This window comes from Streptococcus sanguinis, from assembly GCF_050222175.1.
GTDB classification, from domain to species: domain Bacteria; phylum Bacillota; class Bacilli; order Lactobacillales; family Streptococcaceae; genus Streptococcus; species Streptococcus sanguinis_M.
This window is the reverse complement of record NZ_CP071420.1, coordinates 1-115,343: the sequence shown is the minus strand read 5'-3', so window position 1 is coordinate 115,343 and position 115,343 is coordinate 1. Positions and strand designations below refer to the sequence as shown.

The 115,343-nt window shown below is 44.0% G+C and carries 102 protein-coding genes, 20 tRNA genes and 3 rRNA genes; 13 read left to right on the top strand and 112 right to left on the bottom strand.

What is annotated here, in order from left to right:
* Positions 1–533: 533 nt before the first annotated feature.
* The gene (locus tag J1C91_RS00625) at positions 534–1,382 is read left to right on the top strand and encodes a helix-turn-helix domain-containing protein (protein WP_049552830.1); all 849 of its coding nucleotides are present in this window, start codon (positions 534–536) and stop codon (positions 1,380–1,382) included.
* A 9-nt stretch (positions 1,383–1,391) separates the two neighbouring features.
* Here J1C91_RS00625 and J1C91_RS00620 read toward each other — a convergent pair whose 3' ends face one another.
* Complete coding sequence (locus J1C91_RS00620) at positions 1,392–1,964, bottom strand: DNA-3-methyladenine glycosylase I (RefSeq protein WP_023916881.1); 573 nt, start codon at positions 1,962–1,964, stop codon at positions 1,392–1,394.
* A 9-nt stretch (positions 1,965–1,973) separates the two neighbouring features.
* On the bottom strand, positions 1,974–2,564 hold the full coding sequence (gene ruvA, locus J1C91_RS00615; RefSeq protein WP_125438906.1) for a Holliday junction branch migration protein RuvA: 591 nt from the start codon (positions 2,562–2,564) through the stop codon (positions 1,974–1,976).
* Positions 2,565–2,733: 169 nt separating this feature from the next.
* Between ruvA and J1C91_RS00610 the strand changes: the two genes are divergently transcribed.
* Both J1C91_RS00610 and J1C91_RS00605 read left to right on the top strand, forming a co-directional pair.
* The gene (locus J1C91_RS00610) at positions 2,734–3,237 is read left to right on the top strand and encodes a helix-turn-helix domain-containing protein (RefSeq protein ID WP_125438908.1); all 504 of its coding nucleotides are present in this window, start codon (positions 2,734–2,736) and stop codon (positions 3,235–3,237) included.
* Positions 3,221–3,742, top strand: a complete 522-nt coding sequence (locus tag J1C91_RS00605; protein ID WP_185761325.1) for an RDD family protein — start codon at positions 3,221–3,223, stop codon at positions 3,740–3,742. Before J1C91_RS00610 ends, J1C91_RS00605 begins: the two co-directional genes overlap by 17 nt.
* Positions 3,743–3,777: 35 nt before the next feature.
* On the opposite strand, the gene mutL is transcribed toward J1C91_RS00605, so the two are convergent.
* A complete protein-coding gene (gene mutL / locus J1C91_RS00600; RefSeq protein WP_032912360.1) occupies positions 3,778–5,724 on the bottom strand; it encodes a DNA mismatch repair endonuclease MutL in 1,947 nt (648 codons plus the stop codon).
* Between the two features lie 183 nt (positions 5,725–5,907).
* Here mutL and J1C91_RS00595 point away from each other — a divergent pair, with 183 nt between their 5' ends.
* Together J1C91_RS00595 and J1C91_RS00590 are read left to right on the top strand one after the other, a co-directional pair.
* Complete coding sequence (locus J1C91_RS00595; RefSeq protein ID WP_002908487.1) at positions 5,908–6,348, top strand: LytTR family DNA-binding domain-containing protein; 441 nt, start codon at positions 5,908–5,910, stop codon at positions 6,346–6,348.
* Positions 6,345–6,815, top strand: coding sequence for a DUF3021 family protein (locus tag J1C91_RS00590; RefSeq protein ID WP_002908482.1), 471 nt, complete (start codon positions 6,345–6,347; stop codon positions 6,813–6,815). Before J1C91_RS00595 ends, J1C91_RS00590 begins: the two co-directional genes overlap by 4 nt.
* 48 nt (positions 6,816–6,863) lie before the next feature.
* On the opposite strand, the gene mutS is transcribed toward J1C91_RS00590, so the two are convergent.
* Together mutS and argR are read right to left on the bottom strand one after the other, a co-directional pair.
* The gene (gene mutS / locus J1C91_RS00585) at positions 6,864–9,413 is read right to left on the bottom strand and encodes a DNA mismatch repair protein MutS (RefSeq protein WP_125438913.1); all 2,550 of its coding nucleotides are present in this window, start codon (positions 9,411–9,413) and stop codon (positions 6,864–6,866) included.
* Between the two features lie 78 nt (positions 9,414–9,491).
* Positions 9,492–9,929, bottom strand: coding sequence for an arginine repressor (gene argR / locus J1C91_RS00580; protein ID WP_002894105.1), 438 nt, complete (start codon positions 9,927–9,929; stop codon positions 9,492–9,494).
* A gap of 300 nt (positions 9,930–10,229) precedes the next feature.
* On the opposite strand from argR, the gene argS reads away from it, so the two are divergent.
* On the top strand, positions 10,230–11,918 hold the full coding sequence (gene argS, locus J1C91_RS00575; RefSeq protein ID WP_125438915.1) for an arginine--tRNA ligase: 1,689 nt from the start codon (positions 10,230–10,232) through the stop codon (positions 11,916–11,918).
* 31 nt (positions 11,919–11,949) lie between these two features.
* Here argS and nrdI read toward each other — a convergent pair whose 3' ends face one another.
* The 4 genes from nrdI to malQ form a co-directional block, all read right to left on the bottom strand.
* Entirely contained in the window at positions 11,950–12,438 is a 489-nt protein-coding gene (gene nrdI / locus J1C91_RS00570; RefSeq protein WP_002908478.1) for a class Ib ribonucleoside-diphosphate reductase assembly flavoprotein NrdI, read from the bottom strand.
* A gap of 62 nt (positions 12,439–12,500) precedes the next feature.
* Positions 12,501–13,019, bottom strand: coding sequence for an ABC transporter permease (locus J1C91_RS00565; protein ID WP_002908476.1), 519 nt, complete (start codon positions 13,017–13,019; stop codon positions 12,501–12,503).
* A 178-nt stretch (positions 13,020–13,197) separates the two neighbouring features.
* Entirely contained in the window at positions 13,198–15,459 is a 2,262-nt protein-coding gene (gene glgP / locus J1C91_RS00560) for a glycogen/starch/alpha-glucan family phosphorylase (protein ID WP_125438917.1), read from the bottom strand.
* Between the two features lie 32 nt (positions 15,460–15,491).
* Positions 15,492–17,003: a 4-alpha-glucanotransferase gene (gene malQ / locus J1C91_RS00555; protein ID WP_125438919.1), complete on the bottom strand. Its 1,512-nt coding sequence runs from the start codon at positions 17,001–17,003 to the stop codon at positions 15,492–15,494.
* Positions 17,004–17,438: 435 nt separating this feature from the next.
* Between malQ and J1C91_RS00550 the strand changes: the two genes are divergently transcribed.
* Complete coding sequence (locus J1C91_RS00550) at positions 17,439–18,422, top strand: LacI family DNA-binding transcriptional regulator (RefSeq protein ID WP_125438921.1); 984 nt, start codon at positions 17,439–17,441, stop codon at positions 18,420–18,422.
* Between the two features lie 117 nt (positions 18,423–18,539).
* Entirely contained in the window at positions 18,540–20,615 is a 2,076-nt protein-coding gene (pulA, locus tag J1C91_RS00545; protein ID WP_125438923.1) for a type I pullulanase, read from the top strand.
* Between the two features lie 43 nt (positions 20,616–20,658).
* On the opposite strand, the gene thrC is transcribed toward pulA, so the two are convergent.
* The 40 genes from thrC to J1C91_RS00345 all read right to left on the bottom strand — a co-directional run bounded on the left by thrC (position 20,659) and on the right by J1C91_RS00345 (position 59,987).
* Positions 20,659–22,143, bottom strand: coding sequence for a threonine synthase (thrC, locus tag J1C91_RS00540; protein ID WP_002917862.1), 1,485 nt, complete (start codon positions 22,141–22,143; stop codon positions 20,659–20,661).
* 112 nt (positions 22,144–22,255) lie between these two features.
* Positions 22,256–23,353: a LysM peptidoglycan-binding domain-containing protein gene (locus J1C91_RS00535; RefSeq protein WP_002917863.1), complete on the bottom strand. Its 1,098-nt coding sequence runs from the start codon at positions 23,351–23,353 to the stop codon at positions 22,256–22,258.
* 433 nt (positions 23,354–23,786) lie between these two features.
* Positions 23,787–24,410 carry a V-type ATP synthase subunit D gene (locus tag J1C91_RS00530; protein ID WP_002894455.1) on the bottom strand — a complete coding sequence of 208 codons (624 nt, stop codon included), beginning with the start codon at positions 24,408–24,410 and terminating at the stop codon, positions 23,787–23,789.
* Complete coding sequence (locus J1C91_RS00525) at positions 24,407–25,801, bottom strand: V-type ATP synthase subunit B (protein WP_002902006.1); 1,395 nt, start codon at positions 25,799–25,801, stop codon at positions 24,407–24,409. The genes J1C91_RS00530 and J1C91_RS00525 overlap by 4 nt, the downstream gene beginning before the upstream one ends.
* Positions 25,788–27,578, bottom strand: a complete 1,791-nt coding sequence (locus J1C91_RS00520; protein WP_032909468.1) for a V-type ATP synthase subunit A — start codon at positions 27,576–27,578, stop codon at positions 25,788–25,790. Before J1C91_RS00520 ends, J1C91_RS00525 begins: the two co-directional genes overlap by 14 nt.
* Before the next feature lie 165 nt (positions 27,579–27,743).
* Positions 27,744–28,439 carry a GNAT family N-acetyltransferase gene (locus J1C91_RS00515; protein ID WP_002911403.1) on the bottom strand — a complete coding sequence of 232 codons (696 nt, stop codon included), beginning with the start codon at positions 28,437–28,439 and terminating at the stop codon, positions 27,744–27,746.
* A gap of 7 nt (positions 28,440–28,446) precedes the next feature.
* A complete protein-coding gene (locus J1C91_RS00510; RefSeq protein WP_002894448.1) occupies positions 28,447–28,767 on the bottom strand; it encodes a V-type ATP synthase subunit F in 321 nt (106 codons plus the stop codon).
* The gene (locus J1C91_RS00505; RefSeq protein WP_125438925.1) at positions 28,754–29,767 is read right to left on the bottom strand and encodes a V-type ATPase subunit; all 1,014 of its coding nucleotides are present in this window, start codon (positions 29,765–29,767) and stop codon (positions 28,754–28,756) included. Before J1C91_RS00505 ends, J1C91_RS00510 begins: the two co-directional genes overlap by 14 nt.
* 10 nt (positions 29,768–29,777) lie before the next feature.
* Positions 29,778–30,368 carry a hypothetical protein gene (locus J1C91_RS00500; RefSeq protein ID WP_002894445.1) on the bottom strand — a complete coding sequence of 197 codons (591 nt, stop codon included), beginning with the start codon at positions 30,366–30,368 and terminating at the stop codon, positions 29,778–29,780.
* A 10-nt stretch (positions 30,369–30,378) separates the two neighbouring features.
* Positions 30,379–30,858, bottom strand: coding sequence for a V-type ATP synthase subunit K (locus J1C91_RS00495; protein WP_002898768.1), 480 nt, complete (start codon positions 30,856–30,858; stop codon positions 30,379–30,381).
* A gap of 133 nt (positions 30,859–30,991) precedes the next feature.
* A complete protein-coding gene (locus J1C91_RS00490) occupies positions 30,992–32,947 on the bottom strand; it encodes a V-type ATP synthase subunit I (RefSeq protein WP_125438927.1) in 1,956 nt (651 codons plus the stop codon).
* Positions 32,937–33,260 carry a hypothetical protein gene (locus J1C91_RS00485; RefSeq protein WP_125438929.1) on the bottom strand — a complete coding sequence of 108 codons (324 nt, stop codon included), beginning with the start codon at positions 33,258–33,260 and terminating at the stop codon, positions 32,937–32,939. Before J1C91_RS00485 ends, J1C91_RS00490 begins: the two co-directional genes overlap by 11 nt.
* A gap of 150 nt (positions 33,261–33,410) precedes the next feature.
* The gene (locus J1C91_RS00480) at positions 33,411–34,307 is read right to left on the bottom strand and encodes an ROK family protein (RefSeq protein WP_009660138.1); all 897 of its coding nucleotides are present in this window, start codon (positions 34,305–34,307) and stop codon (positions 33,411–33,413) included.
* Positions 34,304–35,146 (bottom strand): MurR/RpiR family transcriptional regulator, encoded by an 843-nt coding sequence (locus tag J1C91_RS00475; protein ID WP_009660179.1) that lies wholly within the window; start codon positions 35,144–35,146, stop codon positions 34,304–34,306. Before J1C91_RS00475 ends, J1C91_RS00480 begins: the two co-directional genes overlap by 4 nt.
* Before the next feature lie 169 nt (positions 35,147–35,315).
* Positions 35,316–35,768, bottom strand: coding sequence for a YhcH/YjgK/YiaL family protein (locus J1C91_RS00470; protein ID WP_009660223.1), 453 nt, complete (start codon positions 35,766–35,768; stop codon positions 35,316–35,318).
* Positions 35,768–37,306, bottom strand: a complete 1,539-nt coding sequence (locus J1C91_RS00465) for a sodium:solute symporter (RefSeq protein WP_009660195.1) — start codon at positions 37,304–37,306, stop codon at positions 35,768–35,770. Before J1C91_RS00465 ends, J1C91_RS00470 begins: the two co-directional genes overlap by 1 nt.
* Positions 37,307–37,390: 84 nt before the next feature.
* Complete coding sequence (locus J1C91_RS00460) at positions 37,391–38,308, bottom strand: dihydrodipicolinate synthase family protein (protein ID WP_002908446.1); 918 nt, start codon at positions 38,306–38,308, stop codon at positions 37,391–37,393.
* Positions 38,309–38,322: 14 nt separating this feature from the next.
* Positions 38,323–39,024 (bottom strand): N-acetylmannosamine-6-phosphate 2-epimerase, encoded by a 702-nt coding sequence (locus J1C91_RS00455; RefSeq protein WP_002901987.1) that lies wholly within the window; start codon positions 39,022–39,024, stop codon positions 38,323–38,325.
* Positions 39,025–39,348: 324 nt separating this feature from the next.
* Positions 39,349–39,456 (bottom strand): acetylxylan esterase, encoded by a 108-nt coding sequence (locus J1C91_RS00450; protein WP_235787842.1) that lies wholly within the window; start codon positions 39,454–39,456, stop codon positions 39,349–39,351.
* Positions 39,457–39,572: 116 nt separating this feature from the next.
* Positions 39,573–40,253, bottom strand: coding sequence for a DUF6796 family protein (locus J1C91_RS00445; RefSeq protein ID WP_125438931.1), 681 nt, complete (start codon positions 40,251–40,253; stop codon positions 39,573–39,575).
* Positions 40,254–40,522: 269 nt separating this feature from the next.
* The gene (gene adhE / locus J1C91_RS00440; RefSeq protein ID WP_125438933.1) at positions 40,523–43,177 is read right to left on the bottom strand and encodes a bifunctional acetaldehyde-CoA/alcohol dehydrogenase; all 2,655 of its coding nucleotides are present in this window, start codon (positions 43,175–43,177) and stop codon (positions 40,523–40,525) included.
* A gap of 357 nt (positions 43,178–43,534) precedes the next feature.
* Entirely contained in the window at positions 43,535–44,152 is a 618-nt protein-coding gene (locus J1C91_RS00435; RefSeq protein ID WP_125383054.1) for a hypothetical protein, read from the bottom strand.
* Positions 44,149–44,757, bottom strand: coding sequence for a hypothetical protein (locus J1C91_RS00430; RefSeq protein WP_125383055.1), 609 nt, complete (start codon positions 44,755–44,757; stop codon positions 44,149–44,151). The genes J1C91_RS00435 and J1C91_RS00430 overlap by 4 nt, the downstream gene beginning before the upstream one ends.
* A complete protein-coding gene (locus tag J1C91_RS00425; protein WP_125383057.1) occupies positions 44,754–45,380 on the bottom strand; it encodes a hypothetical protein in 627 nt (208 codons plus the stop codon). Before J1C91_RS00425 ends, J1C91_RS00430 begins: the two co-directional genes overlap by 4 nt.
* Positions 45,377–46,003 carry a hypothetical protein gene (locus J1C91_RS00420; RefSeq protein WP_125383058.1) on the bottom strand — a complete coding sequence of 209 codons (627 nt, stop codon included), beginning with the start codon at positions 46,001–46,003 and terminating at the stop codon, positions 45,377–45,379. The genes J1C91_RS00425 and J1C91_RS00420 overlap by 4 nt, the downstream gene beginning before the upstream one ends.
* A 142-nt stretch (positions 46,004–46,145) precedes the next feature.
* The gene (locus J1C91_RS00415; protein WP_125438935.1) at positions 46,146–46,673 is read right to left on the bottom strand and encodes a hypothetical protein; all 528 of its coding nucleotides are present in this window, start codon (positions 46,671–46,673) and stop codon (positions 46,146–46,148) included.
* The gene (locus J1C91_RS00410; RefSeq protein ID WP_185761330.1) at positions 46,670–46,846 is read right to left on the bottom strand and encodes a hypothetical protein; all 177 of its coding nucleotides are present in this window, start codon (positions 46,844–46,846) and stop codon (positions 46,670–46,672) included. The genes J1C91_RS00415 and J1C91_RS00410 overlap by 4 nt, the downstream gene beginning before the upstream one ends.
* Before the next feature lie 81 nt (positions 46,847–46,927).
* On the bottom strand, positions 46,928–48,733 hold the full coding sequence (locus tag J1C91_RS00405) for an acyltransferase family protein (protein ID WP_125438962.1): 1,806 nt from the start codon (positions 48,731–48,733) through the stop codon (positions 46,928–46,930).
* The gene (locus J1C91_RS00400; RefSeq protein WP_002908432.1) at positions 48,723–49,148 is read right to left on the bottom strand and encodes an MORN repeat-containing protein; all 426 of its coding nucleotides are present in this window, start codon (positions 49,146–49,148) and stop codon (positions 48,723–48,725) included. Before J1C91_RS00400 ends, J1C91_RS00405 begins: the two co-directional genes overlap by 11 nt.
* Positions 49,141–49,563 carry a low molecular weight protein-tyrosine-phosphatase gene (locus J1C91_RS00395; RefSeq protein ID WP_002908431.1) on the bottom strand — a complete coding sequence of 141 codons (423 nt, stop codon included), beginning with the start codon at positions 49,561–49,563 and terminating at the stop codon, positions 49,141–49,143. Before J1C91_RS00395 ends, J1C91_RS00400 begins: the two co-directional genes overlap by 8 nt.
* A gap of 274 nt (positions 49,564–49,837) precedes the next feature.
* Entirely contained in the window at positions 49,838–50,407 is a 570-nt protein-coding gene (locus tag J1C91_RS00390) for a nucleotidyltransferase family protein (RefSeq protein WP_002908429.1), read from the bottom strand.
* A complete protein-coding gene (gene ruvB / locus J1C91_RS00385) occupies positions 50,404–51,402 on the bottom strand; it encodes a Holliday junction branch migration DNA helicase RuvB (protein ID WP_002908428.1) in 999 nt (332 codons plus the stop codon). Before ruvB ends, J1C91_RS00390 begins: the two co-directional genes overlap by 4 nt.
* A 555-nt stretch (positions 51,403–51,957) precedes the next feature.
* A complete protein-coding gene (locus tag J1C91_RS00380; protein ID WP_002908426.1) occupies positions 51,958–53,004 on the bottom strand; it encodes an aldose epimerase family protein in 1,047 nt (348 codons plus the stop codon).
* Positions 53,005–53,028: 24 nt separating this feature from the next.
* A complete protein-coding gene (gene lacD, locus J1C91_RS00375; RefSeq protein WP_002908424.1) occupies positions 53,029–54,066 on the bottom strand; it encodes a tagatose-bisphosphate aldolase in 1,038 nt (345 codons plus the stop codon).
* A gap of 14 nt (positions 54,067–54,080) precedes the next feature.
* Positions 54,081–55,259, bottom strand: coding sequence for an SIS domain-containing protein (locus J1C91_RS00370; RefSeq protein ID WP_002908423.1), 1,179 nt, complete (start codon positions 55,257–55,259; stop codon positions 54,081–54,083).
* Between the two features lie 309 nt (positions 55,260–55,568).
* The gene (locus J1C91_RS00365; RefSeq protein ID WP_002894390.1) at positions 55,569–55,973 is read right to left on the bottom strand and encodes a PTS sugar transporter subunit IIA; all 405 of its coding nucleotides are present in this window, start codon (positions 55,971–55,973) and stop codon (positions 55,569–55,571) included.
* Between the two features lie 11 nt (positions 55,974–55,984).
* Positions 55,985–56,809 carry a PTS system mannose/fructose/sorbose family transporter subunit IID gene (locus J1C91_RS00360; protein ID WP_002908422.1) on the bottom strand — a complete coding sequence of 275 codons (825 nt, stop codon included), beginning with the start codon at positions 56,807–56,809 and terminating at the stop codon, positions 55,985–55,987.
* Positions 56,796–57,701: a PTS mannose/fructose/sorbose/N-acetylgalactosamine transporter subunit IIC gene (locus J1C91_RS00355; protein WP_002908421.1), complete on the bottom strand. Its 906-nt coding sequence runs from the start codon at positions 57,699–57,701 to the stop codon at positions 56,796–56,798. Before J1C91_RS00355 ends, J1C91_RS00360 begins: the two co-directional genes overlap by 14 nt.
* A 25-nt stretch (positions 57,702–57,726) precedes the next feature.
* Positions 57,727–58,203, bottom strand: coding sequence for a PTS system mannose/fructose/N-acetylgalactosamine-transporter subunit IIB (locus J1C91_RS00350; RefSeq protein WP_002898809.1), 477 nt, complete (start codon positions 58,201–58,203; stop codon positions 57,727–57,729).
* Complete coding sequence (locus tag J1C91_RS00345) at positions 58,200–59,987, bottom strand: glycoside hydrolase family 35 protein (RefSeq protein WP_125438937.1); 1,788 nt, start codon at positions 59,985–59,987, stop codon at positions 58,200–58,202. The genes J1C91_RS00350 and J1C91_RS00345 overlap by 4 nt, the downstream gene beginning before the upstream one ends.
* A gap of 139 nt (positions 59,988–60,126) precedes the next feature.
* Between J1C91_RS00345 and J1C91_RS00340 the strand changes: the two genes are divergently transcribed.
* Positions 60,127–60,843 carry a GntR family transcriptional regulator gene (locus J1C91_RS00340; protein WP_048773645.1) on the top strand — a complete coding sequence of 239 codons (717 nt, stop codon included), beginning with the start codon at positions 60,127–60,129 and terminating at the stop codon, positions 60,841–60,843.
* A 328-nt stretch (positions 60,844–61,171) separates the two neighbouring features.
* Here J1C91_RS00340 and dhaM read toward each other — a convergent pair whose 3' ends face one another.
* From dhaM to dhaK, 3 genes are read right to left on the bottom strand one after another with little or no spacing between them, the layout of a single operon-like run.
* Positions 61,172–61,546 (bottom strand): dihydroxyacetone kinase phosphoryl donor subunit DhaM, encoded by a 375-nt coding sequence (gene dhaM, locus J1C91_RS00335; RefSeq protein WP_002898815.1) that lies wholly within the window; start codon positions 61,544–61,546, stop codon positions 61,172–61,174.
* Complete coding sequence (dhaL, locus tag J1C91_RS00330; protein WP_002908417.1) at positions 61,546–62,124, bottom strand: dihydroxyacetone kinase subunit DhaL; 579 nt, start codon at positions 62,122–62,124, stop codon at positions 61,546–61,548. Before dhaL ends, dhaM begins: the two co-directional genes overlap by 1 nt.
* A gap of 10 nt (positions 62,125–62,134) precedes the next feature.
* Positions 62,135–63,124 carry a dihydroxyacetone kinase subunit DhaK gene (gene dhaK, locus J1C91_RS00325; RefSeq protein WP_002908414.1) on the bottom strand — a complete coding sequence of 330 codons (990 nt, stop codon included), beginning with the start codon at positions 63,122–63,124 and terminating at the stop codon, positions 62,135–62,137.
* A gap of 217 nt (positions 63,125–63,341) precedes the next feature.
* Between dhaK and J1C91_RS00320 the strand changes: the two genes are divergently transcribed.
* Both J1C91_RS00320 and J1C91_RS00315 read left to right on the top strand, forming a co-directional pair.
* Positions 63,342–63,938: a TetR/AcrR family transcriptional regulator gene (locus J1C91_RS00320; RefSeq protein WP_002908413.1), complete on the top strand. Its 597-nt coding sequence runs from the start codon at positions 63,342–63,344 to the stop codon at positions 63,936–63,938.
* Positions 63,935–64,501 (top strand): NAD(P)H-dependent oxidoreductase, encoded by a 567-nt coding sequence (locus tag J1C91_RS00315; RefSeq protein WP_049500296.1) that lies wholly within the window; start codon positions 63,935–63,937, stop codon positions 64,499–64,501. Before J1C91_RS00320 ends, J1C91_RS00315 begins: the two co-directional genes overlap by 4 nt.
* A gap of 44 nt (positions 64,502–64,545) precedes the next feature.
* On the opposite strand, the gene purB is transcribed toward J1C91_RS00315, so the two are convergent.
* The 6 genes from purB to purD form a co-directional block, all read right to left on the bottom strand.
* Complete coding sequence (gene purB, locus J1C91_RS00310; protein ID WP_049547558.1) at positions 64,546–65,841, bottom strand: adenylosuccinate lyase; 1,296 nt, start codon at positions 65,839–65,841, stop codon at positions 64,546–64,548.
* A 344-nt stretch (positions 65,842–66,185) separates the two neighbouring features.
* Entirely contained in the window at positions 66,186–67,454 is a 1,269-nt protein-coding gene (locus J1C91_RS00305) for a DGQHR domain-containing protein (RefSeq protein WP_185761327.1), read from the bottom strand.
* On the bottom strand, positions 67,447–68,193 hold the full coding sequence (locus tag J1C91_RS00300) for a hypothetical protein (protein ID WP_125438941.1): 747 nt from the start codon (positions 68,191–68,193) through the stop codon (positions 67,447–67,449). The genes J1C91_RS00305 and J1C91_RS00300 overlap by 8 nt, the downstream gene beginning before the upstream one ends.
* A 129-nt stretch (positions 68,194–68,322) precedes the next feature.
* Entirely contained in the window at positions 68,323–69,402 is a 1,080-nt protein-coding gene (gene purK, locus J1C91_RS00295) for a 5-(carboxyamino)imidazole ribonucleotide synthase (RefSeq protein WP_125438943.1), read from the bottom strand.
* A complete protein-coding gene (gene purE, locus J1C91_RS00290) occupies positions 69,389–69,877 on the bottom strand; it encodes a 5-(carboxyamino)imidazole ribonucleotide mutase (protein ID WP_125438945.1) in 489 nt (162 codons plus the stop codon). Before purE ends, purK begins: the two co-directional genes overlap by 14 nt.
* Before the next feature lie 297 nt (positions 69,878–70,174).
* Positions 70,175–71,437, bottom strand: coding sequence for a phosphoribosylamine--glycine ligase (gene purD, locus J1C91_RS00285; protein WP_125438947.1), 1,263 nt, complete (start codon positions 71,435–71,437; stop codon positions 70,175–70,177).
* Between the two features lie 321 nt (positions 71,438–71,758).
* On the opposite strand from purD, the gene J1C91_RS00280 reads away from it, so the two are divergent.
* Positions 71,759–73,714, top strand: coding sequence for a GBS Bsp-like repeat-containing protein (locus tag J1C91_RS00280; protein WP_002908402.1), 1,956 nt, complete (start codon positions 71,759–71,761; stop codon positions 73,712–73,714).
* A gap of 135 nt (positions 73,715–73,849) precedes the next feature.
* Here J1C91_RS00280 and purH read toward each other — a convergent pair whose 3' ends face one another.
* From purH to ychF, 51 genes are all read right to left on the bottom strand, one after another.
* Complete coding sequence (gene purH, locus J1C91_RS00275) at positions 73,850–75,397, bottom strand: bifunctional phosphoribosylaminoimidazolecarboxamide formyltransferase/IMP cyclohydrolase (protein ID WP_125438949.1); 1,548 nt, start codon at positions 75,395–75,397, stop codon at positions 73,850–73,852.
* A 1-nt stretch (position 75,398) separates the two neighbouring features.
* Positions 75,399–75,863, bottom strand: a complete 465-nt coding sequence (locus tag J1C91_RS00270) for a GNAT family N-acetyltransferase (protein ID WP_002894335.1) — start codon at positions 75,861–75,863, stop codon at positions 75,399–75,401.
* A gap of 44 nt (positions 75,864–75,907) precedes the next feature.
* Positions 75,908–76,459, bottom strand: a complete 552-nt coding sequence (purN, locus tag J1C91_RS00265; RefSeq protein ID WP_002908398.1) for a phosphoribosylglycinamide formyltransferase — start codon at positions 76,457–76,459, stop codon at positions 75,908–75,910.
* Positions 76,456–77,478, bottom strand: coding sequence for a phosphoribosylformylglycinamidine cyclo-ligase (gene purM, locus J1C91_RS00260; RefSeq protein WP_002908395.1), 1,023 nt, complete (start codon positions 77,476–77,478; stop codon positions 76,456–76,458). Before purM ends, purN begins: the two co-directional genes overlap by 4 nt.
* A gap of 59 nt (positions 77,479–77,537) precedes the next feature.
* Entirely contained in the window at positions 77,538–78,977 is a 1,440-nt protein-coding gene (purF, locus tag J1C91_RS00255; protein WP_125438951.1) for an amidophosphoribosyltransferase, read from the bottom strand.
* A 98-nt stretch (positions 78,978–79,075) separates the two neighbouring features.
* Positions 79,076–82,810 (bottom strand): phosphoribosylformylglycinamidine synthase, encoded by a 3,735-nt coding sequence (locus tag J1C91_RS00250; protein ID WP_125438953.1) that lies wholly within the window; start codon positions 82,808–82,810, stop codon positions 79,076–79,078.
* Between the two features lie 19 nt (positions 82,811–82,829).
* Positions 82,830–83,537: a phosphoribosylaminoimidazolesuccinocarboxamide synthase gene (purC, locus tag J1C91_RS00245; protein WP_002905710.1), complete on the bottom strand. Its 708-nt coding sequence runs from the start codon at positions 83,535–83,537 to the stop codon at positions 82,830–82,832.
* A gap of 153 nt (positions 83,538–83,690) precedes the next feature.
* A complete protein-coding gene (locus J1C91_RS00240) occupies positions 83,691–83,939 on the bottom strand; it encodes an acyl carrier protein (protein WP_002898839.1) in 249 nt (82 codons plus the stop codon).
* A 2-nt stretch (positions 83,940–83,941) separates the two neighbouring features.
* Positions 83,942–84,940 (bottom strand): phosphate acyltransferase PlsX, encoded by a 999-nt coding sequence (gene plsX, locus J1C91_RS00235; RefSeq protein WP_002922797.1) that lies wholly within the window; start codon positions 84,938–84,940, stop codon positions 83,942–83,944.
* Between the two features lie 5 nt (positions 84,941–84,945).
* On the bottom strand, positions 84,946–85,719 hold the full coding sequence (recO, locus tag J1C91_RS00230; RefSeq protein WP_002926487.1) for a DNA repair protein RecO: 774 nt from the start codon (positions 85,717–85,719) through the stop codon (positions 84,946–84,948).
* Positions 85,712–86,884 carry a pyridoxal phosphate-dependent aminotransferase gene (locus J1C91_RS00225; RefSeq protein WP_125438955.1) on the bottom strand — a complete coding sequence of 391 codons (1,173 nt, stop codon included), beginning with the start codon at positions 86,882–86,884 and terminating at the stop codon, positions 85,712–85,714. Before J1C91_RS00225 ends, recO begins: the two co-directional genes overlap by 8 nt.
* A 179-nt stretch (positions 86,885–87,063) precedes the next feature.
* On the bottom strand, positions 87,064–87,906 hold the full coding sequence (gene srtB, locus J1C91_RS00220; RefSeq protein ID WP_004184505.1) for a class B sortase, LPKTxAVK-specific: 843 nt from the start codon (positions 87,904–87,906) through the stop codon (positions 87,064–87,066).
* Between the two features lie 94 nt (positions 87,907–88,000).
* On the bottom strand, positions 88,001–88,570 hold the full coding sequence (locus J1C91_RS00215; protein ID WP_004184508.1) for a hypothetical protein: 570 nt from the start codon (positions 88,568–88,570) through the stop codon (positions 88,001–88,003).
* Between the two features lie 313 nt (positions 88,571–88,883).
* Entirely contained in the window at positions 88,884–89,849 is a 966-nt protein-coding gene (locus J1C91_RS00210) for a ribose-phosphate diphosphokinase (protein WP_002908384.1), read from the bottom strand.
* Between the two features lie 124 nt (positions 89,850–89,973).
* The gene (gene pcsB / locus J1C91_RS00205; protein ID WP_009660204.1) at positions 89,974–91,188 is read right to left on the bottom strand and encodes a peptidoglycan hydrolase PcsB; all 1,215 of its coding nucleotides are present in this window, start codon (positions 91,186–91,188) and stop codon (positions 89,974–89,976) included.
* Between the two features lie 96 nt (positions 91,189–91,284).
* On the bottom strand, positions 91,285–91,785 hold the full coding sequence (mreD, locus tag J1C91_RS00200; RefSeq protein ID WP_002908383.1) for a rod shape-determining protein MreD: 501 nt from the start codon (positions 91,783–91,785) through the stop codon (positions 91,285–91,287).
* A 1-nt stretch (position 91,786) separates the two neighbouring features.
* Positions 91,787–92,602, bottom strand: a complete 816-nt coding sequence (gene mreC, locus J1C91_RS00195; RefSeq protein ID WP_002908382.1) for a rod shape-determining protein MreC — start codon at positions 92,600–92,602, stop codon at positions 91,787–91,789.
* 72 nt (positions 92,603–92,674) lie between these two features.
* Positions 92,675–92,762 (bottom strand) — tRNA-Ser (locus J1C91_RS00190).
* Positions 92,763–92,771: 9 nt separating this feature from the next.
* Positions 92,772–92,845: transfer RNA gene (locus J1C91_RS00185), tRNA-Ile, on the bottom strand.
* A 33-nt stretch (positions 92,846–92,878) separates the two neighbouring features.
* Positions 92,879–92,949 (bottom strand) — tRNA-Gly (locus J1C91_RS00180).
* A 20-nt stretch (positions 92,950–92,969) separates the two neighbouring features.
* Positions 92,970–93,042, bottom strand: a tRNA-Phe gene (locus tag J1C91_RS00175).
* A gap of 5 nt (positions 93,043–93,047) precedes the next feature.
* Positions 93,048–93,121: transfer RNA gene (locus J1C91_RS00170), tRNA-Met, on the bottom strand.
* Positions 93,122–93,140: 19 nt separating this feature from the next.
* Positions 93,141–93,230 (bottom strand) — tRNA-Ser (locus J1C91_RS00165).
* Positions 93,231–93,242: 12 nt separating this feature from the next.
* Positions 93,243–93,316, bottom strand: a tRNA-Ile gene (locus J1C91_RS00160).
* Between the two features lie 13 nt (positions 93,317–93,329).
* Positions 93,330–93,403, bottom strand: a tRNA-Met gene (locus J1C91_RS00155).
* 5 nt (positions 93,404–93,408) lie between these two features.
* Positions 93,409–93,482, bottom strand: a tRNA-Pro gene (locus tag J1C91_RS00150).
* Positions 93,483–93,502: 20 nt separating this feature from the next.
* A tRNA-Arg gene (locus tag J1C91_RS00145) sits at positions 93,503–93,576 on the bottom strand.
* A gap of 31 nt (positions 93,577–93,607) precedes the next feature.
* Positions 93,608–93,693: transfer RNA gene (locus tag J1C91_RS00140), tRNA-Leu, on the bottom strand.
* A 7-nt stretch (positions 93,694–93,700) separates the two neighbouring features.
* Positions 93,701–93,772: transfer RNA gene (locus J1C91_RS00135), tRNA-Gly, on the bottom strand.
* A 14-nt stretch (positions 93,773–93,786) separates the two neighbouring features.
* A tRNA-Thr gene (locus J1C91_RS00130) sits at positions 93,787–93,859 on the bottom strand.
* Positions 93,860–93,875: 16 nt separating this feature from the next.
* Positions 93,876–93,957, bottom strand: a tRNA-Leu gene (locus tag J1C91_RS00125).
* A gap of 5 nt (positions 93,958–93,962) precedes the next feature.
* Positions 93,963–94,035: transfer RNA gene (locus J1C91_RS00120), tRNA-Lys, on the bottom strand.
* A 32-nt stretch (positions 94,036–94,067) separates the two neighbouring features.
* Positions 94,068–94,140 (bottom strand) — tRNA-Asp (locus J1C91_RS00115).
* Positions 94,141–94,156: 16 nt separating this feature from the next.
* A tRNA-Val gene (locus J1C91_RS00110) sits at positions 94,157–94,229 on the bottom strand.
* Between the two features lie 3 nt (positions 94,230–94,232).
* Positions 94,233–94,348, bottom strand: a 5S ribosomal RNA gene (gene rrf, locus J1C91_RS00105).
* A 116-nt stretch (positions 94,349–94,464) separates the two neighbouring features.
* A 23S ribosomal RNA gene (locus tag J1C91_RS00100) occupies positions 94,465–97,364 on the bottom strand.
* A gap of 127 nt (positions 97,365–97,491) precedes the next feature.
* Positions 97,492–97,564: transfer RNA gene (locus tag J1C91_RS00095), tRNA-Ala, on the bottom strand.
* A gap of 64 nt (positions 97,565–97,628) precedes the next feature.
* Positions 97,629–99,176: ribosomal RNA gene (locus J1C91_RS00090) — 16S ribosomal RNA — on the bottom strand.
* The 16S, 23S and 5S rRNA genes sit together here with 18 tRNA genes alongside, the layout of an rRNA operon.
* 266 nt (positions 99,177–99,442) lie before the next feature.
* Positions 99,443–99,928, bottom strand: coding sequence for a sigma-70 family RNA polymerase sigma factor (locus tag J1C91_RS00085; RefSeq protein WP_002894314.1), 486 nt, complete (start codon positions 99,926–99,928; stop codon positions 99,443–99,445).
* Between the two features lie 214 nt (positions 99,929–100,142).
* A tRNA-Asn gene (locus J1C91_RS00080) sits at positions 100,143–100,216 on the bottom strand.
* 5 nt (positions 100,217–100,221) lie between these two features.
* Positions 100,222–100,293: transfer RNA gene (locus J1C91_RS00075), tRNA-Glu, on the bottom strand.
* Between the two features lie 105 nt (positions 100,294–100,398).
* Positions 100,399–102,378, bottom strand: coding sequence for an ATP-dependent zinc metalloprotease FtsH (ftsH, locus tag J1C91_RS00070; protein WP_002908379.1), 1,980 nt, complete (start codon positions 102,376–102,378; stop codon positions 100,399–100,401).
* A gap of 17 nt (positions 102,379–102,395) precedes the next feature.
* Positions 102,396–102,938, bottom strand: a complete 543-nt coding sequence (gene hpt / locus J1C91_RS00065) for a hypoxanthine phosphoribosyltransferase (protein ID WP_032912557.1) — start codon at positions 102,936–102,938, stop codon at positions 102,396–102,398.
* Between the two features lie 4 nt (positions 102,939–102,942).
* The gene (tilS, locus tag J1C91_RS00060; protein ID WP_002908375.1) at positions 102,943–104,220 is read right to left on the bottom strand and encodes a tRNA lysidine(34) synthetase TilS; all 1,278 of its coding nucleotides are present in this window, start codon (positions 104,218–104,220) and stop codon (positions 102,943–102,945) included.
* On the bottom strand, positions 104,217–105,500 hold the full coding sequence (locus J1C91_RS00055) for a serine hydrolase (protein WP_002908373.1): 1,284 nt from the start codon (positions 105,498–105,500) through the stop codon (positions 104,217–104,219). The genes tilS and J1C91_RS00055 overlap by 4 nt, the downstream gene beginning before the upstream one ends.
* Positions 105,493–105,621: an SP_0009 family protein gene (locus J1C91_RS00050; protein WP_002908371.1), complete on the bottom strand. Its 129-nt coding sequence runs from the start codon at positions 105,619–105,621 to the stop codon at positions 105,493–105,495. Before J1C91_RS00050 ends, J1C91_RS00055 begins: the two co-directional genes overlap by 8 nt.
* 2 nt (positions 105,622–105,623) lie before the next feature.
* Entirely contained in the window at positions 105,624–105,992 is a 369-nt protein-coding gene (locus tag J1C91_RS00045; RefSeq protein ID WP_002899511.1) for a septum formation initiator family protein, read from the bottom strand.
* Positions 105,985–106,251, bottom strand: coding sequence for an RNA-binding S4 domain-containing protein (locus tag J1C91_RS00040; RefSeq protein WP_002908369.1), 267 nt, complete (start codon positions 106,249–106,251; stop codon positions 105,985–105,987). The genes J1C91_RS00045 and J1C91_RS00040 overlap by 8 nt, the downstream gene beginning before the upstream one ends.
* A gap of 90 nt (positions 106,252–106,341) precedes the next feature.
* Positions 106,342–109,845 (bottom strand): transcription-repair coupling factor, encoded by a 3,504-nt coding sequence (gene mfd, locus J1C91_RS00035; RefSeq protein WP_002908367.1) that lies wholly within the window; start codon positions 109,843–109,845, stop codon positions 106,342–106,344.
* Positions 109,838–110,407 (bottom strand): aminoacyl-tRNA hydrolase, encoded by a 570-nt coding sequence (pth, locus tag J1C91_RS00030; protein WP_002908365.1) that lies wholly within the window; start codon positions 110,405–110,407, stop codon positions 109,838–109,840. Before pth ends, mfd begins: the two co-directional genes overlap by 8 nt.
* A gap of 73 nt (positions 110,408–110,480) precedes the next feature.
* Positions 110,481–111,596: a redox-regulated ATPase YchF gene (gene ychF, locus J1C91_RS00025; protein ID WP_009659529.1), complete on the bottom strand. Its 1,116-nt coding sequence runs from the start codon at positions 111,594–111,596 to the stop codon at positions 110,481–110,483.
* 166 nt (positions 111,597–111,762) lie between these two features.
* Here ychF and J1C91_RS00020 point away from each other — a divergent pair, with 166 nt between their 5' ends.
* Entirely contained in the window at positions 111,763–112,254 is a 492-nt protein-coding gene (locus J1C91_RS00020) for a DUF1307 domain-containing protein (RefSeq protein WP_009659537.1), read from the top strand.
* Between the two features lie 119 nt (positions 112,255–112,373).
* On the opposite strand, the gene J1C91_RS00015 is transcribed toward J1C91_RS00020, so the two are convergent.
* The 3 genes from J1C91_RS00015 to dnaA form a co-directional block, all read right to left on the bottom strand.
* Complete coding sequence (locus J1C91_RS00015) at positions 112,374–112,568, bottom strand: DUF951 domain-containing protein (RefSeq protein ID WP_002894296.1); 195 nt, start codon at positions 112,566–112,568, stop codon at positions 112,374–112,376.
* Positions 112,569–112,695: 127 nt separating this feature from the next.
* Complete coding sequence (dnaN, locus tag J1C91_RS00010) at positions 112,696–113,832, bottom strand: DNA polymerase III subunit beta (RefSeq protein WP_009659533.1); 1,137 nt, start codon at positions 113,830–113,832, stop codon at positions 112,696–112,698.
* A 158-nt stretch (positions 113,833–113,990) separates the two neighbouring features.
* Positions 113,991–115,343: a chromosomal replication initiator protein DnaA gene (dnaA, locus tag J1C91_RS00005; RefSeq protein ID WP_002908361.1), complete on the bottom strand. Its 1,353-nt coding sequence runs from the start codon at positions 115,341–115,343 to the stop codon at positions 113,991–113,993.

Genomic DNA, 115,343 nt, shown 5'->3' with positions numbered 1-115,343 from the left:
ATAACATTTACCATGTGCTGTAAAGTGGGTATTACTTGAACCATTTTCCACTCACCTGTATAAGGATTATAATAAAAATCATAAGGTTTCGCTGTATATCTATAGTAAAACTGATTGGCCGGGTCAGTATATCGTGGAACCTCTCCTTGTATTTTTACCTCTCCGCTGTTCACTATATCAGCTCTGATACTTGCTACAGGTGCAAATAAAACAAATACCAACAAAACAACGGAATAAAACCATTTTATTCTGCTTTTCCTCATTTTTAGTACCTCACTGACTACTTGTTTTCAAAGGTAATATAATTTAATGTAAAGTCTTATTTAGCCTTTTGGGCTCACCCTCCTCTCTTTCATATTTAGACCTATTCCCAAGGCCACCACCATGGAAATACATTAACAATAATCATTACTAGCAAAATAAATTTGCGCTTTGTTTTTCCCACCTTTGCCCTCCTTTCTATTTCATGATATACTATTTTAAAACATTTTTTCAAAACGTAGCTTTTAGTAACATTTTCAAAGAGGGTTCTTATGCGCTGGGATTATGGAAAAATCTATAAAGAAATTAGAAAATCAAAAGGGCTGACTCAAGAAGAAATTTGTGGGGATTTTTTAGCTCGCTCAACTTTGGCACGAATTGAAAGTGGACAAGTCGTGCCAAAGTTCGATACCATGATTTTTTTACTTCGCCAGATAGATATGACACTAGAAGAATTTAAATATATTTGTGATTATTATCAACCTAGTCAGAGACAGAAAATTTTAAATTCTCTTTATAACCAAGGTGAGACTATTGTAGGGACGAAAGGTTTGTTACAATTAAAGAGAGAATGCGAGGCATATCTATGTAAACATTCCGATATTCCGATTAAACATGCTTTAGATAGCATCAATATTACTATTCATCTGAGACAAAATGGAATTTCTGAGACAAAAGAAATTAATGCTACTACCAATAAAATTTGGGCGTATTTAGAAAAACAGGACACTTGGTATGAAAGTGATTTTCGACTTCTTTCTACTATCCTTTATTTCTTCCCTTTAGAAAATATCAAACAATTTACCCAAAAGATTTTAAATAGTATAAAGAAATACCAATCATTTCGCTATGGGAATAATGTACAAATCGGTCTTTTAGTCAACCTTTCTACCATCTATCTTTATAATGGATTAAAGAGAGAATGCGCTGAAATTACTAAGTACATTTACGATTTGTCAAAAAAAGAAAAACGTTATGATTCCCTCGGGCTTTCACAGATTCGACTTGGAATTTGCAAAAATGATAACGAATTAATAAAAAAAGGGATTGCTCTACTACAACTTGCCGATGAAAAAGAGCTAGTAAAATCTCTAAAAGAAGAAATTGAAAAATACCGTTGAGAGTTTTTCTCAAACGGTATTTTTATGTGGATTGAAGTCACAATCCTTTTCATGATCATTGATAAGGCCAGCTGCTTCTAGGAATGAATAGACACAAACAGGACCGACAAACTTGAAGCCATGCTTTTTCAGAGCCTTGGACATAGTTTCTGACAGCTCTGTCTTAGTTGGGGCTTCCTTGTAGTTCGTAATTTGATTGTCAATCGTTTTGAAATCGACAAAGGACCAGATATAGTCGTTAAAAGAGCCAAACTGCTTTTGAACAGTCAAAAAAGCTTGAGCATTAGCCCTGGTCGCATAGATTTTCATCTTATTACGGATGATATTAGGATTATTTAAAAGACTATCCAAGTCAGCATCTGTCATCTGAGCAATTTTCTGGGCATTATAGAAATGAAAAGCTTCTCGAAAAGCTTGGCGTTTATTGAGAATGGTCTCCCAAGAAAGTCCAGCCTGATAGGTTTCCATGCAAAGCAATTCAAATAATTTCTGATTATCATGAAGGGGCTTGCCCCACTCCTCATCATGATAGGCCACATACAAGGGGTTGTTCATTTTTACCCAGCCGCAGCGTTTGGTCATAGCTTTCTCCTATTTTACCAACATCTTAAGAGCGGACTTGATATAGTTTTCAGCTGTATCCGTCGTGCCCTCAAAGAATTTTTTGATTTTCTTAAGCTCAGCAGCTTTGTAGCCCAGAGCCAGCATGGCTTCCATGGCTTCTTCCAGCTCCTGATTATCCACAGTCTGGACAGGTGCCTTGCTTTCTGCCAGATCATCCGCCGCCACTACCTTGCCTTCCAAGTCCAGCACCATCTGCTGGGCTGTTTTCTTACCAATCTTAGGAAACTTGGTCAGGTAGGTGATGTTTTTTTGCTCAATAGCTTGCACCAAGCCAGCATTATCATCTGCAGCAATGATAGCCAGGGCAGACACTGGCCCAATACCTGAGACTGAAATCAAGCTGAGAAAGAGTTGCTTCTCCTCCTCAGTCGCAAAGCCGTAAAGGAGCTCCGCATCTTCTCTCACCACCTGGTGCACATAGACCTTAGCTTCCTGATGAAGCTGCCCTGAGTAAGCATAGGGGTTGGCCACATGAAGAATATAGCCGATAGAGTTGACTTCCAATACAATGTACTTGGCTGTGATTTTACTGATGATTCCTTTAAAATATTCGTACATAATCTTCCTTCTTGTTGTATCATTTTGCCTATCTAGTATATCATATTTTCTGTCTGGAAACTGCAAATAGAAGTGCAACCGGTGGTTGACAAAATGTACAGGAAGCTGTATTCTCAAGATAACTAAAAGCTGTTAGGATAGAGTTAGCAAAGAAAAGGAGGCTGCAATCATGAAACTCAATGATAAATTATTTGAACTAAGAAAAGAAAAAGGCTGGTCACAAGAAAAACTGGCTGAACAAATTAATGTCTCTCGTCAGAGCATTTCCAAGTGGGAGTCTGGCCAAGCGCTGCCAGAGCTGGAAAAAATTGTAGAGCTGAGCAAGATTTTCCAGGTGACGACAGATTATCTGCTTTTAGAAGACAGCAACAAGCCGGAAATAAAACCCGTCCTCTCAGAAGACGAAAAAGATCGCTACTACAAGGAAGTGAAATCTTATGGCTTCTGGCAGGTTTTGTATATTTTTGTATCTGCCCTAGCTATCTTTCTCTTCTTTGCAGGTTCTAGCTTGCCAACAACATTCACTGCGCTGGTCTGGTTGACCTTTTTCCTCTTAATCGCATCCGCAATGGCTATTAACAAGGCGCTAAAGATTAAGAAAAAGTATCTGGACAAGGTTATCGACCTTGATGATTCTGAGAAAGAAGATGCTCAAGATGAAACTAAAAACTGACAATCCCATACCTGTCAAAACTCGTCTGAAAGAGCTGATTGGAGACTGGCTCTTCATCTTGGGCTATCTCATTGCTCTTTTTTTACTGGCTATGGGCTTTTACAATCTGGTTCTAGGGGGCATTCCTGCATTCACTGAAGCTCAGAGCCAACTTCTGGCTTTTTCTAGCTCCGTCCTGCCTCTAACTATCATCTTTGCTTGGCTAGACTATAGAAAAGGAAGTTTTGGCAAGCGTTGGGCAGGTTTACAGTTGGTTTACAAACATAGGAGACTTTCCCACAGCCTTTTGCGCTCTGCTATCAAGTTTTTCCCTTGGCAACTGGGACATATGGGAGCTATCCGTAATGCTTATCAAGCAGATACCCTGTCAATTATCTTGTCAACTTCAGCAGGTATTCTCTTCTTGATCTTTCTGCTGATGGGACTACTTCGCAAGGACAAACGCCATCCAGCTGATTTGCTTGCTGGAACGCAAGTTCAGCTCAAAAATTCAAAACAGCTCTAGTTCTATGACTAGGGCTGTTTGATCTTCTATAGAGTTTAGTATTTCCCCAACTCCCGCAGGCTAGTATGATTTTCCTGAATGCGGCGAAACATTTTTTCCATATCCGACTTGGTAAAATTGACTAAGACCGGTCGGCCGTGTGGGCAGTTGTAAGGATTGTCACACTGGGACAGCTGAAAGAGCAAGTCACGCGCAGAGTAGTCATCCAGACTGTGATTGGCCTTGATGGAGCGTTTGCAGCTCATCATAATGGCCAGCTCTGCTCGATATTTCTTGATAGAAACTTCCTTGGTCAGGAGAAGCATATCACACATCTCATAGATACCTGCTTCAATCTCCTCTTCCTTGAACCAAATGGGATGCTCACGGAGGATAAACTGATTGGCTCCGTACTCCTCTAAAAAGATGCCAGCATCTTCTAACAGCTCCATCCGCTGCTTGATTCGCAGCATATCGTCTGCTGGAAATTCAAAGATATAGGGCACCAAGAGCTGTTGCTGGCTATTGTCCACATCCCCTATCTTCTCTCGATAATACTCATACTTGACCCGCTCTTGGGCAGCATGCTGGTCAATAATGTAAAGACCGCCCTTGCCCTGAGCAAAGAGATAGGTACCATGCATCTGGCCGAAATATTCTAACTCTGGGAAGCTTGATTTCTCTTCCTGCTCCAACTTATCCACAGCTCGCTCCAGACTGGCCTGGTCTAGCTCTGGATGGTCTAGCTGGTCATAACTAACTGGCCTTCTCTCTGCAAATTTGACCGAAGTTGATTGTGGCGGTTCTGCTTTTTCGTCAGTATTTGCCTGAACAGGATCTGCTGTTTCTTCAAAGGATAACTGCTGCTCGGCCACCTGCGGCTTGAGGAAAAAGTCATTCTGCTCCTTATCGTAGTAGAGGCGATTTTCTTTCAGCGGGAGACTGGTCTGTTCAGGCTTAGTCGCACGCTTAACAGTTGATTTGGCTAGATTTTCCAAAGCATCCGGGATAAGGTCTTGCTCCTTGAGACTGGTCGAAATTGCTTGCGAAATCAAGGCCATGAGTTCCCGCTCTTTAGAAATTCGCACCTCTTGCTTGGTCGGATGGACATTGACATCGGCCAGATAGGGGTCAATCTGAATATTGATGACCGCGAGTGGAAAGCGACCTACCATCAGCTTGCTGCCGTAGCCATCCAAAATAGCACGATTGAGCAGGAAATTCTTGATATAGCGGCCATTGATGAGAATCGTAATATAATTCCGATTCGCACGAGTCAACTCAGGCAGACTGACATAACCACTCACTTCAAAGTCCAGATCTGAAGCAGAGATTTCCACCATTTTCTTGGCTGTTGCCAGGCCATAGATTCCTGCAATAGCCTGACGCAGATTGCCGCTGCCGGCAGTCCGTGTCATTTCTCGGCCGTCGCTGATAAGGGTGAAAGCCACTTCCGGATGGGCCAGACTGAGCCGATTAATCACATCAACGATATGGGACAGCTCAGCCTGCTGGCTCTTCATATACTTGAGCCGGGCTGGAGTATTAAAGAAGAGATCTTCTATCTTGATTTTCGTTCCCACCGGACTGCTGGTAGGCTCATGCTCTTCAATCTCGCCACCCTGGGCAACCAGCAGAGTCCCGTGCTGGCCGGCTTCCGTCGCTGTCTCAATAGTAAAACGCGAGACAGAAGCAATGGAAGGAATGGCCTCACCACGGAAACCCAATGTCCGAATCCGAAAGAGATCCGCCTGCTTCTTGATTTTACTGGTAGCATGGCGTCGAAGGGCCAGAGGAACATCTTCGTGGTCTATGCCTTCGCCATTATCCGTTACCTGAATGCTCTTGAGTCCGGCCTCCTCGATTTCGATGGTAATCTGGCTTGCACCCGCATCAATTGAATTTTCCACTAGCTCCTTGACCACGCTGCTAGGCCGCTCAATGACTTCACCGGCCGCAATCTGATTGGCTAGAATTTCTGGAAGTTCGATAATTTTTGACATCTTTTTCTCCGTATTTGTTCTGCTATCTATTATAACACATTGGGCTCTTTCTATCAGAAGGCAGCCTTTCTCGACCATTCTGCTCACAAGCCAAACCAGATAGACACAAATAGCTGCCACATAGGCAAAAGGGCTTGTTTTCTCTGCCATGTTGCGGTTTAATAAAGGTGAAAGGAGGAAGTTATGAAAGTTAAGCTAAGAATTGATTCTCAAGTTACCGAAGACTCCGTCAGCATTGAGGCTCGCCTCATGACAGAAAGTATTCAGGAATTGGTCCACTTTGCTCAACATCTAGGCAAAAAAGACAAGATTCATGTCAAGAAAGAGGACGAAATCTATCTGCTGGATGCTAAGGAAATCCACCGAATCTATACAGAAAACCGCCAGATTCAGGTTCGAACAGCAAAAGACAGCTATCGAGCTCAACAAGCTCTTTATCAATTGCTGCAGGTCCTACCGGAATATTTCCTGCAGATTTCTCAGTCGGAGATTATCAACAGCCGACAAATCAGCCACCTCAAGCTGACTCCAAATGGTCTGATTCAGATATTTCTGAAAAACGGCGATCAGACATACTCGTCCCGCCGTTATCTAAAATCCATTAAAGAAAGGTTGCAATTATGAAAACTCGTCTTAAAGAACTCTTTTTCGGAGGAATTGGAGGGATTTTCATCGGTCTCTTCTTCTCCATGATTGTTTCTTATTTTTACAATCCAGCTTATCTACCGCTTCATCCTCGCTCGCCTATTGGCCACTTCTTTTTGAGCCAGCATGTCCATGTTTCCCTCATCATGCTCTACTGCATGCTTATCTGGTTTATCATGGGAGCTATTTTCAGATGGAGCGGAAGCTTCTTCCAAAGAGACTGGAGCATCCTGCGCTCCGTCGTCAGCCACTTTGGCGTGATGATTCTAACCTTTGCACTTTTGGCTAATCTAGCTGGATTTTTCCCAAGAGAAAAAATACTTAGCCTGACACTAACTGCCGTCGGGGAATTCACCCTCATCTATCTAATCATTTCAGGTGCCATCTACTACCGCACTTACCGCAACATTCAAAAAATCAATAGCGGTTTGTCTAGAAAATCGTGAGAAATAAAAAGAGCAGACTTGTTAATTTCACAAGTCTGTTCTTGGTTTTTACAACTTCTTCTTGAGCTCGGCTACCACCGCCATGACTTCCAGGGGAGTCATATTGTAGATGTCCAGGTCTCGTAGTTCAGTCAGGACCGGATTTTCCGGCCCTTCTGCAAAAAGAGATATCTGCTCCGCCACTTGTGACCGGGTTTGTCTGGATTCGGTAGGAAGCTCTGAGCCTAGTCCTGTATCCTGACTCTCCAAATGACTCAAAATGTTATCCGCCCGCTCCAGTAATTTCTCAGGAAGACCGGCAATTTTCGCCACGTGAATCCCGTAGGACTTGTCAGCCGGACCCGGCTCAATCTTATGCAGGAAAGTCACCTGCCCGTCCTTTTCCAAGGTTGCCACATGGACATTTTCCAAATGCTCCAAGCTATCCTCTAAGGCTGTCAGCTCATGATAGTGGGTGGCAAAGAGGGTCTTGGCTCCAGTATAATGATGAATATGCTCAATAATAGCCTGAGCCAGCGCCATCCCATCGTAAGTAGCCGTCCCACGGCCCAGCTCATCAAAGAGGATGAGCGAACGCTCGCTGGCCTGTCGAATGGCCCGATTGGCCTCCATCATCTCCACCATAAAGGTGGACTGGCCAGACACCAGATCATCTGCTGCACCAATGCGAGTGAAAATCGCATCGAATAGCGGCAGACTGGCAGACTGAGCGGGTACATAAGAGCCCATCTGCGCCATAATGACGATAATAGCCAGCTGGCGCATATAAGTCGATTTCCCGCTCATATTAGGCCCGGTAATCAGCTGGATATCCGTTTCCTGGTCCAGCAGAATACTATTTGGAATGTAGCTTTGGGCTCCCATGACCTTTTCCACAACAGCATGCCGTCCTTTTTCAATCTGCAGACGGCGCTCTGCAGTAAAGACGGGGCGCACCAAATGTAGTTGCTCCGCTACCGCAGCAAAGCTCTGCAGGACATCTACAGCTGCCAGAGTTTGCGCCAAGGCCTGCAAGCGCTGGATGTATTTGCCAGCTTCCTCGCGAATCCGCATGAAAATCTCGTATTCCAGATTAGCAGATTTTTCACGCGCCTCCAACATCTCTCCCTCAATCTGGGCCAGCTCCTCCGTTCCGAAACGCTCAGAATTTTTCAGGGTCGCCTTGCGGAAGAAATGACTAGGCACATGAGCCAGCTGAGAATTGGTCACGTGGAAATAGTAACCATCTTTTTTATTGTAATCAATCTTCAGATTGCTGATGCCGCTATTAGCACGTTCTTTGACTTCCAGCTCCGCAATCCATCCGGTTCCCTCCCTCAGCACAAGCCGATACTGATCCAAGGTCTCATCAAAACCAGTCCGAATAATATTGCCCTCGGTGATGATATGAGGTGCATCCGGCGAAATAGCTGAGCTAATCAAGCCCGCCAACTCTGGAATAGGATCCAAGCCCTCAATCAAACGAGCTAGATGCGGGCTGCCGATTCCTTGCAGGATAGCCTTAATCTGAGGCACATTGCCCAATGTAGCTGCCAGCTGCAGCAGATCCTTGGGATTGGTCTTGCCAAAAGACACCCGACTAGCCAACCGCTCGATATCATAGACTCCCTTGAGGCTCTCTGTCAAATCACTCCGCTCAAAGAAATGATTCAGAAAAACCTCAACGACATTCTGTCGCTGGCTAATTCGCGCTTCATCAATCAGCGGACGCTGGATCCAAGAGCGCAGCATGCGGCCTCCCATGGCTGTCTTGGTCTCGTCCATCAGCCAATAAAGACTGCCGTGCTTCTTGCCCGAGCGAGCATTTTCTGTCAAATCCAGACTCGCCTTAGTGGCATAATCCATTTGCAGAAAGTCCTTGATTTCATAATGCTGGGCCTTCTTCAAATGACTGAGCTCCCTCATCTGAGTCCGATGCACATACTCCAGCAATTTCCCTGCTGCCTGACGTTCCATCGGAGACAGCTCCTCGCCCAGCAGCTGGACATCGTCCAAGGCCGTCTGTACATAGGACAGTAAAAGGTTCATCTGCCCAGCCAAGACCTGCTCCTCAGCTTCTGGCAAGGCATAGCCCAGCACCACTTCCCTAGCTTTCAAATTGCGGATTTCCCCGCAGACCAAGGCAAAGTCCTCTAGACTGGTCACCTGAAACTCACCGGTCACCAAGTCCATATAAGCCAGACCATAGAGGCCGTCTGAGTAATCCAGAGCCACCAGAAAGTTATTAGCAGAGTCCGGCTTACTGGAGTCCACTACCGTTCCCGGCGTGATAACCTGAACGACCTCCCGCTTAACAACGCCCTTGGCTTCCTTTGGATCTTCCATCTGCTCTGCAATCGCTACCTTATAGCCTGACTCGACCAAAACATCAATATACTGCTGAGCCGAATGATAGGGAACTCCAGCCATGGGAATTGGATTTTCTGCATTTTTATTTCGGCTGGTGAGGGAAATCTCTAAAATCTGGGCGGCATTGACTGCATCATCATAAAACAGCTCATAGAAATCCCCCATCCGAAAGAGCAAGAAAGCATCTGGATAGTCCTTTTTGATATCCAAATACTGCTGCATGCCTGGCGATAACTTTTCTACTGCCATCTCTATCCTTTCTAAAAACAAACGAGGTCAGGACTTCCGTCTCAAACCTCTCCATTTTTCCTGAAAAAACTGTGATTCTTACATCACTTCCTGTATTTGCTCTTCAATCTCCTGAGCCGCTGCCTGATCCCGGCAAACCACTAAAAGAGTATTGGCACCCGCAACAGTCCCCAGAATACGGCTATCGAACGAATTGTCCACGACATTGGCTAGCACTGTTGCCTCTCCCAGGCCAGTGCGAAGAACCAGACTAAACTCTGCCCTGGCCACACTCTCCACATGCTTGGCTAAAAACTCTATAAAATCAATTTCTTCAGTCTCATGCGCCAAAACATAATAAGTCAGCCCCTTCTTCTTAACTTTAGTCAGGCCGATTTCACGAAGGTCACGCGACAGGGTAGTCTGCGTTACATAAATCCCTTGCGCTTCCAGACGATCCTGAATCTCCTTTTGCGTTCCTAGCTTTTCCTCCTTAATCATCGTTTTGACTAACTGATGACGGTCATTCTTTCTCATTTTTACCTCATTATTGAATATTTAGAAGCTGCATTCATGAAGAATACTCCATCCGATGAAAAACTGCTTCTCCATCAATCTAGGCAAAGATTTGCAGGAATACTGAGAATAAACAAAAAACTTTAACCAAGAGTGTCAGAGAAGGAAGCATTTAGATGGAAAACTCATCTATAAATACAGGTTCTTATCCCTCTTATTATATCAGAAAAATTCCTATTAGCCCAAAAATTATTCCCAAAAAAATTGAAGATTCCTTGAAAAATGTGATAAAATAATAACAAAAGACACAAAGGAGCAAATATGGATAACAAACAGTTGATTGCCGGCGAATTGGCCAAGGTTATTGACAGCCTTGATCAAGACGCTATTTTAAATTTATTGGAGCAGCCAAAGAGCTCTGAACTTGGCGATATCGCCTTCCCAGCCTTTTCTCTGGCAAAGACTGAGCGCAAAGCTCCTCAAATCATCGCTGCTGATATCGCTGAAAAGATTGACACAGCGCATTTTGACAAAGTCGTTGCGACTGGTCCTTATGTTAACTTTTTCCTCAGCAAGGCTGAAATTTCCGGCCAAGTTATCAAAGAAGTCATCAAAGACGGAGCTGACTACGGCCAGCAAAACGAAGGAAATAATCAGAATATCACCATCGACCTGTCCAGTCCAAACATTGCCAAGCCTTTCTCAGTCGGCCACTTGCGCTCTACTGTTATCGGTGACGCTCTTTCCAACATCTTCCGCAAGATTGGCTACAACACCATCAAAATCAACCACTTGGGAGACTGGGGCAAACAGTTTGGTCTCTTGATGGTAGCTTATAAGAAGTGGGGAAGTCAGGAAGCTGTTGAAGCTAACCCTATTGACGAGCTCCTCAAACTCTACGTGCGTATCAATGCCGAGATTGAAAATGACCCATCTCTGGATGAAGAAGGCCGCCTTTGGTTCAAGAAGCTAGAAGATGGCGACCCAGAAGCAACTGAGCTTTGGCAATGGTTCCGCGACGAAAGTCTGACAGAATTCAACCGTATCTACGAACTCCTAGGTGTCGAGTTTGACAGCCTAAACGGTGAAGCCTTCTACAATGACAAGATGGACGAAGGGATTCAAATCCTTGAAGACAAGGGTCTCCTGCAGGAATCAAAAGGAGCTAGCATTGTAGACTTGGAAGACTTTAACCTTCCGCCTGCTATGATTAAAAAATCAGACGGTGCTACCCTCTACATCACACGTGATATCGCAACAGCCATCTACCGGGCTCGCACTTACAACTTTGTCAAAAATGTCTATGTTGTAGGTCAAGAGCAGGCTAACCACTTCAGACAGCTCAAGGCCGTTCTGAAAAAGATGGGCTTTGACTGGAGCGATGACATGATTCACGTTGACTTCGGACTGGTGACTAAGAACCGTCAAAAATTGTCTACACGTAAAGGAAATATCATCCTCCTCGAACCAACTCTGCTGGAAGCTATCAGCCGAGCAAAAAGTCAGATTGAAGCTAAAAACCCAGAATTGGAAAACAAGGACGCTGTTGCTCGTGCAGTTGGGGTAGGAGCAGTTAAGTTCTACGACCTCAAAACCGACCGCCGCAATGGTTACGACTTTGACCTGGAAGCTATGGTTTCTTTCGAGGGAGAAACAGGCCCTTACATCCAGTATGCCTATGCTCGTATCCAGTCTATCCTGCGCAAGGCGAACTTCCAGCCAGATGCAGCGGCTACATACAGCCTGAACGATCCAGAAAGCTGGGAAATTATCAAGCTGCTCCAAGACTTCGGTCGCGTTGTCAAGCGTGCTGCTGATAACTATGAACCATCTCTGATTGCCAAATACGCTATCAGTCTGGCTCAAGCCTTTAACAAATATTATGCGCACACGCGGATTCTGGATGAAAGCCCTGAACGCGACAGCCGTCTGGCTCTCAGCTACTCAACAGCTGTTGTCCTCAAAGAAGCTCTACGTCTGCTAGGAGTAGAAGCGCCAGAAAAGATGTAAGCTTAATTTAGAACATCAAAAAACGAAAACCTCACTGGTTTTCGTTTTTTTCAATATGATAGAGCTCCTCAATAATCCCCGCAACCTTCTTAATGTCTCCCAACATGCCGCGCATTTCAAAATCAGCCAAAACCGGAAATCCGAACCGCTCTGAGTATTGCTTGGCTGTCAGACAGTATTGGTTGTTAAAGTTACGATTGCCGCTGCCAATGACCCCCAGACACTTGCTGGCATTCTGACCATAGGCGATAAAATCCCCTACATCGGTTGTCAGAATTTCTACATCGCCATTGTCCACACCATTGCCACCCTCCAGATAAGTCGGCAGAAAAGCGATAAAAGGATTGTCCATTTCAAAAAAGGGAATTCCTTCCTTTACCAGGTCTTTGATATGAATCTTCTCTACTTCTAGGCTTGGATGCTGCTCCAGCAAATAGTCTGTCAGCCGACGGACGAAACTCTCTGTATTGCCGCTCAGGCTGATGTAAACCAAGGAAACCTTTGTCATTTTACTCTCCATTCTAAAAAATAACAGATATTGCTTCTTAAAATTGTAAGCACTTATCTGTTATTTGTCAAATTTTATTCGTTTGCAGCTAGTTCCGCTTTTTCAGCCTCTTTTTGCTGCTGGATTAGCTTAAAGACGACGATTGAAAGATAAATTAAACTGATAATAAAGCCCAGCACTGTTCCTAAAAGAAGGCTGTTTGAATGCGTTGCAATGTTTTCAGGGCTTGTAAATACCTTGCCAACAATTCCTTTCGATGAAATATAGACGTAAACTTGAGATAACAAACTGACTAGTATATAAACGATATAGCTAATATTAGCCATCTGCAGATTTTTTCTAACCAAAAAGACGATAGATGCTATTAACAGAGCCGTCATAACGAAAAAAATAATCATATTCATTCCATTACGAAGAAATTCAAAATAAAGTTGATTAAACTGATTTGTCTGATCACTCAACTCTTTTGAGAAATTTATTTGTGTATAATCTACCTCAGAAAACTTGGAGAAAAAACGGCTCCATACTCCCAGTAAAGTTCCGATTGCTGACAATCCCAGCAAAACATAAAGATAAATTGGTTTCTTTTTCATGAACGCCTCCTGTAAAGAAATATTTTCACTTATTATACACCGAAAAGAAAAAGCTGACAAGGCCAAGAGGCTTTCACCTTTTCAGAAGCCCAAACAATAGCTAAATCCTTATTTATTTCTTCGACTAAAAAATCAAAGCCGAAACACTGCTGTCTCGGCTTTTTTTATTTAAAGAATATTAGCTGTTCAAGTGCCATACTTCTTCTTCGTATTGAGCGATAGTACGGTCAGATGAGAAGAAGCCAGCTTTGGCGATATTGACGATGACTTTGTCCATCCATGCATCGCGGTCTTCGTAGTCCGCCAGCATGCGCTCTTTCACTTGGATATAGTCTTCCAGATCCAGCAGGGTCATGAACCAGTCCTTGCTGATCAGTTCATTGTAAAGACGTTCCAAGCGTTCAGCTTTACCAACTGCCAATACTTCATCGCTGACGATAAAGTCAACCAATGGCTTGATAGCTTCACGTGCATAGTACTCACTAGACTTGTAAGCAGATTTTGCGTAGAGGTCAATAACAGTCTCAGAATCTTCACCGAAGATGTAGATGTTGTCTTCGCCGACTAGCTCTGCAATCTCAACGTTTGCTCCGTCCATTGTACCAAGAGTCAAAGCACCGTTAAGCATGAACTTCATGTTACCAGTACCAGATGCTTCCTTAGAAGCCAGGGAAATCTGCTCAGAAATGTCACCAGCTGCAATCAAGAAGCTAGATGCTGTAACATTGTAGTTTTCTACCATAACTACTTGCAGGTGTGGAGCTACTTGAGGGTCATTAGCAATCACTTCTGACAAGCAAAGGATGAGGTGGATGATGTCCTGAGCAATCGTGTAAGCAGGAGCAGCCTTACCACCGAAGAAGACAGTGATTGGACGAGCAGGGATGTTACCAGCCTTGATGTCCAGATACTTGTGGATAACGTACAAAGCGTTCATTTGTTGGCGTTTGTACTCATGCAGACGCTTGATTTGGATATCAAAGATAGAGTCTGGATTGATTTCCACACCTTGGGCTTCCTTCAAGTGACGAGCCAATTTACGCTTGTTGTGAGCCTTGATGCCTTCCAATTTTTCTTTAACATTTGCAGTGCCAGTGAATTCCAACAAGCCTTCGAGCTTAGTTGCATCATGGTGCCAGTCGCGGCCCAGCAACTCATCCAGATAATGAGACAGACGTGGGTTGGCATGCATGAGCCAACGACGGAAAGTAATACCGTTGGTCTTGTTATTGAATTTTTCAGGGTAGATATCGTAGAAGGCCTTGAGCTCAGAGTTTTTCAGGATTTCTGTATGCAGAGCGGCAACCCCATTGACACTGTATCCGTAGTGGATATCCATGTGAGCCATGTGCACACGATCGTCTTCATCAATGATTTGCACTGCTGGATCTGCGTATTTAGCTTTAACGCGCTTGTCAAGCTCTTTGATGATTGGTACCAGATGCGGTACTACTTCTTTCAAGAATTCCAGAGGCCATTTTTCAAGAGCTTCTGCCAGAATCGTGTGATTTGTATAAGCAGTCATCTTCTGTACGATAGCAATTGCTTCATCCAGATCCAAACCACGCTCAGTCAAGAGACGAATCATTTCTGGGATAACCAGAGATGGGTGAGTATCATTGATTTGGATGACAGCATAGTCTGCCAAGTCGTGCAGGTTGCTGCCTTTTTCAATCGCTTCGTCAATAATCAGCTGAGCACCATTTGAAACCATGAAGTATTGCTGGAAGATACGGAGCAGCTCACCTTGCTTGTCACTATCATCTGGATAGAGGAAGAGGGTCAAGTTGCGAGCGATATCTGTCTTATCGAAGTCAATACCGTCTGTGATGATATCCGCATCCACTGAGTCCAAATCAAAGAGACGAAGACGGTTCTTAGTTTCTGTCTTGTAACCTGGCACATCAATATCATAAAGAGTAGATGTCAGAGTGAAGTGAGCAAATGGCACTTGGTAGCTACGGCTAGAGCGAACCAACCAGTTTTGCTCAGTCAGCCAGAAGTTAGGAATAGTTGTCTGTTCGTTGTTTTTCAAAACCTGTTGGAAAAGACCAAAGTGGTAGTTCAGTCCTACACCATCACCATTGAGACCCAATGTCGCAATAGAGTCCAAGAAGCAGGCAGCCAAACGGCCCAAGCCTCCGTTACCCAGAGACGGCTCCAACTCAACTTCTTCTACCTCAATCAAGTCTTTACCAGCATCTGCCAGTTCTTGCTTCACATCATCGTAAAGTCCAAGGTTGATCAAGTTGTTAGACAAAAGTTTACCAATCAGGAACTCTGCTGAGATATAGTAGAGTTTTTTCTTACCAGTATTGACTGGCTTTTGAGCACTGGCTAATTTAGTGTAGTTTAAAAGAGCCAGATAGAGTTCTTCGTTGCTGCAATCAGCAAGATTTTTTGAATAAGTATTTTTGATATAAGTTTGTAAGTTTGACATGATTAATCCCTTCAAGCCTAGTTAGCTATTATTTATTTGTTAATTAAATCGGTATTCATACGACGGTAAGTCTTGGTCAAGCTGTAAAGCTCACCTTCGATGATTGGATTCAGCTCTTCAGCTGTCATCCGCCAAGTCCAGTTGCCACCAATTGTGGATGGATAGTTCATCCGTGCTGCACTGTCTAATTCCAGTAGGTCTTGCATGGTCGCAATGGCCATAAAGCTGACTGAAGCAAAGATTGTGCGCAGCATTGCATGAGGTACTGTTTCGTACTCCTTACGATTGGTGTACTGTGCCATGTACTGGCGAGTAGCGTCGTCAATCTCATCCTTGTACCAGCCCAAAACAGTATTGTTATCATGGGTTCCTGTATACATGACTGAGTTGTTTGGCGCCAGATGCGGACTGTCGATGCTTTCATCATCAGGATTGAAAGCGAATTGCAAGATCTTCATTCCTGGGAAACCAGTGCGCTCGCGCAGCTCGATCACTTCATCCGTCATAAAACCTAGGTCTTCTGCGATGATATTCAAATCACCCAAGGCTTCCTTGACTGCAGCAAAGAGCTTGTAGTCTGGGCCTTTAACCCATTTACCAGTAGCAGATGTATCTGAGTCAGCAGGCACTTCCCAGTAAGACTCAAAGCCGCGGAAGTGGTCGATACGGACAATGTCGTAAATCTTGAAGCTTTCGCGCAGGCGCTCAATCCACCAAGCATAGCCATCTTTATCCATCGCTTCCCAGTCATAGATAGGATTGCCCCAAAGCTGGCCAGTTTCTGAAAATTCATCTGGCGGGCAGCCTGCCACACAGGTCGGCTTGCCAACAGCGTCCGTCTTAAAGAAGTGCGGCTGTGCCCAGACATCAGCACTGTCAGCTGCCACATAGATTGGCATATCTCCGACAATCTCAATGTGATGTTCATTAGCATAGGATTTTAATCTTAACCACTGCTTAAAGAAGAGATACTGGGTCACACGATGGTAGGTCAGCTTGTCAGCCAGCTTCTCACGATAAGAAGCGAGACTAGCAGCCTCACGGCGGCGGATTGCTTCATCCGGCCACTCAGTCCAAGCTAGATTATCAAAATGCTCTTTGATAGCCATGTACTCAGCGAAAACTTCCAGCCAAGCTGCATTTTGCTCCACAAAGCTCTCATAGTCAGACAGATCGTCTGCTTTCAAGAAGTGAGCAACTGCTTTTTCCATGATTGGACGGCGGGCATCGAAAATCTTTGCATAATCCACTTTTCTAGGATCATCTCCAAAATCAGCTCTCTTGACATCTGCCTCGTTCAGCAAACCTTCTTCTATCAGAATATCAAAATCGATAAAGTAGGTATTCCCCGCAAAAGCAGAGAAAGACTGATAAGGAGAATCACCATAACTGGTCGTTCCCAGTGGCAAAATCTGCCAATAGCGCTGCTTGGTGCGAACCAAGAAGTCTACAAAATCATAAGCACTTTGGCCAAAAGATCCGATACCGTACTTGCCCGGAAGGGATGAAATGTGCATGAGCACGCCGCTTTGACGTTTTTTCATTTTGTCACCTCGTTATTTTTCCTCTACGCCTTTTCATTTTTACTTAATGCAAACGTTTGCGTCGACTTGATTATAACCTATTTTTTTTTTTAGTGCAAGGGGTTTTTGAGATTTTTTTCAATTTATTGGTTAATGGATATAATGCTCTTTTAGGACTCTCTTACAGCCCCAATTGTTTACCGTTTTTCTCTTCTTGCAAGCGTTCTCTTTTTGTGTTAAAATGTTCTTACAAACAGAAAACGTTTGCGTTTGTGGAGAATCCGCCTCATACTTGCTTTTTTGACCACAATAGTCAGGCAAAACCACTGTCGCTGCTAGCTATTTTTGGCACAGGTTTGCATGACTCTTAGAAAGCAAGTGCTTCTACTAGTAGATTTAAAATAGTTCATGTTATCGTAAGGATTTCCAGCAAATGCAGGCCTTTAGGAGGTTTTTATGCGAGTTACTATCAAAGAAGTCGCAAAACTAGCAGGCGTATCACCCTCTACCGTGACCCGCGTCGTACAAAACAAATCAACCATCAGTGAAGAAACCAAAAAACGGGTCCGTGCTGCTATGAAGGAACTGGACTATCATCCCAACCTCAATGCTAGAAGTCTGGTCAGCCAATCCAGCCAGGTCATCGGTTTGGTTCTGCCGGACGACTCAGATGTCTTCTATCAAAACCCTTTTTTCCCAACTGTGTTGCGGGGGATTTCTCAGATTGCTTCTGACTATGACTATGCCATCCAGATCAGCACCGGGCAAGATGAACAGCACCGCTTGGAAAATATGAAGCAGATGATTTTAGGAAAGCGAGTAGACGGACTGATCTTCCTTTATTCTAAGCAGGACGATCCTTTGGTCGACTTTGCAGTCAGAAACAACTTCCCCTTCCTTATCCTTGGGAAAGCTGTCTCACCTTTCATCTCTCTGGTGGACAATGACAATATTAAGGCCGGCTATGACGCGACCAGATACTTCCTTGACAAGGGCTATCGAAAAATCGCCTTTCTGGCCGGGAATAAGGAGTTGGTCGTTTCTCAAGATCGTTACACAGGCTACAAGCAAGCTCTGAATGAAGCAGACCGACCTTTGGATGAACGCATTATCAAATTTGCCTTCGGTTTCCTTCTGGAAGACAACAGTTACAAGATTATGGAGGAGCTGCCGCTGAATGAGATTGAAGCTATCGTAACCTCTGATACCTTGGTAGCAGAAGGAGCCCTGCACTATCTCAAAGATCAGAACTACCAGATTCCCATTATCACCTTTGATTCTCTCAAACCGCGCATTGATGTGGATGCCTATATCGATATCAATGCCCTCGAGCTTGGGAAAGAGTCCTTCCGGACCCTCTTCCAAATCATCAAGGACAATAAAGAAGACAAGCAAATCTGCTATCGCCAGCTGATTCCGCATAGCATCAGCACTCGCTAATCCGAATGCTTTTGCTCATTCATCAACGATTCACATATCGGCCTTGTCCCAACCCAGGGCAAAGCCTGAACTAAAAGCAATTACCCGAAGAGAAACCGACAAAGAAAGAGGAAAAACATGGCCTTTCGTATTTTTCAAGCCTATTTAGATGACGAAAACATCATCACCATCGAACTGGAAAAGAGCTTTGATGCCTACTCCATCCACTTTACACTGGAAGACAAGCACAGCTCCAGCCCCTTAACCATCAAAAACATCAACAATCAGGAAGATCGGATTATCTACACCGTGTCAGCTAATGAGCCCATTGACCTGACACAGTCCTACAAGGTCTATGATCAAGACCGCAACCATACCGACTTGCAGTACCGCCATATCGTGAAAAAGCCTGTTTTCGATGATATTTTTGACTATGCAGGCGACGATTTGGGAGCTCAATACAGTCCCCAAGCCACCGATTTCAAACTCTGGGCACCGATTTCCGAAAAAGTCCTCCTGCATCTGAAAGACCAAGTTCACCATCTCAAACGTCTGGATAAGGGAGTCTGGCATACCCGGATTGAGGGAGATTTAGAGGGAGCCTCCTATTCTTATCTCCATAAGATCAATGGCAAGTGGGTGGAAGTCCACGATCCCTACGCCCTATCCTCAGATGTCAATTCGGGCAACAGCTATGTCATCGATCTAGACAAGATTAAAAAGCCGATCAAACGAGCAAAAACACAGCTGAATCCGACAGAAGCCGTCATTTATGAAATGAGCGTCCGCGATTTCTCTATGCAGAAAGAAGCTGGTTTCTCCTATCCTGGGAAGTTTGCCTCACTGAGCGAATCTCCAGTTGTTCACGGTCAGAAGTTTGGTCTGGACTATCTGAAAGAGCTAGGTATCAGCCATGTGCAGCTTCTGCCTGTCTACGACTTTGGCAGCGTTGATGAAAAGCATCCAGAGCTCGTCTACAACTGGGGCTACGATCCTGTCCAGTACAATGTCCCAGACGGCAGTTTTGCCAGCGACCCACGAGACCCCTATGCCCGTATCATAGAGCTACAGGCGGCCATTACTGCCTTCCACAATGCTGATATCAGCGTCATCATGGACGTGGTCTACAATCATGTCTATGATGCCAACAGCTATGCTTTTGAAAAAATTGTGCCCGGCTATTTTTTCCGACTCAATGACATGGGCTACCGGACCAACGGGACTTTCTGCGGCAATGATGTAGCCAGTGAGAAGGCCATGGCCCGCCGCTATATCAAGCAGTCGGTCAAGCAATGGGTTAGTCTCTATGGCTTTGACGGCTTCCGCTTTGATCTGATGGGGATTTTAGATATCCAAACCATGCAGCAGATAGCCGACGAACTCAAGACGCTCTATCCTAACATCTATCTCTATGGTGAAGGCTGGCAGATGGACACTGGACTGGCAAGTGAGCGATTGGCTCACCAGTACAATGCTGCCCAGCTGCCAGATTATGGATTTTTCAGCGACCATTTCCGTGACAGTCTCAAGCAGACCATCGCCCAAGGCCGGCAAATCGAGAGCAAGACTCCTGCCAGTCAGCTTGAGAATGTCCTGACAGCCAATATCGGTCTAAAAGGCAAGGCTCACTTCATAGCGCCCCAGCAAGCTATTAATTATGTGGAGTGCCATGACAATGCAACAGTTTTTGACTATTTTGATATCGTCAATCCCGCTATCACCCTGCGGGACCGGCTGTCCAATTCGCGGCTGGCTCTCCATCTCGTCCTGCTGGCTCAAGGTGTTCCCTTTATCCACAGCGGTCAGGAATTTTTCCGGACTAAAAATCTGATTGACAACACCTACAATATGCCTGACGAAATCAATAAACTAGACTGGCTGCGCTCCCTGCATTATACAGAGGATATTGCTTTTCTTAAAAAGCTGATTGCCTTTCGCAGGGCACACCCGCTGCTGCATCTAAAGACCAGCACCGCCATCAAGCAAGCCTGTCAGGTCAACTGGCTGACAGACAGTTTATTGGAGTACAAGATTCAAGACAGCAAAGAAAGTATGACAATCGTCATCAACTTTGGCAACCAAGAGGCTGCCTACGAAAACAAAAACAAGCAAAAGTTGCACCTCCAATACCCAGCCATTGATGCCCAAAAACCAATCGCACCACTAGCTGACAGTTACAGCCTAGCTGGCAAGCAGTTGATTGTGTTGAAATAGATTATAAAACATCAGCCAATGAATAAGCTGATGTTTTTGTTTTTTATAATCCCAAGTAATCCTCGACTGCTGCCTGCATTTGGTCTGCAGCGACCGTCGTTTTGTGACGCACTGGGGCTGTTTCTAAGCCATCCACAGCTGGTGGCAAGGCTACACCAGAAAGTTCGTGCAGTTGGTCCAAAGCCTCAAAATCACTAAGTCCTGTTTGGCCAGTCACAGCCTCAACAGCCACAACTGGGAATTTATAAGGACTAGCGGTAGACGCGATAACAGTCTTGCGCTGATCACCTGTTTCTGCCAAGTATTTTTGATAGACAGCAGACGCAACGGCAGTATGAGGGTCTTCGATGTAGTCAGATTCTTGATAGACCCGCTTGATTTCAGCTGCTGTTTCTTGCTCTGTCGCATAATCAGCCGCAAAGAGCTCTAAAATCTCAGCGTCAAAGTCCGTCAGTTCATACTGTCCATGCTCATTCAGGGCCGCCATCAAGGCAGCTGTTTTCTCAGCGCTGTTACCAGACAGGTGGAAAATCAAACGCTCCAAGTTAGAGGAAACCAGAATATCCATGGATGGACTAGATGTCACCTTGAAGCTCCGCTTCTTGTCATAAACCTGAGTCTTGAAGAAGTCTGTCAGAACATTGTTTTCATTTGATGCGCAGATTAGCTTGCCAACTGGCAGACCAATTTGCTTGGCATAGTAGGCCGCCAGGATATTACCAAAATTACCAGTCGGAACGGTAAAGTTTACCTTGTCTCCTGCTGTTATTTCTCCCGTCTTTACTAGCTGAGCATAAGCATAGACATAGTAAACAATCTGCGGCACCAAACGGCCGATATTCATGGAATTAGCTGATGAAAACTGGAGTTTGTGCTCCAAGAGACGAGCTCGTAGGTCTGTGTCATTGAACATGTGCTTGACATTGGTCTGGGCATCGTCAAAGTTGCCATCAATGGCCACCACATGCGTATTGGCACCTGTCTGCGTCGTCATTTGCAGCTCTTGGACCTTGCTGACACCATCTTTCGGATAAAAGACGATAATCTCAGTTCCTGGAACATCCGCAAATCCTGCCATAGCTGCCTTACCTGTGTCGCCAGAAGTCGCCGTCAAAATGACAATTTTGTTTTCCAAGCCGTGCTTTTTGGCTGCAGTTGTCATCAAGTGAGGCAGGATGGACAGAGCCATGTCCTTGAAGGCAATGGTCGCTCCGTGGAAAAGCTCTAGATTGTACTGACCATCCAGCTTGACCAAGGGAGCAATCGCCGCATCATCAAACTTGCTGTCATAGGCATGGTTGATACAGTGGTCCAGCTCCGCTTCAGAAAAATCATCCAAAAAAGCAGACAAAACCAGCTTGGCTACTTCCTGATAAGAAGCGTCTTTGAGCTTGGCAAAGTCTAAATCGACCTGCGGATAGGTAATAGGCGTAAAGAGCCCGCCGTCTGTTGCCAAGCCTTGCAGAATCGCCTGGCTAGCTGTTACTCTATTCTTTTCGTCGCGTGTTGATTGATAAACTAAGGTCATTCTCTCTCATCCTTTATCTGTAGTTCGCTTTATTATACCAAAATTTATCAGAAAATTCTCGCTTTTTCACAGAGAATATAAGAAAAAGCCCATTTCTGAGCTTGTTTTCATCTTATTCATTCATTGATACGTGAACGTGATCGTAGTGGTTTTCAGTTACGCTGCCACGGTCTGGCATTTGGTTCCAAGTATTAGCTGGTCCATAAATGCTTTCAAATGGTGCATAGAACTGTTGCTGCCAGATAACGTAAGAGATTCCTCTTTCAGTCATATTAGAAGTAACATCGGCTGCGACCTGGTTTCCTAACTCGGTATTTTCACCAACGATAAAGTCAGCCGCCAAGCCCTTACCATGATCTCCGCTATCACCTGGACGGTAAAGACTAAATTCTGTAATTCCATATTTAGCTGCTATCTCTTCTTTCAGAGCTGCAGTTTGTGGCTGAAGACCCTCATTAGCAGGATTGTTAGTTGTCACGCTAGCAGCGTCTGTTACAGCTGGAGCGTTGTAAGTTGTAGGTTCAACTGCAGCAGTTGCTTGACTGACTTGGTCTTGGCCTAATTCAGTAGCTTCTGGAGCCGCCTCTGCTGGTGCTTCTGGACTTGTAGCTACTGCCGGCTGTGGCGCTGCTTCTACAGGAGCGGCTGCATTTGCTTCCGCAGCTGGGGCTGCTTCACTTGCAACTTCTGCTACTGGGGCAGGAGCTTCTTCAGCAGGCGCTGGTGCTTGATCTGCTGGAGCTGCAACAGCTTCCTCAACAGCCGGAGCTGGAGTTTCTGCTGCTTGAGCCGGTGCCGCTGGAGCGGCTTCTTCAGTACCAAAAATCTCACTTGCTGTATAATCTTCCGTTACCAATCCTGCATTATTTCCTGCTTGGTAGCTTTGGATTTCTACAGAGGTAATTTCGTTGTGCCCATTTGCTGTAATGGTCAAAACAGTACCTGGGAAAATCAAGTCAGCATTGGCAATTTGATTGATTTTAGCCAAATCAACAAGATCAATGTTCATCGCTTGAGCAATATTTCCCAAAGTGTCTCCATATTGAACAGTGTAAGTTTGTTGATTTTCATTACTCGTAATATCTGCTTTGATTTGCTCAACTGTTCTAGCAGTCCAGTTTTGTGGCTGCTCCTCAGCTCGCGTTGTCAACAAAGGCAATGCTGACAAAGCAACAGTTGAAGCCAAAAGTAATTTCTTATTCATTTTCATATGCAAAATGCACCTTCCTAATCATTCATGATACGAAAACCATCTTACCATAATTTTTCTAAGAAAAAAGCCTTTTTCGACCTATTTAACAAAACTGTCCGCCCTTTGTAATATGGAGATTTTTTTGTAACATATAAAAAATGGCAGTAAGCAAAAGAACCCCGTTTAGAGAGGTTCTGTTTCTTTTGGACTTATTTAAACTCTTGGTATTCGGCTAAACTGAACCCGACCTAAGCTCTTGGCAAAAAAGATAAAATCCCTAGAAGCTATCGCTTCTTCGTCTATTTTTGCTGTGAATATATCTATTTACTCTGGCTTAGTTCAGCTAAATCGAACTACGGCTAAAAACTCGGAAAAAAGAGAACTGGACTTGGATTCATCGAATCCATCGTCCAGTTCCTATTTTTCAGTCGTTTTTTAACGCCTACGCATCTTACTTCACCTTCATCATTCGGACGAGGCTGGCTCGTTCGGCTTCTTCCAGCTTCATTTCGATGTAGTAGATGGTTTCTTTGAGGTCAGGGATGGTAGCATACTCTAGCCCGTTGACCCGACGGCGGGTTTTCTCGATTTCATCCGCCATGAGCTGGCAGCTTTTCTCAATCTCAGCCAGTCGCAGCAAGTCAGGAAGCAGATCGCTCATGCTTTCAATGGTTTCATCCATCTGGCTGTTAGACGCCACATAGCTATAAACCACGTCTCCCTCGTCATCACTATGCGGATTGTCAATATGAGCGTGCATCTTGGGCACGCGCACACTCATGATATTCTCAGTCTCCACATGCAGATTGACCTCCCGCGTAGGGACGGCAAAAATCTCCTCGACCATGAGGTCGCTCTCCAGCGCCTTTGCCATGACAAAGTCCTGCAGGTGACCGACCAGAGCGGATTCGACCTTTTGGCGGAGCTGATTGTTCTCACGGACAGACTCAATGAAGCGCCGCATCAGCTCATCCCGCTTGTCCTTGAGCAATTTATGCCCACGGACAGCCGTTTTGAGACGGGCTTTTAAGTTATTCAGCTCCATCCGAGTCGGCTTGACATTGAGTCGCGTCATCTTTCTTCCTCCTTGGTTTGCGGCAGGTATTGATCAATCATATCGTCCTTGATCCGCTTAAGCTCCGTTCTAGGTAAGATGGACAGGAGTTCCCAGCCTAGATCCAAGCTTTCCTCAATGGTTCGATTGGTCTGGAAACCTTGATTGATGTATTCCTGCTCGAAGCGGTCGGTAAAGCGTACATAGAGCTTGTCCGTTTCGGACAGGGCGGATTCCCCCAGAACGACAGCCAGCTCCTTGGCCTGCTTGCCTTGCGCATAGGCGGCGAATAATTGGTTCATAGTTGCGGCATGGTCTCCCCTAGTCTTGCCCTCACCTGAACCCTTGTCCTTGAGACGGGACAGAGATGGCAGGACATTGATAGGCGGACGATAGCCACTGTTGTAAAGGTCGCGCGAAAGGATAATCTGACCTTCCGTAATATAACCTGTCAAGTCTGGAATCGGATGGGTAATGTCATCCTCTGGCATGGACAGGATCGGAATCTGCGTCACAGAGCCTTTCTTGCCGACCAGACGTCCAGCCCGCTCATAAAGGGTGGATAGGTTAGTATAGAGGTAACCCGGATACCCACGGCGGCCCGGCACTTCACGACGAGCTGCGGAAACTTCCCGCAGGGCCTCACAGTAGTTGGTCATGTCAGTCATGATGACCAGAACGTGCATGTCCTTTTCATAAGCCAGGTACTCGGCTGCTGTCAGGGCAATCCGCGGCGTTGCAATCCGCTCGATAGCTGGGTCATTAGCTAGATTGATAAAGAGCACCGAGCGGTCAATGGCTCCCGTCTCCCGGAGGTCATTCATGAAAAACTCGGCTTCTTCAAAGGTAATCCCCATGGCCGCAAAGACCACGGCGAAGTTTTCGTCAGAGTTAAGCACGGTAGCCTGACGGGCGATTTGAGCGGCTAATTCCTTGTGGGGCAGACCAGAGCCAGAGAATACTGGCAGTTTTTGTCCCCGAACCAAGGTATTGAGGTGGTCGATGGCTGAAATACCGGTCTGGATAAACTCATCCGGATAGTCGCGAGCTACTGGATTGATGGCTTGACCGTCAATATCCAGATATTTTTCTGGCAAGATAGCTGGGCCGCCATCAATTGGCTTGCCCATGCCATTGAAAATCCGGCCTACCATGTCTTCTGACACTGGCAGCTCTAGCGGACGGCCCGTAAAGCGGACCTTAGCTTTTTCCAGATTGATACCGCTTGATCCCTCAAAAAGCTGGACCATAGCCTTGTCTTCTTGGACTTCCAGAACCTGGCCCTGACGCTTGCTGCCATCATGCAGCTGGATTTCTACCAATTCATTGAAATGCACGCCAGCGACTTGGTCGACAATCATCAGAGGGCCGACAACTTCACTAACGGTGCGGTATTCTTTAATGACGCTCATTGTCTAGTCCTCCTTGGGCAAGAATCTGGTGCAGGGTTTCCTCGATAGTCTGACTGAGGGCTTGAATTTTTTCCAACTGGTCTTCGTGGATAAACTTGCTGCGGGCAATTCGGTCACGCAGCTCCACCGTTCCTTCCATGATTTCCCGGAAATAAGCTCCCAGCTCCAAGGCACGATTGGCCTCCGCATCGAAAGTCAGGATATTGCTCAATAAAGCTACCTGTTTTTTGAAAGAAGTATAGGTGTCCACATCATCAAAGGCATTCTGCTGCAGGTAGTCCTCGCGAATCATCTTGGCTGCATTCATGGTCAGCCGGTCCTTTTCAGACAAGGAATCCAAGCCAACCAAACGCACGATTTCCTGCAGTTCGCTTTCCTTTTGCAGGATATTCATGGCCTTGGTGACTTTCTCAGCCCAAGCAATCTTCTCATGCTGGTCGATATAGGCTCCCACTTCGTCTAGGTAGAGCGAGTAAGAGCTCAGCCAGTTGATAGCTGGGAAATGCCGGCGTTGAGCCAGCTGGGCATCCAAGCCCCAGAAAACCTTGACAATCCGCAGGGTATTTTGCGTCACCGGCTCAGAAATATCTCCACCCGGAGGTGATACAGCCCCAATAGCAGTAATAGAGCCTTCACGCGCAGTCGAACCGAGCGTTTTGACCCGGCCAGCCCGCTCGTAATACTCAGCAATCCGGCTGCCGAGATAGGCAGGATAGCCTTCGTCACCCGGCATTTCTTCCAGACGGCCAGACATTTCCCGCAGGGCTTCTGCCCAGCGAGAGGTAGAGTCCGCCATGATGGCCACGGAGTAGCCCATGTCACGGAAGTATTCTGCGATCGTAATCCCTGTGTAAATCGATGCTTCCCGGGCTGCCACCGGCATATTGGAGGTGTTGGCAATCAGCACCGTCCGCTGCATGATGGACTGGCCAGTTGCTGGGTCAATTAGTTCTGGAAATTCATTAAGTACGTCGGTCATCTCATTGCCACGCTCACCGCAGCCGACATAGATAACGATGTCAACATTGGCAAACTTGGCCACCTGGTGCTGGACGACAGTCTTACCAGCCCCGAAAGGTCCTGGTACGGCTGCTGCTCCGCCCTTGGTTACTGGGAAGAAGGTATCGATGACCCGCTGACCAGTCACCAAAGGCTCAACTGGAATCAGCTTCTGAGCAAAAGGGCGCCCGCGACGGACTGGCCATTTTTGCATGAGAGTCCCTTTAAAGACAGAACCATCCGCCTGCTCAATCTCGTAAACAGTCTCTTCAACAGTGAAACTGCCAGCTGAGATATTGGTCAAACGTCCACTGACTCCAACTGGCACCATGATGCGGTGCTCCACCAGATTGGTCTCCTGCACCGTTCCCAGAATATCGCCGGACTCAACCGCATCTCCGACAGACAGACCTGGAACAAAATCCCACTTAGCCTCTCGATCTAGATTTGGCAGTTGGACACCACGGACGAGGAAGTCACTCTTCGTGATGTTTTGGAAACGCTCCAAAGGCCGCTGAATTCCGTCAAACATCTGGGAAATCAGACCTGGTCCCAGTTCAACAGACAGAGGGCTTCCAGTCGTGATGACCGGCTCTCCCGGCCCCAAGCCAGAAGTTTCTTCATAAACCTGAATAGAGGCTTGGTCCCGCCGCATTTCAATAATTTCACCGATCAGCCCCAAATCGCCAACCCGGCAGATATCCTGAATATTCGCTTCCTGCATCCCTGATGCCAGCACCAGAGGACCAGAAACTTTGATAATCTTTCCTTGACTCACAATCTTCCTCCATTCTTGGGAGATTTTTCTTGCTTCTACATGAAAATCAAAGCTCAAACTAAGCAACAGTTTGAATTTCATTTCCAAAGAGTGTTTTTTTGATTCTTGCCACGAGTTTGAAATCTTTCTTAGCTAGCTCTAGGGCAAGGATTGTTTCTTTTTATTTTAAAAATCAGATAAGGCTTTTATTTGCTGGCCCTTTTCGTCGAAATTGTCTGAGCTTAGCCATTTTTCTAGACGACCCTTGACGGCCGGCCAATCCGTGTCAATCATAGACAGCCAGTCCGTGTCTCGGTTGCGCCCCTTATAGACAACCGCCTGGCGAAACCTACCTTCATAGGTGAAACCAAGCCGCTCTGCTGCCCGTCTTGACGGCTGATTGAGGGCATCGCATTTCCATTCATAGCGGCGATACTCCAGCCCTTCAAAGACATAGCGTGCCAGCAAGTACTGAGCTTCAGTAGCCAGTCTGGTGCGCTTCAGCTCGGGCGAATAGGTCACCGCTCCCACTTCGATAACGCGGTTATTTCGGTCAATCCTCATCAAGGCAAAAGTTCCTAAAGTCTTACCGCTCTCCTTGTCCACAATTGCATAGTGAAAACGATCCTGTGCTACCAGCATCTGATCTAGCAGCTGAGACCATTCTACCTGACTTTGGGCAGGATTTTGAAAGAGATAGGTCCACATATCCGCAGGAGAATCCGGACCATACACTTCATACAAATCCGCTCCATGCTTGTCCTTGGATAGACGCTCGATAATAACATACTGGCCTTCGATTCGCTCCAAATTAGGCAAGTCCCCCGGCTGAAAATCCGGCAGAGCATCCCCAATAGGTTGACCTAGTTCATTGATTCGCATAAAAACCTCACAATATATCTTGTCCGACAGCCTTTTCGACATTTTCATGAATCCGCGAAAGAGCCAGTCCCGTGCTCCCCTTATGGGTAGGAATGAGCACAAGAGCAGGAATCTCCAGCTGGTCATAGTAGGCCAGGGTTTCTGGAATATCCGCAGCCATATCCTCCGTCAGATAGATAATGCCGAAATCTTCACGGGCGAGCCGACGCAGGGTATTGACCGTCTCCTGAGCTTCCTTCACCGGAAAGGTCTGAAAACCAATCAGCTTAAAAGGGAGGATGGTGTCGCGATTCCCCACAACAGCAATCTTGTAGCTAGTCTTGTCCATAAATCGGTCGCATCCTTTCTCTGATAAGCTCTACCGGCAGCTGATTGTCCATGCCAGTCAAAATCAGCCGCAGATTCTTGACTTCCAGCTCCTTGCCCAGCAGATAGCGGGCCAGAGGGAGCGGTCCATCTGTCTCAAACTGACCAGCCGCAAGCAACTTAACCTGCAAGAGGTCCGCTAGATATTCTAGCTCTACTGTCGTCAAGGTCTGGTTCCGCATTTTTTCCTCGTAGGAGCGCAGATCCAGATCGTAACCGCAGGGATTGACCTGGCTAAACCAAGTCAAGAAATCTCCCTGCTCTGCCATGGCAATCCAGTTGGCAGCAGAGAGGCTCCCTTCATCAGACAGGAGCTGCCTCATAAAGCTGCGCGGTTTTTCCAAGCCAACAGCCCGCTTGACCGTGATGGCATTGTAAAAATCAATAGTCAGATTCACCAGCTGCAGCAGACGGTCATCTTCCAATTCCTGTGTCAGACGCTTAAGATGCTGGAAATAAGCCATGTCCATGCCAATCTCCAGCACGCGCACATCCTGATAATCCTGGTATTCCTGCCAGGTCGCAAGCACCTCGTCCAGCATGAAATCCGGACAATACTCAGCTGAAAAAGCCATGACCAAGTGCTCCAAAACCTCCAGCGAATAGGTCCCCACCGGCATCAGCAAATGCTCCAAGGACTGACCTGTCGCCCGACCCTTGAGAAAAACTTTGAGATTGTGGTAGGTATAGCGGAGCGTGAAAATCTCCACTAACTCCTTACTTGGACTGATCTCAAACGCCCAATTATAAACGGAATACAAATGCTTCATCAGTACTTTCTCAATGGTATTGAGATCCTTGATAGCTTCAGCATCCATGGCATAGACCGTTCCCTGCAGAAGAGCCGAACGGCTGGCAGGATTGTCAGCCTGCAGCAATTGATCATATTGCTGGGGCGTCAAAAAGGAAGCCTCCTGCACGCTAATGGCTGTATTGACTTGAGAGAAGCTTGTTTCACTCATGGTCCGCCTCCTATTCTGCCTGGTCTTTGAAAATATCCTGAGCCAGTCGGTAGCTTTCCTCCTGCCAGACAGAGTCCAGCAAGTCACGATAGAGATAACTATCATCCACTCGTCCTTGGCTCAGCACAAAACCTGCCTGACCGGCTATGGACTGGTCTGAAAAGTGTACTTGCGGAAAGGATCTTTTCAAGTCTTCTAACTGGCTGGAGCTGAATTTCTCAGCTGATAGAGCACCGAAAGTCAGTGCCAACTCTTTCTCTGGGTATTTAGCCAAGACACTCTTCAGAAAATGCTCTTCTTCAGCTGGTGACCAAGCTGCCATCTGAGCATAGGCTTCCTCAAAAAGCTCTCTGAGAACCCGCTGCTTGATGACCAGAGTAGACTGGCGCTTTTGATTTTCCAGCTGCTGAATATCGCGCTGACTGCGCCGGCTGATTTCTTTCAGCTGCTGCTCTCGCTGTCCAAGCTTTTGCCGAACCAGCTGGGCCTCACGTTCCTTGGCTTCCTGTTCTATTTTCTCAGTAGCCTCGGCCAAAAGCAAATGCCCCTTCTCGTGAGCCTGCTCCAAGACAGAAGCTTTGAGATCTGATATGTCAGACATAAAAGCCTCCTTACTTCACATTCAGAACCATGATGAAGGATACAACGAAGGCCAAGATGGCATAGGTTTCAACCATGGCCGCTAGGATAACCCCTTTCATGACCTCTTCTGGTCGCTTGGCCAAAATCTGAATACCAGCGGTCGCTACTCGTCCTTGATGCTTGGCTGAAAAGTAACCAACAATCGCAACTGGCAGAGCTGCTAGGAAATAAGCTACGCCTGATTGCAGAGCCAATTCTGGCTTGATATTAAAGAAGACGGTAATCCCGATAACAAAGCCGTAGAGACCTTGGGTACCTGGCAAAAGTTGTAAAATCAGAGCTTGAGCGAATTTTTCCGGCTGTTCTTTCAAGAGAGCTGCCGCTGCCTGACCGGTGCTTCCAACACCTAGCGCTGAGCCCATTCCGCTGAGAAAGACCGCCAAAGCCACTCCCAGACCTGCAAAAAAGGCTCCGCCGTAAGTTCCAAAATATGATGCTAAATGTTCCATGATTTACTCCTATGAAATTGCTGTAATTCTTGTAAAACCAACAGCTAGTTTAATGAATGTTGCTTGTTTTTGATGTTGTAGAAACTGTATTTCTTAAGATGAGCTTCTCGTCTCTTACCATAGTTCCTAATCTTTATTTCTTGCTTTGCTGAACGTATTTCTCGCTAGGCTTGAGCGGAGTGAAAGGCTTGCCGCCTCCGTCGTAGAATTTTCCGAAGAATTCTACAAAAATCAAACGTGCTCCGTGCACATAACCCGACAGGAAAGACAGAAACATATTGACCAGATGCAAAGCAATAAAAAGCAGAATACCAATGCTAAAGCGAGCCACTGGTGGAAAGAGACTAACAATCAGGTTAAAGGCCGAGCCAATGCTAGCCCCCGAAAGTCCCAAAGCCATCAGTCGCGTAAAGCTGACCAGATCCCCAACATAACCGCTGACATTGTAGAGGTTGAAGAGACCTGACCCCAGACCTGCCAAGCTCTTAGCGCTGATAATCGATACTGCCAATACGCCAAGTGCATTGATAATGGCTAACCATTGACCAATCGTTGCCGCAAAGGCCAAGGATGGGAAGAAATTCCCCAAGGCCAAGAGCAGCAGCCCTAGCAAAATCAGTACCCAAGCAAAGCCTGCATTGTATGCTTCTGCATAATCCTTGAGGCGGATATTTTTCAGCCCGCTGAGGAAGAGGCCTGCCAGTACTGTAATGAAGCCGAAGACGACCGAAATGACCAGAATCGTCATGGCATCAGAGCTGGTACTTATCAGAGCAAAGGGCAATTCAAATCCAAAGAATGAGCCATAAACCAGTCCCCAGATAATGACGGCCACGCCCAGTAGGCGGAAGAAGCGCAGATTCTTAGCCATTCCTGGCTTGACATGTAAAAAGCGCAGCGCTAGACTAGTTCCTGCAAAGAGCAAGAGACCATAGCCAATATCGGCGACCATCATGCCAAAGAATACAAAATAAAACAGGGAAACGACGGGCGTTGGATCCTTGTCGCCATACTTAGGCAAAGAATACATCTCCGTCACTAGCTCGAAGGGCTCTACCAAGGCATTGTTTTTAAGCTTGGTCGGAACCTTATCTTTCTCGTCCTGTCGAATCTCTCTGGTCTGGATGAGAATGCTCTGGCCAAACTGCTCTGTCAAGCAAGCCTCAAGAGCTTGAACCTGATTGCTTTCGATCCAGCCTTCCAAGGCTGCCAGATTTTGCGTGCTGGCTAACTGGTTCTTACTTTCTTGACGGGAGGAGAGATTGCATAGATAGTCCAGCTGAACCTTGAGCTGATCCAGCTCACCCTTTGAAGCTGCTAGACTCTTGGTCATAGCGTCTACCACAGCTTCCTGCTGGCGGATATTAGATTTGAGCTGTTCGAGCCGATCAGCAGGCAGTTCCGCATGGTCATACTCAAAGGGCTTAAAGCCATACTCTTTCAAGATTCTGCGAACTTCTTCCAGAGAGCCGGTCTTGTAAAAAATAAGAACCCCGTGCTCCGTATCGTCGGTAAAGACTTCCTGGAACTTCAGATCAGCATGTGCTCCCAGAGCCAAGCGCAGAGCATCGTCATCGGTATTGGGAATCGTCCCAATCAAAGCTCCCAGATGACTGAAAGTCGCAGCTGCTTGCGGTGTTAGCTCCAGTGGCACCCACTTCTCCAGCGCAGCCACTTCCAAGCGGTCAGCTTCTATCTGACCCTTGGCCTCTTGCAATACCTTGAGCTGTTTGCTGATTCCTTCCAGCAGCGCCTCCTCATCCCGGGCTTTCCCTGCCTGCTCCAAAGCAGCAAAGGATAATTCCAAAGGTTCTTCTTTTAAGGATCCCAGCAGTTTCTTTTTGGGCATAAAAGGCTCTAGATCTGCAATCAGCCTCTCGAGCTTTTCTTGACGACTGAGCAAATCCTGCTGAGATAGCTGCCGATCTGGCCGGCCGACTAAAGCCTGCTCAAAGGCTGCCTGCCAGTCCTCTTCCTGCCGCAAGTCATGAATCTGAACCGACTCTAAACCCTGTAGGTAAAAGAGAAGCTGATCCAGCAGTTCCTTGGGCAGAAGCAGAGACAACTGCCGCATTTGACTAATGGCCATAGGCTTCTACCACCTTCTCTACAATGACTCGCGCCAGGTCTGCTTTTTTGTTTGTCAGCGCGGCCGCAACCTTGTCCTCATTTTGCTGGGTTGTCTGCTCCAAGTCTTGCTGCAGGAGCACCAACTTTTGCTGGGAAGTCGCGGTTAATTCCTCTGCCAGTTTCTGCGTTTCATCGTCATACTTCAGCCCCAGTTGCCTGAGATTTTCATCTACTTGCTGTCGCAGCTCCTGAGCCTGCGTCCTGTAGCCCATCAAAACTTCTTCTGCAGCAGTTTCAATTTCCTGCATTTTTTCAAGTGTTTCATTGGCCATCTATTCACCCCCTCGTTTTCAAAAACCTTTGAAAACGGATTTTAAAATCTGCATTCCTGGCTGACTGTCCCGCATCTGGTACAGTCATCTTCAGGAATACAGCTTCGTACTTGCATAAATTATAACATATTCTTTCTGAAAACATCTTTTTCAAACAGAGTTTTTCTCCTGATTCAGAAAATGTCGAACAGCGCCTAATCGTCCGGCTTCATTCCCTAGGGCTGCTGCCGCCAACTCTCTAGGCAAAAAGCGCTGATCTACTACTTGCTGCTTCATCAAATTTTCAAGACGTGGCAGAATAAGCTCAGATCTAGCTAATATCCCGCCACCGACAATCAACACCTCTGGATTTAGAATATAGGACAGGGTTAAAAGACCTTTAGCTAGGCGACCCAAGAATATATCAAGTGTTTCCTGCGCCAGCTTATCTCCTTGGTCTACCGCCGCAAAAAAACTACGCCCAGTATGGCCCTGCTCGCCTGTCTTTTGGCTGTATAATGCCAACAAGGCAGTTGTTGAGGCCAGGGATTGCCAGTCCTGTCCATCTTCCATGGGCAGATAGCCTACCTCACCAGCAGTATAAGTGGATCCATTGACAATCTTTCCATCATTGATAATGCCGCCGCCAATGCCTGTACCGACAGTAATCATAACTGCAGAAGCATGACCTTTGGCAGCGCCTAGCCAAGCCTCACCTAGAGCAGCGCAATTAACATCATTTTCAATCGCAATCGGTAAACCAAATTCTTTTAAAATCCGACTACGGAAATCCGTTCCAATATAGCCTGGAATGGTATAACCGGCGTAACTGATTTTCCCAGCCTGGCTGTCAACTACACCAGCAGATGAAATCGCTACTCCATCTAGCTCAAACTTCTCCTTATAAAATGCTATTAACTGGCAAACCTGCTCTAAAATCTGATTCGTTTTCTTTTCAAAGTCGATCTCAGTGGCAACTTCCCGAAATTGATTTAGACTATGTCCATCAGACTGATAGAGATCTGCTTTAATCGTTGTCCCACCGATATCTATTCCAACAATATTCACGATTCATGCTCCTTCTCTTCTTGATTTTCTTCTAAAGCTGAAAGTGTATTTGTAAAGATTTGGCTGCGATGATCTCGGTCTAAATCCATATAATAGGCATAGAAAATGTCCATCACAACTAAAACCGGAAACTGAGGAGAGATATTATTGCCCTGTGCCAAGTGCTTCTTGACAGCTACTAGGACCAGTTCATCACACTGCTGCCTCAAGTCGTCGCTGTTATTGGAAGTTACCAGCACAGTCTTGGCTCCGACTTTTTTGGCATTCTGAATAGCCTGCGTGATAATTTTAGTCTCGCCAGATATGGAAATGCCAATAACCAGACAGTCCGAATCCAGCATGACTCTATTCACCCGAATCATATGGTCATCCGTGATGGCCTTACAAACCATTCCCAACCGCATGAAGCGAAACTCCATTTCCCGAGCCACTAAGCCTGAACTCCCCTGCCCGTAGATATAGACTCGCCCAGCATTGTTGAGCATATCCCCCACGCGCAGGAACTGTTCTTCGTCAATCAAGGAAAAAGTCTTATTGAGCAATTCGCCATAATCAGACAAGACATTTCTCGTCAAATCCCTACTGACATTTTTACTTTCTGAGCTGGATTCCTGAAATTCAAAGATAAACTGCCGGTAGCCTGAAAAGCCACATTTTTTGGCGAAGCGAGTCAGAGAAGGCACAGAGACATAGAGCTTCTGAGACACCGCCTGAGCCGATAGATCAGCTGTCAGGGCCTCTGCAGACAGAAAATAATCTGCAATCTTCTTTTCCAGGTGTGTCAGACTACCATATACAGACTCAATCACTGGCAAAATGTTTTTTTCCAAAGAAACCATCAGACATTTTCCTCCTGCAACTATTTTCTTTATTCTACCACTTTCTCAAAAGTAATTCCAACCCTTCCTTGCTAGAATTCTCCAGCAGAAAATAAAGTTCAAAACTGACTAAAAAAGCTGGGGCAGCATGTTAAGAACAATCCGTCTTTCTCATCCCGCCCGCAGCCTTTTATACAATTTTTACTTTAAAGACAACCTTACGGATGGGGCCGGCTTCTTCAGCTATCAGTCCAGTCTTATGGGCGTCATTAGAATCCAGCAAGAGCAGGCTGCCAGGAGTGAATATCAGGTCAAACAAAGCTTGACCGGACATCTGCTGCCAGTCTCCTTCCGCATCATAATCCCCTTCTTCCATATTGGACAAAAAGTTATAGTGGATGCGCTCCTTTCCTTCAAAAATCAGATGCACATCGTAAAATTCCCTATGACTTTCCCAGACCCGTTCATCGTCGGTCGTAGTCGTCATTTCAATGACATTGTAAAAGAAATCATCAGACACAGGGTGGTTGCCCTTTTCATCTTGGCTGACATCATGTGTCTGTAAAAATTCTAAGACTTTTTTTAAGGCAGGATGCTGAATGTCTCTCTCAACAGCTGCTCCTTTATATTGAACTAATTCCATTAGTGCCGTACCTCCCAGGATTTATCTGCATGAATGCTTGCAATATCGTAAACTGTTGTATTCTCTGGTGCAGCCTTGCCGCCAGTTAAGACGGAAACCACATAGCCTACAATCAAGGAAACAACAATTGAAATCAAGGAATAAGCCCAGATACTAACGGCTTCTGCTGGCAGAGCGTACTTGATGACTAGCAGGACAATACTAGAAGCAATCATAGCCGCATAAGCTCCCTTGAGATTGGCACGCTTGGTGAAGATTCCCAGAATAAAGATTCCTCCCAAGACACCTAGCACCAAGCCCATAAAGCCATTAAACCAAACATAAGCCGATGTAATACCTGTATGAGCCATCACGATTGAAACTACTGTGGAGAAGACTCCTACACCTAGAGAAACATATTGAGCAATTTTAGTCCGTTTCTTGTCGTCCAGATTGCTAGATACAACATCTTGAATATCCAAAGTCCAAGAAGTCGCTACAGAATTAAGACCTGTAGAAATAGTAGACTGAGCTGCTGCATAAATTGCCGCAATCAGAACACCGGTCACTCCAACTGGAAGACCATAGGCGATAAAGTAAGTGAAGATCTGGTCTTGAGGAATAGAACTGCCCTCACTGCCTGGATGCTGTACTTGATAATAGACGTATAAACCTGTACCAATCAGATAAAAGACAGAGGCGATAAAGATTGACAAAACTCCATTCGTAAACATCATTTTATTGAGCTTCTTCACATTCTGAGTTGTCGTAAAGCGCTGAACGATATCTTGCGAGGATACATAAGAGGACAGGGTATTGATACCAGAGCCCAAGATAATCAGAAAAATAGAATCTTTTAGTAAGTTAGGATTGAAAATAGTTTCATTTCCTGAGATAAATTTACCGCTGGCCAGCTCACTAGCAATATCGCCAAAGCCACCCTTGAGATTAGCAATCAGGAAGAAAAGCCCTATAACTGTACCAATCAAGAGTACTGAACCTTGGATAAAGTCTGTCCACAGAACTGACTTGACACCACCGGTATAGGAGTAAACAATGGCAATCGCACCCATTGCGATAATCAAGATATTGACATCAATCTTGGTCAGAGTAGCCAGAGCTACTGAAGGTAGATACATAATGATGGACATGCGGCCGATTTGATAGATGATAAAGAAGACAGCTGACAAAGCCCGCAAGGCCTTAGAACCAAAACGTTTTTGCAGGTAGTCATAGGCTGTATCAATATCCAGACGTGCATAAATCGGCAAGAAGAAGCGGATAGCCACAGGAATGGCAAAAATCATACCCAGCTGGGCAAACCAGAGAAGCCAAGTCCCTGCATAAGAGTTCCCCGCCAGTGTCATAAAGGAAATCGGACTTAACAATGTAGCAAAAATGGAAACAGATGTTACATACCAAGGTACCGTTCCATCACCTTTGAAGAACTCTTTACCCTGCATCTCCTTTTTCGAGAAGAGCAAACCTGCTACCAGAACAACTAGTAAATACACAATCAGAATAATCATATCGATTGTAGTAAAACCAACATTTCCCATAGAATTTCTCCATTATTATTCATCGTCAAAGCCTAGGACGGGCAGGTTTAGCCTGCCCTAAACTCTGGTGTTACACTCTTTATATTATAAGAAGTCTTCTCTTACCTGCTTAATCATAGCAGCTGCTTCTTTGGCAATTGCATAGTCTCCCTCAGATAGAGGCTCTAACGGTGCTCGAACAGAACCAATATCCAAGTCCTCATTGAGACGAAGAATTTCTTTCATAACAGCATAGAGATTTGCGCGACCGCTGACCATCTTGTAAATCACACTATTAATCGCATGTTGCAGTTCTTTAGCACGATCCAGATCTTTGTCAATGATGAGTTGGTTGAGCTTCAGGAAGAGATCCGGCATCACAGCATAGGTTCCACCAATTCCGGCCTTAGCACCAATAACTCGACCGCTGATAAACTGTTCATCTGGACCATTAAAGACAATATGATCTTCCCCACCTTCTGCGACAAAGATTTGAATATCTTGAGTCGGCATAGAAGAGTTTTTAACCCCAATAACTCGTGGATTTTTACGCATTTCTGCATAGAGTGCTGGTGTCAGAGTCGTTCCAGACAGCTGCGGAATATTGTAGATGACAAAGTCAGTATTCGGAGCCGCTGCACTCATATCGTTCCAGTACTTAGCGATAGAATAGTCCGGCAAACGGAAGTAAATAGGAGGAATAGCAGCGATAGCATCAACACCCAAACTTTCAGCATGCTTAGCCAGTTCCACACTGTCCTTAGTGTTGTTGCAAGCCACATGAGCGATAACTGTCAGTTTGCCCTTAGCCACTTCCATGACATTTTCCAAAATTAATTTCCGGTCTGCTACACTGAGGTAAATACACTCACCAGAAGAACCATTAACATAGACACCCTTAACTCCCTTATCAATAAAGTACTGAGTCAAAGCACGAACACGTTCTGGGCTTACTTCTCCTGCTTCATCATAACAAGCATAAAAAGCCGGAATGACACCTTCATATTTTTCTAATTTTGACATATTCTTCCTCTTTTCTATTCTTTTGTTGCGTCTGCAAACTTCCTTGTAATCAGCTGCGGCCGTGTAATGGCAGATCCTACTACCACACTAAAGGCTCCCAGCTCTAGAACTCTTTTCACCTTTTCAGGACTATCAATATTCCCCTCAGCAATCAGAGGGTGCTGAATCTCAGCTAAAGCTTTTCGGATGATTTCAAAGTCATTGGCTTCAATCTTATCTCCTTCGCTCTGACTAGTATAGCCCACCAAGGTTGTTCCGATAAAATCAAATCCCATTCGATCAGCTTCCAGCATCTCGTCAAGAGTTGAACAATCAGCCATCAAAAGCTGCTGAGGATATTTTTCTTTCACTTTCTGGAAAAATGCTTTTAAACTCTCTCCTTGAGGTCTGCTGGAATTTGTCGCATCTAAAGCGATAATCTCCGGATGGGCTTCCATCAGCTCATCCACTTCCGCTATAGTTGGTGTAATAAAAGCTTGGGCATCTGGATAATCTCTCTTGATAATCCCAATTACTGGCAAATCCACCGCTTCTTTAATAGCCTTGATGTCTATAACCGAGTTAGCCCGAATTCCGCTAGCACCTCCTTCTTTGGCCGCCACTGCCATACGAGCCATGATAAAGTCGCTATGTAATGGTTCGTTTGGTAGAGCCTGACACGACACAATTAACTTATGTCTCAACTCTTCCATTTGATTCCTATCCTCCTTACTCATTTATTGTAAGCCTTTACATTTATTATCTTAACATTTATTGCAATTAGTTTCAATATGGTTTTACTTTTAGAAAGTACTTTCTTTTTAAGTATTACTTTTTATCTCAGTTTGAAACTTATAGAGATGAATACAGTAAAAATATCTATGTTTTCTGTAACTATTCCAATATTTTTCTACAACTAAAAAGAACTAGGCGAATGCCTAGTCCTAGGGGGAAGCAGTTTTGTAGACTTCCAGTCTTAAAGGAATAAAAGCTAACAAACACTAAGCTCAACCAGCTTATTTAAAAGCCCAAATTTGAAGTATAAATCAGCAGAATGCCAATTAGCAAACCTCTGCCACTTGTTTATTCCAAAAGGTATCAAAATCGTCGGGCATTTCATCTCTTCCGCGATAATGTAACATTTCTTTAAGTAAAGTAGGGTTTTTCATGTCTTATCCTCCCAACGATTCTTGAAACCTCTTTCATCATACCACAGAAATAGGAATTTTTCAATAGGTTAATATATAGATTTTCTGTTTTTTCTGAAATTTTACCGATTCACCTCCTAAGAACCTATATGAAGCAGGAGCAGTAAATAGAACAAACTAAATCCTATGTTTAGGCCGGCTCCGTTAAGGTAGGGGCGTCCGATTCTCAGCTTTTCTACCAGTAAGATAGTCAACAGACTGAGAGGTAAAGGAGTCAGCAGCCCCAGATAAGCAGGCAATATCGTCTGACCGGCAACTATTAGCAGTGAGTAAATGAGCCAGCCTAGACCTGTCAGAGCGATAGCTGTCCGCCAGGTTATATCTAGAAAGAGCACTGCTTCATTGATAAGCTCGCTGTCTTCGTCTGAGCAGACCTGTCCGTTGCTTCGTTTATAAGCCTTTTTGCTGATGATCCCAACGTAGTAAAAGGCCACATGTGCCACCGGCGACAGGGCAAATCCAATTCCTAACAAGGCTATTGACAGATAAGCCCACAAGCCCTTATTTGTCAAACCAAAGAGAGCATAAAGCGAGACTAACATAAGAGGGATTGAGAAGTTAGCCACCAGAGCGCCTAGACGCAGCCGACCGACAGAGCCAGACAGCATCAGCATAGCCAGATTCGTATTGCCAATCCGACTCTGCTCCGTAAAAGAGGCATAGCTTTCCTTGTCTACCTCAAAGCCAACCAGCAGAATATCCCCCAATAACCAGCAAAGACCACTCAACAGCCCAGCCCATAAAGATAAAAAAATCACATTACTCTCCTTTTTTCCATTGTCCCCTTATCTTAGCACAAAAGCTCACTCAATCACAAGTAGTCAGAAGGTTTACATCTTTTTACCCCAGCAAGCTCCTTTCGTTAAGGTACCTAGCACTCACGTCGCTCCACTCCTTAGCATCAATGTCTCTAAGCTTGGCTTCGACCAATGGCCTTGCCTCGCTAAGACACATAGAAAAATCCCCCACCAAAGGGCAGGGGATGACCGACAAACTGTCTTATTTTTTAATTGAGGAAGCTGCTCGTTTATTTGCGGCGTCCTGGGCGTTCCTTGTAGCCATAGTATGCGTCTTCGATGATTTCCTGCATGTGGTCAACCATTGGAAGGCGTGGGTTGGCTGGAGAACATTGGTCTTCATAGGCAAGGAAGGCCAATTCGCGTGAATGTTCTTTCCATTCTTTTTCGTCAATACCTTGAGCCTTGAAGTTCATTTCGATACCGACGCGTTCTCCCAGTTCATAAACAGCTTTCGCAAATGATTCAACACCTTCTTCTGGAGTAGAAGCTGGCAAGCCAAGCATACGAGCGATGTCTTGGTATTTCTCATCCGCACGGTAGTAGTTGTACTTAGGCCATGTCGCTGTCTTAGCTGGACGTGTACCATTGTAGCGGATTACATATGGCAGCAAGATCGCATTGGTACGACCGTGGATTGTGTGGAACTGAGCACCAATCTTATGGGCCATAGAGTGGGAAATTCCCAGGAAGGCATTGGCAAAGGCCATACCAGCGATAGTAGAGGCATTATGCATCTTTTCGCGAGAGTGGAAGTCAGCGTTCTTAACAGAGCTTTCCAGATTTTCAAAGACTAGTTTGATCGCTTGGAGAGCCAAACCATCTGTAAAGTCGCTGGCCATCTGAGATACATAAGCTTCTGTTGCGTGGGTCAGCACGTCCATACCGGTGTCTGCTGCGACAAATCCTGGAACAGTCAGTACCAGAGCTGGGTCTACGATGGCTACAGTTGGAGTCAGAGAGTAGTCAGCGATTGGGTACTTGCGGTTGTTAGCCTTATCAGAGATAACGGCAAACGGTGTCACTTCTGAACCCGTACCAGATGTGGTTGGGATTGCGATAAACTTAGTCTTCTTACCAAGCAATGGGAATTTGAAGGCACGTTTACGGATATCCATGAATTTTTGCACAAGGTCACGGAAATCCACTTCTGGTTGCTCATAGAAGAGCCACATTACTTTAGCTGCGTCCATTGGCGAACCACCACCAAGCGCGATGATTGTATCAGGTTTGAAGGTACGCATAATCTCTGTACCACGTTCAACTGTTGTGATATCTGGATCTGGCTCTACGTCTGCAAAGATTTGGTAAACAACCTTATTCCGACGAAGATCAAGTTGTTCGATGATACGATCTAGGAAACCAAGTTCTACCATAGCATGGTCTGTAACGATCATGACACGTTCCACATCGCGACATTTTTGCAGGTATTGGATAGAGTCACGCTCGAAGTAAGTTTTTGAAGGGAGTTTCATCCATTGCATATTATTTCTACGTCTTCCTACTTTTTTGATGTTCAAGAGATTCACAGCACTAACGTTATCACCAACTGAGTTGCGACCATAAGATCCACAGCCCAGAGTCAGTGATGGCAGGAAGGCATTATAAACATCCCCGATACCGCCGAAAGTAGAAGGTGAGTTGCAAATAACACGGATGGCACGAACAGCCTTACCAAATTCCTTGGTCAATTCTTCGTCCGCCGTATGGATAGCAGCTGAGTGACCAAGACCATGGAATTCTACCATTTGACGAGCTTTTTCAACACCGTCTTCACGGGATTCAGACTTGAGAACAGCGATGACAGGTGACAGTTTTTCACGTGTCAATGGCTCTTTTTCACCAACTTCTTTACACTCTGCTGCCAAAATATTCGTATCTTCTGGCACACTGAATCCTGCTTGCTCTGCAATCCAAGTAGCTGGCTTACCAACGATATCCGGATTGAGCTTAGCACCAGCACAGTTCTTGCTGTTTGCCTTAGCGCCGAAGCAGAACTCTTCCAACAGAGCTTTTTCTTTCTTATTGACAAAGTAAGTATGATAAGATTTGAACTCTGCTACAAATTCATCATAAACTTCCTTATCAATGATAACGGCTTGCTCAGAGGCACAGACCATACCATTGTCAAAGGACTTAGACATAACGATATCGTGCGCTGCTTGACGGATATTAGCGGATTTTTCCACATAAGCTGGTACGTTTCCGGCACCAACCCCCAGAGCTGGCTTACCACATGAGTAAGCTGCCTTCACCATTGCATTACCACCTGTCGCAAGGATTGTTGCAATCCCTTCGTGGTTCATAAGTGCAGAAGTTGCTTCCATCGATGGCGCTGTAATCCATTGCACACAGTTTTCAGGCGCACCTGCTGCAATCGCTGCATCACGCACGATTTGTGCTGCATGGGCAGAAGATTCTTGAGCAGATGGGTGGAAAGCAAAGATAATCGGATTACGTGTTTTTAAGGAAATCAGAGCCTTAAAAATAGCTGTTGAAGTTGGGTTAGTTGTTGGAGTAATTCCGCAGACAACACCCACTGGCTCCGCAATCAAGGTCAAACCAGTTACATCATCTTCTTCAATAACGCCAACAGTCTTCGTATGGCGCATGTTATTCACAACGTGCTCACAGGCGAAAAGGTTTTTCGTTGCCTTGTCTTCAAAAACTCCGCGGCCTGTTTCTTCATAAGCGTGCAGGGCCAACTCACCGTGAGCATCCAAAGCTGCTACAGAGGCCTTGGCTACGATGTAGTCCACCTGTTCCTGATTCAGCTTTCTCATTTCCTCTAGTGCAACCAGACCTTTTTGCACCAATTCATCGACATGCTTTTGCGCTGCCAAAGCCTTGTCTTCTTGTTCTACCGTTTTCTTCTTTTCAGCCATTCTATTCCTCCAATGGTTTTGCCTTAGGTTAGATGAAGAACACTAACCTTTGTTAAATATTTCACAATTCAATTATAACCCATTTAATGACTCTTGTAAACACTTTCACCTAACATTCACAAACTTTTTCCTGTTATTTTGTGAATATTAGAAAACAAGCGCTGATTTATTAGATTATTTTTGTCTATTTTGTGAAAAACTTTTTTAATTTTTTAGAGATTTCACATACTTTTGTTTTCACATAATATATGAAAGCGCTTTCTTGGTTTAAATATAAAAAGCTCGGACGAATCGAGCTGATCTTTACTTTATAAACATCTAAAAGATGAACCTTAATTCCCATTTTTAATAATAATCTCAATCGTCATCATAAACACGTTCACCATGTATTTTGATATATTCTTCGCGCTTCCTATCCAATTCTTCCCATATGGAATCGTCAATAGCGTCAATCGTTTGAATTTCTTCCAAACTCATCTCATTTGCTTCCTCAAAGGTTAGAGATAAGATATCTTCGTGTTTTTCCTTGAATTCCTTAATTGTCAGCCATGTTTTCTTATCATCTTCGCTAATTTGACCGTCAATAGCAGTCGCAATTTCAAGTGCCATAATATACATAGCTCGTTTATCAACTGTTAAAACATCCAGATAATTAGAAGCGATTCTTAAATATTTGCCCTTTTCTCTACCGTCGCTTTCATAACTTCCCTCATAATCCAAATCAATATTTTCATATTTTTGGGAATTGATTGCACTGCCACCTTTAACCTTGACATCTTTCCAACGAGAGCCACTTGCTCCCCACTTATCTAACCGCAAAGATAAATAGAAGTCATTTTGCAACATCTCGTCATCCCCGACATTTGAGAAACTTATTTTTTGGCCATTTCTTTCTTTAAACCACATTTTCCATGCGAGTTCTCTGTAGCCAAATGGCACTTTTCTAGTATAATCACCATTGATGTATAGTCTCATAAATCTGAGATATCGCCTCCATGTGCTAGTATGTATTCTTTTCGACGAGTAGCTTCTTCCTCCCAAAGAGGGTCGTCTACAACATCCATCGTTTGAATTTCTGTCAAACTTAGTTCTTTTGCTTCTTCAAAAGTTAGAGATAGAATAGCCTCATGTTTTCTTTTAAACTCCTCAATTGTCAACCAGCTAGCCTTATCATTTTCGCTAATTTGCCCGTCAATCACCTTTGCAATCTCAAGCGCCATAATATACATAGCACGTTTATCAACTGTCAAAACTTCCAGATGGCTGGTTAAAATTCGGAGATAGTCCCCCTTTTCATTATAATCTGTAGCAACTGCATCTTCAAAATTAATTTCAATACATTCCTTAATATGTGAAAAGAGTCTTCGTACCCCTTCCTTTAGGGGGACACTAGACCATCTCTTATCAGCAGTGCCTTTCCTCAAGGATAAATTTGAGAAAAAATCTTCTTGTAATGCATCATTGTTCCCAGCATTTGAGTAAGAAATTTGCTCATCTTCTGGAAACCACATTTTACCAGCAAGTTCTAAATAACCATAAGGTACTTTTTTTGTGTAATCGCCTTTTAAATATAATTTCATTCGTCCTCGTCGTCCAACTCTACCTCTCCATGGATTTTAATGTACTCCTCATTTCTGCGGTCATCTTCTTCCCAAACTGGGTCTCGAACATCATCCATAAACGGAATTTCTTCAAGGCTCAGCTCATTAGCCTGTTCATAACTCATCGAAAGGATATCTTCATGCCGGTTTTTAAATTCCTCCACACTTAACCAGCTCTCTTTATCATCTTCGCTAATCTGACCATCAATGGCAGTCGCAATGTCAAGTGCCATAATATAGAAGGCACGTTTATCAACGGTAAGAAGGTCAAGGTGTTTAGAGGCAATTCTTAAACACTCACCTTTCTCACGAAAATCCGACATCATTGCATCTTCGTAATCCAGCTGTATATATTCTGACTTATGGGATAAAAAATCATATTTTATCCCTTCTTTAATCTGAACATTATTCCATCTATTTTCATGCATCCACTTATTTAATTGTAAGTGAATAGAAAGTTTCTCAATTGGTAAATCAAGATACCCTGCATACGACAAATCTGGCTCTATCCCATCTTTTTTCTCAAACCACATCCTTTTCGCTAGTTCTAAGTAATCAAATGGAATTTCTTTGGTATAATCGCCTTTTAAATATAATTTCAATCTTCTTCCTCATCGTCATAAACTCGTTCACCATGGATTTTGATGTACTCTTCATGAAGTAGTTCTTCTTCATCCCACAAGGGATCCTCTACAGGTTTCATTCTTTTTAGTTCCTCCACACTGATATCAGTTGCTTGATCATAGGTTAGTGATAAGACATCCTTGTGCAACTTCTTAAAAGTCTCTACATCTATCCAAGTCAGCTTGTCATCCTCGCTGATCTGCCCATCAATAGCAGAAGCCACCTCGACTGCCATTATATACATAGCACGTTTATCAACCGTTAAAATGTCCGTATGTGTCGTAGCAATCCTAAGATTTTCTCCACGTTCTCTCCCATCAGTAATAAAATCATTTTCAAATTCCAATTGAATATTTTCATCAGAAAACGAATTCCAAGGATTGCTCTTGTCGTATGGTATATGATTCCATCGTTTATCATTAAACCGCCATTTATCAAATTGAACTCCAAAAAAGAAATCATCTTGTAGTATCTCATCATCACCCACATTAGAAGTAGTAATCAGATGGTCATGCCATTCCTTAAACCACATTTTCCAGAGCAACTCTCTTGTCGTAAAGGTTATTTTTTTAGCATAATTGCCTTTGATGTATAGTCGCATATTGTCCACCTAGTTTCCGTAATAATTTCGATAACTCTTAAAAATCCTATTAATTATCTCTTCCTTTGTACTTGTACCAAGCTTCTTTAGTCGGCTATTAGCACCACTCACGAAGGTTCACTTTTCGAGTTCCTACTCGACTTCATCTATCCACCACTCGGGCTTCAAATTGAGCGGGTCTATCGTCAATATTGGTGATAGTAATATTATACGGTTTACTTTTAGTAACATCAAAGATTTTTTTATTAGTATAATTAACTACAATTCCATCTTCCTCCAGGTGAATATTTTTTTGATTATTAGATAGTTTTTTATCAGTCGTTTCACCATTTTCATAAATAGATTGAGAGATATACTGTTCCTTAACATAATAGTAAATTCTAGAATTTTTTTCGCTCCAAACTTCAATACCTGTTAATTTGATTTTTTTATCATCGTTCTTTTTTAAAATCAACTCAGAACTATATCCCAGTTGGTCTGCATTAGGATGCGCTCTCAGCTCTATGCTTTGACCAGGCTGCAAAGTGTATTTACCGTAATTCAAAACTGCTTGAACATACCATATAAGAAACAAACTATATAATAACGCAATAATAATCCGCGATTTCCTATTTTTAAAATAACGGAAAAGTAACACTAGAGAAGTAATAAAAACTATTGAAGTTATCATTCTTTATTCTCCTTCTTGTATGCATCAATTCCATCCTGAACCATAGCCGCGTCTCCTTCATTGTCCCCATAATGACCTTGCAATAAACTCAAGTCATATTTAATATCTGCACCCACTATGAAATATTTATCAACATCAAGATAATCCTTGATGTTCCAGTTTGAAACTCCCATCGACTCGCTAATAATAGCATTAGATGAGACGGTAGATTCTTTTGCCTTCTATAAAAAGCTCGGACGAACCGAGCTGATTATTTATGGTTTCACATTGCCAGAATTTGCTTCTTCTATGGCTTGCTTAATGGTATTGGCATAGAGAGTTCCCCCTTCAATGATGGACTCTGAGTTCGAGCCAAAGTGGACATAGTCTGTCCCTTCCCAAATCTGCGGATTTTCGATAGCAGTTTGATGCCAGTCAGCCACAAAGACATAGTCGTACTTTTTGGCTAATTCCAGTTCATACTCCCGCTGCTGGGCCAAGACTCCGCCCTCTGAGCGACCGTCATAAGGAGTCACGAGGATCAGTTGATGCCCCTTAGGCAGGCTGGAAACATATTCATCCAAAAGCTCATTCGAATAACCAGACGAATTGGTTCCAAGAGCCAGAACAACCTGCTTCTTCAGCACCCTATTAGCAATATCTGTCTTATAGACCTCCAAGCCTGTACTCAGACTGCGACTAACGACAGTGTCTAGCTCGATTCCTGGTAAGATCTGTTGCAATTGATCGCTTGAGCGCAAGGCAACCGAGTCACCAATCATGGTAATCCCGTCTGCCACATTGTACTCAGTCGCCTTGGACTGATCAACCTGACTGCGAGTTGTCTGCATCTTAGTGTCTGCTTGATTCAGAGCATTAACAATCAAACTTTCCTCAAAAGCTCCGACCTTTGGTGCTGTCACCGAGATAAAGAACATAATCAAAGTCAGCGGAATCATACTGTAAAAGATTGGTCTGGTAAGAGACGATAAGTCCATCTTGGTTCCCATGATAACTGGCTGACGACCAGCAAGAGTTGGCTCCAAGATATAGAAAGACAAGGCTGCAAAAGTAAGAGACAGCAGCGTGGTCAAGAGAACAGCCAAGCCGTTACTCATCAGTTGGGTAAAGATAATATAGAATGGCCAGTGGAAGAGATAAACACCATAGCTGGTATCTGCGATAAAGTTGATAACGCTAGGTTCCTTCACATCAGGGAGCTTATCATGCAGCATCCTAGCAGCCAAAATCATCAGACAGGCCAAGATAGTCGAAATCAAGAATCCTACCAGGTAGGTCCAAAGGTTGTCAAACTTGAGCAGGAAGCTGAGCAAAAGCAAAACAGCTGCGCTGCCCCCCATAATTCCTAGCACTTGCTTGAGAGCCAGCTTTTGCTCCAGCATCTTAAAGCGACTGCTGACATGGCCGACACCTGACAAGGTTGCTAGGATACTTCCTGCAAAGAAAGGAAAGATGTGGGTCAAACTTGAGAAATAAATGTCAGAATAATTCTTAGTGGTCAAAGCGCCAGCAAACATTGATATAAAGCTGACCAAAAAGAGACCTGCAGAAACCAGCGCAATCATACCGCGATAGCGGGCTGTTGACTTGGCAACCTTGCCCAAGCCCCAAGCGGCCAAGCCCCAAAGAACATAATAGTGCACTTCTAAAGCCAGACTCCAAGTATGGATCAGGATGTGCGGCACAAACTGACTCTCATAACTGCCGCCTGAGAGCATTTCATAAAAGTTTGTCACAAAGCCCAAAGCAGCTACAATCTGTGTCCCAATCCCAGCCACAAAATCCTTACGTATCAAGAGAGTAAAGGGCATAACGACCAAAATCATAAAGACCAGAGGGGGTACAATCCGATAAAAACGCCGTTTGAAAAAGCCTTGGATATCGATTTCTTTCTTCTTAGCAAACTCGTCAATAAGCAGAGCGGTAATCAAGAAGCCAGAAAAGGTAAAGAAGATATCCACGCCAATAAAACCGCCAGGGAAAACGCCCTGGAAGTAATGATAAAGCAGAACTAGAAGCAGCCCCGTGATTCTGACGAGCGAAAACCATTTAATGCGCATTTTGATAAATTCCTTGTTTAAACGTTCCTTCATAAACGACATTGCCTTCTGTCGTTAGCTTTCCTTGTCCATCGGCCTGACCCTTGCTGAAGTCCCCTTCATATTTCCAGCCAGCCTGCGAGGTAAAAGTCCCTTTGCCGTCAAAGATGCCATTGCGAAATTGACCGGTATAACTGTCCCCATTTTGAAAAGTCATAGTCCCCTGACCGTTCATCTTCCCGCGAACCAAGGTCCCGTCATACTTGATCTTCCCCTGATCCAGCGTTAAAACGCCCTTACCAGGAATCCCCGAGGTAAAGACCAGAATAGCTGACAGCACAATGACCGTTACAGCCAAAAGTTCTAAATTCTGCCGGGTCAGATAGACCTTGTATTTATCGTAAAATTCTTTTACTTTATCCATATTCCTATCCATCCAAATACTCTAGCCACTTCTTGCAGCCAGCCAAGACCAAATCATAGGTTTGGTCAAAATCTCCTGTGTACCAAGGATCTGGCACACTTTCTTCCTCAAACTGATAAATTTTATACTGAAAATCCTCAGGCGCCATCCGCTTCAAATCTCGGACATTGCTTTCATCCATACCGATGATATAGTCAAAATCCGCAAAATCTGCTGTCGAAATCTGCTGAGAAGTCTTGTCCCTATCATAAGAAATGGCATATTTCTTAAAAATAGCCTGTGTTCCTCGATGAATGGGATTGCCGTGCTCCCAGCTTGAGGTTGCCCGGCTCTCGATTTTCAGTTGGTCTGTTAAACTCTTCATGACAAACTCTGCCATCGGACTGCGGCAGATATTGCCCAAACATACAAATACAATTTTCTTCATAGAATACCTCGCTATCTATTATAACAAAATAATGGCAAAAACTAGCTCTGAATCGTTTACAGTTTCCTGATTCTCGTTGAAAACTGGCAAGCCCTGCCCTCTCATGTCTGAAAATAGCAAAAAACCACCGTTTGGTGGCTTTTTGTAGGGAGATTATTTTTTAAAAAGAAAAAAGTTTTAGGAGTTAAGTTAATTTCTTAACTTGGTTATAGTATAATATCCATTTCTTAAAGCTTCCTTAAAATAACTTAAACATTTTACTCTTATCTTGTACTTATTTATTGGGATAGTGAAATTCCAGCTGCGGCCAGCCTTTCTGCCAATTCTTCTTAGCCAAGCGCTCAGCATAGACACGCTGGCGCTCCTTATTTTCAAGAAAATGAGGAGTCGGTCTAACCTGAAAGTTTAAGATATCCTCCAAACCATAGGGAGCAAAAAGTTCCAGTTTGTCATTTGCCAGCAAGCGCAGGCCGATAGCCGTGCAGCGCTCAGGATACTTACTCATGGCTTCGCAAGCATTTTTATAAGGCGCTGTTCCAGGACTATGGCGGTGCATATAGGCTTGATTTCTCAGCTCCCATCGATACTGTGGCCAGTCTGCCTCGAGCTTGACTTCCAGATCTAACGTCTCTGCCTCAGCATAACTCGGATCAAAGAAAATGACATCTACATCCGTATCTGAATCAAAACCTGGTCGCTCTGATAGCATATTCCAGATAAAATTCCTCACACAACCAGCCGCTAGCCAAGAATCCTTGAGCTCCAGACTGCGAATAATTTCCAAAATCGCTCGGATGTCTGGATCTTGGCCTAGTCGGTCTAAAATCTCCTTTTCTGTCATCATTCCTTCATATACTCATATCCTAGATGCTCATAAGCTTTGCGGGTAGCCACGCGCCCAGTCCGAGTCCGCATGACAAAGCCTTTCTGAATCAGGTAAGGCTCATACATGTCCTCTACGGTTTCGCGCTCCTCGGCAATATTGACTGAGAGGGTTCCAAGCCCTACCGGACCGCCACCGTAAACCTCAATCATAGTCTTCAAAATCTTCTGGTCCACGTAATCCAGACCTTCCTGGTCCACATCCAGCATGGAGAGAGCTTGGTCGGTTATCTTATCATCAATCAGGCCATTGCCCATAATCTGCGCATAGTCCCGCACCCGCTTGAGCAAACGGTTGGCAATCCGCGGTGTGCCTCGGCTACGCAGAGCCAGCTCCTTCGCAGCCTCGTGGGTAATAGCCATCTCAAAAATCTCTGCCGTCCGCTCGACAATTTCCGTCAAGTCGCCAGCTTCATAATACTCCATGTGACCGGTAATCCCAAAGCGAGCCCGCAGAGGATTGGACAGCATGCCTGCCCGAGTGGTCGCCCCAATCAGAGTGAAAGGCGGCAAATCCAGATGGACGCTGCGACTGGTCTCGCCCGAGCCAATCATAATGTCGATGTAAAAGTCTTCCATAGCGCTATACAGCACTTCCTCTACCGCCATTGGCAAGCGGTGAATCTCATCTATGAAGAGGACATCCCCCGGTTCAAGGTCATTTAAGATTGCAACCAAGTCTCCGGACTTTTCAATCACCGGACCAGAAGTCTGCTTGAGATTTACGCCTAGTTCATTGGCAATAACAAAAGCCATGGTCGTCTTCCCCAGACCTGGAGGGCCAAAAAGCAGGGTGTGGTCCAGCGCCTCATCCCTTAGCTTAGCCGCTTCAATAAAAATCTTCAGCTGGTCCTTGACCTTGTCCTGACCGATATACTCCTGTAAATACTGGGGACGCAAGGTGCGCTCCACTAATTCCTCATCACCCATTAATTCATTGTCTAAAATTCTACTCATAGAACTATTATAGCAGAAAATAAAGCAGAGGAAGCAAATCTAATCAACGTCTGAACACAAAAAAAGACCACCGGATTGAGTGGCCTTTATGGGAGATTATTATGAAAAAGTTTAGGATTTCTATCAAATAAAGTTAGGAGGTCTTCATTTGATACTCATAGTATACTGCCCCTAACTTAAAGAAACCTTAACTTTGTATAACGTATCCTTTAAAATTTAACATTTGAGTTACAATCCGATAAACTTCCTGTCTTATTCTAAAATTTGAGCAAAAAAAGACCACCGGATTGGGTGGCCTTTATGGGAGATTATTATGAAAAAGTTTAGGATTATCAAACAAAGTTAGGGGGCTTCATTTGATACTCATAGTATACTGCTCTTAGCTTAAGAAAAACTTAAAGTAAAATTCAGTTAGCAAAAAAATTTTGCTTTTGATTGTGGAGCCTTTTTCCTTGCTTAAGATTGGCTACTGAAAACATAGTCTCTGAAAACTGGACAAAGAAAAACGGCAGAAGGAGGTACTGCCGTTTTCTGTGCTCTTTCGCGATTGTTTCTTTATAAAGTTGCTGGTACATCAGCAAAATACACTGTCCTGCTGGTAAAAATCTGACCGGCCTTGAGAATGACATCTGACTGCTGGCTGCTGTGAATGGCATCCGGCAAAGCCTGGGCTTCCAGAGCCAAGCCATTATGCTGAATCATAGGCTGTCCGTCAAACCGAACAGAATCATCCACGCAATTCGCTGAATAAATCACTAGGCAGGGCGCCTGAGTTTGAATGGTCAGGCGGCGGCCCGATGCTGGATGATAGAGCGTGCCTGCCTGGTCTCGGCTTGGGTTTAGCGCAAAGGGATGATCCAAGCCAGATACCAGCTGGATTTGCTCATCGGTCGCATCGAAAATTTCTTTAAGGGCAGCGCCCTTGGTCAGCTTCTTGACAAAGTCACGCTCTGCATCAGCCTTTTTTTCAGGAAGACCGTCAGCTGCGATAGGATAGACACCATCAGTATTAAGCTGCAGGATATGATCATCAATGGGCTGATTGAAACGACCAGACAGGTTGAAATAGCTGTGGTTGGTCGGATTGACCAAGGTAGCCTGATCAGTCTGTACCTGATAAGAGATTTCCAGCTCGCCCTTCTCTGTCAGGGTATAGGAAACCCAGATTTTCAGATTGCCAGGAAAGCCGCCAGTTCCGTCAGGCCGCTCTGCATAAAAGGTGAGCCCGTCATTGCTGACTTCCTCAACCTCAAAAACGCTACTGTCCCAGCCGCTGGAGCCACTATGGTTGCAGTTTAAGCCATTATTGGTCTCTAGCTGAAAGGTCTGGCCATTCAAATCAAACGTTGCTCCGGCAATACGTCCAGCCACCGGACCAATACTGGCTCCATGCTTAGGGCTGTTTCCAATATAATCCTCAAACTGATCAAAGCCAACGACGATATTGTCAAAGTGATTATTTTTGTCAGGGGTAACATACTGGACGACGGTTGCTCCGTAGTTCATGACTGTCAGACGATAACCTCGTTCGTTTTCAAAAGTATAAGCCAGAATCTCCTGACCGCCCAGCTTTCCAAAAATGGATTCTCGGTAAGATTTCATACCAAACCTCTTTTATCTATCCTGTTAAAAATCACGAACTTGCCAAGTCCTGTCTTCAAAAGGCAGGTCAAGCTTGTCCACCCAAGACACCGCTGTTTGGCGCAAGACTTGATTAAGATCCTCGATATTCTGACGGCCTGTCTCGTCCAGCCACGCTCGAGTTGCTACAGCTCCCTCTTGAGCGAAGACTGAGACTGCATCTTTCCAGGTAGCCCGTCCGCACAGAACACCATTAAACTGTGAGCCCGCTTCATGGGCTAGCCGCAGCGTTTCTTGGAAAAGTTCGGCACTGACACCAGCGCTGAGGAAGATGAAAGGTAAGTGCGTCGCATCTGACTGTTCTTTAAAGAAAGCTTGGGCTTCTGTCACGCTGTAGACTGGCTCAACCCCTTCTTTGGTGAAGCCCTCGACAAAGTTCATATTGACCGGCACTTCAACCTTTAAGACATCTACATGATAGCGGGAATCTGAAAAGAGTTTGATTGCCTCATTGACCTTATGCGGCTTAAGCTTGGCATAGTTAGCGTCCAAGACACTGTCACTCTTAGCATCATAGGTCAGAATCTCCAGAAAATAAGGAATATCCTCAGCTAAGCATTCACTGCCCACGCGCTCAACCCAGGCCTGCTTGATGTCGTTGATTTCAGACTTGTCATCCACATCATAGTAAATCAAGACCTTGACAGCATCTGCGCCTATGTATCGGATGCGACTAGCTGACCAGTTAGGCAGCAAGTCCGGCAGGCGGCCCTCAGCTGTTACATCATAGCCGGTCTTCTCGTAGGCCACTATCAGACCGCAGGAAGCATCCCGCAGCTCGGCTGCCGGCAGACCGAACTCTGGATCCAGCAGGATGGAGCTGGCGTAGGGCGTCAGCTGACTAGAGATTAATTCTTTAAACTGAACCAGAGCTTGGTCACCAGATGGCGCATCTTCTCCGCTGGCCAGCATTTTCTTGAGCGAACCACGCTGGTCAATAGCCAAAGCCCCGATAATCCCCTGCTCGTCTGATAATTTTTTCAAATGGCTCACTTTTTTGTGACTGATTTGTAATTTCTCCATAACTTTTCCTTTTCTTACTGCCCAAGAGGGTGAATGATAACTCCTTGTACTACACGATTGACCGTTCCTGTCGGAGACGGCGTATCTGGACGGTTCTTGACCTTGAGCGAGGACAGGAGGGCAAATAGCTGAGCGTAAACAATGTAAGGAAAGATGCGATAGCTATCTCCCAGAGGCTCTTGGGTACTTAGCACTACTTGCTCGACTCCTTCCAACTGCTCCTCCCGGTCAGTCAGCAAGACTAGTCTGCGGACAATCCCGTCACCAGCCACTTCCCGCACCAAGTCCAAATCATAAGCCTTGGTATAGCCATCTGTCGAGCCAAAGACCAAAACGACGGTGTCTTGGTTAATCAGCGACTTTGGTCCATGCCGGAAACCGACTGGACTTTCGTACATGGTCGCAATTTGGCCGGCTGTCAGCTCTAAAATCTTAAGCTGTGCTTCATGCGCCAGACCAAAGAAAGGCCCTGCCCCCAGATAAATGACCCTGCTGAAATCCAATTCAACCAGCTGCTGCACATCTGCAACGCGTCCTAAAACATCCTGACTGAGCTGAATCAAAGCCGCAACCTTGGCTTCCTTCTGGGCTAGTTCAGCCCGGTCAAAGACCAAAAGAGCTGTCAGCATCATGGAGCTGAAGCTAGAGGTCATGGCAAAGCCAGCATCATTAGAAGCTTCTGGCTGCAGGAGCAAAAGATTCTTTTCATCACCTTGGGCCTGCTGGGCTAGCTTGCCTTGGGCAGCACAAGTAATGGTAATCTGGTATAAGTCATCCACCAGCTGCTTGGCCAAGTCCACAGTCGCTACACTTTCTGGGGAATTACCGCTGCGGGCAAAGGAAACCAGCACTGTCGGTACTTCTCTCTTCAGATGCACTAAGGGATTGGCCACGATATCTGTTGTCGCAATAGCGTTGAAATTCCATTTGCGATCATCATAAATCTGCCTGAAATAAGGCGTCAAAGTATCTCCGACATAGGCTGATGAGCCGGCTCCGGCAAAAATGACCTTGATGTAGTCATGTTTGTCCTCGATTTTTTTCAGAAAAGCAGCGATATCTGAGGCCTGAGCCTTGTAACTGTCAAAGGCTTCCTGCCACACCTCAGGCTGCTGATAGATTTCTCTCGTTGTGATGTCAGCCCCCAGACGCTGCAATTCTTCCTGTGAATAATCTAACATTCTCTTTCTCATTCCTTTCCATTATTTGAAAAAAGGGGGAGCGAGACAGAATCCAGAAAATCAAAGATTTTCGGCTCGCTGTCCCACCCCCCAACGATGGCTAGACTTGAACTATGCTTTTAACAAGCTTTTTCAAGCCAGACAGCAACTGCATTTTGCAATGCTGAACCATCCATTTCCCTAGGCCAAGAGGCATCTCCCAAATTCCTCTTAGACCAGTATGCTTGAATCATCCACTGTAGTAAATCTTCACCTATCAGCAATCTCCCATCTGCTGACAGCGCAAGGACTTGACCTAACTAGAAGTGGCTGTTCAAGCTTTTATTCATCTTCATCATCCATTAGACCAGCTAGAACATCATTAACCTTAACAATATTCTCTGCTGCCTTGGATGGATAGCTGACTTCTGCTCCTGTCAAAGAAGCGTTAATAAACTCAATGACCATGGGCAGATTGACCCCCGCATAAAGCTCGATATCCTGTCCTTCCATAATGAAGCGGCTGACTACATTACAAGGAGTGCCCCCCAAGAGATCCGCAAAAACCAAGTAATCCTCAAAATCTTTGACCGTCTCTAAGAATTTAGCTGCGAAGTCTTCTGGACCTTCCTCCGGAAGCAGGGCTACTGCATGGATGTCCTCCTGAGGTCCCATAATCATTTCCGTAGTGGTTTTCAGCTCTTCACAAAAGCGACCATGACTGACTAAAACTAATTTCTTGCTCATAAATCACTCCATTACTCTGGTACTTGTCCCAGCAGGAAGTAGCCGATAGCAGAGAAGCTTACTGCCATGAAAATGATAATGAAGATAGCCTTAGTAGAGTTCATTCCTTTCTTGCCCAAGAGCCAGAAGATAAAGCCTGTAAAGACTGCTGGAATCAAACGTGGGAAAATCAGATTCATCATGTCTTGGAAATCAATAGCTTTTTCACCGATCTTCCATACCCAGGATACTTCAAAGTTGATCATAGTAGCAATCAAACCACCCACCATAAAGATACCCAATACAGAAGCCGCTTCAACAAGAGCTGTCAAAGTACTTTGCATGTTGGTGATGAGATTGACCCCTTCTTTGTAGGCAAATTCTAACTGTTTCCAACGGAAAATGTCATAAGCAACTGCTACAGCAATCCAAAGGAAAATTCCCCAAGGCTGGCCTGCGATAGCCATGGTAGCAGCAATAGATCCCATGATAGCTGGCACAAGAGAGCCAAAGATAGAGTCTCCAAGAGGAGCGAACGGCCCCATAAGACCTGTCTTGATACCGTTGACAGCATCTTTTGATTTAACCCCGTCTTTTTCTTCCATAGCTAGGTCAAAACCTGCAATAATGGTATGGAAGAAAGGTGATGTATTGAAGAATTGCGTATGCAATTTCATCATTTCTTTCAATTCTGGAGTGCCGTCACCGTACATTTTGCGCAGCTGAGGCAAGAGCATGTAGAGATAGCCAGAACCTTGCATCCGCTCGTAGTTCCAGCCTAATTGGAAAGTGAACAAGCTGCGTTTGTTGATCTGTTTAAAATCTTCTTTTGTTAATTTATAATTAGAGTTCGTCATCTTCAATTTCCTCACTTTCTGATTTTGTACTAGCAGCTGGAGCAGCAACTACTGTTCTTTGGCTGTATTTGAAATGCTGTACTGCAAGGAAGATACCAAAGATAGCTACACCAATCATAGACAAGCTTTTGAAGTTGTTGGCAAATGTGATTGCAGCATCTTTTGGAAGAGTTCCAACAATACTAGATACAGCCCCACCCAAAGTTTGAATGTTTGAATAAAGCACAGTCAACATAGCCGTCAAGCCAAAACCAAGAGCTAAGTAGTGAAGATTACGTTTAACTGGAAGGTAACGGAGCAAGATAGCAAACCCGAGTCCTGGAAGCATACGACCAGCCAGCGTCAAACCTGCAGCCAACCATTTCACACCAGCAACACCATCTACTATCGCTTGAACAAATGTTCCACCAAATGCCAGAGCCAGAAAGACTGGGAGGGCACGAGACAGAGCCCAAGGAAGTGCACCTAAGAGATAGTTGCGTTCAATACCTTTATAGTCGAAGCGCTCAATTGCTGCATCCACACGGTGCGCGAAATAAGTCGTTGTCATACGGCCCAAGATATCGAAGTAAGTCAGCAAAGTTGCTACCGGTACTGCGATTGTCGCGATAGCCAACTCTGGCTTAATGCCTTGTGCTACGGAAAAGGCTGTCGCAAGAACGGCACCTGATGTCGCATCAATACGAGAAGCTCCACCAAATGTCCCTACACCAAGAACGAACAATTGCAGGCTACCACCAATAAACAAACCGGTCACTGGTTTCCCCATAATCAAGCCAGTAATAAAGCCAGCAAATACAGGGGATCCTGCTGACGAAACGATGGTCAACTCATCACAGATTTGATAAGCTGAGTACAAAGTGAGTAGTAAAATTTGCCACCATTGTATCATAACAATGTCCTCCTAAAATTTTGTCTTATTTTAATAACTTCATGAAATCCTCAACCGGATCGTTGGGAACCATTTGCGCGGTCAGTTTGACTCCTTTTTCGTGCAGCTTGTGAAAGGCTTCAACATCTGCGTCTACCACGTTGATAGAGCGGGTAATGGAGCGAGTTTCATCTGACTGAGACATATTGCCGACGTTCAGCGTTTCCAGCGGAACACCAGCTTCGACCAACCGCAGGAAGCGGTCTGGCTTGCGAGCGACAATCAAGAGTCGCTGCGAATCATACTTTCCAGCCAAGATATTTTCTGCTGCCTTAGCAATCGGCAAGACACTAAGTTTCACACCAGCTGGCGTTGCGAGCTTGAGTCCGCTCTTTTCGATAGCATTTTCAGCTACCTCATCGTCAATCACCATAATGCGTGAAATGTTGAGCTTGGTAGTCCAAAGATTGGCTACCTGTCCATGGATTAAACGTCCATCGATACGTGCACCTACTATTGTCATAGATTTTCCCCCTTTATTGTTTTAAATGTAGGTTGGTTAACTAAGTGAATGGTTTCGCTGTAGATCCCTTCTGTCTCAAAGATAATGATGCGATTGTCGCCTTCTCTGAGCAGGCTGTGCGGGATATAGAGCGATAGGGTCGGTCCGACATTCCAGAAACGGCCAATGCTGACACCATTGACAAAGACGACGCCCTTGCCAAAGTCGGACAGTTCCAGATAAGTATCTTTAAGCGCTTTCATTTTAAAGTCAAAAGCGTAGAAAGCTGGTTGTTTTTCTTGCCACCCTTTTGAAAAGTCTATCTTTTCTGGATGGTCCAGCGGAAGCGGATAATGCTGCCAGTCAAGCAGGAAGTGCAGATCCTTGCAGACACCCGTACGAATGCCCTTCTGTTGGGTATCTGCCAAGAGTTTGTGCCCATAATTGACCCGGCCCATATTTTCCATCAGAATGTCAAGCTGGTGCTCTGCCTTTTTCTGACCGTCCACCATAATATCCTGACCGATTTCTGTCTGGTACTGGGTTGCTATGTGCTGACCGTCCACATAGAGCTGCATACGGTCGCGGCCGTCAATGACACGGAGTCTTTCCTGATCAGCATCCCAACTAGCCCAAGTCCGATAGAGCAGGTAGCCGACATTTTGCCCCAGCTCCTCCATCTTCATCGGATAGAGACTTTCGATAGGCTCTGCCAAGTCAGGCAGGGTCTCAAAGAGACTGACTTTCTGACTGAGCGGAATATTTCCGAGTTCAAAAGACTCTTTCACCAGTGGCTCCATCTGCGGATACTCTGGATAATGCTCTTTCAGCATCCTCTGGACTGCATAGTACTTATCCGTCGGATTGCCACGCTCATCGAGTAGAGCATCATAGTCATAGGAAGTTACCTGTGGCAGGTCAATGACACCTCTGGCTGAACAGCCGTTCATGAAGCCAAAGTTGGTACCGCCATGAAACATATAGAGATTGATTGAGCCCTGCTTGAGCACTTCGTGAACAGCTTGAGCTAGTTCGTCTGGATCTCGCTTGATGATAGGTTCTTTCCAGCGATTGAACCAGCCGTCCCAGAACTCCATACACATGAGCGGCCACTTTTTGCCATGCTCATCAAAGAATTCCTGCATCTGAGCAAAATTGTAATCTGCCTTAGAGCCGAAATTTCCTGTCACAAAGACATCGTCATCAATCAGCGTACCCGCTTGAAGGGTAGCCCGCCAAGGTCCGTCTGAAGTAAAGAACGGACAGGTTACACCTCGCTCCTCCATGAGCTGTCTGATTGCTTTTAAGTAGGCCTTGTCTTCTCCATAAGAACCGTACTCATTTTCCACCTGCATCATGAGGATGTTTCCCCCATTGTCCAGAAGTCTTGGAGTCAGTCGCGGCAGCAGCTCGTCATAATAGCTGGCTACAGCCTGCAGAAAGGCCTCATCTGATGAGCGGATGCGCATATTTTCATTGAGCAGCCAGGCCGGCAGACCACCGAACTCCCACTCCGCGCAGATAAAAGGCGAAGGGCGGATAATGGCATAAAGTCCCAAATCCTGAGCTGTCTGTAAAAATGCCTCAATATCTAAAATCCCTTGGAAGTCAAAGACACCTTTTTGGGGTTCGTGCATATTCCAGGGAAGATAGGTCTCCACCGTATTAAAGCCCAGAGCTTTGAGATTATAAAGGGAATGATACCAATCCTCAGGCTGTACCCGAAAATAGTGAATGGCTCCCGATAAAATCTTAAACTCCCGATCATCCAAACAGAAGGAATGACCAATTTTGAATCTTGCCATCTGATGCTCCCTCAATTATAAAACCGCTTTCATCTCTTGTTAATATTAATATAATAAATTTTTGCATAAATGTCAACATTTTTTTTAAAAATATGTTAAAATCTTAAGTAAGAGAAGTAAAAAAAGAGAGGTGAACAAAATGGCTATTCCAAAATACCAACAAATCAAAGATGAGCTCAAGCAGCAAATCATTTCTGGCAAATTTGAAAATGGCGATAAGTTTTACACAGAGGCTGAGCTGATTCAGATGTTTAATGTCAGCTCCATTACTGTTGTCCGCGCTTTGAATGAACTGGCCAACGATGGCTACATCATCCGCCAGCAAGGCAAGGGAACCTTCGTTTCACGTGCAAGAAAGCACAAGCTGGTGGAATTTTCTGACGTTGAGACCTTCCCTATCCAAAAAGATAAGGTGACTGTTCTCTCCATTAAACGCGGGAATGACCTGAAAATCTTGGATAAGCTAGAACTAGCACCAACACAGTTCTACTATAAGATTGACCGGATCAGACGGACTGGCAATAAAGTCTATATCTATCACCAAACCTATATCCCTGAGCAGTACATCAATCCTAACTATCCAGATATGGACTACTACAGCTCTATCTACAACCGCTTCAAAACTGACTACCACATTCACATGAATGATGAACATTTTGAAGAGACCAACGAAATTGTCTTCCCAACACCAAAAGATGTTGCGAAAGTGTTGGAAGTTGATACCAACTTCCCAACCGTTCATCAGGTAAAAATTACCCAGCTGGAAAGCACAGGACAGATCTTAGAGTACAGCGAAACTTACAAACGCGGTGACTTCTTCAAGATTAAGTTCATTTCCTGCAATCGGGACCACTAAGATTGAAAACGATGGCTTCTAATCGGCTGTCGTTTTTTGTTTCATCTTGTGTACTTATATCTATTATAAGTCTATCTATACCAATTTGCAATCCATTCTAAAAACTTTTGTTCATTAAAAAGCGAATAGTGTCAAAAATTAAACATATACTATAAATTTGTCCTATTTTTAATCAATTTAAAGAAGAAAAAATTAAGAAATACTGGCTATTTCCCTGAAAATTGGTACAAGGATAAAGCAAAAAAGCTGGGATTAAATCCCAGCTTTTTGATATAAAATGTTCCTTATTTTTCAATTGAAGTCGTTTATTAAGTCTTTAGAAAAACGGCTATTTTTTTATTTCTAATTCACGGACCTGAAGCAAAACATTAGGCAAATCTGCCCCAGCCTGAAGAAGGGCAGCAGCCGTATAAGCGCCCTCTACCAAAGGAACATTATTGATAATGATTTCCTTGTCAGAAAAGTCTGCGACCATTTCTAGATTCATCCGAGCCGAACCCAGATCGAAAAAGGCCAAAATAGTGTCCTTGTCATTGGCATCTAAAGCTGCCTGAATCCCTTCAAAGCTGGTCCCAATGCTACCGTCGTCCAACCCGCCCACATAGCTGATGGCCACATCTGCCGCCACCTGCGAAATGAGGTCAAACAAGCCTTGGGCTAGGTTTTTGGAATGGGAAACGATAAGAATGCCAGTATCTGCCATCAGTCTGCCTCCGTTTCTAGAAGAGCCTCAAAGAGGAGACCAGATGAAGCCGAACCGGGATCGATATGACCGATAGAACGCTCACCGACATAGGAAGCCCGCCCCTTGGTCGCCTTCAAATCCTTGGTCGCTTCCACTAGAGAACCAATCTTTTCATGCGTCAATTCTCCAGACTGCAGAGAAAGAGGAATTCCTGACCAGACATCCACCATGGTCTTCTCACCAGGCACAGCCTTGCCCCGCTTCTGAATCATGTCCAGTCCAGCTTGGATGACTCCTGACAAGTCTTTGCCGTCTTTTTCAGCTTTGGCCATGCCCATGAAGGCCGAACCATAAAGAGGCCCGGAAGCACCGCCGACCTTGCTAATCAGCTGCATGGAAACAACCTGAAAAACCTCAGCCGCACTGGCAAAATCCTTAGCAGCTAGACTCTCTACTGCTGCCGCCATTCCCCTGACCATATTGGCACCATGATCGCCATCTCCGATGGGAGTGTCGAGATCAGACAGATAGTCTTTCTGATTCTGGATCTTTTCGTTAAACAACTGCATCCATTTTTTTGCTCTTGCTGCGTCCATAAGCACCTCCTTACCAAGCGGCTGTCGTGACAGGACTGTTGAGAGCTGTCAGCCAGTCTGGCTGATCCAGCTGGATAAAGGTCAGAGAAATCCCTGCCATATCAATGGAAGTCATGTAATTACCCAGCTTTTTATAGACAACTTCGACTCCAGCTTCTGCCAAAAGATTTGCTACATCGGCTGCAAAGACATACTGCTCCATGAGCGGCGTTGCCCCCATACCATTGATGAGGATCCCAATTTTCTTGCCAGATTTGAGCTCAAAGGACTGACTGAGCTTCTCGACCAATTCCTTGGCTAAGTCCTTAGACGGCTGCATCTTTTCCTTGCGATAGCCGGGCTCACCGTGGATGCCAATACCGAACTCTATCTCATCATCAGCCAAAACAAAACCAGGCTTGCCGACTTCCGGTACGGTTGCTCCGCTCAGAGCCAAGCCGACCGTATGGATATTTTTGACCAGCTCGTCAGCTAGAGCCTTGATTTCAGTCAGAGATTTGCCTGCACGCGCCGCATCCCCTAGAATCTTATGGACAAGGATGGTACCAGCCACTCCGCGGCGGCCTTGCGTATAGAGGCTGTCTTCCACTGCGATATCGTCATCTACGACGACACTAGCCACCTCAATCCCTTCCATCTCAGCCATTTCCTGAGCCATTTCAAAGTTCATAATGTCACCGGAATAATTCTTAATCACCATGAAGACCCCAGCACCCTCATCTGCTTCCTTGATAGCCTGCAAGACCTGGTCAGGTGTGGGTGAAGTAAAGACCGCTCCGCAGATAGCAGCCGACAGCATGCCCTCACCGACAAAGCCAGCGTGGGAAGGCTCATGACCACTGCCTCCGCCAGAAATCAGGCCAACTTTACCTGTCTTCTCACTCTTGCGGGCAATGATGTCAAAGCCCTCCACCCGATAAACCAAATCGCTGTGGATATAGGCCAAGCCGTCCAGCATCTCGTCCACAACCGCTGTTGGATCGTTGATAATTTTCTTCATAGGTGTCCTCCGTTTCTCGGCGCTTCTTTATAATTGAACAATTTGCCCTAAAAAGAAAGCGCTATCATTTCAATGTTATTTTAACATTTTATCTTACCGAAAGCAAATTCTGCCACATCCTAGACTAGAAGAAAGCATCAAATTATTTGACAATAAAAAGTAGACAGTGTATACTAAAGATAGATAAGTAGACAGTGTATACTTTAGGAGAAAATGAATGAAACGCAATACTGCCCAGCTGAAAGAACAGCTCATTCAAACGGGGATTGAAGAAATCGGAAAACACGGAATTGAACAGCTCTCGCTCAGGACTGTTGCCAAGGCCTGCGGTGTAACTCACGGCAGCCCTTACCGCCATTTTGAGAGCAAGGAAGGCTACCTCAAGGTGGTTTTGACCCAGCTTTCGCTCTTTCTCAATCAGGAAATCAATGAAAAGATTGATGCGACAGGTTCTGCGCGTGATCAGCTGACCCAGCTTGGTCTTAATTTCATTATTTTTGCCAAGACCTATCCTCATTTTTTCGAAGCTCTCTTTATCAAATTTCCTTTTAAATATATGAAGGTGACTCAGGACACCATTCTCTTGGAGTCTGATCTGCCTGGATTTGATAAATTTAAGGGGCTTGTTTTAAAGCTTCGTAAGGAGGAAAATTTTAGCAATAGCGAAGCGGAAAGTCTTTTTCACTTTTGGAGCTTTATCACGGGTCTAGCCGTTCTGGCTAACAGTCCTATCGGACAAGACCTTGACCCTCAAGCTATCCAAAGTACTATCGAGCACATGCTTGACATTTATATCAAAGGAGAACGATTATGAAAACCTTGATTATTTACACCTACCCCAGCCCAACTGGCTTCAATACTGCTATTCTCAAAGAGGTTCAAAGCAACCTTTCTAAGAAGCATGAGGTGAAAACCTTGGACTTGTATGCTGAAAATTTTGACCCGATTTTGCGCTTTGACCAAGAACATAGACGCCGTGACCTGCACAAAGACCCTGAAATGGCAAAATACAGGGATTTGATTACTTGGGCAGACCATCTGATTTTCATTTTCCCTATCTGGTGGAGCGGTATGCCGGCCATTCTCAAAGGCTTTATTGACCGTGTCTTTGCGGCTGACTTTGCCTACTCTTATAAGAAAGTCGGACTCCAAGGCCACCTGCAAGGGAAATCCGGCTGGATTATCGTCAGCCACAATACACCAGGTTTTGCCCTGCCTTTTGTCCAAGACTACGGTAAGGTGCTTAAAAATCAAATCCTGAAACTTTGTGGTATTTCTCCAGTCAAACTGACCGAGCTCAACGGAGTAGAACGTAAAACAGACCAACAACGCCAAGAAATGCTCAAGAAAATCGGGCAACTGGCCAGTCAAATTTAAGATAAAGAAAGCAGGCGCTTCTTAGGAAGTGCCTGCTTTTATGTTCAATCTAAGCCCACGCGCTTGAAGATTTCATCTACGCGCTTGGTATAGTAAACTGGGTTGAAGATTTCATCAATCTCTTCCTGAGTAAGACGGGAAGTGACTTCTGGATCCGCTTCGAGCAGAGGCTTGAAGTCTACTTGATTGTCCCAAGACTGAGCAGTCTTTGGCTGCACCAGATCATAAGCTTGCTCCCGCGTCATGCCTTTTTCGATCAAGGTCAACATAGCCCGCTGGCTGAAGATGAGACCAAAGGTCGAGTTCATGTTACGCTTCATATTTTCTGGGAAGACGGTCAGGTTCTTGACGATATTACCAAAGCGGTTGAGCATGTAGTCGATGAGAATGGTCGTGTCCGGTGCGATAATCCGCTCAGCTGATGAGTGGGAAATGTCGCGCTCATGCCATAGAGAGACATTCTCAAAGGCTGTCACCATGTGACCGCGAATAACACGCGCCAGACCGGTCATATTTTCAGAGCCAATTGGATTGCGCTTATGAGGCATAGCTGAAGATCCTTTTTGCCCCTTGGCAAAGAACTCTTCGACCTCGCGTTGTTCAGACTTTTGCAGACCGCGAATTTCAGTCGCCATGCGCTCGATAGACGTCGCAATCAAGGCTAGAGCTGAGAAGTATTCAGCATGGAGGTCACGTGGCAGAACTTGAGTCGAAATCTCCTGCGGACGGATGCCTAATTTCTCACAGACATAGCTTTCCACAAATGGTGGAATGTTAGCAAAGTTCCCAACCGCACCAGAGATTTTCCCAGCTTCCACACCCGCAGCCGCAAGCTCAAAACGCTCGATGTTGCGCTTCATTTCGCTGTACCAAGTCGCGAGCTTAAGGCCGAAAGTCGTCGGCTCCGCATGCACCCCGTGGGTCCGTCCCATCATGATGGTGAACTTGTGCTCCCGCGCCCGCTCTGCAATGATGTCAGTGAAGCGACGCAAATCCTCACGGATGATGTCATTAGCCTGCTTGTAGAGGTAGCCGTAGGCTGTATCTACCACATCGGTCGAGGTCAGGCCATAGTGCACCCATTTGCGCTCCTCACCCAGCGTCTCAGAAACCGCCCGTGTGAAAGCCACCACATCGTGGCGCGTCTCCTGCTCAATCTCCAAAATACGGTCGATGTCAAAGCCTGCCTTCTCGCGAATCAAGGCCACATCTTCCTTGGGAATCTCACCCAACTCAGCCCATGCCTCATCCGCCAAGATTTCCACCTCAAGCCAAGCCTTGTACTTATTTTCTTCAGTCCAAATGTTCGCCATTTCAGGGCGAGAATAACGGTTGATCATGATTATGATACCAAGGGCGACTAGAAAGCGACTGAATTTTAGGAAACCAACGACGGACGCTTGCGTCCTAGGAGGTTTATCTAAATTCCGAGCTTTCCGCCCGGGTTCAGTTCTGCAAACTAGATGCCCATTTCCTTTCTTTGTTTAAAATTTCAATTCAAAGAAGTCCGTAGCCCGTATTCAATTTAGAGAATACGATGCCCGTGTTCCTTTCTATTATATTTTACAGGAGGAGAGGCGCTTTTAGCCCGAGTTCAAATAATTGGACTTGCCCCTTCTCCTTTCTTTTCTTATTCTATTAAAAATTGGATATCTAAATTCAATCCTAATAAATACGACATTCTTTACTTTATAATATCTAAGTTCTGAGCCACTATTTGCAAATATTTTTTTCTTTCTATAATTTTTTCAATCTTTTTTTCTTTGCTATAAATTTTATAAACTAAATCTTGAGAAATCAATCCATTATCCCATAATATAGCGACTAGGTCTATTTCTAAGTCATTCACTCCAGACTCACTACTTGAGTAGACATTATTATCTAGTTTTAATTCAAAAAATTTTGCAAACATAGCTGATAATATTAAATTATAGAAATCTTTTCTATTTCCTATTGGATAATAATCTTTTTTTAGATATTGATCTTCTATATATCTAGATGTATATTCTTTTCCATCTTCCCAACCTACGTACAAAATTCGTAATATTCGATAACTAACAGAAAAACCTATAGTCTTTTCAAACTGCTTGTTTTCATTTATATTGTACTTTTCTTTTACTTCACTCAGCCTCTTCATCCAAGAATTGAAGAAATCAACATTCTCTTGAATTATAAACTCATCGTTACCATTAATAAAATTCTCCCTAAAAATATACTGTCTAGAGTCTAACTGCTTTAATTCTCTTCCAAATTCAATATCTATATTATCTCGCTCAGATTTATCGGTAATGAGCTTCATAAGATTTTTAATCATAGCAGCTTGAGAAACTATTCCATTCTGGGAAAATTCGTCCTTATAGCCCAACATCTTAATTTTACCGTTTAACTCGGACTTAGTATCATCTTCACCATTAAGGGATCTCATAACTTTATTACATGTTTTTTCAACAGTTCTTGATCTAGATAGACCATATAAATCATAGATTAAAGAACGTGAAACCGGTTTTTGATTTCCATTAATAATGGAGAACAAAGATGCATCTCTTGATGGATCGGTGTCAAATACAAAAGAAACCAACAATTCGAATTTCTCAATGACCCCTGATTCCTTCAAACCTTCTAATCTATGCTGACCATCTACAATAGAACAAAATTTATTCTCGTCTTCACCTATGCTAGGGATAGTCAGAGTACTCTCCTTCTCATTTATAACAAAATAATCACTTGATGCAGATAGAATAATAGGAGTAGGGAACATTGCGTTCTTTGTTTTACAAAATTTAGCTATACTCTTTATCCTATGGGGATCAAGTTTTCGTTGTATGCCACTATTATCATTATAAGACTTTCTTGTCTTTGAGGCTGCAATATTAGCTACTTGAGTTGCTTTCATCTTAACTAAAAACATGTCTCCCACAGGTTGTTCTAGTTTTATATAATTTAATTTACTCATAAAAATCTCCCATACCTTGCGAAGCTTCAGAATCTTTACCAACGTGCTCATCCGATATCATTCCATCTCCTTTAGACTCTTTTATCAAAAAATCACAAAAGTTATCAAAATCATTCAAATACTTTGATAGATCCTCGCAGAACTCCGGTTTCTTAAAATTCTCATTATCTAAATTATAACAATTTCTCAAACTAGCTTTCAAATTACTTAAAATGTTCAAGTCAATATCTAAACTTCTTTGAGTCTCATCTGCGAATGCCTCAGTTTTCTGAGCTCCTCTAATATTAATTCGTGTTTCAACATAACTATAAATTTCTAAAGACTGAAAGCATTCTAAGCTTATTTTCCTGATTCTTTTATTAAACTCTTCAGAAAAATCTGATTCACCTAAAATAATCTTCTTTAAATCATCTCTTAAGCTTTTTGAATTTGTTTTAAAATTATCCTCATAATCCCTAACAAATATGGACAAAGCTTGGTTTTTTCTTCGATCAAAAAAATCCCGACTTTCTTCTTCTGATTTTATTTGTTTCCTAACATCATCTATATTAGTCAATACTAGACAACTGATAAATAGAGAAGGAAGTGCCGTTAGACTTAAAGTATCTGATATAAAGTTACACCATTTTTTAGATATTAAAGATAATATCAGCGCAAATATAGCTGAAAAAACAAGGCTCGAAAAGAACCAAAAAATATTTACTCTTTTTATATTATGTTTTTTTAAAAAATCCTTCATATATTCTCCTAAAAATCAATCCCTTTCCAGCAGTAGTTGACTGACTTCTCTTGCTGACTTTATCAACTACGACAAGCCTAGTCAACCTTGCAGGGGTAAGACGACGGACCTTATAACAGGTGTCCTGTCTTACTCCCCAAGCTCAACCACACTATCTGGCGTATCACTAAACACAGTCACATGCCCCATTTTTCGGTTGTGCTTCGCTTCTATTTTACCATACAGGTGGAGGTGGGCGCATGGATTTTCTGTGACATATTTCTTAGCGGCCTCGACATGCTGACCAAGTACGTTGAGCATAACAGCTGGCGCATGTAGGTGGATAGCTGGCAATGGTGCTCCGAGAACACCCAAGATATGGGTGTCAAACTGCGAGAAGTCGCAGGCTTCGATAGAATAATGCCCAGAGTTGTGTGGTCGTGGGGCAATCTCATTGACGATGATGTCATCAGCGGTCGCAAACATTTCCACGCAGAGCGTGCCAGATAGCTTGAGCTGTTCTGCAATTCGCACCGCCATGGCTTGGGCCTTGTCAGCCAGACTAGCCGAAATGCGGGCTGGCACAATGGTCTTAGACAGGATGTTGTTGCGGTGGATATTTTCCTGAACTGGGAAAACCGTCACATCCTTGCCATTTCCTGATACAATGACAGAAATTTCAAGGTCAAAGTTGACAAACTCTTCCAAGACACAGTCTGCTGAATCGGCTAGCGTATAGGCTTCTTCCAAATCTTCTTCCGAGCGAATGACCTTTTGCCCATGTCCGTCGTAGCCACCAGTCGCCGTTTTGAGGACATAGTTTTTCGACAGGTCAATATCTGCCAAATCTTGACTTGAAGTCACAACCTTGTAGGGTGCCACAGTGACTTGAGCCTTATTTGAAAGAAAGTCCTTTTCAAAAATACGATTTTGCGAAATACGAAGCAGGTCTGTACCTTGTGGAAGCTGACCGTCTTTGATAACAGCGTCCAAACCGTCAGCGTCGACATTTTCAAACTCATAGGTGAGGACATCGCAACGCTCAGCCAACTGACGGAGGGCATCCACATCGTTATAAGGCGCTACGATAATCTCTGCCACGCGAGAGGCTGGGCAATCCGCCGCAGGATCCAGCGCGATGACCTTGTGCCCCATGTAGATAGCAGAAATGGCCATCATCTGACCTAGCTGGCCGCCACCGATGATTCCGATTGTTTTAGATGAGCTCATTGCTAGACTCCTCAGCGATTTTTCCTTGTTCTTCAGCAAAATCCACTAGCGCTGCTGCTAGGTCTTGGTCTTCAATGGCCAAGATTCGCAGGGCAGTCAGGGCAGCGTTGGTCGCTCCTGCTTCCCCAATGGCCATAGTTGCTACAGGCACACCACCCGGCATCTGAACAATCGAATAAAGCGAGTCCAGACCGCTGAGCGCGCGTGATTTGACCGGTACACCGATGACAGGCAAAGTCGTTTTAGCCGCTACCATTCCTGGCAAATGAGCGGCACCACCAGCACCAGCAATGATGACTTTAATCCCACGGCTACGTGCTTCTTCGGCGTGCTGAAACATGAGATCCGGCGTGCGGTGGGCAGAGACGACTTTCTTTTCGTAGGCTACACCAAAGCGGTCTAAAACTTGGGCAGTTTTTTGCATGGTGGCCCAGTCGGATTTGGAGCCCATGATGATGGAAATAATTGGTTTCATTGTTAATATCCTTTTTCTTTTTGATAATGGTTTTAAGTAGTGGGTCAGAAGCAAACCTTCGGGTTCATTCCTAAAATTTGAGCCCGAAGTCTCAAATTTTCCCTAGACCAGAACATACACTGTTCTGGTCTTTTCACCACGGCGACCTTTATCGTATTTGGCGACTGCGTCGCCTAAGCTAGCGCTAACATCAGAATGCTCGAATAAATTCTCAAGATGACAGTGCAAAGCGATGAAATTCGAACTAAAGTTCATCAAAGAGCTTTAACACAGTCAATCGTAGATTTTTGAAGAGTTTTATTTAACCGCCTTGCTCCCGATGTCTGTTCGGTAAAAGAGGCCTGTGGTGTCTTGTTTTTCTAGTTGGTCGTAGATTTTTTTCTGCGCAGCTGAGACGGTATCTGCTGTGGTGACCAGCATGTACACTCGACCGCCATTCGACAGCAGCGCTCTGCTATTTTCCGCAAACTTAGCCCCAGCATAGTAGGTGATAATGTCGCCGTCTGTCTTCTCCGGCAGAGGCAGGCCTTTCTCATAGTCCAGTGGGTAGCCCTCTGAAGCGACAACCACGCCAAGTGTCACGCCCTCATCCAGCCAAGTGATAGCCGGCTCCTTCTTGTCCAAAATGTCCGTGATGTTCTGCGCAAAGTCAGACGTCAGGCGCGGCAGGATAATCTGGGTCTCCGGATCGCCAAAGCGCGAGTTGAACTCGATAACCTTGGGGCCATCTGCTGTCAGAATCAGCCCAGCGTAGAGCACGCCAAGATAAGGTCGTCCCTCAGCTATCATGCCTTTGAGAACGGGCTTGATAATGGTCTCAACTGACTGGTTCACCACGCTTTGTGGCAGGTGAGGCACCGGCGCATAGGCTCCCATACCGCCTGTATTGGGCCCCTTGTCCCCATCGTAGGCCCGCTTATGGTCCTGGGCTGTCGGCAGGATGTAAAACTTATCGCCATTGACAAAGGCAAAGAGGGAGAACTCCTCGCCGTCCAGGAACTCTTCGATAACCACGCGCGCACCCGAGTCGCCAAATTTATTGTCCAAGAGCATATCGTGAGCTGCTTCGACCGCTTGCTCTACGGTCTCCGCTACGACTACACCCTTGCCCAGAGCTAGGCCGTCCGCCTTGACCACGATAGGCGCCCCTTGCTTTTCGATGTAGGATTTGGCTTCCTCAAAGTCGGAAAATGTGCCATAGGCTGCTGTCGGAACACCGTATTTGACCATGATTTCCTTGGCAAAATCCTTGGACCACTCCAGCTCCGCTGCTAAACGAGATGGGCCGAAAGCCTTGAGTCCAGCTTGGTTAAAATCATCTACAATTCCAGCTGCCAGGGCATCATCCGGACCGATAAAGGACCAAGCAACATCATTCTCCTTGGCAAATTCTATCAGTTTAGAATGTTCGGAAATTCCAATGTTTACTAAATCCAACCCATCCAAGGTCATGCCATCATTTCCAGGAGCGACAAACACCTGCTCCACACCCTGAGACTCCAATAACTTCTTGGCAATCGCGTGCTCACGACCGCCTGAACCAACGACTAAAAGCTTCATAGCTAAGATACCTCAATATCAAATATCACAGGCGCTTACGCACCAAACTAACACATCACGTAAAAATCATTGCATTTTTACGAATTATTTATCTAAATTATAACACAATCGTTCGTTTTATTCCATTCTAATGAGAAAAAGAATGCCTCTTCTATATGATCGCCGTAATTATTGTTGGCTTCTGCATTCTCCTTTTTGAGTGGATTGTACCCATTGTAGACAAAAGATATTCAGGACTTGTCAAATTTACTATCATTTTCAAATAAGTTTTCCGAATAATACAGGTGGGCCCATCCAAAACCATTCTCACAAAGGAGTTTTATGAAGAAATATCAAAAACTGTTTTTATTATCCGGAGCTGTCCTAGGTCTCTTTGCAAGCCACTCAACAGTTCATGCGACCGAAACGCCTGAATCTGAAGTCAAAATTCTAGGCCCTACTGATCGTGCCAGCAATGTCGATGTGACTGTGAACGATCGTACAGCCTCTATTAGTTATACCCGTTCCCAAGCTCAAGAACCTCATCGTATTCTCCACGCTGTTTGGTCTGACGAGAACGGACAGGATGATATCAAATGGTATGAAGCGCCATCAACAACTACTACTAACACTGACATTAACCTGAGTAGCCATCCAGGTTACGGAACCTTTCATGTTCATACCTATATTGATCTCTATGGAAAATTAATTGGTTTGAATGGAACAACCTTTACTCTCGATAAACCAGCCGTTAATGTCACCTCTAATATCCTAGGGAAAACCGCTCAAATTCACTTTAATCGCAACAAAGACCAAATAAATTCCAATATTTTACATGCTGTTTGGTCTGATGAAAATGGACAAGATGATATCAAATGGTACAATGCAGGACAAGATATTACTGAATTTGAACTTTCAAATCACAAAGGCTATGGAACTTATCACATTCATACTTATGAAAATAAAGATGGTAAGATGATTGGCTTAAACGGAACCACTTTCAATTTAGAAAAACCTAATCCTACTGTTGAGACCAGCTTCCCTCAGACCGGTATCATGGAAATTACTGTCAAAAACGTACCTGACACCATGCATCGAATTGTTCTTCCAACTTGGTCTGATAAGAAAGGGCAAGATGATTTACAATGGTACGAAGCAAGCAAAAATCCAGATGGCAGCTACAGCGCTCGGGTGGAACTCAGAAAGCATAACTACGACACTGGGACTTACAATATCCACCTTTACGGTGAAAGTTATGTTAAGTCAGACTTAACAGGTCTCTCAGGGACTACTGCACAAATTGATAGTGGAAAATTGCCTTCTGAAGAGGAGCAAAAGCCGCTTTTTACTATAGAAAATATCAACCCCAAACAAGGAACCTATACTGTAAAAATCACTGAAACAGCTTTATCTAAACCCATAAAGTCTGTCCAAGTTCCCATTTGGAGCACTAGCAATCAGAGCAATCTTAAATGGTATAAGGCAACGCCTAACGGAGACGGAACCTTCAGTGCGACCTTTGATATCCGCAATCATCAGGCTTTGTCTGGGACCTATAATAATCATGTCTATATCACTTACAATGATGGTAGCGAACACAACTACGCAGCTGATCCCACACCAATGTCTACCGACCAAATTCAAGCCAAGGTTGCAGTCAAGAAATCCGATGCTAATCGCTACGAGGTGACAGTGACAGACGCCTACGGAGATGGCGATATTATTCTGCCAACTTGGTCAGAAGTCAATGGGCAAGATGATATCAAATGGTATACCGCCAATAAGGTCGGCAATGGAACCTACAAATTCACCGTAGATACTCAGAATCACAAGGGGAGCGGTCTATTTAACACCCATGTCTATCGTAGAAAAGCAGGACAACTGACTGGCCTGACTGGAACTAGCTATCAGGTTGAGAAATCAAGCGTTCAATCAGCTAATATTCAGCCAAACTATGCCGCTGCTAATGCGACAACTTATCCTGTCGGTCAATGTACTTGGGGAGCCAAGGCTCTAGCTCCTTGGGCAGGAAATTACTGGGGCAACGGCGGTCAATGGGCAGCTAGTGCCAGAAGAGCTGGATTCCGTACCGGCAGTACGCCTGAGGTTGGCGCCATCGCCTGCTGGGATGACGGCGGCTACGGCCATGTTGGTGTCGTCACGCATGTCGAATCCAATACCCGCATCCAGATCCAAGAGTCTAACTATCTCGGCAAGCAGTACATCAGCAACTTCCGTGGCTGGTTTGACCCAACTGCTTCCTACTGGGGCCGTCTGACCTATATCTACCCTAAATAAGTCGCTTTCGCATTCCTCAAAATCACTTCAAACCAGTGCTTTGAGCAGACTGCTACTGCTTAGTTTATTCATGAATTTTATTGAGTATAAGTCTACTAAAAAATCCTCGGTCGAGCCGAGGATTTTTTCTATTTCTTAATGCCTAAAATGCCGTACGCCAGTGAAAATCATGGTCAAGCCATACTTGTCAGCCGCTTCGATAGACTCCTCATCACGGACAGAACCACCCGGCTGGATGATAGCTTTGATACCAGCCGCCGCAATTTCTTCGATATTGTCCGCAAAAGGGAAGAAGGCGTCAGAAGCCAGAGCGGCACCGTCAAGGCGATCTTTAGCTTGCTCAATAGCAATCTTGACAGAAGCCACACGGTTAGTCTGACCGGGACCGACTCCCAGCACCTGACGGTCATTGGTGATGATGATTCCGTTGGATTTGACATATTTAACGGACTTCCAAGCAAATTCCAAAGCCACGCGCTCCTGCTCACTCGGCTGGCGCTTGGTCACGACCTGCCAATCAGCTGGATTTTCCTCGATAACATCTTGATTTTGCACGAGGAGACCACCCAGAACACCGGTCACTTCCTTCTCTGCTCCAGAAGCTGCCTGCGCATCAAAAGCCAACTCCAAAATCCGCAGATTTTTCTTTTTATTGGTCAAAATCGCTAGCGCTTCTGCCGTGTAGCTCGGTGCGATGATAATTTCCAGGAAAATACCGTGCATCTTCTCAGCTGTCGCAGCGTCTACTTCGCGGTTGAGGACGACAATTCCACCAAAAATAGAAACTGGATCAGATTCATAAGCATAGTCCCAAGCTGTCTCTATATCATCCGCCTGACCAATACCGCAAGGATTCATATGTTTTAGCGCTACAACAGTTGGCCGATCCTTGAAATCACGAATGATGCGAATGGCCGCATCGGCATCACGGATGTTATTAAAGGACAACTCTTTCCCATTCAGCTGCTTGGCCGAAGCGATGGAATAGTCCAGTGGCAAAGCAGTCTGATAGAAATCCGCATCTTGCTGAGGATTTTCCCCATAGCGCATGGGCTGCTTAAGCTCATAGGTCAGAGTCAGTTTTTCTGGCTTGCTTTCGCCCACCTGAGCCGTGAAATAGTCTGCAATCAAAGTATCATAAGCAGCTGTGTGACGGAAAACCTTGGCTGCTAAGCGCTGCCGCGTTTCATAGGTCGTTTGGCCATTTGCTGCCAACTCTTCCAGAACAAGAGCATAATCAGCCGGATCTACGACAACTGTCACGCTGGCATGATTTTTAGCCGCAGAGCGCAGCATAGAGGGGCCACCGATGTCAATATTTTCCACCGCGTCCGCATACTCAACACCCGGCTTGAGAATGGTTTCCTTAAAAGGATAGAGGTTGACCACGACCAGGTCAATGAGCTCAATCTGATTTTCCCTGGCCGCTTGCAAGTGGCTATCCAAGTCCCGACGAGCCAAGAGACCTCCGTGAATGTTTGGATGGAGGGTCTTGACACGGCCATCCATCATCTCTGGAAAGCCAGTCACATCATCAATAGCAATGGTGCCCACTCCTTCATTGTCTAAGGCCACCTTGGTACCACCGGTTGAGATGATATCCCAGCCCAGAGCTTTCAGCTCTTTCGCAAATTCTACAATGCCTGTCTTGTCTGATACACTGATTAGGGCTTTTTTCGTCATTCTATTCCTCTTTCTTTAGATCCAAGCGCATAGCGACTTCGTTATTCTCTTCTATAAATCCTGTTTCCTGAAAACCCAGACTAGTCAGCAGGCGCTTCATTTTTTCATTTCCAACCACATAATCTGCGATAATATGACTACAAGCTCTATCCATCTGAGCCTTTTTGATCAGAACTTCCAAGGCTTTTCGACCATAGCCTCTTCCTTGGTACTGCTGACCAATCATTATCCGCCAGATAAAGTATTCCGCTTCATCCTTGTCTATTTCCAGTAGGAGAAAGCCAACCACTTGCTTATCCCAATAGATTGCCATCGGAAACACATCTTCATTTTTCCGGTAGAGCCATGCGTCAGCTAAAGAGCGCACATTTGGAGCTACGAAACGTGCTTGTTCATCAGCTTCTGATATTTTCAAATCCAGCACTGCCTGAAAACTGCTCTCATCTACTAATTTCAGCTCAATCATTTTTTCTCCTAGCAATATTGCACAATCAAAACTTGATTTACTTCTTACCTTCTCCCTACCCCTAAACTCTCCAGCACTTGAGGATAGAGTTGATACTCGGCGGCATGGATGCGTTCTTCAAAACTTTCCAGCGTATCCTCAGCTAAACGCGGCACGCGCACTTGCTGGATAATTTTGCCTGTGTCCACACCCGAGTCCACCCAGTGAACGGTCACACCGCTCTCAGAGACGCCAGCCTGCCAAGCATCCTCAATGCCATGAGCTCCTGGAAACTCGGGTAGATAGGCTGGGTGGATATTGATGATACGTCCTTCATAAGCACCAAGCAAGGTTGGCCCTACAATTTTCATATAGCCTGCTAGGCAAACCAAGTCAATCTGCTGCGCTTCTAGTAGGTCTACAATGGCTTGCTCATAAGCCACCTTACTGTCAAATTCTCTGAGCTCAAAGGCATAGCTTTTGACACCTAGCTTATCCGCCCGCTCGAGCACATAGGCATCGCGATGGTCTGAAAAGACAAATTCAACAGGAAACTGCTCAGCAATCACTTGAAAATTTGATCCATTACCCGAAGCAAAAACGGCAATTTTTTTCATTTGATAAGGACACTTTCATTTTCTTTTTTGACAATCCGGCCAACTTCATAAACAGTCTCGGCAAGAAGTTCTTTGACACGATCCACATTTTCAGGCGCTACAGCCAAAATCATCCCTAACCCCATATTAAAGATTTCAAACATTTCTTGGTGCTTGATGTGACCATATTTTTCTAAGGCCTTAAAAATCGGCAAGACTGGAATCTTGTCTTCTTCAATCTCAGCAGCCAAGTCATCGGCAAACATGCGGGGCACATTTTCGATAAAACCGCCACCGGTAATATGGGCAATCCCATGAACCAGCTTTTCCTTAATCAGCGGCAGCAAAGCCTTGACATAGATACGAGTCGGCTCAAGCAGCACTTCCTTGAGTTTCTTACCTTCCAATTCTGGCAGTTCTTCCTCACCAGTATAGTCCGCAAAAACACGGCGCACAAGGGAATAACCATTTGAGTGGATGCCGCTGGAAGCCAACCCCAGAAGTACATCGCCCTCAGCGACTTTAGAGCCGTCAATAATCTCTGACTTCTCAGCAACCCCGACAGCAAAACCAGCTAGGTCATAATCATCTTCACCGTACATACCAGGCATCTCAGCGGTTTCCCCACCAATCAAAGCAGCTCCAGACTGAACGCAGCCTTCAGCCACACCGGCAACAACTTGCTCCAGCTTTGCTGGTTCATTTTTCCCAGTGGCAATATAGTCCAGGAAGTAAAGGGGCTCAGCTCCTGCAGCAATGATGTCGTTGACACACATGGCTACACAATCCTGCCCAATGGTATCGTGCTTGTCATACTGAATGGCCAACATAAGCTTGGTTCCGACCCCATCCGTACCAGAAATCAGCACTGGCTCCTTGACCCCAGTCTGAGACAGGTCAAACATGCCACCAAAGCCACCCAACGCCCCCATGACGCCAGCCCGCTCTGTACGTGCTACATGTTTTTTGATTCGCTCAACAACTTCATAACCTGCTTCAACATCCACACCGGATTGAGCGTATGCATTTTTATTTGTCATAATTTTCTTCCTTACTCTTATTTTTGAAAAAGATTGCGACAAGAACCGCTGACCTCGTTTCAATAAAAACTCGTCTTCTCCTTCAGGCTTTCCAGATAGCGCTCTTCATAGTCATAGAGCGGAGTTGGGTACTGACCGTCAAAGTAAGCCACACAAAGTCCGCCATTCGGAGCATCCGTCTCAATACCAACTGATTCAATGAGGCCTTCCAGCGACAGATAAGTCAGGCTGTCAGCTCCGATAATCTCACAGACCTCATCAACCGTATGATTGGCCGAGATGAGCTCGCGACGATTCTGGATATCAATGCCGTAGAAACATGGATATTTAAGCTCAGGACTACCAATAGCCACATGGACTTCAGCAGCTCCTGCATCTCGTAAGAGCTGGACGATGCGTCGGCTGGTTGTTCCCCGCACGATAGAGTCATCCACCATGACCACGCGCTTGCCCTTGACAATGCTGGAAACAGCAGATAATTTCATACGAACTCCTTGCTCTCGCAACTCCTGCGTCGGCTGGATGAAGGTCCGTTGGATGTATTGATTTTTAATCAGACCCATTTCATTTGGCAGGCCAGACTCTTCGGAAAAGCCAGAGGCCGCTGACAGGGAAGAATTAGGCACGCCGACAACGATATCCGCCTCATGCTGGAATTCCTGAGCCAGTCTGCGGCCCATCCGCTTGCGAGCTGCATGAACATTGACACCGTGAATGACGCTGTCCGGCCGAGCAAAATAGACATATTCCATTGAGCAAATAGCCAGCTGGGTATCTGTCGTATAGCTGTCGTAGGTCACTCCTTCATCATCGATAATCACGATTTCCCCCGGCTCAAGGTCGCGCACCCATTCGGCACCCACCACTTCAAAAGCACAGGTTTCACTAGAAACGACCCAGGCCCCATTTTTCATGCGGCCGATGGACAAAGGACGAAAGCCATTAGGATCCAACGCGGCGTAGAGCTTTTCCTCTCTCATGATGAGATAGGCAAAGCCCCCCTGAACTCGTCTCAAGGATTCCTTAAGCTTATCTAAGAAATTTTCCTGCTCGCTATGGCGAATCAAGTGCATGAGAATTTCCGTATCAGACGAGCTGGCAAAGATGGAACCTTTCTTTTCTAACTCCCGTCTCAGTGAATGGGCATTTGTCAGATTGCCATTATGCGCCAAGCCCATCTGCATATCATAGAAACTGAAGAAGAAAGGCTGGACATTATTGATGGAGGCTCCGCCAGACGTTGCATAACGGACATGGCCGATGGCGGCTTCTCCTGTCAGATTGTCCAAATCTGCTGGGTTCTTAAAGACCTCTGCAACCAGCCCCAAATCGCGGTGGCGTTTGAGCTTTCCGTGGTCGTTTGACAGGATACCTGCTCCTTCCTGACCGCGGTGCTGCAGACTATGGAGTCCGAAATAGGTGACCTGAGCCGCCTGTGGATGACCCCAGATTCCAAAAATACCGCACTCTTCATTCAGTGACTTTACTTCGTATGTCATTGTTTTACCTAAATTCTTTTGTCTTGTAAAAGGGAGAAAACCTGGCCTTTCAGGCCAAGCAGACTCCTTTTTTGATTGCTTGCTCTTGCAAGCCAACTTTATTCGTGACTCGCTTGGAAATAACGAACGGCGCTTTCAAACAATTTCTGGTCTTTCTGACCTGGAATATTTTGGAAAAGACCGTCTTCATAACGTTCTGAGTGGCCCATCTTCCCGATGATTTGGCCATTCTTGCTCATAATCCCTTCGATAGCGTAGAGAGAGCCGTTTGGATTATACTTACTGTCCATGCTTGGCTGACCATCAAAGTCGACGTACTGACTCCAAATCTGACCATTATCGCGCAGCTCAGCAAATTCCTCAGCCGTCACGACAAATTTCCCTTCACCATGTGAAACCGGAATGGCATGGATATCTCCCACTTGCACACCAGCCAGCCAAGGCGAGTTGGTATTGGCAATGCGGGTTTCAACCATCTTAGCCACGTGCTGGTTGGCATCATTATAAAAGAGAGTTGGGCTGCTAGCCCCTGCTTCTTCGAAGTTCCCGTAAGGAAGAAGGCCGGATTTAACCAGAGCCTGGAAGCCATTACAGATACCAATGATGAGACCGCCGCGAGCAATGAAAGCATCGATGGCTTTCTTGACCTTCTCGTTTAGCAAGATGTTGACGATAAACTTAGCGGATCCATCTGGCTCATCTGCAGCAGAGAAGCCGCCTGCAAAGAAGATGATATTGGCCTTGTCAATATTGTCAACCATGCTGTCAACGGACTGAACAATGGCTGCTTCATCCAAAGTAACGAATGGAACTAGATTGACCTTGGCTCCAGCTGCTTCAAAAGCTTTGGCTGAATCGTATTCTGAGTTAGTTCCAGGGAAGACTGGAATGTAAACTAACGGTTCCGCCACTGTCTCTTTGGCTTTGATAACTGTATCAGCGACAAGAGCCGGCACTTCTTCAATAACTGTTTCCTGTTTAAATTCTGTCGGGTAGATAGGCTCTAGTCGGCCTTCAAAGCTTGCCAAAAGCTCTGCTCCCTCAAGCTGAACACCATTGACAATCAGTGTAAAGTCTGGCTTGGTATGACCAATCTTCACCGCACCTGGAATATCCTGCTCCGGACTGGTAAAGACAAATCCGCCCAACTGCGCCTGCAAAACGGAAGGCAAGTCAGCAACATCCACTTGAGCACCAATACGATTACCAAAGCTCATCAAGGCCAGACTCTCTGCTAGGCCACCGTATTTGACAGCTGCGGCTGCTGTAATCTCATACTTGGCCTGAATGGCCGCAAAATTTTCAAAGTTATTCTTGATTAAGTCAAAGTCAATATCCTGAGACAGGACCTGTCCTGGCAGATAGTAGATGGACTCTCCTGCTGCCTTAAACTCTGGAGACAGAATGCGCCCAGCAGTTGAAGTAGTCACTCCAAAAGCTACCAAGGTCGGCGGTACGGTCAATTCTTCAAAGGTTCCGCTCATGGAATCCTTACCACCAATAGACGGCAAACCGAGCTGAATCTGAGCTTCAATCGAACCAAGCAGAGCAGAGACCGGCTGTCCAAAACGCTCAGCCTGCTTGTCCATCCGCTCGAAGTATTCCTGATAAGAGAAACGAGCCCTAGACCAGTCCGAACCAGCAGCAACCAAGCGAGCTGTCGCTTCAATCACTGCATAAGCTGCTCCATGATAAGGTGACCAAGCTGCTACATAAGGATTGTAGCCCTGCGCCATCACAGATACTGTCTCTGTCTTGCCATGCTCAACTGGCAGTTTCTGCACAGAAGCCTCAGTCGGCGTGATTTGGTAGCGTCCGCCAATTGGATGATTGACAGTAGAACGGCCAACAGAGCTATCAAAGATCGTCTGCAGCCCCTTTTGACTGGTATGATTGAGATCGCTAAGCAGGCTCTTGAGATCCTGCTCCAGACTTGCTTCAGAAGTTACAGCCTGCCCCAGCAATGCTGCTTGGGCATCCACAACCTTGGCGTCCACAACCACACGCACACCATTGGTATCTAGAAAACTCCGCTCAATATCCACGATAGTTTCCCCGTTCCAGTGCATAACCAGATTTGGCTTTTCTGTCACTTTAGCCACAACGACTGCCAGCAGATTTTCCTTAGCTGCCGCAGTGATAAATTGTTGCACATCTTCTGGGCGGACCACTACTGCCATCCGCTCCTGCGACTCAGAAATCGCGATTTCTGTACCATTAAGTCCTTGGTATTTGAGCGGCACCTTGTCAAGGTCAATTTCCAGTCCGTCCGCCAATTCACCAATAGCTACGCAGACACCCCCGGCCCCAAAGTCATTGGATTTCTTGATGAGACGAGTCACATTGCCATCGCGGAAGAGACGCTGAATCTTGCGCTCCTCAATAGCATTTCCTTTTTGTACTTCAGCACCAGCAGTCTCCACAGACGCAGCTGTCTGCACCTTGGACGATCCAGTCGCTCCACCGACACCATCACGGCCCGTCTTGCCTCCCAGCAAGATAACCACATCACCTGCCGCTGGTTTTTCACGGACAACATTTTCCTTAGGAGCCGCACCAACAACTGCACCTAGCTCCATCCGCTTGGCTACAAAGCCTGGATGGAAATACTCACGAACATAGGTCGTTGCTAGACCAATTTGATTCCCGTAAGAAGAATAGCCATGTGCTGCAGTTTTTGAAATAACCTGCTGAGGGAGCTTGCCAGCCCGCGTTTCAGCAATCGGCTGAGTAATATCACCTGCACCAGAAATCCGCATAGCCTGGTAAACATAAGAACGACCAGAAAGCGGATCACGAATGGCTCCGCCGATACAGGTCGCAGCCCCACCAAAAGGTTCAATTTCTGTTGGGTGGTTATGGGTTTCATTTTTAAACATCAGCAGCCAAGGCTCCTTGACACCATCCACATCCACTTCAATCTCTACTGAGCAGGCATTGATCTCATCAGACACTTCCATGTCATCCAGACGGCCATTAGCTCGCTCGTAGCGACCAAAAATAGTCGCCATATCCATGAGAGTCTGCGGTTTGTCACCACGTCCTAGCTCATCGCGCATAGCCAAGTATTTATCATAAGTGGCCTGGAGCTGCTTTTCAAACTTAGAAGCTGAAAAATCAATCTTCTTCAACTCCGTCTCAAAAGTCGTATGTCGACAGTGGTCGGACCAGTAAGTATCCAGAACCTTGAGCTCTGTTTCTGTCGGGAAACGACCAATCGACTTGAAATAGTCTTGAATAAAGAGCAAATCTGCCACTTCCATAGCCAGACCATGCTCCTGCTTGTAGGCTTTAAAGTCCGCTTCCGTGTAGTCCTTAAAGAAGTCCAGAACCGGAATGGTCTTGTCAGACTCGGAGAACTGCTCCAGCTGGATCGGCTGCTCAATATCTTTAAAGCGTGAATCAACTGGATTCAGCAAGTATTTCTTGATTGCTTTCAACTCGCTGTCTGAGATGTCTTTGTTGACCAAATAAAGCTGAGCGGTTCTCACCAGAACATCTGTCCCAGCACCAAGCAAAAAGAGAGCCTCCTGAGAGCTGGCTGCCCGCTGGTCAAACTGACCCGGCAGCGCTTCGATGGCAAAAAACGCTGTCTCTGCAAATGCAGCCTCTACTTCCTCTTCCGTCAGCAATCTATCTGTCACTTGCTCGGAGAAAATATGCTTTTCAGCACGAGAAACCAAGTCTTCTGCCAGATGAAAGACATCATACACTTGAATCATCCGAAGATCTGACAATGTTTTCAACTGAAGATTATGCGTCAGCTCTCTTACCAAGCTCTGTGACTTCACACCGAAGTTGCTCTTCTTCTCTACAAAAATACGCTTGTCCATGATTTTTCACACCCTGTCCTTATTTAATCGCCTGCAATTTTTCCCAAACAACCTGATAGACATCTGTCAGTTCACCAAGGCCACGCCGGAAAACATCCTTGTCCATGTGATGGCCTTCCGCATCCCAGAGACGGCAATTATCTGGTGAAAATTCGTCTGCCAGAATAATCTTGCCATCTTTGTCAAAGCCGAACTCTAACTTGAAATCAATCAATTTCAGTCCGATTTGGCGGAACCAATCTGACAAGAGCTCATTGATTCGACGAGTCTCCTCTTTCAAAAAGGCAATTTCTTGATCGCTGGCAATCTTCAAGAATTTCACATGTTCGTCATTGATGAAAGGATCGTCCAAATCATCATTTTTGTAGTAAAATTCCACAATCGGAGTTTCAAGTGCGATGCCCTCTTCTACTCCAAAACGTTTGGAAAAAGAACCTGCTGTGTAGTTGCGCAGCACCACTTCCAAAGGAATAATCTCTACTTTTTTATTTAGCTGGTCCGTATCCGAAACCTTCTCAATGAAATGCGTCGCCACACCAGCTGCATTGAGTTTCTCAAAAATAAAAGATGAAATCTGGTTGTTGAGCACTCCTTTACCAGCAATCTGCTCCTTCTTGACTCCATTAAAAGCCGTTGCCTGGTCCTTGTAGCGTGCCAGAATGACTTGCTCATCATCTGTAGAGAAAATATCCTTGGCTTTTCCCGAATATAACAACTTATTAGACATTTTAATATTCGCCTTTCGTGGTTTTATACCCTCATTTTATCATCTTTGAATATATTTTACAAGAAATTCCGTATAAACTTTATGTACCTAGTTAAAGAAATCGTTTCCTTTCCAAGATACGAAAAAAGACCGGAAGATACCGATCTTTGATTTTTAATGTTGCTTCTTCAGTTTCTCATGGATATAAGCCACCACATCGGAAATTGTTTTAAAGTTATCCATATCCTCATCGGGAATCTCAATATCAAAAGCTTCTTCCAGATTGATGATAAATTCCATCAAATCAACAGAGTCCACTCCCAGTTCTTCTTTCAAATTCAACTCTGGAGTGACATGCAGCTTACTGCTGTCATGTTCTTGAATGATTTCGACAATTTTTGCATAAATTTCTTTTTCGCTCATGGTTACTCCTTTGCATCTGAAAATTCAATGACCGATTTACCAACAACATCTGTTTCCAGCATGGTCCGAATTTGACGAATCGTACTATAAACAGCCTTAGCATCGCTAGAGCCATGCGTTTTGACAACAGGCGCTTTCAAACCGAATAGAACTGCACCGCCTGCACTAGAATAGTCCAGACTATTTTTGAGCCCTCGCAGGCTGTCCTTGAGCAGCCAAGCTCCCAATTTAGCTTTGAAACCACCGCCTAAAATAGACTTCTTCAGCTGACCCATGATACTGATAGCAGTTCCTTCGATTGATTTCAGAACGGCATTACCAGTAAAGCCATCTGCAACGACAACATCCGCCACATCATCCATCAAATCACGCGCTTCTACATTGCCGATAAAGTTAAGTGTCGAATCCCCAGCTAAAAGCTCATAGGCTTCCTTGCGTAGAGGATCGCCCTTACTGCTTTCCGTTCCGTTATTCAAGAGACCCACCCGCGGCTTCTTGATCCCTCGGACATTTTCAGCATAGAAAGAACCCAAAGTCGCATACTGGTGTAAATGATGGGCTGTGTTTTCAGCATTAGCTCCCAAATCCAGCATATCAAATCCCTGACCGCCAACCGTTGGCATAGTAGATAAGAGACCTGGTCGGTCAATATTCTTGATACGCCCTACGATAAAGAAACCTGCCGCCAAAAGCGCTCCAGTATTTCCAGCAGATAGCATAGCATCTGCCTCCCCTGCCTTCACAGCCTTGGCTGCCAGCACCATACTAGCCTCTTTCTTCTGACGAATGGCCTTTGTCGGCTCGTCGTCCGAGTCAATCTTTTCCTCCGTGTGGATGATGCGGACCCGCTCACCAGCAGTCAGATAAGGCTTAATTTTCGCCTCATCGCCATAAAGGAGAATTTCAATATCCGAGAACTCCTGTACTGCTTGATTGACTCCTTCGACCAGAGCCTGAGGGGCATTGTCCCCTCCCATAGCATCAACAGCTATTTTTTTCATTCGATTTATTCCTCGTTCTTATCTTTTAAAATGCTTCCCCAGTCCCCCAGAGAATCTATAAATTTTTTGGATTTGAGATGGATGCCGACATATTCATCATAGAGCAGGTCAATAAAATCCCGCAGCTGCTTTTTAATATCTGGCTTCAAAGAAATGGTCTCCAATTCGCTAAAGCGAACCGCCTGAAATTGGTCCAGCAGAAAAGGAAGATTTGGATTCAGATGACAGCGCCGTTCATCCTGATGGTAATGATCAGGGCAAAGGACTCCGCTATATTTGAAAGAAAAATCAAAGGGCAGACCTGTCCGATGACAAAAGGCACAATCATGGAAGTTCAGCGAAACCCCAAAACGTGACAAAATCTGAATCTCAAAGATATTGGTCAGCACCTCATAGTCTAGACCATTATTCATCATCTCCAGAGTTTTCTGCAGAAAAGCAAAGAGAGCCGGATCCGGCTGATTGTCCTGAAGACTGGCATCTGCCAAGGCCGCCACATAGCTGGCATAGGCCATGATGAATAAGTCCTCATTGATGCGATGGTAGGTAACCACATCCTGATAGTCCTCGATATAGCTAAGACCATCATCATTGATTTTCATCAGCAAGTTCGCCGCAGTCAAAGGCTGAATGACGGGTGCTAGCTTGGACTTCCCAGCATGCTTGACGAAAAACATACGCTTACCAGCCTGTTCCGTAAAGATTTTGACCAGCTTATCATCCTCGCGGAAATTGCGGTTATAGAGAACCAGACCTTGACTTGTTAGAGATTTAAGCATAGTCCTCCATGTAGTCCTTGAGGCGTTTCAGAGCTTCTCGAATCGTCTCTATACTAGCCGCATAGGACAGGCGGATATAGCCTTCCCCATATTGACCAAAAGCCGCTCCTGGGATAAAGGCCACGGCCTTCTTCTCCGCAAAATCCTGCAGAAAGGCGAAAGAATCTTGATTATAACCGTCTGGTATCTTAGCAAAAATATAAAAAGCCCCATCTGGTTTGATAATCTTAAAGCCTAGCTCAGCCATTTTCTCTATGATATAATCGCGACGCTGAATATACTCAGCCTTCATTGGCTCCGCATCATCTTTCCCAACTGTCAGGGCTTCAATGCCGGCAAATTGAGCCATAGTATTGGCCGCTGTTACGAGATACTGATGGCTTTTAATCAGCTGAGCAGTGAAAACTGCTGGAGCAAAGATAAAGCCCAGCCGCCAGCCAGTCATGGCATGAGACTTAGACAAGCCGTTGATGACAATGGTTTGGTCTGGCAGATACTCCGCGATGGAGACATGCCCCTGCTCCGTATAGGTCAACTCAGAATAGACCTCATCACAGACCACAAAGACTTGGTATTTTCCTAGGACATCCGCCAAAGCTTTTATCTGCTCCCGCGAATAAGTCACGCCGGTTGGATTGGCTGGATAATTAAGAATGACCGCTTTTAGCTGCTCGCCCTGTTCTAAAATAGCCGCTTCCAGCATCTCTGGAGTGAGGACAAAGTTATTGGCCGTTGTATCAATCTCGACAATCTCTGCCCCTACTAGATTTACAATGGGCTCATAGCCTGGATAAGCAGGAGCTGGCAGCAAGACCTTGTCTCCTTCTTCTAGAATAGCTGTCAGCGTAGCCGACAAGGCCTCTGTCGCCCCAATCGTGACCAAGACCTCATCTTCTGGGCGATAGTGCAGATTGTACTTTTCTTTCACAAAGCTGCTAGCCGCCTGACGCAGATCCAAGAGACCGCTCATACCAGTGTAGTGACTTTGATTAGCATCAATCGCCGCCTTGGCTGCTTCTTTGATATGATCCGGTGTTGTAAAGTCCGGCTCCCCTAAGGTTAGCCGAAGAACTCCCGGAATAGCAGAAATTGATTGGTCAAACTGACGAATCAGCGAAATTTCTATTTTTTCTAAGTTTTTATTAAATTTCTTACTTAAATCCATACATACCTCCAGCCGCTCAATAGAACTATTATACTATAAATGCAGAAGCATAGCAAAAGCTATTACATGATTTCCCATGCAGAAAAAGGACTAAGCTTGCACTCAGTCCCTTTTGGCCTTGCCTTAAAATTCTTCTCTGGCAGATAGTGGATATAGCTGCATCTCACGTGACTGGCCAATCAACGAGTCGGTGTATAAGTCAATTCCTTGCCATGCTTGGCCAGAAAATCTGGCAGTTCTGAATCAGGAATCTGCCGCAAATAAAGGTTAGAACGAATCGTGTCATCTTCCTCACGGCAGGTTGAGAGAACTAAATACCGGTCACTCGCCTTAATCTTTATCTTGGGATCCTTTGTCCGAGCAGCCTCATAGATATTTCTAAGCTGAGTTGTAAAGTCCTCGTCATCCTTAAACTCCGTCCGATAAAAAGCAGTCTCTTCCGGCACGATGACCAGTCCCATAGCTTGATAATAATACTTACGCTCAGGAGTCTCAATCACGACATATCTATGTTTGTCAAAATAATCCTGACGATCATAGTAGTTGACATCATTAAACATGCGATGATCTCCTGCCTTGCTACCCCGAGCATGCCCGAAAAGCCAAGTCAGACGATCGCTGAAATCTTTATGATTGTCCTTATCCATAAAGACCGCTCCCATATAGGGCTCTTGCTTTCCTTCAAAAGTCTTCAGCAGATAAGTCGCATTATCTTTCGTTTGCACCACTGGCTCATCCAACTGTGTACCAGGAGCATAGACATAGCCTATCGTTTCTGAATTCACAGCTTTCAGTTTAGCAAAACGCTCTGCTAAATATTCCTTTTCTGTCTGACTTGAAGATGCAGATGAGCTTGACATTTCAATCCTGCTAGGATGCGAAACTCGAAGCTTGCTGCCTGATGCTGATGAACGGAAAGAATAAAAAACAGAAAAAATAACCAGAACAATCAGTAGGAGGCAAATTCCAACAACAAGGAGCAGTTTCTTATTCGAAGTTTGACTCCTATCTTTTTCTTGCATAATCTAAAAATCCTTTATTTTTCATTTTTTACAAAAAATATCACCGAACAAAGGCTCAGTGATATTTAGGCGTTAGCACAAATTAAAGACAAAATTATTTGACTGCACTTGTCTTAGGAAGTGACTTGTCTTCAGAGTTTTCCTCATTTTCCTTGTTCTCTTCTTTTGCTTCCGGAGCTTTTTTTGCTTTATTTTCTGATTTTTTAGCCTTCTTTTTACCTGCTGCTGAAGAGGATGCCGCCGAAGATTGAGACGGTGCTGGAAAAGTTGGAACTGATGAAGAGGCTGTGGAGTAAGGTGCTGCCGAATAAGCCGGTGTAGATGGATCTGTAGTAGATGGTGCCACTGAAGGCTGATCCGCATTAGCCGACTCTCCCTCACCAATAACAAGAACTTTGTTACCAGCTTGATCCTCCATCACAGCACTTTTGCCAACCGGAGCTTTCTTAGCTTCAGCAACTTGCTGATCCAGAGCTGATTGTGCATCTCTATAGGCCTGCAATTCATCCATAACTTTATTAGATTCTGAGTCCGTACTGCCTTGGGGAACTTCATTATTATCAATGTCATTAACCCAAAGACTGGCTGTACCCTCAGCAAATACTGGTGCAGCAGCCGCGAAAAGTGAAAGGGCCACAGCACTTGAAAGCAAAACCTTTTTCATTATCTCATCTCCTCGTTACTTTTCAAAAATAATTGTAACTCCCCGTTACCTAATATTACCTACTATTAAGTATAGTTCGAACTCTAAAAAAAGTCAAGAATTTTACTACATAAAAATTTCTAAAATCAAAGAATACCAAGGGATGAGACAAATTGTCAATTTACCAACTATTTAAATGGTCATTTATTTATATTTGAAACATCAAGTAATTTGAGTTTTCTTTCAAAGTGAATGTTGAACTTTTTTAAAAAAGATAGTAGGAATAAAATAAAAAAGAGGCCAGAAATCAAGTATCCCAGCCATATATCTCAGATTATTTTTTACCTATTTCAAACAAGGGTGACAGCGGCCGTTTTTCATGAATACGGACAATGGCTTCCCCTAAAAGATGCGCAATTGAAATCTGCTCAATCTTATCAATCAAGCGCTCTTGAGGCAGATAAATTGTATCCAGCACAACCAATTTTTTAATCGCCGACTTTTGGATATTATCCATAGCTGGACCAGACAAGACTGGATGCGTACAGCTAGCATAGACTTCTACAGCCCCTGCTTCAGCGAGAGCGTCAGCTGCATGGCAGATAGTCCCTGCTGTATCAATCATATCATCAATTAAGATACAAGTTTTTCCTTCCACCTTACCAATGATGTTCATGACTTCACTGCTATTCATCTTGTCCACACTGCGACGCTTATCAATAATCGCAATCGGGGTTTTCAGAAACTCTGCTAACTTACGAGCCCGACTCACACCACCATGGTCAGGACTGACTACCACATAGTCTCCTCCTTTCATATTACGGCGTTCAAAGTAATCAGCAATCAAAGGTGCACCCATCAAGTGATCCACAGGAATGTCAAAGAAGCCCTGGATTTGCGCTGCGTGCAAGTCAATAGTCAGCATCCGATCCACACCAGCAATTTCCAACATATTAGCAACTAATTTAGATGTAATTGGCTCACGAGCTCTAGCCTTGCGATCCTGCCGAGCATAGCCATAGTAAGGCATGACAACATTAATGGATTCAGCGCTAGCCCGTTTCAAAGCATCTACCATAATCAAGATTTCCATCAAATTATCATTGACTGGCGAGCTGGTAGACTGCAAAATAAAGACGTGTTTCCCGCGAATAGATTCTTCAATATTCACTTGAATCTCTCCATCAGAGAACTGACGAACAGTTGATTTCCCAAGTGGCAATCCAATCTCTTGAGCAACACGCTGCGCTAATTCTTGATTAGAAGAAAGAGCAAAGAGTTTTAAATCAGAAAAAGACATGATTCCCTCCAGATTCTAAATCGTCTTTCATTGTCCAATTACAACTTTTCCCAACTACCATTGTAACTTTTTTCAGTTGATTTTTCAATTAAAAATAAAAAACGCCAGAGGCGCTTTTTACTGATTAGTTCGGATAAATATATGAAACTGTACCTTGTGCAGTTGTTGGGTTAAACCATCCACGGTAGTTACCGATTGATTGTTGTCCAAGGTAGTTTGCTTCTGATACTTGGATGCTTGTAGTAGATTGAACAGCTGTTACTACTGCAACGTGTCCGTATCCACCATCAGTCCAACATGCAATCGCTCCAACTTCTGGCTGTGAACCAACACGGAAGCCTGCTGCTGCTGCACTTGCAGACCATTGTCCACCATTACCCCAGTAATCGCCAGCCCAAGGAGCTAATGTCTTAGCACCCCAAGTACATTGACCTACTGGATAAGAAGATGCAGATGAGCTATAAACTGGTCTATTCGCACGGGCAACAGATTGAGTTACTGCAGGTGCTGCTGGAGCCGCTGCTTCAGCTGCTGGAGCTGAATTAACAACTGCTTGAACCTGAGCTTGCAGGGTAGTATTTCCTGAAGCTTCAATTGCTTGGCGTTTTGATTCTTGCTCTGCTTTATAAGCTGCTTCACGAGCCGCTGCTTCTGCTGCTGCTTTTTCAGCTGCTGCTTTTTCTTCAAGAAGAGAATTCTTTTCGTTTTCAGCAGTTGCTTTTTCAGCTGCAAGGCTTGCCTGAGCCGCTTTCAGTTCAGCTTGTTTTGTTGCCAAAGCTTGCTCATCATCAGCTAACTTCTCTTGGTTGGCAATTACAGTATTGATAGCTTCATTATTTGCAACTTGCTTTTCAGCAATTACTTCTTTATCTTTCTTTTGTTGTTCCAGCATTTTGTTATTTGCTGAAACAATTTCGCTCATAGCTGCTACACGAGAGATAGCTTCTGTGATAGAGCTAGAATTTACAACTGTATTGATGTAGCTAGTAGCAGTTCCATTTGTTTGAGTACTGCGTGCTTGATTTGCAAGTGACTCATTACGAGCAACAATATTTTTAGACAGTTCGTCAATCTCTGCAGAAAGTTTTGCAGATTCAGCAGACAATTTTTCATTTTCTGCTTTAAGCTCTTCTTGTTGCTTTTGAATAGCAGATACTTGGCCTTGAATCTCGTTAACTTGTGCTTGAGCTGATTGTTGTTGCTCTGTCAAACTATTAATCTTGCTGTCTTGTGCAGCAATCTTTTCATCAGTTGTCTCCGCTTTAACGCTCACAAGTGCAGCTCCTTGTGAAAGGATAACTGTACTCAATAAAATTGATGTGAGTAGTTTTTTCTTCATAAAAATAATACACTCCTTCTTATAAGACATTAACTAGTATACCAGAAAATGCTGTATCATATGTTACGCCTTTATTACATTTTTATTTCTTGTTTATCATAAATACATTTTTTCGAAAATAGACTGAAAAATGAGGAATATCAGGCCATTGAGAAGGATACTCGGTACTAAACTGCTAAGGACAAAATCCTGCAAATTCAGACTAGAAAGATTCAAAAATACTGCAAAAGCAAAACTGGTTAATTCAAATAAAAATACAAGAATCAAAACAGATAAAAAGCGAGTAAATTTATTTAAAAGCATAGTCGGACTAGACTGACAAACCAAGAGACTTAAAAGAGGAAAAAGAATAAGAGCAATACCGATGGTATGAAAATAGTAAACATCATAAATCAGCCCCAAACAGCAAAATAAGAGAATATTGTAGTTTTTAGAGAGGTTGATGGAAACAAAAAGCATGAAAATAAAGATAAAATGACTGACTAAGTGCCATTGTAAAGGCAGAATATTAGCCAGAAAAGTCGAAATCTGCCCGTCGATCAATAAAACAAAAAATAAAGTAATAGGAGTCAAAAGATGTTCTTTAATATCTCTCATATTAGTTCCCTACCAACATTACAGCACGGATATCCGACAAATCAGCAGCCGGCTTAACTAGGACAACTTTGTTTAGCTGATCCTTAGCCTCAGACACGGAAAGTACCTTACCGACAGGAATATTTTCTGCATTATAAGCACCCAAGCCACTGGTTGCAACCTCATCTCCCTCTTTTATATCTTCAGCACTATTTAACTGACTGATGATATAAGCAGAGTTTTTTTCATCATAACCCGTAATAATCCCATAAACTAGACCAGACTTAGTTTGAATTCTAACAGAAATTTTAGTTGAGTTTTCCTCGTTAGTCAGTAGAGAAACTAAGCTAGACTGACTACTAGTTTCAGAAACACTTCCGACCAGACCACCATTAGCGACTACTAGCATAGCATCTGTCACATTATCAGATGTCCCCTTGTCAATAGTCAGCTCATTTTTCCAAGATGCTGGCGTACGAGCAATCACTTCGCTGGCAATCTGTATTTGATTTTTATCAGCCTCTTTAAATTCCAGAAGTTTTCGCAACTGCTCATTCTCATCTTCTAAGGAATCTGCCTTCCCAGCCTTTTCCTCAACCTCATAAAGATTTTTCTTGAGCTGCTGATTCTCTCTATAAGTAGACATCAAATCTGACATTTCTTCTTTTTTATCAGCTACAAAAGCAAAAGGAGAGCCGAGAAGTCTATCTACCAATGAAATAATATTTGAAGTAGTTGATACAAACCAACTAGAAGAGGTAGATAAGATAAGTATCGTCATTGCAACAACTAATACAAAAAAAGAAAGCAGAAACTTAGACTTTTTAAATCGATTCATCAGAAAAACCTCACTAAACAGGACGAGAAAGTATAAGAAAAGGAGATAGCAAATGCTAAACTCCTCATTATACGGAGAATGGGGGATTCGAACCCCCGCGCCGGTTACCCGACCTAACGATTTAGCAAACCGTCCTCTTCAGCCTCTTGAGTAATTCTCCAATATTTTATGGGCACGAGTGGACTCGAACCACCGACCTCACGCTTATCAGGCGTGCGCTCTAACCACCTGAGCTACGCGCCCAAGTTCGAAAACTTGGTATGAACTTTCGTTCAAAGCGGGTGACGAGAATCGAACTCGCGACAACAGCTTGGAAGGCTGTAGTTTTACCACTAAACTACACCCGCATTTCCAATACGATGATGTATGGCGCGAGACGGAATCGAACCGCCGACACATGGAGCTTCAATCCATTGCTCTACCAACTGAGCTACCGAGCCAATTATTGCGGGAGCAGGATTTGAACCTACGACCTTCGGGTTATGAGCCCGACGAGCTACCTAGCTGCTCCATCCCGCGTCAATACTATTTGTCCCTAAGGAGGATGTGGGATTCGAACCCACGCACGCTTTTACACGCCTGACGGTTTTCAAGACCGTTCCCTTCAGCCGGACTTGGGTAATCCTCCAAGATAACACTATGGACCTTGTAGGACTTGAACCTACGACCACTCGGTTATGAGCCGAGAGCTCTAACCAGCTGAGCTAAAGGTCCGACAAGATCATTATAGCGGCGAAGGGGATCGAACCCCCGACCTCCCGGGTATGAACCGGACGCTCTAGCCAGCTGAGCTACACCGCCATCTATCGGGAAGACAGGATTCGAACCTGCGACACCTTGGTCCCAAACCAAGTACTCTACCAAGCTGAGCTACTTCCCGAACTTAAGTTATTCACTTAATGCACCCTAGAGGAGTCGAACCTCTAACCGCCTGATTCGTAGTCAGGTACTCTATCCAGTTGAGCTAAGGGTGCTCATCTTCTTCTACTGCCTCTTACAAGTCTATGCCGAGGACCGGAATCGAACCGGTACGATCGTTACCAATCGCAGGATTTTAAGTCCTGTGCGTCTGCCAGTTCCGCCACCCCGGCCGCCTCAAGCGAACGACGGGATTCGAACCCGCGACCCCCACCTTGGCAAGGTGATGTTCTACCACTGAACTACGTTCGCATCCTATTCAAAAATGCCGGCTACATGACTTGAACACGCGACCCTCTGATTACAAATCAGATGCTCTACCAACTGAGCTAAGCCGGCTCATTATTATCTTATATGCGGGTTAAGGGACTTGAACCCCCACGCCCTAAAGCGCCAGATCCTAAATCTGGTGCGTCTGCCAATTCCGCCAAACCCGCTCTTATGACCCGTACTGGGCTCGAACCAGTGACCCTTTGATTAAAAGTCAAATGCTCTACCAACTGAGCTAACGAGTCTCTTACTTTTATTGAAATCTTCTCGACTTCAACGGTCCCGACGGGAATCGAACCCGCGATCTTCGCCGTGACAGGGCGACGTGATAACCGCTACACTACGGGACCTATTCTTTTCAGAATATGGGAGTTAACGGGATCGAACCGCTGACCCTCTGCTTGTAAGGCAGATGCTCTCCCAGCTGAGCTAAACTCCCTTCGCTAAGCGACTACCATATCTCACAGGGGGCAACCCCCAACTACTTCCGGCGTTCTAGGGCTTAACTGCTGTGTTCGGCATGGGTACAGGTGTATCTCCTAGGCTATCGTCACTTAACTATTGAATTAACTGTCCTGTCCTCTCAGACAAGCCTTGTCAACTCAAAATTGAATACAATATCAAATCTAACATTTCTCTAAACCATTCGCTGCACTCTGATGAAGCTCTTATTCTAGGATAAGTCCTCGAGCGATTAGTATTAGTCCGCTCCATGTGTCACCACACTTCCACTCCTAACCTATCAACCTGATCTTCTCTCAGGGCTCTTACTAACTTGCGTTATGGGAAATCTCATCTTGAGGTGGGTTTCACACTTAGATGCTTTCAGCGTTTATCCCTTCCCTACATAGCTACCCAGCGATGCTCTTGGCAGAACAACTGGTACACCAGCGGTAAGTCCACTCTGGTCCTCTCGTACTAGGAGCAGATCCTCTCAAATTTCCTACGCCCGCGACGGATAGGGACCGAACTGTCTCACGACGTTCTGAACCCAGCTCGCGTGCCGCTTTAATGGGCGAACAGCCCAACCCTTGGGACCGACTACAGCCCCAGGATGCGACGAGCCGACATCGAGGTGCCAAACCTCCCCGTCGATGTGAACTCTTGGGGGAGATAAGCCTGTTATCCCCAGGGTAGCTTTTATCCGTTGAGCGATGGCCCTTCCATACGGAACCACCGGATCACTAAGCCCGACTTTCGTCCCTGCTCGAGTTGTAGCTCTCGCAGTCAAGCTCCCTTATACCTTTACACTCTGCGACTGATTTCCAACCAGTCTGAGGGAACCTTTGGGCGCCTCCGTTACCTTTTAGGAGGCGACCGCCCCAGTCAAACTGCCCGTCAGACACTGTCTCCGTAGATGATTAACCTACCGGGTTAGAGTGGCCATAACACAAGGGTAGTATCCCAACAACGCCTCCATCGAAACTGGCGTCCCGATTTCATAGGCTCCTACCTATCCTGTACATGTGGCACAGACACTCAATATCAAACTGCAGTAAAGCTCCATGGGGTCTTTCCGTCCTGTCGCGGGTAACCTGCATCTTCACAGGTACTAAAATTTCACCGAGTCTCTCGTTGAGACAGTGCCCAAATCATTACGCCTTTCGTGCGGGTCGGAACTTACCCGACAAGGAATTTCGCTACCTTAGGACCGTTATAGTTACGGCCGCCGTTTACTGGGGCTTCAATTCATACCTTCGCGTTACCGCTAAGCACTCCTCTTAACCTTCCAGCACCGGGCAGGCGTCACCCCCTATACATCATCTTACGATTTAGCAGAGAGCTGTGTTTTTGATAAACAGTTGCTTGGGCCTATTCACTGCGGCTGACCAAAGTCAGCACCCCTTCTCCCGAAGTTACGGGGTCATTTTGCCGAGTTCCTTAACGAGAGTTCTCTCGCTCACCTGAGGCTACTCGCCTCGACTACCTGTGTCGGTTTGCGGTACGGGTAGAGTATGATACAACGCTAGAAGCTTTTCTTGGCAGTGTGACATCACTCACTCGCTACTAAACTTCGCTCCCCATCACAGCTCAACGTTAGAGGTATAAGCATTTGACTCATACCACGCCTCACTGCTTAGACGTACATCCAATCGTACGCACGAGTTAGCCTACTGCGTCCCTCCATCACTTCATACTCTAGTACAGGAATCTCAACCTGTTGGCCATCGGATACACCTTTCGGTCTCTCCTTAGGTCCCGACTAACCCAGGGCGGACGAGCCTTCCCCTGGAAACCTTAGTCTTACGGTGGACAGGATTCTCACCTGTCTTGCGCTACTCATACCGGCATTCTCACTTCTATGCGTTCCAGCGCTCCTCACGGTACACCTTCTCCACACATAGAACGCTCTCCTACCATACCTATAAAAGGTATCCACAGCTTCGGTAAATTGTTTTAGCCCCGGTACATTTTCGGCGCAGGGTCACTCGACTAGTGAGCTATTACGCACTCTTTGAATGAATAGCTGCTTCTAAGCTAACATCCTAGTTGTCTGTGCAACCCCACATCCTTTTCCACTTAACAATTATTTTGGGACCTTAGCTGGTGGTCTGGGCTGTTTCCCTTTCGACTACGGATCTTAGCACTCGCAGTCTGACTGCCGACCATAATTCATTGGCATTCGGAGTTTATCTGAGATTGGTAATCCGGGATGGACCCCTCACCCAAACAGTGCTCTACCTCCAAGAATCTTCATGTCGACGCTAGCCCTAAAGCTATTTCGGAGAGAACCAGCTATCTCCAAGTTCGTTTGGAATTTCTCCGCTACCCACAAGTCATCCAAGCACTTTTCAACGTGCCCTGGTTCGGTCCTCCAGTGCGTTTTACCGCACCTTCAACCTGCTCATGGGTAGGTCACATGGTTTCGGGTCTACATCATGATACTAAAGCGCCCTATTCAGACTCGGTTTCCCTACGGCTCCGTCTCTTCAACTTAACCTCGCATCATAACGTAACTCGCCGGTTCATTCTACAAAAGGCACGCTCTCACCCATGAACGGGCTCGAACTTGTTGTAGGCACACGGTTTCAGGTTCTATTTCACTCCCCTCCCGGGGTGCTTTTCACCTTTCCCTCACGGTACTGGTTCACTATCGGTCACTAGGGAGTATTTAGGGTTGGGAGATGGTCCTCCCAGATTCCGACGGGATTTCACGTGTCCCGCCGTACTCAGGATACTGCTAGGTACAGAATCTATTTAAAATACGAGGCTCTTACTCTCTTTGGCTGACTTTCCCAAGTCATTCTTCTATAAATTCTGAGTCCACATTGCAGTCCTACAACCCCGAAGAGTAAACTCTTCGGTTTGCCCTTCTGCCTCTTCGCTCGCCGCTACTAAGGCAATCGCTTTTGCTTTCTCTTCCTGCAGCTACTTAGATGTTTCAGTTCACTGCGTCTTCCTCCTCATTCCCTTAACAGAAATGGGTAACAGGCATCAACCTGTTGGGTTCCCCCATTCGGACACCCCCGGATCGAAGCTTACTTACAGCTCCCCGAGGCATTTCGTCGTTTGTCACGTCCTTCTTCGGCTCCTAGTGCCAAGGCATCCACCGTGCGCCCTTACTAACTTAACCTTATTTTTGACCTTTCAGTCTTAAACTCATTAATTTTCACAGCGTTTTCGGTTTATTTTCTTGTTACTATTTGATATCGGTATTCAATTTTCAATGGACAAGTTCTTTATCTAGTCAAACTAGATAATGGAGCCTAGCGGGATCGAACCGCTGACCTCCTGCGTGCAAAGCAGGCGCTCTCCCAGCTGAGCTAAGGCCCCACATAGCCCTCTCAAAACTAAACAAGACTCAAGTGCATTCCGTGTGTCCTTACGGACTCCTTAGAAAGGAGGTGATCCAGCCGCACCTTCCGATACGGCTACCTTGTTACGACTTCACCCCAATCATCTATCCCACCTTAGGCGGCTGGCTCCTTGCGGTTACCTCACCGACTTCGGGTGTTACAAACTCTCGTGGTGTGACGGGCGGTGTGTACAAGGCCCGGGAACGTATTCACCGCGGCGTGCTGATCCGCGATTACTAGCGATTCCGACTTCATGTAGGCGAGTTGCAGCCTACAATCCGAACTGAGACTGGCTTTCAGAGATTAGCTTGCCGTCACCGGCTTGCGACTCGTTGTACCAGCCATTGTAGCACGTGTGTAGCCCAGGTCATAAGGGGCATGATGATTTGACGTCATCCCCACCTTCCTCCGGTTTATTACCGGCAGTCTCGCTAGAGTGCCCAACTCAATGATGGCAACTAACAATAGGGGTTGCGCTCGTTGCGGGACTTAACCCAACATCTCACGACACGAGCTGACGACAACCATGCACCACCTGTCACCTCTGTCCCGAAGGAAAACTCTATCTCTAGAGCGGTCAGAGGGATGTCAAGACCTGGTAAGGTTCTTCGCGTTGCTTCGAATTAAACCACATGCTCCACCGCTTGTGCGGGCCCCCGTCAATTCCTTTGAGTTTCAACCTTGCGGTCGTACTCCCCAGGCGGAGTGCTTAATGCGTTAGCTGCGGCACTAAGCCCCGGAAAGGGCCTAACACCTAGCACTCATCGTTTACGGCGTGGACTACCAGGGTATCTAATCCTGTTTGCTCCCCACGCTTTCGAGCCTCAGCGTCAGTTACAGACCAGAGAGCCGCTTTCGCCACCGGTGTTCCTCCATATATCTACGCATTTCACCGCTACACATGGAATTCCACTCTCCCCTTCTGCACTCAAGTTAAACAGTTTCCAAAGCATACTATGGTTAAGCCACAGCCTTTAACTTCAGACTTATCTAACCGCCTGCGCTCGCTTTACGCCCAATAAATCCGGACAACGCTCGGGACCTACGTATTACCGCGGCTGCTGGCACGTAGTTAGCCGTCCCTTTCTGGTAAGATACCGTCACAGTGTGAACTTTCCACTCTCACACCCGTTCTTCTCTTACAACAGAGCTTTACGATCCGAAAACCTTCTTCACTCACGCGGCGTTGCTCGGTCAGGGTTCCCCCCATTGCCGAAGATTCCCTACTGCTGCCTCCCGTAGGAGTCTGGGCCGTGTCTCAGTCCCAGTGTGGCCGATCACCCTCTCAGGTCGGCTATGTATCGTCGCCTTGGTGAGCCGTTACCTCACCAACTAGCTAATACAACGCAGGTCCATCTGGTAGTGATGCAATTGCATCTTTCAATTAATTATCATGCGATAAGCAATTTCATGCGGTATTAGCTATCGTTTCCAATAGTTATCCCCCGCTACCAGGCAGGTTACCTACGCGTTACTCACCCGTTCGCAACTCATCCAAGAAGAGCAAGCTCCTCTCTTCAGCGTTCTACTTGCATGTATTAGGCACGCCGCCAGCGTTCGTCCTGAGCCAGGATCAAACTCTCATTAAAAAGTTTGAGTTCGCACTCATTACTGTCCACTGACAGATTTATTTTCGTTTTTTTGACAGGTTACATATCTCTATGTCACCCTGCACTTGGTTCGTCTTGTTCAGTTTTCAAAGGGCTTTGTCTTTCGCGACAACTATATTAGTATATCACCTATACCCTAACCCTGTCAATACCTTTTTTAATCTTTTTTGATTTTTATTTAATAAAAAAACTTGATGCTCTAACCTGTTCTAGAAAAACAGAAATAAAGTCATCAAGTTTGTTCATTACAAAATCGTATTATCTTGAAAATCTTTTAAGTGATTTTTTAAATCTTTAAGCATGGCTCTTCTTCCTTTAAAGCGCTCGTTGCTCATCAACCTCTGATAATTATCCAATCCAACATCATCAAGAGTTCTTTTATAATTGTCAATCGCTTCTCTGAAGGCAACTAACTCATCTAGAAACAACTCTTTTGATTTCAAACGATGACCAATCTCACTCACTTCTTCATAAGGCTGGCGGTCCAATTTGCGCTTTTGGCTTTCTTGTTTACGAATTTTATCATGTATATGATTCCTGAATTTTGTTTTGAAATAACGATAGAGTTTTTCCTCATCATTTTCAATTCCTTTTTCTTTAAGCAGAAGTTCGTATAAAACTAACATCCCTTCTTGCTCCCAATCACTATGTTCCCACAAATGAATATAATAGTCTTTCTTACACTTCCAAACTATCCATTTCACCTTCTCATAAGTAGTTCTAAAATCCATAGTTCCTCCTTAAATTTTACTTGGCTTAATTCTACTGTAAATAGAAAGCAAGATGGGCTCTTTCTTCTAAAAAGCATATTTTAGGAGCTCTTCTGACTCGAATAACTATTTTTAAGTCATTTCAGGCACATATTTAGTCATTTGGGAGGATTTATAGGAAGTCTGAAAGCAAGAAAAAAATCAAATGCTAACACATTTGATTTTTTAAACCTAGCTCCGCCAGTAGGACTCGAACCTACGACATCATGATTAACAGTCATGCGCTACTACCAACTGAGCTATGGCGGATTATATAGTCCGTACGGGATTCGAACCCGTGTTACCGCCGTGAAAAGGCGGTGTCTTAACCCCTTGACCAACGGACCATTTCTTGTCCTTCTGCAGAACATATTCCATTATATCAGCTTTTATTCCTTTGTCAATAACTATTTCAGAAAAAGAGAAAAAAGTTGGAATTTCTCCAACTTCTTCTACTCGGAACTTTTTTCTTCCATTTTCGTTTTAATTTCATCATAAGAAAGCGCATGAGCTTCTTTGTCTAATTCAAGTTCAGACTCTTCTGGCATTTTGCCAGTTTCATACAATGATTTAATCTGATTGCTATCCAAAGTTTCATATTTAAGAAGCGCTTTAGCAATCAATTTATGAGTTTCGCGATGGGACTGGATAATCTCTGCAGCTTTGTTACGAGCTTCATTAAGAAGTTCTCTTACCTCTTCGTCAATCTCATATGCAGTCTGTTCTGAAATTGATTTTTGAGGACTGGCTGCACCAAACATAGCATGATTGCCTTCGTATTGAACCGGACCAAGTTTTTCGCTCATTCCATATTCTGTTACCATACTGCGGGCCATCTGAGTTGCCTGTTCAAAGTCATTAGAAGCACCTGTTGTCTGCACATTAAAGATAATCTCTTCAGCCACACGGCCACCCATAAGACCAGCTAATTGTTCTTTCATATCTTCTTTAGATAGAAGCATTTGGTCTTCCTTAGGCAGGGCAATCATATAGCCACCAGCACGTCCACGAGGTACGATGGTTACCTTATGTACGACACGCGCATTTGACAATACCAAACCAACAATAGTATGTCCAGCTTCATGATAAGCAACCATTTGACGATCACGTTCAGACACCATCTTATCTTTCTTAGAAGGTCCTGCGATTACCCGATCTTCTGCTTCATCAATATCATCTGCATCAATGACTTTCTTGTTACGACGAGCAGCAACCAAAGCAGCTTCATTCAAGACATTTTCCAAATCAGCACCAACAAAACCTGGTGTCTGTTGAGCAACTAGTTTCAAATCAACATTTTTAGCCAGTGGCTTATTCTTAGCATGAACACGGAGAATAGCTTCCCGACCTTTAACGTCAGGACGGCCGACCAACACTTTTCTGTCAAAACGGCCAGCACGCAGCAAGGCTGGATCCAATACATCCGAACGGTTAGTAGCCGCAATAATAATGATTCCTTCGTTGCCTTCAAAACCATCCATTTCAATCAAGAGCTGATTGAGGGTTTGCTCCCGCTCATCGTTACCACCGCCAAGGCCAACACCGCGCTGACGACCGACTGCATCAATTTCATCGATGAAGATAATAGCAGGAGCTGCTTTTTTCGCATCTTCAAACAAAGAACGAACTCGGCTTGCTCCGACCCCAACAAACATTTCTACAAAATCAGAACCTGAGATACTGAAGAAAGGAACTCCAGCTTCCCCAGCAACTGCCTTAGCAAGCAAGGTTTTACCAGTTCCCGGAGGGCCTTCTAGAAGCACACCGGCAGGAATACGAGCACCTAACTTGGTGTAGCGTTTCCGATCTTTCAAAAACTCAACGACTTCTACAAGTTCTTGTTTCTCTTCCTCGGCACCAGCTACATCCGAGAAACGAACCTTAATATCTTCTTTGTTAGCAGCACGCGCTTTATTGCGACCAAAATTCATGGCACCGCGGGCACCACCGCCTCCACCTTGATTCATCATGGACATAAAGAAGAAGATGACAATTACAAAAGGAACGATGGAAGTGAGGATTGTAATCCACATTCCGCTTGAACTTTCGCGCTTTATGCTGATTTCAGTGTTATGCTCAGAAGCTAATTTTTGTAAATCAGAAATTGTAATATCTGACGGTAAAATAATACTTGTAAATCTCTCTACTTTAGAAACGTTTGGAGTAAAAAATAAAATCCCTGTATCTTCTTTCGATTCCTGAGGTGTTTTGTAAGTACCTGAAATCTCAACGACGCTGCCATTTGGCTGGTAGCTCATCTCTGTGACATTATTTTCCTTAATTTCCTTCACTAATTCTGTGTAATTGATTTGTTGACTGCGACCGCCAGTATCTCCTGAGAAGAAATACTGAAACCCTGTCACTAGGACAACAATAATCAGAATATAGAGAAATGGATTTTTTATAAAACCATTGTTTTGCTTATTTTTCATCTATTAATAGTAAACCTTTATTTTGTATAAACTTCTTCTTTCAAAATACCAATATACGGAATATTACGATAGTTCTCGTTGTAATCTAATCCATATCCAACAACAAATTCATTTGGAATTGTGAAACATGTATAATCTGCATCAATCTCAACAATACGGCCTTCTGGCTTATCCAAAAGTGTAGCAATTTTTACTGATGCAGCATTTCTTTCCTTAAACAAATTGCACAGATTTTTCAAAGTCTGACCAGTATCAATAATATCCTCAACAAAAAGGATATCACGTCCTGTAATGTCTTGATCAATGTCCTTAATAACATTAATAACACCTGAGCTAGCAGTACCACCATGGTAGCTGGAGACCAACATAAAATCAAGCTCAATATGTGTGTCAATATGCTTGATTAACTCAGCCATAAAAGGCACGGAACCTTTTAAAATTCCAACAAAAATTGGATTTTTATCTTGGTAGTCTTTGGTTAATTGCTGACCAAGCTTTTTTGCAGCATCCACGATTTCATCATGGGAAATCAATATTTTTTTGATATCTTGTTCTAGCATAATTTTACCCATCTATTTTCTGAATATAAAGTACAGTACTCATTATATCACTTTTTAATGCCTTACTCAAATCACTGATAGCAATATTTAAGATCGCTAAAATTTGATGATTTTGTTCAACTACTACAGATGAATTCCGTTCTTCAAAAGAAACCTTCTTATCAATAAAAAGACGACGAAGTTTCTTGTGATGACCATTCAGCAAAATACTGTCTCCCTCTTTTCGGAAGCGGAGTATCAGCGAAGTTTCACGCGAAACAAAAATTTTCTGGATATTTTCACCACTCAAAGGAATCCCGAATGAAAATCGATAATGCCCAAACTCAATCAGGTTCTCAAATTCTAACAAAATTGAATCCATTTTTAAATCGGGCTTACGACTGATTTTTCTAATTTCAAAACACTGGTAATCTTTAATAAGCTCATAGTCTTTTTTCAAAATATGCTGATAATTGGCCTTAGTCCGCAGGATGTTCAAAACCTCCTCAAACTGTTGCTTGCTCAGATTCAGCCCAGGAAAATTTTCGAGATAGTTCTGCAATAGAAAACGTTGAACTTGGGGGATTTGCTGATGAAAGACTTGGATATTTTCTATATCTAAATCCCTAGTCAAGTGAGACAAAGCGGTCTGCCAATCTTCAATTTCCTTGCCCAGATACCGCAAAGAATCCTTAAATTGTGGGTTTTCTTTTTCTAGATCCGGCAGATAAAGATTGCGAATTCGATTTCTGAGATAGTCATTTTGAAAATTACTGCTATCTTCAAAATGGTCAATATCCGGAAAGTCTGACTTATGAAAAGTAAGCAAAGGACGAATCAGCTCCCCACAAGCAAAAGGCTGGACAGCTTTCATGCCGGACAGATGACGAAGTCTAGCTCCACGCAGCAGCCGCATAAAAACTGTCTCAGCTTGATCATCTGCGTGGTGGGCAGTTACCAGAGCTGTATAGTGCCCCTCCTGCATGACTTTCCCGAAAAAATCATAACGAAACTGCCGAGCAACATTTTCTGAAAAACTACCAGAAAAACTTGATGTAAAAATCTTTACACCAAGCTGTTCTGCAATCTTTACTAATGCCTTTTCTTCTTGATCTGACTCTGGCCGCTGTTTATGGTTAACATGAGCAATCGCAAGCTCGATAGCCAGTTCTTTTTGAGAATCAATCAACAGCTGCAGCAACGTCATAGAATCCAGTCCACCTGATACAGCAACCAAAACTTTTCGATGGTCTTGGAAATACTTTCTCTCCTGCATTTTTTTAAGAAATTCTTGCTTAATCATTTCAGGACTCCATAGACATCGTCTGCTATCTGGGAAATGTTATCGTAGTTTGAATTATTAGTAAAAATGACAATGATAAAAGGAGAATCTGTATAGACAATCGCAGCATCATGCTTGAAATCATAGGCATCACCAATTTTATGAGCCACTTTAACATCTATATTTTTAGAAATCCGTTGATTATCATAATTTGTCTGAGACAAGGCATCGATAATCATGCCATTTTGCTCATAGATAGCTTCCAAAACATTTCCAGCCATACGTGAAGATGCTTGTCTTTCTTCTACATCCCACTTCTTTCCAGCTATTTTGCTGATTGTTTGCTGAAAATTTTTATCAGATTGATTGGTCGCATAATAGCCTAAAATATTATGGGCGACATTATCTGATTCTTTGGCCACTCGATTTATCAAATCCTGAACCGAATATTCCTTGTCATCAGCTGACTTAGCAATGCTGCCACTTCCTTCTGGTTCGTAAGCACCTGCAAAATCATTAACTGCTCCAATATACTTGAACTTCTGATCTAACGAAAGTTTTTTCTGATCCAACTGTTCCTGCACATAGTAAAGATAAGGTAGTTTTGTCACACTAGCTGAATACATCTCTTGATCTTGATTAATGCCTGCTTCTTTGCCTGTGTCCAGCTGTTTGACATAGATAGAGTAGTCTGCCTTGTTGTACTTACTGCTCAAAATTTCTTGAACCTTGTCCATTCGATTGTCAGTTTCATCCAGAAATTCCATAGAAACCCAGCCCTGTCCTTCAATCTGGGCATAAGTTCCTTTGACTGTCTGAACAATTTGGACAATGTTTACTTTTGTATATGGAGCTACTGTTGTATTTATTTTTTTAGCTCCGTTGATATTGGCTTTATCATAAAGAGTAAAGCCGGGTTTCAGCCACATTTCTTGATGGATATCTTCGATTGACTGGACAGTATCTTCGTAAATTGTATTTTTATCCGCTATCACAAACTGCCCATTTTTCAGTTTAAAAATCGGGACTTCTTCTTCATTTACATAAAATCCTGTTATCTGGATAGGCTGGTCTGGAACTAGCTTTCCAGCAGTCTTACTCAGAGTAGAATCTGTAAATGTAGGAGTTTCTTGATAAACATTAGGATTTGTCGGGATGCTGTCATAATAGCGTCCATACGTAGTGCTTGTAAAATGATATTTTTCTTCCTCGTCTAATACGAAATCTTTTTCAGTACTAATAACGGTGATACTGCTAAATAAAGCTGGCAGCAAAAATATCAGTAACAAAAACTTACGCATGTTTTCCCCTTTCCTTTTGATTTTCTTGAAGTTTCAAAGCTTGATTTTTTTCAGACAGTTCTTCCAATTTCTCATCTGAAAATTCCAAGAACTGCTCAATGGTTTTTAGTAAATCTTCCATAACTACTGTGGTAATAAATCTGGGATAGTATAAATGTACTCGCCCTCTTTTGAAAAAGAGTATTTAGCGCGTGCATACTTAGCAGCATAACTGTCATCTTTTAACTTTGTTGCTATATCAGATTGGTAGACCTTTTCTTCACTGAGCGTCTGATATTTTTCCTGCAGTTTAGAATACTGTTCACGACGCTGCAGCAAGGTTTGATAACTCTGGTACAAATTATAGGTAGGTAGAATAAATAAGAGAATCACCAAAATTAGAACCCAGCCCATAAAACGGTTGCGTTTCCGCCGTTCCTGATCCACATATCTACGGCGTTGATTTTCATCTTGAATAAAACGATTATTGAGTTGGACGATATTTTTAGGCATCTTCTTCTATCCTTGTTTCACTGATGATTTCGTACATTTTAGCTGCATCTTCTTTTTTGGTACTGTCTTTCATCTCCAGAACTTTTACAGTCAAGAGTTTATTACCAAAGCGTACTTCAACCAAGTCATTTACTTTCAAATCTGTTGAGCTCTTAGCCAAGATACCATTCACTTTTATCCGGCCCTTGTCAGCTACTTCTTTAGCCACTGGACGTCGCTTGATAATCCGTGACACTTTCAAATATTTATCTAATCTCATCCTATTACCTCATTTTCTCTTAATTTATTATTCTACCATTTTTTGAGAAAAATAGAGCTTAAAAAGCCAAACTTCACTGAATTGTAACCTTTATTCTGCCTTGCGTTGTTTAATTTCCAGCATCTTTTCTCCAAAATTAACCAGACCTTCTAAAATCTCATAATCTTTTTTGTTCCTCACATCAAAAATTACTTCAATCAAGCCATTTTTTTCACCAATTCGAGCCTTTAAATTCGTCATCGAAAGTGCTTCAAAATAATCCTGCGTCAGATAAAGTTGCTGCGAAATCTTCTCAAAATGAATAATTACTGCATTCTGCTGGCGTTCCACTGACTTTACAAATGCCTGATCTAAATAAGACTTAGCAAGTCCAATCTCCAACAGATAGGCTACAACATCAGGATATTCCCCAAAACGATCAATCAATTCATCCTGTAAATTTTCATAGTTTACACGGCTGTCAATCTCACGAATTCTCTTATAAATTTCAATCTTCTGTCTTTCATCAGAAATATAGTCACTAGGCAGATAGGCATCAATCTGCAGATTAAGTTCTGCATTGCTCTTTTGACGTTTATTTTCTCTACCCTGCTTTTTAGCAATAGCTTCTTCTAGAAGCTGTGAATACATCTCAAAACCAACAGAATCGATAAAGCCTGATTGCATACTTCCTAGAATATTGCCAGCCCCCCGAATAGACAAATCTCGCATGGCAATCTTAAATCCAGAACCTAGTTCTGTAAATCCTTTAATAGCCTCTAAACGCTTTTCGGAAACTTCTGTTAAGATCTTATCTGGTCTGTACATCAGATAAGCGTAGGCAATCCGATTGCTGCGGCCAACCCGTCCACGAAGTTGATACAAGGTTGACAGCCCCATGTGGTCAGCATTTTCTACAAACAAAGTATTGGCATTGGGGATATCAACTCCAGTTTCAATAATGGTTGTAGTCACCAAAATATCGTATTCTCCATTGATGAAGTCCAGTAAAGTATTTTCTAAACGAATCTCACTCATTTGGCCATGAACATAGCCTATAGAAGCTTCTGGGATTAACTCTCTTAACTCTGAAACTTTCTGTTCAATTGTGTCAACCTTGTTGTAAAGATAGTAAACCTGTCCACCTCGGTCTATTTCACGTAAGACAGCCTCTCGAATCACTGTAGGATTGCTTTCTAAAACATAAGTCTGAACAGGATAACGATTGGTAGGTGGGGTCTCAATGACTGACAAATCGCGAATCCCCAGCATAGACATATGAAGAGTTCGAGGAATAGGAGTTGCTGTCAAAGTTAAGACATCAACTTTCTTTTTCAATTCTTTTAATGTTTCCTTGTGCTTAACTCCAAAACGCTGCTCCTCATCAATGATGATTAAACCTAAATCCGCAAATTCTACATCTTTGGATAAGAGTCGGTGGGTTCCAATGATAATGTCAACTTGTCCCTTCTGCAGCTTCTCCAGGGTCTGTTTTTGTTCCGCCTTACTCCTGAAACGACTAAGTACCTCAACATTGACCGCAAAATCATTAAAGCGTTCTTTAAAGTTAGTATAGTGCTGCTGGGCTAAAACCGTTGTTGGCACTAATACAGCTACCTGTTTATGATCATTGACAGCCTTAAAAGCGGCCCGCATAGCTACTTCTGTTTTCCCAAAGCCGACATCACCAACTAAGAGGCGATCCATTGGACGACTGCTTTCCATATCCTTCTTCACTTCCTGGATACTTCTTAGCTGGTCCTCTGTTTCAACATAAGGAAAATCATTATCAAATTCCTCTTGATTGGAATCATCAGCTGAGAAAGCAAAACCTTTTAGCTGGCTGCGTTCAGCATATAGTTTAATCAAATCATCCGCAATATCCTGAACCTGATGCTGAACTTTTTGCTTACTCTTCTGGAAACGACTGTCATTTAGCTTATTTACCTTAGGTGTTTTTCCATCGCTGGCAACATACTTTGATAGGAGATCAATCTGGTCAACTGGAATCGAAATACGATCAGAATTTTGATATTGAATCGTCAGATAATCACGGTGGACACCAGAGATTTCAATCGTTTCTATTCCCAGATAACGTCCTATCCCATGAATATTATGGACAACATAGTCCCCTTTTTCTAGCTCATTATAATCTTTCAGTCGTTCAGCATTTGAGATATTCTGACGCCGGATTTTTCGTTTTATTTTCTTATGAATAATTTCGTACTCTGTAATAAGAACAATTTTCTCATCTACGAAATTAAAACCCTGAACAAGATTTCCTTCAATAAGTTGAACTGCATTTTTTTGGATTTCAGCCTCTCTTATATAGTCTAAATGAATATCATATTCCTGTAAATTTTTATGTAAACTTTGTAAACCTGCCGAAGAATTTGCTTGTAAAATTATTGTATAGCCAGATTTTTTATAACGATTAATCTCTTCCTTGAGCAAGGAAAACTGACTGAAAAATTCTTGCATTGGGTACTGATTGAATTGATACAAAGCATCAAATTTCAGATTTCCCAAACCTTTTTGAAAGCTTGAAAAGAAGGTTGCTGGTTTATATTGACGATAATCTTGGTACTTATCTGCAAAATATTTCTGACTTGATAAAGCTTTACAATTTTGTAAATTATCTGTCAATAAACTAGCTGTTTCCAGTTCAAATTGAGCATGTCGATCCACAATTTTTTGAAAATCATCAAAAAACACAGGACTATGAACAGGCAAGTAGTCTAAAATAGTCCATTCTTGCTGATAAAAATAAGAAAGGAATTTACGAATATCTGCATGATGGAACTCCTCTTTGGCACTTATTAGTAGCTCTTCTAAGTAAGATTTCAAAGCAGGATCAACAGCTTTTTCTAAAATAGCTTCCAGATTTTCTCGTCCTCGAGCATAATCTTTCTCAGAAAGCAGGATATCAGAAGCAGGTTTAATCAAAATACTTTCTATGTTATCAATTGAAGTTTGATTTTCTGGATTGAAAATCCGAATACCATCAATTTCATCGCCAAAAAACTCCAGGCGATAAGGTGCCTCTGCTGAGCGCTCAAAAATGTCTAAGATGTCTCCTCTTAGACTATATTCTCCCTGACTTAAAACTTGAGACACCTTCTTGTATCCTGATCTTGACAACATCTTTACAAGATTATTTAGGTCATATTCTTGTCCAACTGTCAAATTTATATTGGTATTTTTAAAATCAATAGAATCAGGCAAGAGTAATTTGCTGGCTGCGACATTAGTAACTAGAATTCCAGACTTTTGATGGTCTATTAAAAAGTTTAGAGCATCTAATCTCGAAAATATTTTTTCCTGTGAAGCAAAAACAAATTCTGCTATAGGAGTATCATCTGCTAAGAAAGTATAGACCTTGTCTTCTCCCAACAAAGAAATCAAATCACTAGCCAAACGATCTGCTTCATTTTGACTAGAAGTCAGCACAAGGATTTTCTCTGATTCTTCTAATCCAGCTGCTATAGTAATTGCTTTTGTTGATGCAGACAATCCCATTATCAACTGTCTGCTGTTTTTATGGAGATTTTTCTTCCAATCTGAAATTTGCTGGTTTTGACAAAATAAGTCAATCAGGTTCATTTTATTATCCATTGTATTTCTGCATAGTTTGTTCAAAATTGCCTGACTGTAAATAATAATTTACAGCATTGTCAACCTTATCAAGAGTATTCAGAATCATTATATAATCATCTTTATCAAATTTTCCTAGAACGTGGTGGACTACTGTCATACCTTCTTTTGGACGGCCAATACCTATCTTTATCCGTTTAAACTCTTGACTTCCAATGTGTTTGATAATAGATTTAATACCGTTATGGCCACCAGCTGAACCCTTGCTGCGCAAACGAATCTTACCAACTTCCATATCCAAATCATCATAGATGACCAATAAATCCTCTATATCTAAACCATAGTATGCCAGTAAAGCTTGAACGGCCTTTCCGCTCTCATTCATAAATGTAGTTGGTTTGACAAAATAGACTTTTTCGCCATTTAGAAAAGTAGAGGCGATATCTGCTTGAAAGATTTTATCAGCTGTAAACTTTAAATCAAGATCTTTACAAATTTTGTCAACTAGCATAAAACCAACATTATGCTTGGTTTCGATATATTTTTCTCCTGGATTTCCCAGACCGACTATTAACTTTACCATTTTTCTCCTTTATAAAAGCCAAAAGGGCTGGAAAAAAATTTCCAACCTAGAATTTTTAAACTTTACAAATACTTTACACATTAAATCTAAATTCCATAATATCGCCATCTTGAACGATATATTCTTTTCCTTCTTCGCGCAAACGTCCAGCCTCTTTAACTGCTTTTTCGCTGCCATAGTGCACTAGGTCATCATAAGACATAGTCACTGCTCGAATAAAGCCTTTTTCAAAGTCTGAGTGAATAATACCAGCCGCTTGAGGAGCTTTCATTCCACGCTTAAAGGTCCAGGCACGCACTTCTTTTTCACCAGCTGTAAAGTAGGTTCCAAGTCCCAACAGATGATAAGCTGCTCTGGTCAGTTTATCCACACCTGATTCTGTCAAGCCGATAGCTTCCAGAAATTCTGACTTATCCTCATCGTCCAATTCAGAAATTTCTTCCTCTGCACGCGCTGAAATGACAACAACTTCAGCATTTTCTGTAGCTGCGAATTCACGAATCTGCTTCACATAGTCAATATTATCTGGATCTGCTACTTCATCTTCACTTACATTGGCCACATAGAGAACCGGCTTAGTCGTTAAAAGAAAGAGTCCTTTAACGTTTTTTTGTTCTTCTTCCGTGAATTCAATTGTGCGAGCTGACAGACCATCTTCTAGGACAGGCTTAATTTTCTGTAAAACATTAAATTCTGCCACTGAATCCTTATCTTTTTGAGTACGAGCCATCTTCTCTACACGTGTATAGCGTTTATTGATACTTTCTAGGTCTGCTAAAATCAATTCTAGATTAATGGTCTCAATATCAGCCATTGGATCTACAAATTCAGACTCACGGCCCTGTTCCCGCATAACATTTTCATCATCAAAGGCACGTACTACGTGGACGATAGCATCTACTTCACGGATATTGGCCAAGAATTTATTTCCTAGTCCTTCTCCTTTCGAAGCACCTTTCACAATTCCAGCAATATCAGTAAATTCGAAGGTTGTTGGAACTTTCTTCTGTGGTTTGATGAGTTCTGTTAATTTATCCAAACGTGCATCCGGAACTTCTACCCGCCCGACATTTGGATCAATTGTCGCAAAAGGGTAATTAGCTGCTTCTGCACCTGCTTTTGTAATTGCATTAAATAAAGTTGACTTACCAACATTGGGTAAACCAACGATTCCTGCTGTCAAAGCCATTCTTATCTTCTCCATTCATCTTTTCAATCCAAACCATTATACCATAAATCCTTATCCTAAACAGCGGATTTTAGTTATTTTTTCTAGCTTTCTTTACAGAAGTGTAAAATAAACTGAAGATAAAAATGATATAATATAGCTATTATTCTTACTAAAGGAGTTCCACATGAAAAAGAATACTTCTAAAACACTTTTTCTTTCCTTCCTTGCGTTTACTACTTTGTTTATTTTAACTGCCTGTAACAGTCCTAAAAAAGCTTATTTCCAACTGATTGACCAAAATACTAAGAAAAATAGTCGCATCACCTATGAATACAAAAATGATGAACTTCTTATACAACAAATAAACAATACTTTCTACTATGAACCAATTGGCTTGACAAAAGACACGGCTAAAGAGCAGACAGAAGCCTACGCTAAATCTATCAAAGATGTCAAAGGGTTGACTCATGAAATTGATTACAAAGATGAATATTTGACCGAAAAAATTACAATTGATTTTAGAAAAGCTGACATTGAAGAGCTACAAAGAAAACATCTTCTTCAAATATCAAGTAATCAAAAATTAAGTTACATAAGTTATAAAGAAAGCGCTAAAATACTTGAGAAAAAAGGCTATAAAGAAGTTAAAGACGGTAAATTTGAAGAACTTAAATAAAAGCAAAATGGATAGGACTTAAAAAGTCTTATCCATTTTTGATTGAAAAATTAAATCTAAATCTGATCTTCAGCAATGCAACTTAGTTTTCCACAATAGCATTTACGATGAGTTTTCGTCTAATCAATTATTTTCTTCATTTTTCTTTCAAAATCGTGACGACTCATCATCACAAGATGTTCACAATTGGTGCAACGGATTTTGATATCTGCACCAACCCTTGTGATTTCCCAGCGATTCGCCTTTTTCCCAGTCGCTTTAATGGTGCAGGCATGCGGCTTTTTCATTTCTACAAAATGACCAATTTCATACATTTTCTTTCTCCTTTCAAAGAACTATTATTGTCTAGGAAGAAAACTTAAGTATTTATCATACTCTGTGAATAAAAAACGATTAGGACCAAGAATTAAAAATCTTTAACTTGGTCCACTGCTTTTCATCTTAATTAGTTCTGACAGGTGTAATCAGCTGAATAAAGTTTTCTGTGTCTTCACTCGGTACCAAGGTGAAAGGACGAACGGATGAGATAAAACTAATCGTTACTTTTTCACTGTCAATAGCCTTCAAAGCATCAATCAAATAAGTTGGATTAAAGCTAATAGTCAAATCTTCGCCAGTTACACTTTCTGTATCAATTTCTTCGTTAACACGGCCAACCTCTGGTGAATTTACATGGGCACTAACAATACCGCCTGCAATCTCCAGTTTAACTGTTCCATTCTGTGTAGCATTAGACAAGAGACGAGCTCGTTCCATAGCTGCACGTAAATCAGAAGTATTAAAAGTAAGGACACTCGTAAATTCAGTCGGAATCAAACGATCTGTATCTGGATAATTTCCTTCTAAGAGGCGGGTGTAGAAGCTGATATTTTCGCTTCTGAAAAGAATTTGATTGTTAGCAAAGAAAACCTCTACCGTTTCAATTTCATCGGTAAAAACAGCCGTAAATTCACGTAAAGAGCGACTTGGAATGACTACGTCAAAATTATCTCCGTTTTTCTCTAGAGTAATTTTCTTTTGACTCATTCTGTGAGAGTCTGTCGCAACAGCCTTCAAAGAACGGTTATCTGTCAAAACAAAGTGAACACCAGTTAAAATTGGACGGCTTTCTTGAACACTGGCTGCAAAAGCTGTTTCGTTAATGACATCTTTGAGAATTTTTGTTTCAAGGACCAAGGGATTGCTGGCAGAAATTTCCTGAATTCGTGGATACTGGTCAGCGTCTTTTCCTTTCAGGGTAATCTCTGATTTGCCGCTAGTCAAGACGATTTGTTTTTGTTCAATTTCTTTAAAATCCAAAATAATATCTGGCAAGCTGGAAACAACATTAATAAAGAAAGTCGCTTCTAATAAAATTGAGCCTGTTGAGTTGACAAGCAAGCCTGCATTTTCATTTTGAGTAGAAATAAAGTTTTCAATCGACACTTGACCATTCGAGCCGATTAAGGTGATTCCTTCTTTGGTAACATCAATTTTTACAGTAGAAAGAATAGGAATTGCATTTTTATGGCTGATAGCCCTTTTAGTAGTATTTAAAGCTTGTAAGAAGAGATTTTTATTAATAGAAAAATGAATCATGGGATCTCCTTTTTATTTATTTATGATTATAAGATTAATAGTAATAGTAGTTTATGTGAATTATGTGGAAAAATAGCTTCGTTCTTATTCTAACAAGTTTTGAGACTTGTTCACAAAGTGTGGATAAGTTTTGAAAAAAATCTGTAGTTTTCCACACGCTATTTAATTTTATTCTTGATGCTTTCAATTTCTAAACGTAAATTGTCGTCTGATTCAATCATGGTTTTGATTTTTCCGTGTGCATGGATAACAGTCGTATGATCTTTCCCGCCAAATTCACGACCAATTTTAGGCAGACTGTTATCAGTCAGCTCACGAGTCAGATACATAGCTACCTGTCTAGCTAAAACGATATTTTGCACTCGACGGCTGCCTTTCATCTCTTTGACACTAACACCATAGAATTTCCCAACTTCAGACTGAATCTTATCAATCGGGATAACTGTTACCTGGTTTGAATCCTGCTTGCGTGCTCGAATAGCCTCTGCAGCGATATCAATAGTGATTTCCTTCAGATGACGAACTCTAGCGATGAGACTGATGTCATTCAAAGCACCTTCCAAGTCGCGGACATTGGAGTCGAATTGTCCTGCAAGATATTCCAAAGTATCATTCGGGAAAATATAATCCAAATCTTCTATTTTGTTTCGCAGAATTGCAATTCGTGTTTCAAAATCTGGCGGTGTAATATTCTGAGTTAATCCCCATTTAAAACGTGTCACTAAGCGTTCTTCCAAATTGTCCAGATGATCAGGACTGCGGTCGCTGGTTAAAACAATCTGTTTATTTTCACCATGAAGAGCATTGAAAGTGTTGAAAAATTCTTCCTGAGTTGAAACCTTTTTTCCTCCCAAAGATTGAATATCATCAATTAGCAGAAGATCCAGACTACGATAGATTTTTTTAAAGCTATCCATCTCTCCCAATCTTAAATGTTCAAGGAAGTCGTTAATAAAGGTTTCAGCCGGTATATACTTGACACGCGCATCTGGAATATTTTCTAAAATCTGATTGCCAATAGCATTTAATAAATGAGTTTTGCCCAGGCCAGGTCCTCCGTAGATAAAAAGAGGATTATAGGTTGTGGCCAGATTCTCAGATACCGCTAAGGCAGCAGCTTTAGCCCAGATATTTCCGTCTCCCTGAACAAAATTGTCAAAGGTATATTTTGACTTTAAGCCAGTATCAATAGGTGGCAAGCTTGGCTGAACAGTGCTGATTTGAGGACTGGTTACTGCAGATTTCGGTGTGTCAATTTTAGTTTCTTCTTCAAAAATATACTTTCCAGCAATCTGATCATTAAAAATCTCAAATCCTGCAGTAAGAATAACTCCTACTAAGTTTTGCTCCCAAAATAGTTGTTTCACCGGACTATCCAGGAAAATAATAGCTTGTTTTTCTTCAACTTTGACAAGCTTGGCTTCAGCAACAAAGAAATCATAAGTTGTCTGTTTTAGCTGAGCATGAGCCAATTCTAAAATACGATTCCAAAAGTCCTGTTCTTTGGTCAT

What these genes read in the sequence shown, in the direction of transcription:
- J1C91_RS00625 (WP_049552830.1), top strand. Translation starts at nt 534, where the DNA reads ATGCGCTGGGATTATGGAAAAATCTATAAAGAAATTAGAAAATCAAAA.
- J1C91_RS00620 (WP_023916881.1), bottom strand. Translation starts at nt 1,964, where the DNA reads ATGACCAAACGCTGCGGCTGGGTAAAAATGAACAACCCCTTGTATGTG.
- ruvA (WP_125438906.1), bottom strand. Translation starts at nt 2,564, where the DNA reads ATGTACGAATATTTTAAAGGAATCATCAGTAAAATCACAGCCAAGTAC.
- J1C91_RS00610 (WP_125438908.1), top strand. Translation starts at nt 2,734, where the DNA reads ATGAAACTCAATGATAAATTATTTGAACTAAGAAAAGAAAAAGGCTGG.
- J1C91_RS00605 (WP_185761325.1), top strand. Translation starts at nt 3,221, where the DNA reads ATGAAACTAAAAACTGACAATCCCATACCTGTCAAAACTCGTCTGAAA.
- mutL (WP_032912360.1), bottom strand. Translation starts at nt 5,724, where the DNA reads ATGTCAAAAATTATCGAACTTCCAGAAATTCTAGCCAATCAGATTGCG.
- J1C91_RS00595 (WP_002908487.1), top strand. Translation starts at nt 5,908, where the DNA reads ATGAAAGTTAAGCTAAGAATTGATTCTCAAGTTACCGAAGACTCCGTC.
- J1C91_RS00590 (WP_002908482.1), top strand. Translation starts at nt 6,345, where the DNA reads ATGAAAACTCGTCTTAAAGAACTCTTTTTCGGAGGAATTGGAGGGATT.
- mutS (WP_125438913.1), bottom strand. Translation starts at nt 9,413, where the DNA reads ATGGCAGTAGAAAAGTTATCGCCAGGCATGCAGCAGTATTTGGATATC.
- argR (WP_002894105.1), bottom strand. Translation starts at nt 9,929, where the DNA reads ATGAGAAAGAATGACCGTCATCAGTTAGTCAAAACGATGATTAAGGAG.
- argS (WP_125438915.1), top strand. Translation starts at nt 10,230, where the DNA reads ATGGATAACAAACAGTTGATTGCCGGCGAATTGGCCAAGGTTATTGAC.
- nrdI (WP_002908478.1), bottom strand. Translation starts at nt 12,438, where the DNA reads ATGGAGAGTAAAATGACAAAGGTTTCCTTGGTTTACATCAGCCTGAGC.
- J1C91_RS00565 (WP_002908476.1), bottom strand. Translation starts at nt 13,019, where the DNA reads ATGAAAAAGAAACCAATTTATCTTTATGTTTTGCTGGGATTGTCAGCA.
- glgP (WP_125438917.1), bottom strand. Translation starts at nt 15,459, where the DNA reads ATGTCAAACTTACAAACTTATATCAAAAATACTTATTCAAAAAATCTT.
- malQ (WP_125438919.1), bottom strand. Translation starts at nt 17,003, where the DNA reads ATGAAAAAACGTCAAAGCGGCGTGCTCATGCACATTTCATCCCTTCCG.
- J1C91_RS00550 (WP_125438921.1), top strand. Translation starts at nt 17,439, where the DNA reads ATGCGAGTTACTATCAAAGAAGTCGCAAAACTAGCAGGCGTATCACCC.
- pulA (WP_125438923.1), top strand. Translation starts at nt 18,540, where the DNA reads ATGGCCTTTCGTATTTTTCAAGCCTATTTAGATGACGAAAACATCATC.
- thrC (WP_002917862.1), bottom strand. Translation starts at nt 22,143, where the DNA reads ATGACCTTAGTTTATCAATCAACACGCGACGAAAAGAATAGAGTAACA.
- J1C91_RS00535 (WP_002917863.1), bottom strand. Translation starts at nt 23,353, where the DNA reads ATGAAAATGAATAAGAAATTACTTTTGGCTTCAACTGTTGCTTTGTCA.
- J1C91_RS00530 (WP_002894455.1), bottom strand. Translation starts at nt 24,410, where the DNA reads ATGACGCGACTCAATGTCAAGCCGACTCGGATGGAGCTGAATAACTTA.
- J1C91_RS00525 (WP_002902006.1), bottom strand. Translation starts at nt 25,801, where the DNA reads ATGAGCGTCATTAAAGAATACCGCACCGTTAGTGAAGTTGTCGGCCCT.
- J1C91_RS00515 (WP_002911403.1), bottom strand. Translation starts at nt 28,439, where the DNA reads ATGCGAATCAATGAACTAGGTCAACCTATTGGGGATGCTCTGCCGGAT.
- J1C91_RS00510 (WP_002894448.1), bottom strand. Translation starts at nt 28,767, where the DNA reads ATGGACAAGACTAGCTACAAGATTGCTGTTGTGGGGAATCGCGACACC.
- J1C91_RS00505 (WP_125438925.1), bottom strand. Translation starts at nt 29,767, where the DNA reads ATGAGTGAAACAAGCTTCTCTCAAGTCAATACAGCCATTAGCGTGCAG.
- J1C91_RS00500 (WP_002894445.1), bottom strand. Translation starts at nt 30,368, where the DNA reads ATGTCTGACATATCAGATCTCAAAGCTTCTGTCTTGGAGCAGGCTCAC.
- J1C91_RS00495 (WP_002898768.1), bottom strand. Translation starts at nt 30,858, where the DNA reads ATGGAACATTTAGCATCATATTTTGGAACTTACGGCGGAGCCTTTTTT.
- J1C91_RS00490 (WP_125438927.1), bottom strand. Translation starts at nt 32,947, where the DNA reads ATGGCCATTAGTCAAATGCGGCAGTTGTCTCTGCTTCTGCCCAAGGAA.
- J1C91_RS00485 (WP_125438929.1), bottom strand. Translation starts at nt 33,260, where the DNA reads ATGGCCAATGAAACACTTGAAAAAATGCAGGAAATTGAAACTGCTGCA.
- J1C91_RS00475 (WP_009660179.1), bottom strand. Translation starts at nt 35,146, where the DNA reads ATGGTTTCTTTGGAAAAAAACATTTTGCCAGTGATTGAGTCTGTATAT.
- J1C91_RS00470 (WP_009660223.1), bottom strand. Translation starts at nt 35,768, where the DNA reads ATGGAATTAGTTCAATATAAAGGAGCAGCTGTTGAGAGAGACATTCAG.
- J1C91_RS00465 (WP_009660195.1), bottom strand. Translation starts at nt 37,306, where the DNA reads ATGGGAAATGTTGGTTTTACTACAATCGATATGATTATTCTGATTGTG.
- J1C91_RS00460 (WP_002908446.1), bottom strand. Translation starts at nt 38,308, where the DNA reads ATGTCAAAATTAGAAAAATATGAAGGTGTCATTCCGGCTTTTTATGCT.
- J1C91_RS00455 (WP_002901987.1), bottom strand. Translation starts at nt 39,024, where the DNA reads ATGAGTAAGGAGGATAGGAATCAAATGGAAGAGTTGAGACATAAGTTA.
- J1C91_RS00450 (WP_235787842.1), bottom strand. Translation starts at nt 39,456, where the DNA reads ATGAAAAACCCTACTTTACTTAAAGAAATGTTACATTATCGCGGAAGA.
- adhE (WP_125438933.1), bottom strand. Translation starts at nt 43,177, where the DNA reads ATGGCTGAAAAGAAGAAAACGGTAGAACAAGAAGACAAGGCTTTGGCA.
- J1C91_RS00435 (WP_125383054.1), bottom strand. Translation starts at nt 44,152, where the DNA reads ATGAGACTATACATCAATGGTGATTATACTAGAAAAGTGCCATTTGGC.
- J1C91_RS00430 (WP_125383055.1), bottom strand. Translation starts at nt 44,757, where the DNA reads ATGAAATTATATTTAAAAGGCGATTACACAAAAAAAGTACCTTATGGT.
- J1C91_RS00420 (WP_125383058.1), bottom strand. Translation starts at nt 46,003, where the DNA reads ATGCGACTATACATCAAAGGCAATTATGCTAAAAAAATAACCTTTACG.
- J1C91_RS00415 (WP_125438935.1), bottom strand. Translation starts at nt 46,673, where the DNA reads ATGATAACTTCAATAGTTTTTATTACTTCTCTAGTGTTACTTTTCCGT.
- J1C91_RS00410 (WP_185761330.1), bottom strand. Translation starts at nt 46,846, where the DNA reads ATGGGAGTTTCAAACTGGAACATCAAGGATTATCTTGATGTTGATAAA.
- J1C91_RS00405 (WP_125438962.1), bottom strand. Translation starts at nt 48,733, where the DNA reads ATGCGCATTAAATGGTTTTCGCTCGTCAGAATCACGGGGCTGCTTCTA.
- J1C91_RS00400 (WP_002908432.1), bottom strand. Translation starts at nt 49,148, where the DNA reads ATGGATAGGAATATGGATAAAGTAAAAGAATTTTACGATAAATACAAG.
- J1C91_RS00395 (WP_002908431.1), bottom strand. Translation starts at nt 49,563, where the DNA reads ATGAAGAAAATTGTATTTGTATGTTTGGGCAATATCTGCCGCAGTCCG.
- J1C91_RS00390 (WP_002908429.1), bottom strand. Translation starts at nt 50,407, where the DNA reads ATGATGACAGAAAAGGAGATTTTAGACCGACTAGGCCAAGATCCAGAC.
- ruvB (WP_002908428.1), bottom strand. Translation starts at nt 51,402, where the DNA reads ATGAGTAGAATTTTAGACAATGAATTAATGGGTGATGAGGAATTAGTG.
- J1C91_RS00380 (WP_002908426.1), bottom strand. Translation starts at nt 53,004, where the DNA reads ATGAAATCTTACCGAGAATCCATTTTTGGAAAGCTGGGCGGTCAGGAG.
- lacD (WP_002908424.1), bottom strand. Translation starts at nt 54,066, where the DNA reads ATGGAGAAATTACAAATCAGTCACAAAAAAGTGAGCCATTTGAAAAAA.
- J1C91_RS00370 (WP_002908423.1), bottom strand. Translation starts at nt 55,259, where the DNA reads ATGAGAAAGAGAATGTTAGATTATTCACAGGAAGAATTGCAGCGTCTG.
- J1C91_RS00365 (WP_002894390.1), bottom strand. Translation starts at nt 55,973, where the DNA reads ATGAGCAAGAAATTAGTTTTAGTCAGTCATGGTCGCTTTTGTGAAGAG.
- J1C91_RS00360 (WP_002908422.1), bottom strand. Translation starts at nt 56,809, where the DNA reads ATGACGAACTCTAATTATAAATTAACAAAAGAAGATTTTAAACAGATC.
- J1C91_RS00355 (WP_002908421.1), bottom strand. Translation starts at nt 57,701, where the DNA reads ATGATACAATGGTGGCAAATTTTACTACTCACTTTGTACTCAGCTTAT.
- J1C91_RS00350 (WP_002898809.1), bottom strand. Translation starts at nt 58,203, where the DNA reads ATGACAATAGTAGGTGCACGTATCGATGGACGTTTAATCCATGGACAG.
- J1C91_RS00345 (WP_125438937.1), bottom strand. Translation starts at nt 59,987, where the DNA reads ATGGCAAGATTCAAAATTGGTCATTCCTTCTGTTTGGATGATCGGGAG.
- J1C91_RS00340 (WP_048773645.1), top strand. Translation starts at nt 60,127, where the DNA reads ATGGCTATTCCAAAATACCAACAAATCAAAGATGAGCTCAAGCAGCAA.
- dhaM (WP_002898815.1), bottom strand. Translation starts at nt 61,546, where the DNA reads ATGGCAGATACTGGCATTCTTATCGTTTCCCATTCCAAAAACCTAGCC.
- dhaL (WP_002908417.1), bottom strand. Translation starts at nt 62,124, where the DNA reads ATGGACGCAGCAAGAGCAAAAAAATGGATGCAGTTGTTTAACGAAAAG.
- dhaK (WP_002908414.1), bottom strand. Translation starts at nt 63,124, where the DNA reads ATGAAGAAAATTATCAACGATCCAACAGCGGTTGTGGACGAGATGCTG.
- J1C91_RS00320 (WP_002908413.1), top strand. Translation starts at nt 63,342, where the DNA reads ATGAAACGCAATACTGCCCAGCTGAAAGAACAGCTCATTCAAACGGGG.
- J1C91_RS00315 (WP_049500296.1), top strand. Translation starts at nt 63,935, where the DNA reads ATGAAAACCTTGATTATTTACACCTACCCCAGCCCAACTGGCTTCAAT.
- purB (WP_049547558.1), bottom strand. Translation starts at nt 65,841, where the DNA reads ATGATCAACCGTTATTCTCGCCCTGAAATGGCGAACATTTGGACTGAA.
- J1C91_RS00305 (WP_185761327.1), bottom strand. Translation starts at nt 67,454, where the DNA reads ATGAGTAAATTAAATTATATAAAACTAGAACAACCTGTGGGAGACATG.
- J1C91_RS00300 (WP_125438941.1), bottom strand. Translation starts at nt 68,193, where the DNA reads ATGAAGGATTTTTTAAAAAAACATAATATAAAAAGAGTAAATATTTTT.
- purK (WP_125438943.1), bottom strand. Translation starts at nt 69,402, where the DNA reads ATGAGCTCATCTAAAACAATCGGAATCATCGGTGGCGGCCAGCTAGGT.
- purE (WP_125438945.1), bottom strand. Translation starts at nt 69,877, where the DNA reads ATGAAACCAATTATTTCCATCATCATGGGCTCCAAATCCGACTGGGCC.
- purD (WP_125438947.1), bottom strand. Translation starts at nt 71,437, where the DNA reads ATGAAGCTTTTAGTCGTTGGTTCAGGCGGTCGTGAGCACGCGATTGCC.
- J1C91_RS00280 (WP_002908402.1), top strand. Translation starts at nt 71,759, where the DNA reads ATGAAGAAATATCAAAAACTGTTTTTATTATCCGGAGCTGTCCTAGGT.
- purH (WP_125438949.1), bottom strand. Translation starts at nt 75,397, where the DNA reads ATGACGAAAAAAGCCCTAATCAGTGTATCAGACAAGACAGGCATTGTA.
- J1C91_RS00270 (WP_002894335.1), bottom strand. Translation starts at nt 75,863, where the DNA reads ATGATTGAGCTGAAATTAGTAGATGAGAGCAGTTTTCAGGCAGTGCTG.
- purN (WP_002908398.1), bottom strand. Translation starts at nt 76,459, where the DNA reads ATGAAAAAAATTGCCGTTTTTGCTTCGGGTAATGGATCAAATTTTCAA.
- purM (WP_002908395.1), bottom strand. Translation starts at nt 77,478, where the DNA reads ATGACAAATAAAAATGCATACGCTCAATCCGGTGTGGATGTTGAAGCA.
- purF (WP_125438951.1), bottom strand. Translation starts at nt 78,977, where the DNA reads ATGACATACGAAGTAAAGTCACTGAATGAAGAGTGCGGTATTTTTGGA.
- J1C91_RS00250 (WP_125438953.1), bottom strand. Translation starts at nt 82,810, where the DNA reads ATGGACAAGCGTATTTTTGTAGAGAAGAAGAGCAACTTCGGTGTGAAG.
- purC (WP_002905710.1), bottom strand. Translation starts at nt 83,537, where the DNA reads ATGTCTAATAAGTTGTTATATTCGGGAAAAGCCAAGGATATTTTCTCT.
- J1C91_RS00240 (WP_002898839.1), bottom strand. Translation starts at nt 83,939, where the DNA reads ATGAGCGAAAAAGAAATTTATGCAAAAATTGTCGAAATCATTCAAGAA.
- plsX (WP_002922797.1), bottom strand. Translation starts at nt 84,940, where the DNA reads ATGAAAAAAATAGCTGTTGATGCTATGGGAGGGGACAATGCCCCTCAG.
- recO (WP_002926487.1), bottom strand. Translation starts at nt 85,719, where the DNA reads ATGCTTAAATCTCTAACAAGTCAAGGTCTGGTTCTCTATAACCGCAAT.
- J1C91_RS00225 (WP_125438955.1), bottom strand. Translation starts at nt 86,884, where the DNA reads ATGGATTTAAGTAAGAAATTTAATAAAAACTTAGAAAAAATAGAAATT.
- srtB (WP_004184505.1), bottom strand. Translation starts at nt 87,906, where the DNA reads ATGCAAGAAAAAGATAGGAGTCAAACTTCGAATAAGAAACTGCTCCTT.
- J1C91_RS00215 (WP_004184508.1), bottom strand. Translation starts at nt 88,570, where the DNA reads ATGAAAAAGGTTTTGCTTTCAAGTGCTGTGGCCCTTTCACTTTTCGCG.
- J1C91_RS00210 (WP_002908384.1), bottom strand. Translation starts at nt 89,849, where the DNA reads ATGTCTTTTTCTGATTTAAAACTCTTTGCTCTTTCTTCTAATCAAGAA.
- pcsB (WP_009660204.1), bottom strand. Translation starts at nt 91,188, where the DNA reads ATGAAGAAAAAACTACTCACATCAATTTTATTGAGTACAGTTATCCTT.
- mreD (WP_002908383.1), bottom strand. Translation starts at nt 91,785, where the DNA reads ATGAGAGATATTAAAGAACATCTTTTGACTCCTATTACTTTATTTTTT.
- mreC (WP_002908382.1), bottom strand. Translation starts at nt 92,602, where the DNA reads ATGAATCGATTTAAAAAGTCTAAGTTTCTGCTTTCTTTTTTTGTATTA.
- J1C91_RS00085 (WP_002894314.1), bottom strand. Translation starts at nt 99,928, where the DNA reads ATGGATTTTAGAACTACTTATGAGAAGGTGAAATGGATAGTTTGGAAG.
- ftsH (WP_002908379.1), bottom strand. Translation starts at nt 102,378, where the DNA reads ATGAAAAATAAGCAAAACAATGGTTTTATAAAAAATCCATTTCTCTAT.
- hpt (WP_032912557.1), bottom strand. Translation starts at nt 102,938, where the DNA reads ATGCTAGAACAAGATATCAAAAAAATATTGATTTCCCATGATGAAATC.
- tilS (WP_002908375.1), bottom strand. Translation starts at nt 104,220, where the DNA reads ATGATTAAGCAAGAATTTCTTAAAAAAATGCAGGAGAGAAAGTATTTC.
- J1C91_RS00055 (WP_002908373.1), bottom strand. Translation starts at nt 105,500, where the DNA reads ATGCGTAAGTTTTTGTTACTGATATTTTTGCTGCCAGCTTTATTTAGC.
- J1C91_RS00050 (WP_002908371.1), bottom strand. Translation starts at nt 105,621, where the DNA reads ATGGAAGATTTACTAAAAACCATTGAGCAGTTCTTGGAATTTTCAGAT.
- J1C91_RS00045 (WP_002899511.1), bottom strand. Translation starts at nt 105,992, where the DNA reads ATGCCTAAAAATATCGTCCAACTCAATAATCGTTTTATTCAAGATGAA.
- J1C91_RS00040 (WP_002908369.1), bottom strand. Translation starts at nt 106,251, where the DNA reads ATGAGATTAGATAAATATTTGAAAGTGTCACGGATTATCAAGCGACGT.
- mfd (WP_002908367.1), bottom strand. Translation starts at nt 109,845, where the DNA reads ATGGATAATAAAATGAACCTGATTGACTTATTTTGTCAAAACCAGCAA.
- pth (WP_002908365.1), bottom strand. Translation starts at nt 110,407, where the DNA reads ATGGTAAAGTTAATAGTCGGTCTGGGAAATCCAGGAGAAAAATATATC.
- ychF (WP_009659529.1), bottom strand. Translation starts at nt 111,596, where the DNA reads ATGGCTTTGACAGCAGGAATCGTTGGTTTACCCAATGTTGGTAAGTCA.
- J1C91_RS00020 (WP_009659537.1), top strand. Translation starts at nt 111,763, where the DNA reads ATGAAAAAGAATACTTCTAAAACACTTTTTCTTTCCTTCCTTGCGTTT.
- J1C91_RS00015 (WP_002894296.1), bottom strand. Translation starts at nt 112,568, where the DNA reads ATGTATGAAATTGGTCATTTTGTAGAAATGAAAAAGCCGCATGCCTGC.
- dnaN (WP_009659533.1), bottom strand. Translation starts at nt 113,832, where the DNA reads ATGATTCATTTTTCTATTAATAAAAATCTCTTCTTACAAGCTTTAAAT.
- dnaA (WP_002908361.1), bottom strand. Translation starts at nt 115,343, where the DNA reads ATGACCAAAGAACAGGACTTTTGGAATCGTATTTTAGAATTGGCTCAT.